Origin of the sequence: Bradyrhizobium sp. HKCCYLR20261 (genome assembly GCF_051168435.1) — a bacterium.
Classification (GTDB): Bacteria; Pseudomonadota; Alphaproteobacteria; order Rhizobiales; family Xanthobacteraceae; genus Bradyrhizobium.
This window is the reverse complement of the sequence record NZ_JBNPUZ010000014.1, coordinates 1-111,096: the sequence shown is the minus strand read 5'-3', so window position 1 is coordinate 111,096 and position 111,096 is coordinate 1. Positions and strand designations below refer to the sequence as shown.

The following is a 111,096-nucleotide window of genomic DNA, read 5'->3' as shown; positions in this document are numbered from 1 at the left end:
GCCGCCTGCGCCGTGGTCGGCGTTTCCACGCAGCTCAGCCGCGGAACCGGATCCGCGACACGCCGGCATTCCAGGCCCTCCGCGAACGCGGCCTGGCTGACGAAGCACGCAACAAGGACAATCGAAACGCGTTTCATGGTGCCCCTCGGAGCAGGCTCGGACGGCCTGCCAAGCAGGAATCGACGTCGATGGTGTCGATCGATGATGCCCGGCCATCCATCGTCGCGAAAGTGTGCATTTCTTTGACCAATGTCGCCGTCATTCCAATTTTCTCCCCAGATTTGCGTGTGATATTGGTGCTTTTCGCGAATTGCGAGAATTTCGTCCGGGAGACGGGCACTGCCGCTGCCGCTGCCGCTGCTCCGCCGAACGGTCCTGCTCGGCCGCGAGCGAGATGGCGCGCCGCTGTCGACTTTGGCTCAGTTGCCCCCAGCTTGCTCCCGGATCCGGACCGACGCGGTCTTGATGCGGCGCAGCGATCATGATCGGTTGCCGCGACGATGTCGCCGCCTTGGTCGCTTTCCGACAATTCCTGTGCTCCCCGCTATCGCCGCGGCTGGGTGGACGACGCCGTCGCCGCCATCGAGGCCGACCAGTGCCGGACCGCCGACACCCACCTCATCCGGCTGATCGTGCCCGCGCTCGCCGGCATCGACATCTACCTGAAGGACGAGTCCACGCATCCGACCGGCAGCCTCAAGCACCGGCTCGCGCGCTCGCTGTTTCTCTATGCCCTTTGCAACGGCCATATCCGCGAGGGCACGCCGGTGGTCGAGGCCTCCTCGGGCTCGACGGCGGTCTCCGAGGCCTATTTCGCGCAGATGATCGGCGTGCCGTTCTACGCGGTGATGCCGCGCACCACCTCGGCGGAGAAGATCGCGGCGATCACCCATTACGGCGGCAACTGCCATTTGATCGATGACGGCCGCTTCCTCTACGCCGAGGCGGCGGCGCTCGCGGCGCGGCTCGGCGGCCATTACATGGATCAGTTCACCTTCGCCGAGCGCGCCACTGACTGGCGCGGCAACAACAACATCGCCGAGTCGATCTTCAACCAGCTCCAGGGCGAGCGCTGCCCGCTGCCGGAGTGGATCGTGATGGGGGCGGGGACCGGCGGCACCTCGGCCACGATGGGCCGCTATCTGCGCTATCGCCGCTTTCCGACAAGGCTGTGCGTGGCCGATGTCGAGCACTCCGCGTTCTTCGATGCCTTCTGCAAGGGCGACTGCGCCCAGACCTGCGACCGGCCGTCGCTGATCGAGGGCGTGGGACGTCCGCGCTGCGAGCCGTCGTTCGTGCCGGGCGTGGTCGACCGGATGATGAAGGTGCCGGACGCGGCCTCGATCGCGGCGATGAACGTGCTGACGCGACGCCTGCGGCGGCCGGTCGGCGGCTCGACGGGCACCAACTTCCTGGCGCTGTGCCGGCTTGCCGCGGAGATGCGGCAGCAGGGACAGACCGGATCTCTGGTCACGCTGATCTGCGACTCCGGCGAGCGCTATCGCCAGACCTACTACGAGCCGCAATGGCTGGCCGCCCGCGGCCTCGATCCTGCGCCCTACGAGGCGGCGCTGGCGGCCTTCCTCGACACCGGCGCGCCGCTGCCGATCGAGATTGCGGACGCCGTGAACCCGCAGCAGGCCTGACAAAGTCCCCATCCGGCCGTAGGGCGCCAGCCGGAAACGCCACCGCCATCGCCGGGATTCCTGATCTGGATCAACGAACGCGCCTGAGAACTGCGCTTTCGTCCGACCAACGCAAGCTTCGAGGCGCGCCCTGAACGCCGCATGCGGGAAGCAGGGCAGGGGAAGGACGGATCAGGTGATGAACTACGACAGCTATTTCGACCGCGCCCTCGACCAGCTGCATCAGGAACGCCGCTACCGCGTCTTCGCCGATCTCGAACGCCTCGCCGGCCGCTTCCCGCGGGCGATCTGGCATTCGCCTGACGGCCCGAAGGACGTCGTCATCTGGTGCTCCAACGACTATCTCGGCATGGGTCAGCACCCCAAGGTGATCGGCGCCATGGTCGACGTCGCCGCGCGGATGGGCACGGGCGCCGGCGGCACCCGCAACATCGCCGGCACCAACCATCCTTTGATCGAGCTCGAGCGCGAGCTCGCCGATCTCCACGGCAAGGAGGCGGCGCTGGTATTCACCTCCGGCTACGTCTCCAACGAGACCGGCATCTCGACGATCGCAAAACTGCTGCCGAACTGCCTGTTGCTGTCGGATGCGCTGAACCACAATTCGATGATCGAGGGCGTGCGCAAGTCGGGCGCCGAGCGGCAGATCTGGCGGCACAATGACCTCGCCCATCTGGAAGAGCTCTTGCGCGCCGCCGATCCGGACCGGCCCAAGCTGATCGTCTGCGAGAGCCTGTATTCCATGGACGGTGATGTCGCCCCGCTGCATCGGATCTGCGATCTCGCCGAGCGCTATGGCGCGCTGACCTATGTCGACGAGGTCCATGCTGTCGGCATGTACGGCCCGCGCGGCGGCGGCATCGCCGAGCGCGACGACGCCATGGCCCGGATCGACATTCTCGAGGGCACGCTGGCCAAGGCGTTCGGCTGCCTCGGCGGCTACATCGCTGCCAATGCCAATCTGATCGACGCCGTCCGCTCCTATGCGCCGGGCTTCATCTTCACCACGGCGCTGCCGCCGCCGGTCTGCGCCGCCGCGACCGCGGCGATCCGCCACCTAAAGACCTCGCATTGGGAGCGCGACCGCCACCAGGACCGCGCCGCCCGGCTCAAGGCGGTGTTGAACGCCGCCGGCCTGCCGGTGATGCCGTCGGACACCCACATCGTGCCGGTCCATGTCGGCGACCCCGAGAAGTGCAAGACCGCCTCCGACCTGCTGCTGGCCGAGCACGGTATCTACATCCAGCCGATCAACTACCCGACCGTGCCGCGCGGCCTGGAGCGGCTGCGCATCACGCCGTCGCCGTATCATGATGACGGCCTGATCGATGCCTTGGCCGAGGCGCTGGTCGATGTCTGGGACCGGCTCGGCCTGGCGCGCGCCCCGCAGGCGCTGGCGGCGGAGTAGGCCGCCGGCTGTCCCCTCGATCGTTCTCCCCGCCTGTCAGGTGACCCTGTCAGTTTGATCTGCCGCAATGCCGCCCGCGCCCGCGCGGGCGTAGTCTTTTGCGATCAGGGGAGCATGCCGGCTCGGCACAACCCAGCCCGGCGCAAAGAGGCAGCCATGGCAAAGATCATCGAAGCGCTGCTGCAGGAGCACCAGAACCTCGAGAAGCTTCTTTCGGTGCTCGAGCATGAACTGGAGCTGTTCGATCACAATCGGCGGCCCGACTATGACATCCTCCAGAGCATCATCGCCTATTTCGAGGACTATCCGCAGCGCTGTCATCATCCCAAGGAGGAGATGATCTTCGGCAAGCTGCGTACGCGCGACCCCGCCGCAGCGGCGACCTATGGCGACGTCGACGACGAGCACGAGACCGAGGCGCAGCGGCTGCGCGGCTTCGCCGACGCGGTCAACGCCGTGCTGTCGGACCAGGAGATCCTGCGCGAGAGCTTCCACGCCGCCGTGCTGCAGTTCATCGACAGCCAGCGCGAGCACCTGCGCAAGGAGGAGACGCTGCTGTTTCCGGCTGCCCTGCGCGCGCTGCAGGCCGAGGACTGGGCCGATATCGACGCCCGCATGTCGGACCGCAAGGATCCGCTGTTCGACGGCGACGTTGCCGAGAAATTCCACAACCTCGAGCGCACCATCCTGCGTTGGGAGCAGGAGGCCGAGCAGGCGCGCGCCGCCGCCGGCTGAAGGACGCTTTGTCTCACGGGCGCTTTGTCTCACTGACGCGTCGTCTCGATTGCGTCCGGCGGTCAGAGGGCTATAGTTTCCCTTCGGGGGTAGGTACTCACTCGCGGAGTTCACCATGACCGCTTCGAATACGGGGCTCGATCCTGTGAGGTCGCTGACCAAGGGCGGCCCTGAGATCGCTTCCCGTGACATCGCTGCCCGCGACATCGCCGCCCGCCGGGTGCAGATGCCGATGTCGCAGCAGAACGCCTTCGGCAGCCACGGCTACGACATGTACCAGCAGGAATTGGTGCGCCTGTCCGGTTGCCAGGAGCGCTCGGCCCGGCGTGAAAAGAAGCGCGCCCTGCTGCTGAGCTGATCGCGCTCGAGTCATCCGCCACTCCGCCGAGAACAGCTGCGGCGCAGGGTTGCGCCGACCGGCCTTGTCTATCGTCGTGGGAGCGCCGTGAAGTTTTGACGCCTTCGTCGCAACCCCCTTAACTCGTCGTTAACCAGACCGCGCGACCCTGTTCGCATACTCCCCCAGGAGTGCGCGACGGAACCGGACGGCCGGAGCCGGCAGTCGCGACAAGAAGCCGGCGGCGTAACGCCCGCCGGCTTTTTTGCGCGCGAAGGCTGGCTTGCGCTCGACGGTTCGGCCCGACAGTGTCTTTGGAGCGTGACACACCTGGCGTCGCCTCAGTTGCGCCGCGCCAGCGAGCGCAGGAAGCCCTGGTACTCCTCGTTGAGCTCCATATCGACCGCGGGCGCGAGCCGCAGCAGGACGTTGGCGATGAACGCCTGGTCGTTGCGCGGCTCTTCCAGCACCTCGCGCAGGACCGGGACGTTGTCCTCGATGTGATGCAGGAAGGCGACGCCTTTCTCGGCCGTTTCGGTCCAGCGGGCCCGGGTCCATTTCGCCAGCGGATACATGATCTCGTGGACGAAGTTGGATTTGCGCGCCTTCTCGAAGAAGCGCAGGCCTGCGCTCCAATACTCCTTCGCGCGCAGCGGCGGCGGCGGCAGATCTCCCGCGAGCATCTTCTTGCCGGCCTGTCCGACGAAATCGTCGAGCGTGGTCGGCGCATCGATGGTGGTGCGGAAGTGCCAGAGGGCGAATGAGCCAGGAAAATCCTGGCCCATCTGATCGCGCAGGGCGGTCTCGACCTTGTCGACGGCCGCCTTCTCGCCCTTCAGCGAAGCCGTCATCGCGAAGGCGAACAGCGCATCATTGCCGACCTCGTGCACGCCGCCGTTCTGCAGTTGCGCGGCCGACAGAGCGGGGGTCTTGCCGTCCGCGGGCACCGTGGCCTCGCCCGCGCGCTGCGCCTTGATGAAGGCCGTGATCTCGAGCCAGCCCATCAGGTTCGTGATGAAGGCGTCGGGATCGACATGCACGATCGCGAGGTTGAGCGGCTCCTTGCGTTTCCTCAGCTCCGTCATGTCGGTCATTTGAGCACTCCGCCGCACTTGCCAACGCGCGAGCGCTCTGTCGGCTTTGCGACAGCACCGTCCCGCTCACGTGATCTTCCGCAATGGGGCAGCAAGAAGGGTGCCAGGGCTTTTCAGACGTCTCGCGGCGCGCCTCGCACGGAACGAGTTTTGCTACGTGGTCCAGAGGCTGATTTCGCGACGAGGAGGAGGGCGGCCATGTTCACGCGCGTCTGCAAGGCCGACACGATCGACGAGGGCGGCATGCGTCTCGTCATCGCCGATGCCCAGCTGATCATGCTCGCCTGGCCGGACAATGGTGAGCTCAAGGCCTATCAGGGCATCTGTCCGCACACGGCGGCGCCGCTGGAGGACGCGGGCTTCGACGGCAAGCTGCTCAGCTGCCCGGTCCACAACTGGACCTGGGATGCGCTGACCGGCATGCCGGTGCATCCGCTGGAAAGCGCCTTGGCCGAATACCCGGTCAAGGTCGAGGACGGGGTGGTCTACATCGACACGGACGGGATAACGCCGCTCTTTGCCCCCCGCTGAGCCCGGCGGATCGGATCGATGAAGACCGTCACGGGCGGCTTGCCCGTCCGAGAAAACGCCTCTATACGTTCGCCGCGCGCGGCACGGAATCACCCTGGTGGTTCAGCCGATCCCGCAAATCATCGTCTCAAGCCGCTGATTTGTTACGGATTTTTGCCAAGAACGTGCAAGCGACGGTGATACCGCAGGCTCAGGCCCGGCGTCATTGGACGTCTTGCTCCCTTCGTCTATCGGTTAGGACGCCACCCTTTCACGGTGGAGAGAGCGGTTCGATTCCGCTAGGGAGCGCCATCCGCGCCAGTTTTCTCCCCAGAATGCCCATTCGGACCTGCTCCTGCCGCCGGGCGTTTTCGCGCGTCAACCGCCGCTCCACGATCCGGTCAACGCTCCATTAGGGTCCTTCCCGTACTGCAACGGGCAATCAGGAGACGATGATTGCCATGGCCGCGACCAAGAAGCGGGAAGCCCGTAAATCGATGAAGCAGCCGGCGTGGATCACGCTGGATGGCGGGTTCGCCGTGCGCCATTGTCTGGTCCAGGACATCTCCAGCGCCGGGGCCAAGCTGACCCTGCAGGACGCGGCCGCGCTGCCGGCGACGATCCGTCTGGCCTTTGCGCGCGATGCACGGACGGGACGGCTGTGCCAGGTGGTCTGGCGCCGCGGTGCGTCGGTTGGCGTGAAGTTTATCGGCAAGTAGCGCAACGCTGTCGCGTCGCGGCGAGCGTCGCGCTATCAAGCGGCCATGACGAGATCTTTCATCCTCGCGGCCGCATGGCTCTCGCTCGCAACGGCCGCCTGCGCGGGGTCGCCAGGATCATCGCTGCTGGCTCCGACAACACCTGCAAGCAACACGGCGCCTCCAGCCAAGAGCGCGGCGGCAGCCGGCAAGCCGGCGCCGCGTTTCGGCGCCAATCCCTGTGCGTCCTACGGCGCCAATTTCGTCCGCGTCGATGGGACCACGACCTGCGTCAAGCTCGGCGGAGCCTTGCGGGTCGAGACGGGCACATCCGTCGGCCGCTGAGATTTCACGACAGCGGCGGCGCGATGTAGCGGATGAAGGCCGGCCGCTGCGCGATCAGCCCGTACCAGCGCGCCAGGTTCGGCAAGTCCGGTTTGACGACGCCTTCGACCCCGAACCAGCGCCGCGCGTAAGCGCCGAGCGCGATATCCGCCAGCGTGAAGCTCTCGGCCTCGATGCAGGTGCGTGTCGCCAGATGGGCATCGAGCATGCGCCACATCACCGCGGCCTCGTCGGCGGCCTTTTGCAGCGCCGCCATGTCGCGCTGCTCGGGAGGCGTTCGCACCAGGCCCCAGAACAGCGGACGCTCGGTCGGCTGCACCGTCGACAGCGTCCAGTCGAGCCAGCGCTCGATGCCGGCGCGATGCCGCGGCGCGCGCGGGTAGAGCGGGGTGTCTCCGCCATAGGCGAGGCAGAGATAGCGCATGATCGCGTTGCTCTCCCACAGCACGAAATCACCGTCCACCAATGTCGGAATGCGGCCGTTCGGGTTCATCGCGAGATAGTCGGCTTCGGTGTTGCGGCCGAACTGCATGCCGGCGTCGATCCGCCGATAGGGAAGGTCGAGCTCCGCGAGACACCACAGCACCTTCTGCACGTTCACCGAATTGGTGCGGCCCCAGATTGTCAATTGCTTGTCGTGCTTGTCGGCGGACACCTGCGTCTCCTGTCTCGCGATCCCTGCGCGGATCTTAACGCATGTTACGCAAAAAGCCCCGCGCGACGGCGGGGCTTTTCGGTTGAGCGATGTCGCTCGCGGTGATCAGCGGCCGAAGAACAGCCACAGCAGAATGATCACCGGGATCGGCACGCCCAACAGCCACAGCAGAATTCCACGACCCATCTCGGCCTCCTCGTATCGTCTGCGTCAATCGGAGCGACAACGCGAGGGGGGCCTCGATGTTCCGGGCGATGAGTTCGTCGGAGGACCTACCAGTGGCCGGTGTTCGGCATCGACAGCCAGGGCTCGGCCGGCGGCTTCGGTTCGCCCTTCTGCAGCAGCTCGATCGAGTGCAGGTCGGGCGAACGGATGAAGGCCATGTTGCCGTCGCGCGGCGGACGGTTGATGGTGATGCCGAGCTTCATCAGCCGGTCGCAGGTCGCGTAGATGTCGTCGACCTCGTAGGCGAGGTGGCCGAAGAAGCGGTCCTCGCCATAGCTCTCCTCGTCCCAATTGTAGGTGAGCTCGACCAGCGGCGCGCCGCGCGTCGCGGGCAGGCTCTTCAGCAGGTGTTCATCCTCCGGCGCGCAGAGAAACACCAGGGTGAAGCGGCCCTTCTCGTTGTCGATCCGCCGCACCTCCTTGAGGCCGAGTGCGTCGGAATAGAATTTGAGCGCGGCGTCGAGATTACGCACGCGCAGCATGGTGTGGAGATAACGCATCGTTCTTGTCTCCCTGAACTCGAGGCGGATGTTCGACGGCCGCCATTCGACGCCGATCCATAGCAGCATTCGGCTCTCGCGCGCATCCCGGCCCCTGCTGCGACCGCGCGATCTCGCGCGGAATTGTGGTTCGCACGGGGAGCGTGTCCTGTCGTTCTCGACAGCGCGCCGCAGGCCTTCCGGGGGCGCGCGAATCGCTATTTTGGCAGTGATTCGCGACCTGCATGAACGGACGCGATGCGGTCTTGCGCGGGATTTTCAGCGCTTTTCGGCTGTGATGTGCGGCCAAAATCACGCAGCCATGTCGAAAATGCCTAGAAATATAGGGGAAAATGAATCGCATGCTCCATTCGATCGGCATCGCAGCTTGACTTCTCCGCGCTCCGTTGGAATTTTGGCGCCACTGTAGGTGCTTCGGGGCCCCTTGAAATGCAGGAGAATCCCGAAAAATCGCGGGGTGTCACACCACCAGACGACTGAAGTCCCGGCTGTGCAATGCAGCCAGAAAGCCCCGACCAGTCTGCGCAGCAATGCGCTGATAGCCGCGCAGTCGTCACGTCATTCATCCGTACCAATCACATCGGTACCAATCACAAGGAGATACGATGGCTACCCAACTGTCCAAGTCGCAGCTCATCGAGAAGATCGCGACGACCACCGAGCTGTCCAAGCGTGACGTCAAGAACGTCATGGAGACGCTGACCGATGTCGGCCACAAGGAGCTGAAGAAGAACGGCGTGTTCCTGGTGCCGGGCTTCGCCAAGTTCGTCGTCGTCAAGAAGCCGGCCGTGAAGGCGCGCAAGGGCACCAACCCCTTCACCGGCGAAGAGATGATGTTCAAGGCCAAGCCGGCTCGCAAGATCGTGCGCGCCCGCCCGGTCAAGGCGGCCAAGGACGCCGTCGCCTGATCAGACCATCACGGTCGATCGATCAAAGGCCCCCTGGAACAGGGGGCCTTTTTGTTGGGGCTGTCTTGTTTGGATCTGTCGTGTTGCGGGAGATGACGGCCCGTCGCGGCTGCGGTGGGTGACGTTGCCATCTGAACGCTGCCGTTTGAACGACAGCAGCGCCAGCACGACGGAATATGCTCGTCGCGTGGCGCCACCCTCGAAGACTGGGCCCTGAAATCCCCAGTACTCATCTGTCTCGATGGACCGGCCGAAGGTTCAAGGGTTTTTACGGGGGAGAATGAAGGGCCGCAGGCGCATCCGTTCGAGGGCATCACGAACCGCGCGAGCGATCCACAGGGCTTGAGGAAAAATCCCGCAATATGGCGCAGCAAGCCGTTGATTCCGCAGCCTCGCGGACTGCATCCGGGACTGTGGATATGCTGCGGATGGGCTGTGGACGATACTGTGTGAGATCTCGTGCGTTCAACGGCAACCGCCGAGCCGAGGAGGCTCGCCGGCACCGAGACCCGGCGCTCCTTGCGCGTCGTCGGACCCATGGTGCAGCGAGGCGATCGCAACGAAGCCGCCATAGCCGAGAATGTTGAAGAAGAGTTCCAGCCAGGAAGCCATTACGCGTCACCTCAACAGACTGAACGTATGGCGGCCGCCGTGGTTCCGTCGAACGCGGTGCCGGCTCAGCCTGCAACCAATTCCTCCTCGTCTGCGTTGTTTGGACGCATGGAATTGGAGGACAACATGAGAAGAACATTGGCTGTACTGGCTGCCGCAGGCGCAGTCGCTGCCACCACGCTGGCTGCACCCGCGCCGGCGCAGGCGCGCGGTATAGGGCCAGGCCTCGCATTCGGCCTCGCGGCCGGCGCGCTGACGGCTGGCGCCATCGCCTCGTCGCATCCTTACTACTACGGTCCGGGATACGGCTATTACGACTATGGCCCGCGCTACGTCTACGGCCCCGGTCCCTACGCCTATTATGGCGGGCCGTATTATCGTCGCCACCACCACTGGCGCCATCACTGGTAAGCGCAAGCGCCAGCGGTAAGACCAAGAGCCCGGAAGGCATCGCCTCCGGGCTCTGCTGTGCGTGCACGGAGGATGCGCTACTCGGCAGCTTCGCCGCGTTGCGCCTTCTTCCAGGTCTGGCTCGCATAGGCTTCGCGCTCGCGTGCGAACTTCTCTTGTGTCGACTTGAACCGCGCAACGCGCGCGGCGATGTCGGCGCGCTCCTGGGAGCGCCGGTCGTCCTGTTTCTCGTTGTGTCTCACGGCTTCTCTCTGTTCCGGGTGCCATCCGGCGAGCCTCGCCCTGAGACGCGTGACAAACTTCCTGGCGAATCGCTGCCACGATGTGGGTGCCTGATTGAGGCGTGATTGCGGTGAAGGCCCCGCGGCTCGCGCGGTGGGTTGGGGAGAGTGGCGCCGTCCGGCCCGCTTTGCCTCTCCCGGTAGAACGCTGGCTGCCGACTCGCATCGCGTGTTGGCGGGCAACAAAACTCAAGTGGGGGAGGCGCATCGCACGCATGCTAAGACCCTGCGGCGCCTGCCGTGCTATGACACGGCCACGATGATGCGAGGCGGATGGTTCGAGACAGGCGCGATGATGGCATCTGATCTGCACAATGGCGTGAATCGCCTGGGGGACCTGATCGCCGCGGCGCGGGTGATCGTGCCGTTCACCGGCGCGGGCATCTCGACCGAATGCGGTATTCCGGACTTTCGTTCTCCGGGCGGCCTATGGACCCGCAACCGGCCGATCGATTTCAGCGAGTTCGTCGCCAGCCAGGATGCGCGGGACGAAGCTTGGCGCCGGCGCTTTGCCATGCAGGACACCTTCGCCGCTGCGCGACCCGGCCGCGGTCACCTGGCGCTGGCGTCGCTCTACCGGGCGGGAAAAATTCCCGCCGTGATCACGCAGAACATCGACAACTTGCATCAGGACTCCGGCTTCGCCGCCGACCATGTCGTCGAGCTGCACGGCAACACCACTTATGCGCGCTGCATCGGATGTGGGCAGCGCTACGAGCTCGGCTGGGTTCGCGAGCGCTTCGATGCCGATGGTGCGGCGCCGGATTGTCCGGCCTGCGCTCAGCCGGTGAAGACAGCGACGGTGTCGTTCGGTCAGTCCATGCCCGAAGCCGAGATGCAGCGGGCCAGCGAACTCGCGCAGCACTGCGATCTGTTCATCGCGATCGGGTCGTCGCTGGTTGTTTGGCCCGCGGCGGGCTTTCCATTGATGGCAAAACAGGCGGGTGCACGCCTCGTGATCATCAACCGGGAACCGACCGATCAGGACGACGTTGCCGACCTCGTCATTCGCCAAGACATCGGTGAAGTACTCGGGCCCTTTGTCCGTAATTGAACGGAAATTGATGCATTTTTGTCGGCAAGTCTGTTCATATGCCTCACTGTAACCGATTTTTATCTATGCGCGGCACGAGGGAATGTTATCTTCGATTCGAGAGATTCGCGTGACTCGTCGAGGGTATAGGTGATGAGCGCGCGCATAAGACGCCGTTGCAGGGGTGGCGGCTCACAATTCATCTGTGAGGTCCGGGGTTATGGGGTCGGACGGATTTGAGTCCAAGAAGCTTGGAGTACCGGTTGTTGGTGTATCGACACCAAGCCGGCTCGGGGCAGACTATCAAGGCGGCGTCGCGCGAGACTCGGCGCTTCGAGACGCAGGGCTTCGAGACGCAGGGCTTCGAGACTCGGGGCTTCGAGATTCGGCGATCGACGCGCTGACCGGTCTCGGCGAGAACCTCGTCGAGATCAGCGGCGTCATCAAATGGTTCGACGCCTCGAAGGGATACGGCTTCATCGTTCCCGACAATGGTTGGCCGGACGTGCTGCTGCACGTCACGGTGCTCAGGCGCGACGGCTATCAGACCGCCTATGAGGGCGCTCGCTTGGTGGTGGAATGTGTCCAGCGCGCCAAGGGCTACCAGGCCTTCCGCATCGTCTCGATGGACGAGTCGACGGCGATCCATCCGGCGCAGATGCTGCCGCCGCGCACGCATGTCACGGTGACGCCGACCAGCGGGCTGGAGCGGGCCCAGGTCAAGTGGTTCAACCGCCTGCGTGGTTTTGGCTTCGTCACCTGCGGCGAGGGCACGCCGGACATCTTCGTGCACATGGAGACGCTGCGCCGCTTCGGCATGACCGAGCTGCGTCCGGGGCAGTGGGTGCTGGTCCGCTATGGGCCGGGCTCCAAGGGCATGATGGCTGCGGAGATCCATCCGGAAACGGGCTCCCCGGCACTGTCGTCGCACTGAGCGGCGCGAAATAGACCCATTCGGCGGCCTCGGGGGATCCCTCTGGGGCCGTTTTCGTAGGGTCTGCCTTCAGGTCGGAGCGTTCCGGCGGTCTTGCTGCGGACGCCGCGACCGTGTAGTGACGTGGCCTTCCCAGGAGATCGGGGTATAGCGCAGCCTGGTAGCGCGGCAGTTTTGGGTACTGCAGGTCGTTGGTTCGAATCCAGCTGCCCCGACCATTTCCACGGCGGCGACCGCCGTATCCGCGCTCGGACGCGCGCAAGACTTGCGACACTCGAACAACCGGCACCCGGACACATGACGCGCGATGGCTTCGGCGCGGCGCCGACCGCGTGGGCTCGGCCATGCCCGTGGTCCGCCACATAAAAATTCGGATGCTCCCGCAGCGGCAAGACCCGGGAGCATCCGAAGTGTGCGGCTGAATCCGGGGAAGGAACATCCGCTGGCCGTCACATCATCCGAATCCGGATCGCCGGTCTTTGCGCTAAATCAAATCGCGTGCAGGGGCGCGCCGCCGCTGCGGACACGGCTGCGGATCACCGCGCCAACTCGTCCTGCGCCAGCCGTCCGTCGATGATGTGGACGCGCCGTTGCATCTGCGCAGCCAGATGCAGGTCGTGCGTGACCGCGACCACGGTCTTGCCTCTGACCGTCACGAGGTCGCGCAGAATGCCGAACACTTGCGCGGTCGAGGCGGTGTCGAGACTGCCGGTCGGTTCGTCGGCGAGGATCACCGGCGGATCGTTGGCAAGCGCGCGCGCCACCGCCACGCGCTGGCGCTGACCGCCCGACAATTTGTCCGGCGTCTTGCGCAGATGATCGGCGAGACCGAGCGACGCCAGCAGCTCCTCGGCCCGTGTCGTGATGGCGCGCGGCGACAGCCGCCCGAGCGCGCGCATCGGCAGCGCGACGTTCTCGGTGATCGAGAACTCCGGCAGCAGGAAATGAAACTGGAAGACGAAGCCGAGACGCGACAGCCGGACCTCGGCGCGCTCGTCCTCGCTCATGGCCGTCGTCGAGCGGCCGTCGATCAGCACGTCGCCGCGGCTCGGCAGGTCGAGCAGCCCAAGCAGATAGAGCAGGGAGGATTTGCCCGAGCCCGACGGGCCGGTGATGGCGATGAACTCGCGCGCGTGGATCGCGAGATCGATGTCGGCGACCAGCGTGACCGGGACCTCGCCGGGCAGCACCTTCGTGACATCGCGCGCCTCGATCAGCGGCGCGCTCATGTCGCGCCCCGGATGATGTCGACCGGATGCAGCCGCGCCGCCGCACGCGCCGGGAAGTAGCCCGCGACGGCGCTCGAGACCAGCGCGACCGCGCCCGCGAGCAGATAGTGCTTGAACGAATACAGCACCGGCAGATGGTTGTAGTCGGAGAACGGCGTCTTGAACTCGAGCGAGGCAAGTCCGCGCGTCAGCAGATAGCCGAGAACCCAGCCGAGCGCGGCGCCGGTCACGCCGATGAACAAGGCCTCGATGATGAAGATGCCGCGCACCGTGCGATCGCGGAAGCCGAGCGACTTGAGGATGGCGATGTCGCGCGTCTTCTCATGGGTGATCGTCGAGATGATGTTGTAGGTGCCGAAGCTCGCGACCAGCAGGATGGCGCCGACGATGGTGTACATCAGCACGTTGCGCAGCGTGATCGCCGCCAGCAGGTCCTCCTGGGCCTCCTGCCAGGAGATCGCCTTGTAGCCGGTCTGGTCGCCGATCCGCTCGCTGATCAGACGCGCCTGCATCGGATCGTTGGTGCGGACGCGGATCTCGTTGATGACGCCGGTCTGGCGTTCCAGGATCTGCGCGGTCCGCAGCAGCACGTAGCCCGTGGTCTCGTCGGTGACGCGAAAGCCGGAATGGAAGGTGCCGACGACCGTGGCGTTCATGCTCGTGCCCTGGGCCGAGGCGAGCGTGATGTTGGAATTCACGCGGGCGCCGATCTTGGCGGCGAGACGGTCGCCGAGCAGGATGGCGTGCGAGGAGCGATACAGCGAATTCAGGGTGCCCTGCCGCATATGGCTCGGCAGCGTCGACACATCGCCCTCCGTGCGCGGGTCGATGCCGATGATTGAGGCGGTCAGGTTGCGTCCGGCGAAGCGCAGCACCGCCTTGGACTGAACCGAGGGCGTCAGTGCGCCCGGCACCCAGTTCCGCAGCGACGCCATGGTCGCCATCGGGTTCTTGATGCCGGGGCGGCGGACATTGGGCGTCAGCCCATGGAATTCCGCGGCAGCATAGACCTGGTCCGCAGGCTGTCGGCTCGGCTGGCGCAGCTCGTCGGTGATGGAGATGTGGGGCAGCGCGTCGACCAGAGTCCGGATGAAGTCGTCCTGCGAGCCCTCCATCATCGCGGCCATCATGACCGAGAAGGCCACGCCGGTCATGACGCCGGCGATCGCGACCAGCGTCTGGCGGGCGCGATGGCGGACGTGAGTCCAGGCAATGGTCAGAACGAGAGTCACGGTCCGGAGGTCTCGGGCTCGATCGCGCGAACCCGTTCGCCATCCCTGATATCGGCGGTCGCAGGCGAGGCGACGAGTTCGCCTTCTTGCGCGCCGTCGAGCACCTCGACCGCGGCGGAGCCTCGGATGCCGAGGCGGACCTTGCGCCGATGCACGCGCCCGCCCTCGATCACGAGCAGGGTGTTGTTGACGACGGCATTGGCCGGCGCCAGCACCGCATCGGCCTTTTCGCGGCTGACGATGTTGGCCTCGACGCTCATGCCGACGCGCAGCGGCGTGTCGTCCGGAAGGCCGATGCGCACGCGAAAGGTCTTCGCGATGGGGTCACCGGCCGGCGTAATCTGCTTCACCGTGCCCGGCAGCGCCTGGTTGCCGAACGCGTCCGTCCGGAGCAGCGCCTTCTGTCCGACCTTGACGCGGGGAATGTCCTCCTCGTTGACGTCGGCGACCACCCAGAGCGGCCTTTCCAGCCCGACGCGGTAGAGGATGGTGCCGGGGTCGACCATGTCGCCGACCTCGCCGTCTTCCTTGAGCACGACGCCGTCCATCGGCGCGACCAGCTTGTAGTAGTCGAGCCGCTGGGTCTGGGCCGCGATCTGGGCGCGGACGCGGGCCAGGTCGCTTTCGGAGCGCTGATAAGCCTGCGAGGTGGCGGCGCCGCGGGCCAGCAACTGCGTCTGCCGCTCGAATTCGTGGCGCTGAAAATCTTCCTGCGCCCGCAGATCGTTCAGCGTCGCCTGGGCTTCCTTGTCGTCGAGCCGCGCCAGCAGGTCGCCGGCCTTGACCGGCTTGCCCTCGCAGCGGCAGCGCTCGACGATGCGGCCGCGGACCAGCGGCGTGGTGCGCGACCACGTCTCCGGCTCGACCGCTCCGGTCGCATAGACGATCTCGGCTGCCGTGCCGCGGGCGATCCTGGCGGTCATGACGGCGGGGCCACGCAGCCACCACGCCGTGATGCCTGCGCCGGCGCCGAGAAGGACGACCAGCAAGAGCAGGGTCGACCAGGAAAAACGACGCCGGCCGCGATCGGCGGCCGGCGTCGCAGGATTGCGATCAGCAGGAGTGCGATCAGGCGTCGTGGGCTTCAAATCGTCCGGTGTGAGCATGTCCATGATCGACCGGACCTTGCGGCCAGACTGCCGCTGTCAGCCCGCGGTGCCCGTCGCCACCCGAGGCGGCGCCATCTTGAAGTGCTGCTTGGCGTAGGCGACGATTTGCCGGTCCGTCGGATGGTCGGCGGCCTCGACGGCCACGATGCGCTTGCCGACGGCAGGATGCTTCTCGTGCAGGTATTTGGCAAGCTCGGTCTTGGCGCTGGCCGGGCCGATGATCAGGATCTCGCCGGCGTCGTTGAGCGCGTGAGCGATCTCCTCGAGAAAATGCTTGTCCGGCGCGGCGTGGCCGCTGCCGATCGCATTCGCCTTGTGGTGCAGATGCTTGGTCTGCAGATGCGGATGCAGCGTCACCTCGTCGGAGCCGGTGAGGCCGATATGAAACAGCTTGGCCTCGCTGTGATCGAGCCACACGACGGCGTGGAAATGGGTCGACATGATCTGGTCCTTGTCAGCAAACGTGCCAGCGGGATCGCCGCCTGGCGGCCTGCGCGCTTGCGACAAGCGCGCGCCGCGGTGGCGGCATCTCGTATGCTGCGGACCTTAGCGGGCCCGAGACGGGGACCCTTGATGCAGGTCAACGGGGCGGAGGCCCGTCGGCCGCGGCCGGTTTTGGCGGCGCCGGTTTCAGCGGCTTGTCCTGCCGCTTCGACCAGGAGATGTAATAGGCCACCGTGGTCATGATCGCGATGCCGGCGACGCTGACCAGGATTTGCGCCAGCAGCGAGCCCGAGCTCAGCATCAGCATGAAATGGCCGATGAAGGACAGGAAGACGCCGACGCAGAACACGGCGAGCGATTGCTGGCCGCAGACCACGAGCGGATCGAACGCCTTCCACTCAAGTCCCTTCCACTCCTTCGGAACGAAGCGGATGACCATGATCACGATCACCACGAAGTGCAGGAAGCGGTAGGGCGCCAGATTGGTCTTGTCGTTCGGATTGAACGCCGCATACAGCCAGTGCGGAAACATCGCACCGAAGTCCGGGAAACGGCCGGCCATGGTCATGATCAGGGCGAGCAGCAGGTAGCCGAGGCAGAAATAGAGAGTGGCCGGGGCCATGATGATGCCCATCGAGCGGCGGGCGCCGCCGAGCGCGCACCAGGAGCCGAACACGAACAGGACCTGCCAGCAATACGGATTGAAGTACCAGCTGCCGGCCGGATAGGCGGCGAAATTCCAGCCCATGTAGCGCGCCACGAGCCAGAGCACGATCGAGGCGATCATCGTCAGGTCGGGCTGGCGCAGCATCAGCCACAGCACCGGTGGGAAGAAGCCCATCAGCACGATGTAGAGCGGCAGCACGTCGAGATTGACCGGCTTGAACTTCAGGATGAGGCCCTGCGCCAACGTGTCGCTGGCATGGTCGACGAGACCGGCGACGTTGAACTCGTCGATGATCTCGGACACCCCGAACCGCGTCGCGAGATAGCTGATGGCAACGATATAGATGACGAACAGGACGATATGGGCGACGTAGAGCTGCCACACCCGCTTGAACAGCCGGGTGGCACCGACGATGAAGCCGCGGTCGATCATCATCCGGGCATAGACGAACGAGGCGGTATAGCCGGAGATGAAGACGAACAGGTCGGCGGCGTCGCTGAAGCCGTAATTGCGGGTGGTGATCCAATTCACCACATTGTCGGGGATATGGTCGAGGAAGATCGCCCAGTTGGCGATTCCGCGAAACAGGTCGAGCCGAAGGTCGCGCCCTCTCTCGGGCAGCGTGGCATTGATTTTCATGGCCGCTTCAACGCACTGTTTTGAAAGGAAAACGTCCGGGGAGCAGGGAGGCGCCGTGACAGCCGAGCGAGATTGTCACGGGACGGCAGAATGACTATACGGAGCACGATAAACGGTCACGTCCTGGATGGGAATCACCGTTCCGTGCTGAATGTTGCCTGTACCCCATCCCGGCCGTCTCCGCCAAACGCATGACGACCGCCGCTCGAGAGGCTCTGCCAGCCATGACCGCACGTATTTTCAAGCCCGCCAAGAACGCGATGCAATCGGGCAAGGCCAAGACCCGGGACTGGCAGCTGGATTACGAGCCGGAGCAGCCCCGTTCGGTCGAGCCGCTGATGGGCTGGACGTCCTCGTCCGACATGAAGCAGCAGGTCACCCTGCGCTTCGACAGCAAGGACGAGGCGATCGCCTATTGCGAGCGCAAGGGCATCCCGTACCAGGTGATCGAGCCGAAGGAGCCGGTGAAGCGCCAGATCGCCTATGCCGACAACTTCTCGTTCCGCCGCGGCGAGCCTTGGACGCATTGATCCGGCGCGATCGGCGACAGCGTCCTCGCCCTATTCGGGTGCGCCATCGGCGCCGGGAATCGGCAGCGGTCCGTCCTTGAACTGACCGAGCGATGGCAGGCTTCTGATGGTGCGGACGCCGGGCAGGGTGGCAAACTGCCGGAGCTGCCGGCTCATGCCCTCGACGCCGGTCGAGACGCATTTCAGTAGGAAGTCCGCTTCTCCCGACAGCCGCCAGCATTGCTGGACCCAGGGCAGCGGCACGATCGCCGCCTCGAAGGCCCCCAGCGCCGCCTGGTTCTGGCTGTCGAGCTGGATGGTGACGAACGACACCACTTCATAGCCCAGCGCCCGTTCGTCGATCGTGGCGCGGATCGCCGTGATGACGCCGCTGCCGCGCAGGGCGCGGACGCGACGCAGGCAGTTCGGATGCGAGATGCCGACGCGGTCCGCGAGCTCGTTGATCCGGATGCGACCGTCGAGCTGGAGCTCGGCAAGGATCTTTCGGTCGATCGCGTCGAGGTCAGGGCGCTCTGCCATCGCCTTATACCTGTTCGACCCTTCTGCCGTCGTCGCGGCTCGGCTGGGATGCCGCGCTCGATGGCATCACGCCCGAGAGCACAAGCTTCTCGTGAGCCGCGATGATCGCGTCCCTGGTCAGCCGGCCGCCCGGACGATACCAGCTGCACAGTCCGGTCAGCAGTGCGATGATGGCAAAGGTGGCGACCTGGATGTCCACGACGTCGAACACGCCTTCCGAAACGCCATCACTGAGGATGTCGGCGAGCCGCCGCTCATAGGCGCCGCGCAACGCCACCACCGCTTCATAGTTGCGCGGTTCGAGGCTGCGCAGCTCCGAATTGGCGATGAAGACCTCGCGCTTGCGGGTCATGTGATAGCTGACATGGAAGGCCACGAACGCCCTGAGGCGTTCGACGGCGCCCTGCTTGTCCCTGAGCGCCAGCTCCAGCTCGCTTAGGAGGTCGTTGATGTGGTCCTGGATCAGCTGCGACAGCAGCTCCTGCTTGGTGCTGATGTGATTGTAGAGCGAGCCGGGCTGGATGCCGACCTCGGCCGCGAGCTGGCGCAGGCTCATCGCCTCGTAGCCGTGCTCGAAGATCAGCCGCAGGCCGGCCTTGCGGATCGCCTCCATGGTCGTCGGACCGTGTGACCCGATCGTGCGCGCCATCTCATCCTCGCGAGACCCGCTCCGCGCTGCGCCCCAAGGATCGAAGCCGCGCGACAACCGTGGTCAGTGTGAAAACACCTGTCGTCTCAAAGAGCTGCTGCTCAGACCGAACCCTACAACAATCCGCTTGAGAACTCGATATAAAAACGTATGATCGTTTAATTCGAGAACGACGGACGGCCTGAAACGGCCGCGAGAGGGCCAGGGAGGACAGCATGCCGGTAGAGGTGATAAACCGTTGGTTGCGGCGAATCTCCTGGTCACACGCAATCTGACGCGTGCTCCCGCGCGGCTTTCCCTCCAAGCTGAGACACGAAGACGCCGATCATGACGCTTCATTCCACGATCGATCCCTCGTCAGCGGATTTTGCGCGCAATGCCGAGGCCATGCGCGCGCTCGTTGCGGATCTGCGCGGCAAGCTCGCGCAGGTCGCCGATGGCGGCGGCGAGGCCTCGCGCAAGCGGCACCTCGCGCGCGGCAAGATGCTGGCGCGCCAGCGCGTCGACCTGCTGCTCGATCCCGGCACGGCGTTCCTGGAGCTGTCGCCGCTCGCGGCGCACGGGCTTTATGGCGGTGACGTTCACTCCGCGAGCATCGTGACCGGCATCGGCCGCATCGCGGGCCGCGAATGCGTCGTCGTCGCGAATGATGCGACGATCAAGGGCGGCACCTACTATCCGATGACGGTGAAGAAGCATCTGCGTGCGCAGGACATCGCGCGGCAGAACAATCTGCCCTGCGTCTACATGGTCGATTCCGGCGGCGCCTTCCTGCCGCTGCAGGACGAGATCTTTCCGGATGAGCGGCATTTTGGCCGCATCTTCTTCAACCAGGCGCAGATGTCGGCGCAAGGCATTCCGCAACTCGCGATCGTGATGGGCTCGTGCACGGCCGGCGGCGCCTATGTGCCGGCGATGTCGGACGAGAGCATCATCGTGCGCAATCAGGGCACGATCTTCCTCGGCGGCCCGCCGCTGGTGAAGGCTGCGACCGGCGAGGTCGTCAGCGCCGAGGAGCTCGGCGGCGCCGATGTGCATTCGCGGCAGTCGGGCGTCACCGATCACTATGCGCAGAACGATGCGCATGCGATCGGCATCGCACGCCGCATCGTCGGCACGTTGAAGCCGCCGGGCGCCCGCACCGTGCTCAACATGCGTGATGTCCGCGAGCCACGCTACGCCGCGGACGAGATCTACGGCGTGGTGCCCGCCGACGGCCGCAAGCCGTTCGACGTGCGCGACATCATCGCCCGCGTGGTCGACGGCTCGGAGTTCGACGAGTTCAAGAAGCTCTACGGCCAGACCTTGGTGTGCGGCTTCGCCCACATCTTCGGCTATCCCGTCGGGATCATCGCCAACAACGGCATCCTGTTCAGCGAGAGCTCGCTGAAGGGCGCGCACTTCATCGAGCTGTGCTGCCAGCGCAACATCCCGCTGGTGTTCCTGCAGAACATCACCGGCTTCATGGTCGGCAAGAAGTACGAGGCCGGCGGCATCGCCCGCGATGGCGCGAAGCTGGTGACGGCGGTCGCGACCGCCTCGGTGCCGAAGTTCACGGTCGTGATCGGCGGCTCCTATGGCGCCGGCAATTACGGCATGTGCGGCCGGGCGTACTCCCCACGCTTCCTCTGGATGTGGCCGAACGCGCGCATCTCGGTAATGGGCGGCGAGCAGGCGGCCATGGTGCTGAGCCAGGTCCGCCGCGACGGCATCGAAGCCAAGGGCGAGAGCTGGCCCGTGGAAGAGGAAGAGAAATTCCGCGCGCCCATCCGTGCGCAATACGAGGCGCAGGGCAATCCGTATTACGCGACCGCGCGGCTGTGGGACGACGGCGTGATCGACCCCGCCGATACCCGGCTCGTGCTCGGGCTCGGATTGTCAGCTGCCGCCAATGCCCCGGTCGAGCCGACCAAGTTCGGCCTGTTCAGGATGTGATCATGGCTCGTCCCGGATTGTATCGTCGTTTCCGCAAGCTCCTGATCGCCAATCGCGGCGAGATCGCCGTGCGCGTCATCCGCACCGCGCGCGCGATGGGATTGAAGACCGTCGCGGTCTATTCCGAAGCCGATCGCAACGCACTGCATGTCGCGCTCGCCGACGAGGCCGTGCTGCTCGGGCCGGCCCGCGCCCGCGATTCCTATCTCAACATCGAGCGGCTGATCGAGGCTGCCAAGGCGACCGGCGCCGAAGCGGTCCATCCCGGCTATGGCTTCCTGTCGGAGAGCGCCGAGTTCGCGCAGTCCTGTCTCGACGCGGGGCTCGTGTTCGTCGGCCCGACCGCGGCGATGATCACCGCGATGGGCTCGAAGTCCGGCTCGAAATTCCTGATGGAGCAGGCCGGCGTGCCGCTGGTGCCCGGTTATCACGGCGAGGCACAGGACGAGGGTACGCTCGCCCATGAGGCCGCGCGGATCGGCTATCCCGTGCTGATCAAGGCCTCCGCAGGCGGTGGCGGCCGCGGCATGCGCGTGGTGAATGCGGCAGGCGATCTCGCTGACGCCGTGACCAGCGCCAAGCGCGAGGCCAAGGCGGCGTTCAGCGACGATCGCGTGCTGATCGAGAAGTACGTCCAGAATCCGCGGCATATCGAGGTGCAGATCGTCGGCGACAGCCACGGCAATCTGGTCTCGCTGTTCGAGCGCGAATGCACCCTGCAGCGCCGCCATCAGAAAGTCATTGAGGAGGCGCCGTCGCCGACGCTGTCACCTGCGCAGCGCGAGACGGTGTGTGCGGCGGCCCGGCGCGCGGCGGGCGCCGTGAACTATGTCGGCGCAGGCACCATCGAGTTCGTCTCCGACGGCCGCGACGTGTTCTTCATCGAGATGAACACGCGGCTTCAGGTCGAGCATCCCGTCACCGAACTGATCACCGGCGTCGACCTGGTCGAATGGCAGCTCCGCGTCGCCTTCGGCGAAGCGCTGCCGCTGACGCAGGACCAGATCAAGCTCAACGGCCACGCCATCGAGGCGCGCGTCTACGCGGAAAATCCCGCCAAGAATTTCATGCCTTCGGTCGGGGCCATCAAGACCTGGCGGGTGCCAGCAGAGACCGGCGGCCTGCGCGTCGATGCCGGCTATCGCGAGGGCGATGCCGTGTCGCCTTACTACGACGCGATGCTCGCCAAGATGATCGCCTGGGCGCCGACGCGCGAGGTCGCGATCGAGCGACTCAACCGCGGCTTGGAGGACACTGATGTCCGCGGCATCGTCAGCAACATCCCGTTCCTGTCGGCGCTGCTGACGCATCCGGATGTGCAGGCGAATGCGATCGACACCGGCTTCATCGAGCGCAAGCTGTCGAAACTGACAGAGTCAGGGGCTGATGCCGGTGATGTCGAACTCTGTGCGGCGGTTGCGGCCATTCTGATCGATGAGCAGGCCGCCGCAACGAAGGAGAAGGGCTCGCCGTGGCGATCCTCCGGCTGGATGCCGGTCGGCCTGCGCCAGCGCGTCTTCTCGTTCCGCCAGGCAGGCAATGATCCGCAGACGGTGACTTTGGCCTACGGTCCGGGCGTGCAGACTTTGGCGATCGACGACCGGGTGACATCGTTCTCGGCCGTTCCGACTGAAGATGGCGGCTTCGACCTTGTGCGCGACGGCATCAAGTCCCATGTGGTGGCCGTGATCGAGGGGCACGAGTTGTATCTGCGCACCCGCAACGGGCGCTTCGATCTGCACTGGATCGATCCGTTCGGCGGGGACGACGAGGAGCAGGGCGGCGAGGACAAGATCGTCGCGCCCTTGCCCGGCACCGTGGTGGCATTGCTGGCACAGGAGGGCGCCGTGCTTGAGAAGGGCGCGGCGATCCTGACGCTCGAGGTGATGAAGATGGAGCAGACCCTGCGCGCGCCGTTCGCGGGCGTGCTCAAGGCGATCAAGTGCAAGGTCGGCGACATCGTGCAGGAAGGCGTCGAACTGGCGGAAGTGGAGCCTTCCGCCTGATCCTCCAACTCGAAGAGGTCAGCATGAGCGAGAGCGTGCGCATCATCGAAATGGGCCCGCGCGACGGCCTGCAGAACGAGAAGACCTCCGTCAGCGTCGCCGACCGCATCGCCTTCGTCCGTGCGCTGGTCGATGCCGGCCTGACCACGGTCGAGGTCGGCGCCTTCGTATCACCCAAGGCGATCCCGCAGATGGTCGGCTCCGATGAGGTCATGCGCAGCGTCGCCGCGCTGCCCGGCGAATTCCACGTGCTCGTGCCCAACGTGAAGGGCTACGAGGCCGCGCATGCGGCGGGAGCGAAGGTGATCTCGGTGTTCACGGCCGCGTCCGAGAGCTTCTCGCGCGCCAACATCAATTGCTCGATCGGTGAGTCGCTTGAGCGGTTCAAGCCTGTCATCGCGCACGCCAAGACCGACGGCATCAAGGTGCGCGGCTATGTCTCCTGCGTGCTCGGCTGTCCCTATGAGGGCGAGATCAAGCCGCAGGCGGTGGCCGACGTCGCCAAGGCGTTGTGGGACCTCGGCTGCTACGAGGTCTCGCTCGGTGACACCATTGGCGTCGGCACGCCGCTCAAGGCCAAGCAGATGCTGCGCGCGGTCTGTGACGACGTGCCGGTCTCGCATCTGGCGATGCACTTCCATGACACCTATGGCCAGGCACTGGCCAATCTCTATGCCGGCATGGAGGAGGGCGTGCGCGTGATCGATGCCGCCGCAGGCGGCCTCGGCGGCTGCCCATTCGCGCCGGGCGCGACCGGCAATGTCGCGACCGAGGACGTCGTCTACATGCTCGAAGGCATGGGCATTCGCACCGGCGTGGACATGGCGAAGCTGCTGGCGGCGACCAACGAGATGAGCCGGCTGCTCGGCCGTCCGCCGGTCAGCCGCGTGGCCGCCGCACTGAATGCGAAAGCGAGGCGGGCGGGTAGCGAATAGGGCAAGCCCAGATCGCTACTCCTCAGTTGCCATTCTCAGCCGCGTCAGCGGCTGAGATCCGGCCCCATCACGAGGTCCGGCAGCGCCGTCGAGATCTGCGGCACGAAGCAGAGCAGTATCACCGCGGCCATCATCAGCAGCACGAAGGGCAGGGTGCCCCAGATCACTTCGCGCAGCGGAATGTCCGGCGCGACGTTCCTGATGACGAAGATGTTCAATCCCACCGGCGGGTGGATCAGGCCCATCTCCATCACGATCGTCATGACGACGCCGAACCAGATGATATCGAAATTCGCCGCGCGCAGCGGCGGCAGGATGATCGGCGCGGTCATCAGGATGATCGAGACCGGCGGCAGGAAGAAGCCGAGCACAACGACCATCAGCAGGATCGCGAACAAGAGCTCCCAGCGCGGCAGGTGCAGCGAGACGATGTACTCCGCCACCGACTGCGAGATGTGCAAATAGCTCATCACGTAGGAGTACAGCAGCGACATGCCGATGATCAGCATCAGCATGGTCGATTCCCGCAAGGTCGCCTTCATGATCGGCGCGAGATCGCTCGGGGTCCACACCCGGTAGATGATCGCAATCAGCACGAGCGCGAGGATGCCGCCGAGGCCCGCCGTTTCCGACGGCGTGGCCAGCCCGCCATAGAGCGCGACCATGACGCCGGTCAGCAGCAGCACGAACGGGATCACGCGCGGCAGCACCGAGAAGCGCTGCGCCATCGTGTACTCGTCCTTGACCAGAATATCCGACCAGGCGCCCGATTTCTCATAGACGACTTTCGCGCGCGCATATTCCTGGCGGAAGCGCACGACGGCATAGAGGCCGAACAGCGTGACCAGCAGCAGTCCCGGACCGATGCCGGCCAGGAACAGCCGCCCCAGCGATTTCTCCGCGGCGATCGCGAACAGGATCATCGTGATCGAGGGCGGCAGCAGGATTCCAAGCGTGCCGCCGGCCGCGATGATGCCGGCCGCGAAGCCGCCGGAATAGCCGCGCTTGCGCATCTCGGGGATGCCGGCCGAGCCGATCGCCGAGCAGGTCGCCGGCGACGATCCGGCCATCGCTGCAAACAGCGCGCAGGCGAAGACGTTGGCGACGCCAAGGCCGCCGGGCACGCGATGCAGCCAGGCATGCAGCGCCGAGTAGAGATCCTGGCCGGCGCGGGAGCGGCCGATCGCGGCGCCCTTGAGGATGAACAGCGGGATCGACAGCAACGTGATCGACGCCATTTCCTCATAGACGTTCTGCGTCACCGTATCGAGCGACGCCGTCGGCATGTAGATCGCCATGAACACGACGGCCACGGCGCCGAGCGCGAACGCGATCGGCATGCCTGCGAACATCGCAAACAAAGTGGAGAGGCCGTAGGCGACCCCGATTCCAAACACGCTCATCGACGGGCTCCGGTCAGCGGGGCCACGATTTGCAGCAGCATCTGTACGCAGAGCAACGACATTCCGGCGGCCATCAAGGCGTAGGGAATGGCCAGCGGCGGCGACCACATTGAATTGGAGACCTGGCCATCCACCCATGCTTCATGCGTCAGGGTCCAGGACTTCCAAGTGAAGAAGGCACAAAACAGGAAGCTCGCGACATCGACCAGCCAGAGCCGGATCTTGTTGGCGAGCGGCGACATCAGGCCGACGAAGGCCTCGATGCTGACATGGCCGCGATGCTCCTGCACATAGGCCGCGGTCATGAAGGTGGCGCCGACCAGCAGGAAGACGGCTGCCTCGTCCTGCCAGTAGTTGGCGGCCTTGAACAGCGCCCGGCCGGCGACGCTGTAGCTGAGGATCACGCAGGCCGCGACGAGGGCGAACGCGGCCAGCACGACGATGATGCGGTTGAGCAGCGAGACGAGACGTTGAATTGGCGCCAGCGGACCGCTGGCGCCAATGACTGTCGTGGTCTCGGTATCGGAGACGGGCGCGTGCATCACTCAGGCCGCGACGTCGGAGGCGAGCTTGAGGAGCTTGGCGCAGTTGGCGGACTTGTTGCCGTAGTCCTTCCAGGCGGTATCGCGCGCGATGTCACGCCACTTGGTGACGATCTCCGCGTCGAGCTCGGCGACCTTGGCGCCGGCCTTTTCGTAGACCTTCGCCACCTCGATGTCGTCCTCCTGCGCGCCCTTGCGCCCGAACGCTTCCATCTCGGCGCCGACGGTCAGCAGAATGTCCTGCTGGTTCTTCGGCAGCTTGTCGAACGAGGCCTTGGACATCATCAGCGGTTCGAGCATGAACCAATACGAGGCCTTGGCGCCTGAGGTGAGCGCCTTGGAGACCTCTTCCAGGCGGAACGAGATCAGGCTGGTCGAGGAGGTAATACCGGCATCGCAGGCGCCGGTCTGCATCGCCGTGTAGATCTCGTTGGAGGGAACCGAGAGCACCGAGGCACCGGCGCTTTGCAGCACCATGTCCATCTCGCGCGAGCCGCCGCGCACCTTCATGCCCTTCGCATCTTCGGGCGTGAGCAGCGGACGCGAGCGGCTGGCGACGCCGCCGGCCTGCCAGACCCAGGTCAGCAGGATGATGCCCTTGTCGGCGAGGAAGTCGCTCAGCGCCTTGCCGACCGGCTCGTTCTTCCAGCGCATGCCCTGGTCGTAAGTGGTCACCAGGCCCGGCATCAGCGCGATGTTGGTCTCGGGGACCTCGCCGCCGGCGTAGGGCATCGGATACAGGCTGATGTCGAGCGCGCCCTTCCGCATGGCGGAGAACTGCGCGACCGTCTTGATCAACGAGGAGTTCGGATAGATCTCGGTCGCGATCTCGCCGCCCGACCGCTTCGCGACTTCCTCCGAGAACACGCGGCAGAGCCGGTCGCGGAAGTCACCCTTGTCGATGGTGCCGCCGGGAAACTGGTGGGAGATCTTCAGCGTCGTTGCTGCATGAGCCGTACCGGTTCCGAAACGCAGAATCGCGGGCGCAGCAAGCGCAGATGCAAGGACGTGACGGCGTGAGAGCATGAGATTTCCCCTGGACAACTGGTGGTTGGGTTCCCGACCCGATACGTCAGCGTGCATAAGCCGCCGACCCTGCCGGATTCTCCTCTAGCCGAACAATCGCGTTCGTTCGAGGCCAAATGCATGGGAGGCGACATATTGCTGCGGCGCAATGCCCACCTGTGAATCCCCGTGCGCGAGATCTACTAACATTCGCTCGACGGGCGAAATTGTGTCGGTCGGTTCCGAACGCGGCAAGTTCGAGTCAAAATTGATCGAACAAAAATTCTTCGCGCCCCGCGTAACAAGCGCTGCGACCACAACGTCGATGTCAGGGAGCGGCGCATCCGCCGCCGTCGACCCGCATCTCAAGTCGACCCCGACCTCAAGGAGAGATCATCATGACCAATCGCAGCCGCTTCATCCTGGGCGTTTCCGCCGCCGCTCTCGCCTTCAACATGGCTCTCGCGCCGGTTGCCTTTGCCGAGGACAAGATGAGCAAGGATGACGCGATGAAGAAGGGAGCGATGTCCCACGACAGCATGAAGAAGGATTCGATGTCCAAGGACTCGATGAAGAAGGACGATGCGATGTCGAAGGACAGCATGAAGAAGGACGACGGCATGATGAAGAAGAACTAAGCCGCCGATCGCGTGCGATGGGATGGCGCGCGCCTCCCATCGCCGAACCTGTCGGGCAGCGCCTTTACCACGCCGCGCGCATGACGCGCCAAGCCTGGCGCGTCGCACTAGTCGTACAGTCTTACTTTTTCTTGCCGCGAGCCTTGCGCGCGGCATAGCGCGCATCGCGCTTCGCCTTCTGCTCGGCTTCGAGCTCCGCTGCGCGGGCGGCAGCTTCTTCTGCCTCGCGCGCGAGGCGTTCAGCCTCGGCCGCCTTGGCCTCTTCTTCCAGGCGCTTCTGCTCGGCCTTCGCGGCCTCGCGCTCAAGGCGCAACTGCTCGCGACGTGCCGCTGCGGCCTCTCGCTCCTGCCGGCGCTTCACGACTTCGGGATCGTCGGGTCCCGGCTGTGATTTGAACTTCTGTAAAATGCTCTGGCGTGCCTGCTGCGCGGCCTTCTGCCGATCGGCAAATCCAGGTTCCTTGAATCCTCTCATGGAGACGTCGTCACTTCGCTACTGGTGTGGTTCGGTGAGGGGCTGCCTGCGCCGCCAAGCAGTTCTTCCACGGTGACGTGAACATGAGCGAAGGCTGACGCGAGCGTGTGTGTATAGGATCGCATATGTCGATGACAAATGCTTTATCGCCATCCTCCCCCAACCGCGGGGCTGAGCGCTTGCATGGCGCGCACCGATCGCTATGTAAGCCTCCCCCGTGACGCTGACGAGGTCAGCCGGATGTGAATTGCTTCACGCCTCGCGGGCCCTGCCGTACCGCCAAGGTGCGACATCCGATGGAGTTTACCGGCATGACCTCTGTGTTTTGGGGGCGCAGGCGCCTAGCGCTCGCCCTGGCGCTGGCGGCCCTCGTGACCAGCGCTTGCGTGATGAGCGCTGTGCTCGCCAGGACGACGCCGGTTTCGGCCGGCGTGCTCGGCTCCGAATGGCAATGTGGGCAGTTTCTCGGCGTGACCAGCTGCACGCGGAGCGAGCCGATCTCGCCCGCGTCGCGCCATCAGCAGCCTCATGAGGAGGCGGCCGGCCTCCGCTCGGCCTAGGCGCAAGATGGGAACGCCGGATCAGGGGCACGGGCGCGGAGCGGCGATTGCGGCGCTCGTGTTCGCGGCGATCATGGTCGGTTTCGGCCTATGGCTGGCCCGCCAACTGACCTCGGCCAGCCGGATGCAGGACTGCCTGATGTCCGGACGCACCAACTGCGCCGTCATCGCTCCGGAGCGCTGAGCTGAGATCGGCGGGGCGGCTGTCCGTGCCCGCAGGCGGAGTGAGCCGCTCATCATTTGGCGACGAATCAGCGCGCTTTTCCGCTATTGGGGAGCTGTCTGACGCTTGGTCGCAAAAATGTCGCGATTCTTCCGGTTTCTCGTAAGGAGTGTGGCGCGGCAGGATGAGATCCGATCCGCGCGTCCGGCGTGTCCGAGGCGTCCGAAGCCGGAGCGCAATGCCCGTGCGATCGAGGGGTGATTGAAGATGTCATTGTTCAACCAGACCACGCCTCGGCTGCCGGCATTGGCGGCCCTCGCGGTGATCGCATTGCCCGCGCAGGTGTGGGCGCAAACCCAGGACCAGGGCGGTCCGGGGGCCGGACCCTCGCCGCAGGGGCGTCCGCCCGCGGTCCTTCGTCAGGGACCCGCTCAGGGCGGGCCGGCGGGAGGCCAGCCACATGTCCAAGGCCCGCGGCAGGGCGGAGGAGGGCCGGCGCAGGGAGCTCCGATCGCTGTGGCGCCTCCGGTCAGCCAGCCGGGCGGGCCTCAGCCGCGGACTGCCGGCACACCCCAGGTCCGTCCGCCCGCGCCCGTGGCGCAGCAGGGCCGTCCGCCGGGCGTTGGTCCGGGGGGCGGTCCGGCTTATGCCGGGCAAGGATACGGCCCGGCGCACAATCCTGGGCCTCGTCACGCGGCTGCCGGACGAACGCCCGACGCGCGCTATGCCCGCGGCGCGGTCGCGGTGCGCGACTATGGCGGACAACCTTATCGCGGGCGGGTCGGCTGGGAAGGCGGCCGCTGGCGCCACGAAGTGCACAACGGCCGACCCGGCTGGTGGTGGGACGTGGGTGGCGTCTGGTATTACTATCCCGAGCCGATGGAAGGGCCTCCCACCTATGTGTCGGAGGACTATGCCGATGACGTGGTCTACGCCCCGGCGGCGGCCTACCAGGCCCCGCCGCCCGCGGTCGTCTATGAAGCCGCTCCGCCGCCCGCCGATCCGGACCCCGGCGCGAGTGCGCTCGGCGGTGCGATCATCGGCGGCGTGCTCGGCGGCCTGCTGACCGGCAAGGCTGGCGGCGCGGCTGCCGGTGCCGTGCTCGGCGGCGCCACCGGCGCGATTGCCGGCGCGACGGCAGCGGCACGGCCGGGCTACTATCTGTCCCAGGGCAATTGCTACTATCGCTATCCGTCAGGCGAGTACGTGGCGGTCGATCCGCGCTCTTGCTACTGATTTGAACGGACGCTGCAGCCCCCTTCCGCAAAGGTCCGGTGGAGGGCCTCGCAACGAATCCTGTAGGATCTGCCTGAAAGCGGTCGCGAGGTGAAAGTTTCCGGGCCATGGCGAAAGCGTCCAAGCTCGTTGCCGCCAAGGGCGGAAAGGTTCTGCTGGTCCGGCGTCGCATTGATGGACGCTGGATGTTTCCGGGTGGCCGCAAGCGGGCGCGGGAGACGGCGAAGGATTGCCTCAAGCGGGAGATCAAGGAGGAGCTTCCGAAGCTCAAGCTCGGACGGCTGCGGCTCTGGAAGGAAGTCACGGCCAAGAACAAGCGCTCAGGGCGCAAGATGAGCGATGCGATCTTCATCGCCAAGCACGCCAAGGGCCGGCTCGAGATTGGCGACAAGAAGGAAATCGACCGCGCCGTCTGGCAGAAGCCTTATGGCCTGAGCCTCACGCCGACATCGCGCTACATCCGGGATCGGCTGTTTCCGCGAAAATCCGACTGAGCCACCGGTACGAGGGGAACGGCTTCGCTCTTCGGGCGTTGACTGTCCATGACTTACGACAGCACAGACAGAACACCTCGCGTGCTCACGCCGGAAGAGCGTCGGGCGCGTGATGCCTCGCGCCGGGCGGATGCTGAGCAAGCCATGCGCGAACACGAGGCCGCTCAGCGGGCCTTTTATGCCAATCGCGAGCGGCTACGGGCCGAACGCTTGGCCCGCGAGGCTGCCAGCAAGCCGGGCTGATCCAAATCGTAGCCGACTCAGTTCGGCTTGCGGCTCTTGAAGGCGTTAGCCATCCGCAGGAATGCCTGATCCAACAACGCGTACATGTCGCCCGTGATGTCGCAATCGAACATCGCGCGGCGCATGCACGTCATCCACTCGTCACGTTCAGCGTCACCAATCGGATAGGGGCGGTGGGCTGACATGATGCAGCGATGCTCTGGCCGCTCGAAATAAAGCGCAGGGCCTCCGAGCCAGCCGCTCAAGAACTCGAACAGCAACTGCTTGATGGGCGCGAGATCCTTGTCGTGCATGGCACGGATCCGGCTCGCTCCAGGCTCTTCATCCATGATCGTGTAGAAGCGTTCGGCCAGACGCCGCACGCCGGCTTCGCCCCCGACCAGTTCATAGGGCGTCGCTTCGGCCACGACTGCTTCGCTGCTGGGATTTGCTGCCGTCATTTTCCCTCGTTCCGCTTCCCAGTGCAGCCAACAAGCGGCGAGGGTATGGCGCCTTGATCTGCGTCAAGCGAAAATGCGGGGAGCACACGGCTCTTGCAGATGCGGTGGAGCGAGCGGGGATGTGCGGCGCGGGACTTGGCGCGCGGATCTCGACGTCAGCGGATGTTGGCTTTGACCAGCCGCTGCCGGTCGGTGTCCGCCGCAATCTGGCGCAAGGTCTGCCGCAACAAGGCCAGGTCGACCGGCTTGGAGAAGGGCGGATAGACGTTGAGCCCAAGGATCTTGCCAGCGCGCACGGTGACGTCGCGGGTCTTGTCGTCGGAGCCGCTGATGATCAGGACCGGCGTGCGCGATTTCATGTCCGACAGCAGTTGCAGGACTTCCGTGCCCGAGCGTTCGCCAAGGTTCAGGTCGAGGGTAATGCACTCGAAGTTGCGCCGGCGCAGCACGTTGATGGCGCCGTCCACCGAATTCACGCCGGTCGTCGCAAAGCCCGCCTGGACAGCGATCTTGCGCAGGATCGACAGGTGAACGTCGGCATCTTCGATCACGAGAAGTTCGTTCAGCATGGTCCCCGCACGGTTCTGTGTCGGCTCTTGATGGGCATCTGGAGTTTAAAAGTCGGTTTCTGAGTTCCACGTAAATTTTCGTTTCCGTAGAATCACGGAAATGTTTCGCGGCAATATCGGCTGCCGGCTGGACTTTTCCACACCGGCGCGCCTCAGCACGGTGCCGGCCCCGGACCTCGTCCGGATCGCCAAGGACAAGAGGGTATTCTCAGAACCTGTGGCATTGACAGTCGGGTTTGCTAGCACCTACGGTCGTACCGACGGTTCCTTTCGAGGATTAAACGGGAACGCGGTGAGGGGAGACCCGAGGCCGCGGCTGCCCCCGCAACTGTAAGCGGCGAGCCTTCGCCATCAGCCACTGGATCTCGGTCCGGGAAGGCGGCGATCAGGCGCTGACCCGCGAGCCAGGAGACCTGCCGTCAGTCGTGGTCACACGTGAGCACATCGGGCGGGGTGTCCTGATGGAAGCCGTTCTGCCGCCTTCCGGCGGGGGAATTCTTTTGCTCGCGGTGACGTGCCACGTTGTCGCGAGTCCTTTGATGACCTCCGCTCTGTCCGTCGCGTCGAAGCGACGCTTTCTCCTTCTGTCGTCCGTTGCCATCCTCTCCCTGTCGTGGCCGTCCGCCGGCTGGTCACAGGCTGCCAAACCGGAGCGCATGCTCGATCCTGTCGTGGTCGACCCGCCCACGGCGTCGCACGTCGGCCGATCCCTTTCGGCCGAGGTGAAGCGCACCGCGGTCCGGCGCGCTCGAGGTCCTGCGCGCCCGCCGACGGAGGTCGCGGCAGCGCCACCCGCCAATCCCGGCTTCGCGGCTCCGACATTGAACCTGACAGAGGCGACATCCACCGGAAGCCGCCTCGGCCTGACGCGTCTGCAGACGCCGGCGAGCGTCGACGTGATCTCGGCCGAGACGATCGCCGAGCGCGGCCAGCAGAATGTGATCGATGCGGTGACGCAGAACGCCGTCGGCTTCACTGCGAGCCCGGCGCCGGGCAATGGCGGGCTGTCCTTCAACACCCGCGGCTTCACCGGCAACGGCTCGGTGATGACGCTCTATGACGGCACGCGCCTCTATGTCGGCTCGGGCACGCTGACCTTCCCCTTCGACAGTTGGTCGGCCGAGCGTATCGAGGTGCTGCGCGGCCCAGCCTCGGTGATGTACGGCGAAGGCGCGATCGGCGGCGCGGTCAACGTCGTCTCGAAGCTGCCGCTGTGGGTTCAGCGCAACCAGGCGGAGGTTTCGCTCGACAGCAACATGACGCGCCGGATCGCCGTCGACAGCGGCGGACCGGTGAGCAGGGACGTGGCCTATCGCATCACCGCGACCGGCAACCTGTCGGACGGCTGGGTCGACCGTGACCGGACGTCGAACGTCGCGCTGCATGCGGCGGTTCAGGTCAGGCAGAACGAGGACGTCACCTGGACGATCTCGACCGACTATGGCGATCGCAGCCCGTCGCGCTATTTCGGCACGCCGCTGGTCAACGGGCGCATCCTGGAGACGCTGCGCTTCAAGAACTACAATGTGGGCGACAGCGGCATTCGCTATCAGGACAGCTGGAATCAGGTGAAGACGGAGTGGCAGGTCGCCGACGGCATTTCCGTTCGCAACACGCTATATTATCTGAACAGCCAGCGGCACTGGAAGGACGTGGAGAGCTACGCCTACAACGCCGCCACCGGACGCATCGACCGCAGCAGCTACATCGAGATCTTCCACGACCAGCAGCAGGTCGGCGATCGCTTCGATGCGACGTTCCGCGGCCATGTGTTCGGCATGGCCAACGAATTCGTGGCCGGGTTCGATGTCAACAACATCAGCTTTACCCACACCAACAACTCGCCCTATGGCGGCACGTCCTCGGTCGCGCTCTACGACTTCGATCCAGGCGTGTTCGCGAGCCCCAATCGCACCGTGCCGGGATTCGGCAGCACGACCAACCAATATGGCCTGTTTGCCGAGAACCGCCTGTCGGTGACCGACCAGCTATCGCTGATCGGCGGCATCCGTCAGGACGAGCCGACGATCGCGCGCACCGACTACGTCACGCCGGGCAACAGCTACGAGAAATCCTATCACGCCACGAGCTGGCGCGTCGGCGCCGTCTACACGCCGATCAAGGATCTGGCCTTCTATGGCCAGTACGCCGTGGCGGTCGATCCGGTCGGCAATCTGATCACGATGTCGGCGGCCAACCGCAGTTTCGCGCTGTCGAGCGGCAAGCAGGTCGAGGTCGGCGTCAAGCAGTCGTTCTGGGGTGGGCGGGGGGAGTGGACCTTGGCCGCCTATGAGATCGTGAAGAACAATCTGTTGGCGCGCGATCCCGCCAATCCCGCCGTCACGGTCCAGGTCGGCCAGCAATCGTCGCGCGGCGTGGAGGCCGCGGTCGGCCTCGCGCTCGACCATGGCTGGCGGGTCGATGCCAGCACCGCGCTGTTGCGCGCCAGATATGACGACTTCGTCCAGTCGGTCGGCGGCGTCGCCGTCAACTATGCCGGCAACGTTCCGGTCAATGTGCCGCAGACGGTCTCCAACATCTGGGCGACCTGGGCGTTTGCGCCGAACTGGTCGGCCAATGCCGGCGTCCAGGTCGTGGGCAGGACCTTCGCCGACAATGCCAACACGCTGGCGCGGCCGGCCTACGGCGTCGTCAATGCCGGCGTGCAATGGAAGCCGGATGCGAACACCACGGTGTCGTTCCGCGTCTTCAATCTGTTCGACGCGATCTATGCGACGTCGGGCGGCACGACACAGTGGCTGCTCGGCCCGCCGCGCACGGCGCAGCTCGCGGTCAACGTCAAGTTCTGACCATGCGCCGCCGGATCGACATCGTCTCGGTCCCGCGGCCGTCAGAGCCGATGGCGGCTCGCCATCGATCCGGAGGGGCTCTGCAGGCCGTTGAGGGCGACCGGCTGCATCCCCGACGGGCGCGACTGGCGCCAGTGATAGACGTGCCTCACGATCCCGGCGACCAGCAGCGGCAGGATGGCGGCGACCGCCATCAGCGGCGACAGCGGCTTCGGTGAAATCATTTCCAGCGCCATCTCCGACACCATCCACAGCGTGGCGATCACCAGGGCGCAATCGAGCGGAGGGATGCGCAGCCAGTACAGAAACCCGACGATGACCACCGCAGGCGCGATCGCCGGGCCGATCATGTAGAAGGTCAGCTCGGGCGGCGTCAGCGCGTCAAGAAGCATGGATGCCAGCAGCCAGAGGCTGAAGAACATCACCGCGCCGTCGACGTATCTCATGGAACACCTCCGCCGCGACATTTTGGCGCAATCTTTGTCCGGTTTGTGGCCCCTGCGCAAGGGTGGGCTGCCCTGACGGGGAATTTGTTCCCTTGGCCCTGTCGCCGAGCCGACGAGGACGGGGCGCTCGCCCGCCGACACGGAGAGCGCTCGCGCAGATGCATCACGGCCGCGGTCCGGCCCTTGTCCTGTCTCCCATGGGCCACATTGCACATTACAATACATTGCTAACGGTATCTGATGGTTGCTGTCTGCGTCTGAGCGTGTCACATCCCGTAAATCTACGGGAATTGCGGAGCTGGCGACCCGGCCGGCGAACAAGGAACGGCCGGGGGCATGGACCTGCGATTCCGAGCGGACATCGATTACCTCCGGGCCGTCGCCGTTCTCCTGGTGATCGGATTCCACTACGGCATCCCCGGCTTCCAGGGCGGTTTCGTCGGCGTCGACATCTTCTTCGTCATCTCCGGCTACCTGATCACCCGGCTGATCTGGGCGGGGATCCATCGCGGCGATTTCTCGTTTTGGACGTTCTACGACCGCCGCGCCCGCCGCCTGCTGCCCGCGCTCTACGTGATGGTGCTGGGCACCGGGATCGGGGCCTGGTTCCTGGCGCCGCCGGACGACTACCGCATGTTCTTCGGCAGCGCGGTCTCGACCTTGCTGTTCTCCTCGAACATCTTCTTCTGGTTCCAGGCCAACTATTTCGATCTGCCGTCGGTCGGCAAGGTGCTGATCCACACCTGGTCGCTGTCGGTCGAAGAGCAGTTCTACTTCCTGTTCCCGCTGCTCACCGTCGTCTGGAGCAGACGCTTTCGCAATCCGTCCTCGCGGGTCTCGCTCGGCCTGCTGCTCGCCGGCACCGTGGCGCTGTGCGTCGCCAACGAACTCCTGATCAGGAATTCCGCCTCGGCAGCGTTCTACCTGTCGGCGCTGCGCGGCTGGGAATTCCTGATCGGGGGGCTGGCCCATCTGCTCGATCGCTTTGCGCCGGCCGACATCCGCGCGCGTTGGACGATGGCGTTGAGCGGGGTGCTGCTGATGCTGGTGCCAGCCGTGACGTTCACGGAAGCCACCAAATTCCCGGGGCTGCATGCGCTGCCGCCGTGTCTCGGGGCCGCGCTCTTCATGATGGCCTTCAGCCGCGACGAGGGCCAGCCGATCTGGCTGCCATTCCGGCGCACCGGGCTCTTCCTCGGCAAGATCTCCTATTCGCTCTACCTCTGGCATTGGCCGGTGTTCGTGCTGGGCACGGCGGCAATGCCGATCACCTGGGCGGGGCCGGTCGCGACCACGGCGCTGCTCGCAGGCACGTTCCTCCTTGCCTACGCCTCCTATAGCCTGGTCGAGCAGCCGGTGCGCACCCAGCCGGTGTGGCACGGAGCAAGGACGTCGGGCCTGATCGCGACTGCCGCGACGCTGCTGCTGGCGATCGGGGTCGTCGGTGTGCTGCAGAACGGCTTTCCCGCGCGCTTTCCGCAGGCGGCGCAGCGCATGCTGCGTTTCAACGTCGGCGTCATGGCGCCGTTCTATGGCGAATCCACCTGCTTCCTGCAGCCGCATCATCCGTTCGCGAGCTATCGCCGCGACGTGTGCCTGACGCCTGTCGGCGATCGGCCGAACGTCCTGCTGTTCGGCGACAGCACCGCCGCGCACTATGCCTGGGCCCTGCGCAAGCATCTCGGGTCGAAGGTCAACCTGCTGCAACTGACGTCCGGAGCCTGCGCGCCATTCGTCGATCTGCACCAGCGCCAATCCAAGAATTGCGACGAGGTCAACGCGACATTGCGCGACGTGCTGCGCGAAGGCCGCATCGCCGCGGTCATCCTGTCCGGCAGCTGGCGCTCGTATCTCGAACTCTACGCGGTTCAGCCCGAGCGGGATGGCGCGGGGCGAAGCCGCAAATTCGACGGATATCTGTCCGCGACCTTGTCGGCCGCCGAAGCCGCGCGCGTCCCGGTGCTGCTGCTGGGGCAATCGCTCGAGTTTGCCCTGCCGCTGGCCGCCAATCTGGTGCGCTATGAGATGACCCATCTTGCCACGAAGGGAACGCTGGAGGTCAGGCCCGATAGTTTCGCCGCCGATGCGCATCTGAAGCAGCTTGCCGCCCACCAGCGCAATGTCAGCTTCATCTCGGTTCTCGACTCCGTGTGCGGCGACCGGCCGTGCCCGCTGAAGGTCGATGACGAAACGACCATCGTGTGGGACACGCTGCATCTGACGCCGGAGGGCTCGCTCTACGTGATGCAGCGGCTGGCGCCGGCACTGGATGCCTTCCTCGACAGGCTTCAGCCGACGCCCCAGCGCGTCAGCGGCAACCCACCGGCGTCGCTGGATCGCTGAGGCCCGGGTCATCTCAATCCGCCGAGAAGCCGAACGGCACCGACGACGTCCTGAAATCATCCGGCAAAATCTCGCGGCCGATCGGCGGCGCCGAGCGCGCCGCGCATTTCGGCCGGTGACAGACGCGGCAGGCGGTGCCGATCGGCGTCGGCGCGCCGGCGTCGGGGCCATGGCCGTCCCGCGTGTAGATCAACTGCCCGGCATGTTCGGCCGCGCAGCCCACCGCGATGGCGCGCTCGACGCGGACCGCGCCATAGGAGCCGCCGCCGGCGGTCACGGTGCGGGCGATCGAGAAGAAGCGGCGGCCATCGGGCAGCTCCAGCCATTGCGTCACGATCTGGCGCGGCGTCTTGAAGATGCCGTGCACCGACCACAGCGGGCAGGCGCCGCCATGACGCGCGAACGGAAAGCCGGCGCCGTCGAGCAGCTTCGAGACGTTGCCGGCGGGATCGATACGGATCAGGAAGAACGGAATCTTCTCGGCGCCCGGCTTCTGCAAGGTCGTGACGCGATGCGCGGTCTGTTCGAAGCTGGTGCCGAACTGCCGCGCCAGGGCTTCGAAATCGTAGGCCCTGGCATCGACCGCTTTGGCGAAGATCGAGTAGGGCATGATGATCGCCGCCGCCGCATAGGCGGCGAGCGCGCGCCGCGCCAAGAGCTCGGCGGTCTTGCTGGCGAACTTGCCGTCCTCCAGTGCTGCACCGATCTCGTTGTCCAGCTCGAGATAAGCGAGTTGCCGCGCCAGTTCGAACTTCAGGCTCGCGCTGTCGAGCGAATCCTCGATCAGCAACTGCCGACGGTGCAGGTCGAGCCGCCGGAGCGAGCCGAGCATCACGTTCGGCGGCATGTAGCGGACTTGCAGCTTGTGCTTCTCGCGAAAGCGCTCGATGAAGCCGGCGGGGCTCGCCGAGACCTGCGGGGATCCGGTGGCCGAGCCCTGAAAGACCGCCTGCGCCAGCCGCTCGGCGGCGTCGTCGAGCCCCGCGAAATAATTGCGGCGGGCGGCGAGGAAGCGCCGGACATCGGCGACGGGATCGTTGGCGTCAAAGCCTTCTGGCAGCGGCCCGCCGCCGGAGACCGCAGGCGCCCGCTCGGCCAGCGCCAGCTGCTCCTCGCGATAGGCGGTGTAGAGCCGCAGGAAGGCTTCGGCCATGCCGGGATAGCTGACGGCGAGGTCGGAGATCTCCAGCGCCGGGATGTCGATGTCCGAGAACATCGGGTCCTTCAGCACCGACTGCATCCGCGCGGTATGGTCGGCGCCGCCGTCGCCGGCGAGATCGGCAAGATCGATCTTGTAGGTCCGGGCCAGCCGCAGCAGCATGTCGGCCGTCACCGGCCTCTGATTCCGCTCCAGGAGTGCGACGTAAGGCGCTGATATTTCGAGGTCCGCGGCCATGTCGGCCTGGGTCAGGCCGAGCTCGCGGCGCAGCCTGCGCAGGCGCGGGCCCATGAAGATCGAGCGTGCCGTGGCGGTACTCATGGCCGGTCATCTCCCGTCTGTAAGCTCCTTACAGCTATACACGAGAGATTTGTAAAGTGTGACAAGTTTTCCGCGCAATGTCTGGTCCGCTGTCGCAGCGCGCTTACAACAGGTCCCAGGTTGTCCTTAACCAAGGGATCACGGACATGAACTTCCAACCGCGTGGACTGAACGACCAGGCTCTCCAAGGCTCCTCGTCCTACCAGGCCGAGGTCGAGGCGGCGCGTGCGCTGCTCGAGGCCAACCCGACCTGGAATGGTGTCACCGCCGAGGCCGTGGCGCGCATGCGCCTGCAGAACCGCTTCAGGACCGGTCTCGACGTCGCCCGCTACACCGCGTCCGTGATGCGCGCAGACATGGCCGCCTACGACAATGATAGCACCAAGTACACGCAGTCGCTGGGCTGCTGGCACGGCTTCATCGCGCAGCAGAAGCTGATCTCGATCAAGAAGCATTTCGGCAAGACGGACCGCCGCTACCTCTATCTCTCCGGCTGGATGATCGCGGCGCTGCGCTCCGAGTTCGGTCCACTGCCGGACCAGTCGATGCACGAGAAGACCTCGGTCCCCGCGCTGATCGAGGAGCTCTACACCTTCCTGCGCCAGGCCGACTCGCGCGAGCTCAACGATCTCTTCCGCACGCTGGACGCGGCCCGCAAGGCCGGCGACAAGGCGAAGGAGACCGAGATCATCGCCAAGATCGACGGCTTCCAGACCCACGTCGTGCCGGTCATCGCCGACATCGACGCCGGCTTCGGCAATGCCGAGGCGACCTATCTGCTCGCCAAGAAGATGATCGAGGCGGGCGCCTGCGCGCTGCAGATCGAGAACCAAGTCTCGGACGAGAAGCAGTGCGGCCACCAGGACGGCAAGGTCACCGTGCCGCATGACGTCTTCCTGGCCAAGATCCGCGCCTGCCGCCATGCCTTCCTGGAGCTCGGCGTCGAGGACGGCATCGTCGTCACCCGAACCGACTCGCTCGGCGCCGGCCTGACCCAGCAGATCGCGTTCTCCAGCCAGCCGGGCGATCTCGGCGACCAGTACAACAGCTTCCTCGACTGCGAGGAAGTGACGCCGGAGACCGCGCGCAGCGGCGACGTCATCATCAACCAGAACGGCAAGATGATGCGTCCGAAGCGGCTGCCCTCGAACCTCTATCAGTTCCGCCCCGGCACCGGCGAGGACCGCTGCGTGCTCGACTGCATCACCTCGCTGCAGAACGGCGCCGACCTGTTGTGGATCGAGACCGAGAAGCCGCATATCGAGCAGATCGCCAAGATGGTCGACCGTATCCGCAAGGTGATCCCGAACGCCAAGCTCGCCTACAACAACTCGCCGTCGTTCAACTGGACCCTCAACTTCCGTTGGCAGGTCTATGACGCGATGAAGGAGGCGGGCCAGGACGTCAGCAAGTACAACCGCGCCGAGCTGATGAAGGCGGAGTACGACGACACCCCGCTGGCGAAGGAAGCCGACGAGCGCATCCGCACCTTCCAGGCGGATTCGGCCAAGCGCGCCGGCATCTTCCACCACCTGATCACCTTGCCGACCTACCACACGGCCGCGCTGTCGACCGACAACCTCGCTCGCGAGTACTTCGGCGAGCAGGGCATGCTGGGCTACGTCAAGAACGTCCAGCGCGCCGAGATCCGCCAGGGCATCGCCTGCGTCAAGCACCAGAACATGGCCGGCTCCGACATCGGCGACGACCATAAGGAATATTTCGCCGGCGAGAAGGCCCTGAAGGCAGGCGGCGCGCACAACACGATGAACCAGTTCGGCTGAGCTCTGCCGGGTGAACCGCTGAACTGATGAGACCCGTCTGGAGCGGCACCGCTCCAGGCGGGTCTTGCTGTTGCGCGGAATTTCCAGGGCGCTCTTCGAATCCCTATCGACGAACACACTGCTCATCACCAAGGTGCTCCGGCTTCCGATCTCAACCCTCATGGTGAGGAGCGCCGCCCTTGCGGCGCGTCTCGAACCATGAGGCCACAGTCGGGCCTCGCCCTTCGAGACGCTCGCCTGCGGCGGGCTCCTCAGGGTGAGGAGAGAAGGCCGTGGTCCGGGTCGCCATCTCTTCCTCCTCGGCTGGACCTCCTCACCGCTCGCTCAGCGCCAGGCGCGCCCCGAGCAACGCAAAGCCACCAGCAAACGCCCGGCGCAGCCATGTCATCACCCGGGGCCGGGAGACGACGCGATCGCGCACCGCGGCCGCGAACAGGCCGTAGACCACGAACACCGCAAAGGTCATCGCCATGAACGTGGCCGACAGCTCCAGCATGGCGGCGAGCGGATGCGCCTCGTCGGCGGCGATGAACTGCGGCAGGAAGGCGAGGAAGAAGATCGACAGTTTTGGATTAAGGATGTTGATCAGGAAGCCGGTCAGCACCACACGCACGGCCGAGCGTGCATCCGCATCCTGCTTGTCATCATCCTTGGCCTCCACGGACAGCGCGCCGCGCTCGCCGAGTGTCTGCCAGGCCATGTACAGGAGATAGGCGACGCCGCAATATTTCAGCGCGGCAAAGGCCAGCGCGCTGGTGTGCAGCACCGCAGCGAGGCCTATGATCGCAGCCAGCATCGCCGGGATGATGCCGAGCGTGCAGCCGAACGCGGCCGCGATGCTCAGCCGCGATCCCCGCGTCAGCGCCACCGCCAGCGTATAGAGCACGCCGGTTCCGGGCGAGGCGACGACGATCAGGGACGTCAGCAGGAAGGCAGTGGACATCGGCGGCTCCCGGGTTCGCGGCCGCGACGGCGGCCGGCGTCTTTCAAAAACAAATCCCAACATTCCACGCCGCACCGTCGGACGATAGCCGGCCGCGCTTCACGTGGCCGAGAACCGCCCGGGCATGGCGCAAGCGCTGACGTCGGGCCGCGCGAGGGACATCAGGGCAGGGGACGTGTTCGACCGTCATCGCGGCGCGTTCGCGCCCGAATTTGTCCGGTCGTCTCGCCCCCGGAAATACAGAGGGCGCGGGGAATGCCGGGCTGCAGGCCGCAACCCATGGCCCGCCTGCAGACAAGAAAGCAGGCGGCAGTCACCACAGGTTCAGCCGACATCCGGCATTCCCCGCGCGGTGGTCTTAACATTTATACGCGATCTCCCCGGTGTCCGGCTTGATAGCCACCGTCGCCCCGAGGGGTCATCATCCCCCAGGACTTGGCGCCAGCATCGGGGCGCCAGGACCACGCGATTTCATGTCCGCGACCGGCTGTTCGTCCGCACGCAACGCGCGCTGCAACCAGCTCGCGGCCACCGCTCCCCGCACCCTACGTCCGTGACGATCGCGATCCGCCCCTCTCGAGGAGCACGGGATGCGGACAGTCAATCATGAAATTCGGAAAAAAGGAAGACGAATATTTTTGAGCTAGCGACTGGACAGGGGTGATCGCGTTGAGCGCGCTGGCGAAATAAATTTCTCGGCGCATGCGTTCCGGTGCTGCCGCGGAGACCTTTGCCGGGCTCGCTCAGGGCCGCCACGTCGTAGGCTGCAGCTGGCTTGGCCGCAAGCACTCGGCCTCGGGTCGTCCGCGCGATCGGCAATCCTCATATTTGGCTGACAGGAGCAGGACCATCAGGACGGCGATCAGCGCCATGCACGCGAGTGCAAGACGAGTGTCCGCCTTCATCAATGATCCTTTCAGCAGTTCGGCCCGCTCAACTATCACACGGGTCCGAAGCGCCGCCAGAACAGCTTCGACGCTGAGGCGGGACGGTTGCGACTGTGTCCTGCCCGCAACGTCATCGGTTTTTGATAGTCGCTCCATTCCCCCCGAGGTTGCGGCTATTGTTCCCCCCGTCGGCCCCTGCTACCGCTGCAAAGACAGGTGGGGTACTGTGGGGGCTCAAATGAACGGTTTGCGTCGGATGGCCAGCGGGCTGGCCATCGCGGGAGCGGCGTGTCTTGGCGGCTGTGCTGCACCGTTGGCGGTCAACAACGTGACCGACATCAGGTCGACGACGGGCAGCCGAGGGATCGACGTCTACGAACAGAAGCGCCGGACCGACCCGAGCGCGCCCGACTTCGCGGGTGACCAGCTTGTGGAAGTGCGGACGTTCCACAATCCCGAACAGAGCGGCGAGGTCGAGATGGCCGGGGCCTCCTGCTCATTGGAAGCCTCCGGTTTCACCGCCACCATGACCAGCCCCGCCAAGGTGCGCGTGCCGCTCTATCGGGGACAGTCGAGCACGCTGGCCGTCACCTGCCAGAAGCCCGGCTATCAGAAGCGCATGATCACGGTCGCGCCCTATGACGCGACACGCCAGGCGCGCCTGGCCAGCGGCGCCAACGGCGGCATCCTCGGCGCGGTCATCGTCGCCGGCATCGACGCCGCCGCGGACAATACCAAGAACGACTGGCGTTATCCCGTGGCGAAGGTGGTGCTGGAGGCGGATGCTGCCGGGAGGTGAGGGACCGACCTTCCGCAACTGGCGGTGACGGCAGTGGCGGAGATAGTGCACGCATCTCGATCGCGTCTCCAACGACAAGCTATGGAGACAAGGAGTCAGATCATCTCCAGGTGTCCCGCAATTGAAGCGTCACGTTGATACCTCACGGACCTCAGACACGCTCCTTAATTAGGCGTGCAACCTCAGGGCGAGAGCTGTGGATAGCGGGCGTTAATTGGCTACGATTTCAGGGCGCCGTGACCCGAAGGCAACAGAAGGGTTAAGAAACTTGGTACTAACGTCCGGGTTGAGCACTATTGGCGGGGGGTATCATTGACATACCCCCCAAGATATTGGTTTGTGAATAGTCCGGTTCGACTCACTCAGGTTTGATTCGCAAATTGCCTTGTCAAGAGTTTTTCTTGAAAAATTGCCACCGAATCGCTATTTTCCCAATGAACTTTGTTTCCGCCTCCCGGTTGGGTTAACCGGATTTTTACCGCACGATTTGAAAGTCAATCCCATGACACACGCGATGCCTCCTGCCGAAGTCACCCTCGTTTATCGTGAGGTCGGGAAGACGCACGTCTTTACTGCGCCCGACTTTCGCGGCTTCCACATTGGGAGTTCGGTGCTCAAGACCGCGTATGAGCAGGCCGTGATCGCCCTGGGCGAGCATATTTCTCGGGTTTACAATTGCCCTGCTTCATACCGAATTGAGCGGTCCTTCAAAGAGTTCGAGACGCTGCTTAAGAAGGAAGATGAGTTTGCCTCCAATTTTGTTTTCGCAAAGCGCGAAATGGAAAATTGCGCAGCATAACTCTAACAGCCTCTTGAAGACCGTCGTCATTCAAGCATAAGTTGCTTTTTAGCCGATTCATGCATAAGCGTGGATCGGCTTTATTATGTGGTTTGCCATGCCCAAGACCTTGCATCCCGTGACTTTTCGAAATCTGCAGGCTACTTTGAACGGCCTGGGATATGGCTTGGGTCGTCATGATCCGGATAAGCCGATCCTGCATTGGTGGAGAGAAAATAAGAAAAAGTTTCCGAGTGGAGACTGGCCTGATCACTTGACAACTTTGAAGCCGGATTTCACTGCCGACGGTCATGCCGAGCCGGTCTATGATCGGAGTTACGTCGTAGACCTACTGGTGAATATTTTTGGCGACAGCCCCGATGGTGCGGGGCAGCGCTTAGCGATCGTCGCCCACCAGATAGCGACTGCGGAGCGTTAGCGAGATCCCGAGACCGGATCTTATAAGGCGCTCGCTAGGAGGTTTTGCTGGCCTGAGAAATATCTGGCGGCCAGCAATCTCCATAAGTACGCTGTTGACTTACAATAATTGACGTCGAATCTGGATGCTCGCATCGACGCCGAAGAACGAAAGGGCGTCGGTTCATTCTGTCAGATCGGCGAACAGGCGCTTCCAATGTGCAATCGTGCTTCTTGGATTTTGGCGGTGTTGGCCGAAGCACGCTTCTTGGCTTCTCTCGCGAGCGAAACCTTCCATACATCGGCTAGCTGGATCGATCCCGACTTGGCCCACGCTTCAATTTGCGGAGCAATCAGATGTCCGCTTTTGCGACATCACTGAACGGGATGTCGGCCTTGCGCCTTCACCGATCTACTACACCGACCATGAAGTCGAACGGAAGTAAATCTTCGTGTAACGGTGACAGTGCACAAAACTGGTGGGCCGGAACGCACGAGACGCTGTCGGTTTCTATCAAGCTTGTTGGTCGGACTCCCGCCGCCTCGCCAAGGTCGCCAGCCGCGCCTTGATCTCCTCAATCGACACCGGCGTGAAGTCCCAGCAGTCGACGCCGACGTCGCAGCACTGGCTGTCGCCGGGGAGGCGGCCGTGGCTGTGGCCGTAGAGGTGGAGGGCGCCATGGTGGGATTTTGACCACACCCGCAGGCCGTAGTGACAGAGGGTCAGGTGAGTGCCGTCGGGCAGGGTGATGTTGCGCAGGCTCTCGATGCTGGCCCAGAGATGCCGGGCGGCCTTGACGCGTTTCGAATTGTCGTGATTGCCGAGCGTCAGGTGCATCTGGCCGTTGAGGCGGCGGAGGTAAGGCTCGTGGTCGGCGAAGGCGAAGTCGCCGAGATCGTGGACGATGTCGCCCGGCCTCACCACCTGATTGTGGCGCTCGATCATGATCTCGTCCATCTCGGCGACGGAGGAGAACGGGCGCTTGGCCAGCTCGATGATACGGGCGTGACCAAAATGGCGGTCGGCCGTGAAGAAGATGTTGATGGTTGGTCGTCTCCGTTTTCCTCCGCGTCGGGCGGGGGGATCGTGGTGGGGATAAGAAAGGGTGGTGAGCGCGCCGGGACTCGAACCCGGGACCCCATGATTAAAAGTCACGTGCTCTACCGGCTGAGCTACGCGCTCGCTTCCAAGGAAGCGGTGTGACGGCTCGAACCGTCACTGTCCGGATCATCGGCAGGTGACCATCAGAACGCTGGAGGCGTCGCCGTGGTTCACTGCGGGTCCCGGGAGCGGAGTGGTCAAACCCCGGCCGTGGGCCGCGTCCTGTCGTGGGCGCTGTGTAGGGGGTGGGTGCGGTCGGGTCAATAGGCGCGCGTGGCGACCCACAGACCGGCGGCGGGATCGATCGGGGCTGTGCAGGCGGGGTGCCGGGCGGCGGCGGTGTGGCCGCAGGGTGACAGGCGGACCCAAACAGGGGCTGGCGGCCGCGAAACGCTTCGATTGGCGGCCGTTCTCCCGTTAGCGTTTGTTTCCGAATGTGACTGTGCATGGGCCCGTCCTGGCGTCCGCCGCCCGGCCATCGCTCGAGGAAACGACATGATCCAGCCCCATCGCGAATTTTGGCCTGTGCTGGGGGGCTTGCGATTTCTGCTGGCGATGTGGGTGCTGTTCGACCACACCTACAATTTCGGGCCCGCCGAGCGCGCCATTCCGGTCCTGACCCGGAGCGGGCTGATGGCGGTGATGTGCTTCTTCGTCATCTCCGGCTTCAGCATCCACCATTCGATCGCGATGCGGCCCGAGGGCTATCTGCGCCGGCGGCTGTTGCGGATCCTGCCGCTGAACGCGCTGGCGGTCGGCATCGGCTGGTTCGGCTGGTCGGTGCTCGGCCTGTCCGGCGGCTACGGCACGCCGCCGGTGCCGCCGAGCGTCTGGCAGTTCATCGGCTGCCTGTTGCTACTGGAGGCGTTCCTGCCGATCATGATCGGGTTTCTCTATCCCGCATGGTCGCTGTCGATCGAGGCGGTGTACTATTTGCTGGCGCCGCTGTTCCGGAAGCTGGAGGGGCGGCCGCACGTGCCGGCGCTGATGATCGCATCCAGCGTGCTGTTCGTGGCCTGGCCGCTGTTCCGCAACGAATATGTCGCCGGCGGCAGCTCCTATTGGCTGACCGGCATCGTGATGCTGTGGGCGTGGCTGGCGGGCTGGATCGCCTATGCGCATCCCGGCCACCGGCGTTATCTGCTCTGGCTCGGCCTTGCCGGGCTCGCCTCGATCGCGACCCAGGCCCGGTTCTTCGACGTCACCAATGTCAGCTCTGCGGCCGTGAATGCGATCGCCTGGATCGGCACCTTGATGCTCGTATTCTATCGCATCGGCCATGTCGGCGGCCGGGTCGCAGCAATGTTCGACTATCTCGGCGAGCTCAGCTTCCCGCTGTACATCCTGCATTACCCCGTGCTGTTCGTGGTCAGCAGCTCGCTGTTCAAGGCGTATCCGGACCTGAACGCCGGCGTGGCCCACGTCGCGATCTCGCTCACGGCGGCCGTGCTGGCCTATCACCTCGTCGACAAGCCGCTGCGCAAGCCCGATGCGGGCATGGGGCAGGCGATCCGCGCCTGGGCTGGCCGGCGGAGAGCGACGGACAGCGGTCGCGGCGAACTGGCCGAGGCCGCGCCGCGGCTCGGCACGGGCGCCTGATCCCCCCCGCAGCGGACGAGGTGCGCGTCAGACCTTCTCCGGCACCTTGGTCGCCGCCGCGCTCAGCGGCGCCGGCTGCATCGGCTGCAGCATGCCCGGGCCCGCCAGCTCCGGCACCCAGACCGGGCGCAGGCCGATCAGCTCGGCGGTGCGGACCCTGGTGTAGCGCCAGAACTCGAAGGAATTGATGCGCGACATCTCCAGCACGGCGATGGCGACCGCCGAGAGGAACGGCAGGCTTTCCAGGATCAGGACGGCGGCGAAGATGTAGAGCTCGGTGATCGCCAAATAATTGGTGGTGATCAGGATGGCGGCGCCGATCAGGAGCAGGGCGCCGATCACGGCCTCCCAGAACGCCTGGAATTCGATCGACATCCGCGACAGGCCGCCCTTGGACGTCCGGGCGAAGGCGAGGTGCTCGGTGATCAGGCCCTGCGCCACGGCGCGGCTGACCGTCCATTGCACCGACATCGCGGCGATCATCGCGCCGAACATCTGCCAGGGCCGGACCGCGACGCGCAGGCGGTAGAGGATCAGGAAGTGCGCGAGCGAGACCACGAAGGCGGCGATGATCGGGATGGTCAGGATCCTGTCGGGGATGGCGATGCCGGCGAAGGCCACGATCGGCACCCAGATCAGGTTGAGGATCGCCACGACCACGCCGAGGCTCTCGGCGCCGAGCCAGTTGAGCCAGCCGAGCGAGAACTCGCGCTTCTGGTCCGCCGTCAGCCGGCTCTTGCCGGGCAGGAAGCGGCGCCAGTGCTTCTTGACGATCTGGAAGCCGCCATAGGCCCAGCGATGGCGCTGCTTCTTGAAGGCCTCGTAGGTGTCGGGCAGCAGGCCCGACCCGTAGCGGGTGGCGGTGTAATGGGTCTTCCAGCCGAGCTCCTGGATGGCCAGCCCGAGGTCGGTGTCCTCGCAGATCGTGTCGCTCGACCAGCCGCCGGCCATGTCCATCGCCGCGCGGCGGATCAGGCACATCGTGCCGTGCACGATGATCGCGTTCTCCTCGTTGCGCTGGACCATGCCGATGTCGAAGAAGCCGGCATATTCGCCGTTCATGATGTAGTGCATCAGCGACAGATCCTCGTCGCGATGCTCCTGCGGCGCCTGCACCAGGCCAACGGCGGGATCGGCGAAGGCCGGCACGAGGTCGGACAGCCAGTCCGGCGTCACGACATAGTCGGCGTCGATGATGCCGATGATCTCGGCGTCGGCCGCGGTGCGCTCCATCGCGATGCGCAGCGCGCCGGCCTTGAAGCCCTTGACCTTCTCGGCATTGATGAACTTGAAGCGCTCGCCGAGCATGCGGCAGTGGTCCTGGATCGGCTGCCAGAACGCAGGGTCAGGCGTGTTGTTGATGATGCAGACGACCTCGTAGTTCGGGTAGTCGAGGCGGGCCAGCGCATCCAGCGTCTGCTTCATCATGTCCACCGGCTCGAAATAGGCCGGGACGTGGATCGAGACCTTCGGGCAGTAGCCCTCCGGCATCGCGGCGCGCTCGCGCGCGACCTTGTCGCGGGTGAGCAGCCGGCGCGGCGCGCGGCCGAAGGCGATCGCAGCGATCTCCTCGATGCGGGCCATCGCGATCAGGATCAACGGCACCAGCAGGATCAGGCCGAGAGTCAGCGCGAAGGTCGAGCCCCAGACAAAATAATGCGTGTTCCAATAGGCGAAGACGTTGGAGACCCAGGCACCGACGCCATGCGCCGTGATCGCCAGCACCATCGCCTGCATCATTGTCGGCTGGCGCAGCCGCACGATCGGCAGCGACAGCAGCACGCCGACGAGCAGCGCGATGGCCGCGAGCTTCCAGTAATCCGGGTTCACGATCGGGCCGGTCCAGGAGAACTTCGCCTCGCGCGAGGCGGTGAGCAGGCCCCAATAGGGACCGACGCCGCCCTCGAAATATTTCCAGGGCACGTCGATGCTCTCGACGATGTTGTAGTCCATGCCGATGGCTTCGGCGCGGGCGACGAAGTTGCGCAGCACCCAGGCCTGCTGGAACGGACCGGGATCGGAGATGCCGCGATTGTAGCCCTGGCTGGGCCAGCCGAATTCGGCGATCACGACGCGCTTGCCGGGGAACTTGTCGCGCAGCACCTGGTAGCGGTCGACCGCCTGGTCGACGGCCTGGGTGCTGTTGAAGAACTCCCAATAGGGCAGCACGTGCGCGGCGATGTAGTCGACGTTGGAGGCGAGCTGCGGATAGTCGCGCCACAGGTTCCAGATCTCGCCGGTCGTGACCGGGACGGTGACCGACTTCTTGACCCGCTTGATGTAGTCGATCAGCTCGTCCGGCTTGAGCTCGCCGCGGTACAGCGTCTCATTGCCGACGACGATGCCGATGACGTTGCTGTTGCGGCGGGCGAGCTTGATCGCGGTCGCGACCTCGTTCTCGTTGCGGATCGTGTCCTTGTCGAGCCAGACGCCGAGCGTGACCTTCAGTCCGGCCTCGGCCGCCAGCGGCGGCACCTGCTCGAGGCCGCCGGTCGACGAATAGAGCCGGATCGCGCGCGTCATCGTCGCGAGCTTCTTCATGTCGGCTCGGATGCGCTCCGGCGAGGCGACGGTGTCGACGTCGGGATGCGCGGTGCCTTCGTGCGGATCGTAGGAGACGCTCGGCAGCATGCCGGTGAAATCCGGCGCGCTCTGCTTGGTTTGCAGGACGCCCCACAGCGCGGCATGGGCTGCGGTGACGAACAGGATGACGGCTGCGATCAAGCGCATCTGGCGGGACACCGTGGCGGGCGGGAGAGAGAGGAGCGGCTGTTCCGGCGCGGGAAACGCGCGGCGAACACCGGCAGTGCGCCCGTCCTGCGTGCTGCCCAGGCACGTCAGGCGAAGCGCGGCTTCGATCAGACACCGGCAGGTCCGTCATTGGCCTTGCCGGTGGTCACATTAAGGCGGGTTCATCACTGAACGAGCGCTGAACCGCCTGACAGATCGACGCCGAACCGCCTGCGACACGATAACGCTGCAGCGCGAATAGACAACTGCGGCGGGGCCGCGATTCGTCCGCAACGGCCCTGCCGGCGCGAGGCCGGGCAGGGGCGCCTGAGGCAGGCTTACTGCTTGGCCGGCTGCGGCGAGGGCGCGGCCTGCGGTGCCGCCGGCTGGGCCGCCTGCGGCGAGCCGGCGGGCGCCGGGGTCGCGGCGGGCGCGGGCGCCGCTGCAACCTGCGGCTTAGCCTCCGGGTTCACCCAGCAGGTGTGGACGTGGTTGTTCAGCGAGTTCGGTACCTTGTCGTCGATCTGGCCGACGAAGCGCGTCAGGCAGCGGAACGACGCCTGGATGTGGCCGCCGGGGCAGCCGAAGCGGTCATAGAGGTCGAGGTGGCGGAAGGCGGTATCGAGGTCGTCGCGGTACATCAGCTGCACCACGCGCCGGCCGAGCCAGACGCATTCCGGATTGCCGGCCGGTCCGCCGCTCAGCGCCTGCGCGGCCTCGTTGAATTCATCGGCCTTGCGCTGGTTTTCCTTGAGATCGGCCGGGCTAGATGCCTGCGGCTTTTGGTCCTGGGGGTGATCGTTGCCGCTCTGGGCGAAGGCGCCGGGGACGCCGACCAGGACCGCGAGGCCCACGGCCGCAACCAGGCGCGAAACCGAAAACTTGGACTGGAGCACGCGTCGACCCATAAATTCCCCGATTGTTGCCTTCATGCCGTCCCCTGGGGGACGCAGTATTGATGCCGATCAAATCGGCCCCGATTGCGGCGGGAGGTTGATTCCGTCCGTCGCATGCCGTTCCTAAAATGACGTTCCTAACGGGCGCATGAACGGCACCTCAGAACTTCGAGCGCGACGGGCAGATCAACCGGGGATTCCCAATGACCGGAATCTCGGATTTTGTCCAGCAACGCGCCAACTTTCTCGCCGCATCGTAAAGGCCTGATTGGAGACGGGGAGGGCGCCACGTCAGCCTCCGCGGATCGCCTAGCCGATCGCCTGTTCGATCGCCTACTTGGCAGATCGCCGCCGACCGGGTAATCGACACCACCTGCCTGGAGACACGGAACTGAAATCCCTCCCTACGCCGCTGGCGCTTCTGCTCGTATCCTTGGGTGTCATCGCCGCGGCCTGGTGGTGGCTGGCCAAGCCCATCACGCTCGCCCGCGCGCCGATCGAGCTCGATTCGAAGGTGCAGTGCGTCTCCTACGCGCCGTTCCGCGGCCAGCAGAGCCCGCTCGATCCGACCACGCATATCGATGCCGAGCAGATCGAGCAGGATCTGGTGCAACTCGCCAAGATATCGGAATGCGTGCGCACCTATTCGATCGAGAACGGCCTCGACCAGGTGCCGGCGATCGCCTCCCGCGTCGGCATCAAGGTCATCCAGGGCATCTGGCTCGGTTCGAACAAGCTGAAGAACCAGCAGCAGATCGGCATCGCCGTCGACCTGATCAAGCGCTATCCGAAGGTCATCACCGGCGTGGTCGTCGGCAACGAGGTGCTGTTGCGCGGCGAGATGACGACCGCCGACCTCGCCGCGACCATCCGCAGCGTCAAGGCGCAGGTCCAGGTTCCCGTGACCTATGCCGACGTCTGGGAGTTCTGGCTGCGCAACCGCGAGCTCTATGACATCGTCGACTTCGTCACCGTGCACATTCTCCCGTATTGGGAGGACATCCCGGTGCGCGCCAAATTCGCCGCCTCCCATGTCGACACCATCCGCCAGCAAGTCGGCGTGGCGTTTCCCGGCAAGGAGATCCTGATTGGCGAGACCGGCTGGCCGAGCGAGGGCCGCATGCGCGAGGGCGCGCTGCCGTCGCGCGCCAACCAGGCGCGGGTGGTGTCGGAGATCCTGTCGCTGGCCAAGCGCGAGAATTTCCGCGTCAACCTGATCGAGGCCTATGACCAGCCGTGGAAGCGCAAGCTCGAGGGCACCGTGGGCGGCTATTGGGGCCTGATCAGCGACGATACGCGCGCGCTGAAATATCCGCCGGGCGAGCCCGTCAGCAACTATCCGCTCTGGAAGATGCAGATGGGCGCCGGCATGATCCTGTCCTTCATCGTCTTCCTCGCCGGCTGGCTGACGGTGCGCCGCCGGCCATGGCCGCCGCACATCTCGGCCTGGATCGGGGTCGGAATTTCCGCGACCACCGGCGGCGTGCTGCTCGGCATGGCGGCCGACAAGATGTTTTATGAGAGCCTCGGGATCGGCGGCTGGCTGCAATGGGGCGCGCTGCTCGCGGCCGGCGTGCTGGCGCCGATCCTGGCGGCCAACGCCATCATGGCCGGCCGGCCGCTGCCGACCTTCCTCGACCTGCTCGGGCCGAATGACGGCCGCAAGCAGCTCAAGCTGACCTATGCGTTGGGGCTGGTGCTGGTGGTGACCGTGCTGATCGCGGCCGAGACCGCGCTCGGCTTCGTCTTCGATCCGCGCTACCGCGACTTCCCGTTCGCCAGCCTCACCATGGCCGTGGTGCCGTTCGCGATGCTGCTCGGCAACCGGCCGGCGGACGGCCCGCGGCCGATCGCGGAAGCGAGCTTCGCCGGCCTGCTGGCGATCTCCTCGGTCTATGTGATCTACAACGAGGGCCGCGACAATTGGCAGGCGCTGTGGACCTGCGCGATGTACCTGACCTTGGCGTTTACGCTGTGGCGGGCGCGGGCCGTGCAAAGCCGAGGATGAGCAGGCCGATCGCCAGGCCCGACAGCACGATGTTGTAGAGCACGATGCCAAGGCCGGCGGCGATGAGCCCGCCGGTCAGCAGCACGATCGACGGCCGCATCACGTGCAGCACCGCGATCACGAGAGCGGTGGCGCCGAACACCGAATTCTTGAACAGCGTGGTCGCGACCGCCCGGCTCTTGCAGGCGAGCGTCTGCATCCCTGCGTCGCAGGCAAGCGCAACGCTCGACAGCTCGATCGCGAGATAGCGCAAATAGAGGGCATAGCCGACGGTGACGAAGCCGACGATCAGGAGCCATTGCACCTGATAGGGCGAGAGGCGGAACGGGGTCTTTTTCATGCGCGGGACTATGCTGCGGAACGAAGCTATCGACAAGCCGCAAAGCCGGTTCGCGGACTGCTTTCACAATCCGCTGCAACCGTCTTCGGAACCTCGATGATTTGAGCTTTCAGGAGCGGCGGAAGAACGACGACAGCGTCGAGGGCTGCTCGGGCTTCGGGGCTTCAGCCGGCGGCGGCGGCGGGGCCGCGGCAGGCGCCGGCGGCTCCTCGCGCTTGCCATGGCGCTGCTGGGCCTGCGGCGAGGGCGGGCGCCGGCGCTGCTGGTATGACTTCTGGGAGGCGGCCGCGGGGGTCGCCGGCTTGGCCGGCTCGGCCGCTTCGGGCTCGTCCCGGATGGCCAGGCGCTGGCCGTCATAGACGGTGGTCTCGCAAGGGCGCTGGCTCTCGGCAAGAGCGGCGCAGATCCTGGCGGCGCCCGCCGCATCGCCCAGGGGACCAGCACCGAGCCGCAGCTGCATGCCCGGACCGCTGCGGCCTTCCTTCAGGATGACGATGGGCCGGAGCGCGGCGAGATCGGCATTGGTCTTGACGAGATCGCGCCACAGCGCGCGCAGGCCCGCAAGCGAGTTGGCGCCGCCGAGATCGACCGCGAACTCGGTCTTTTCGACGGCGGTCACGGCGGTCTCGGCCGCATCGCTGCTTTTCGCGCTGGCAGTGTCCGCCGGCTCCGCCTTCGCGAGCTTGTCCGGTTCGGCCGGCTTGCCGGGCGCAGGCGCGACCGTCGCTGCCGAAGGCACGGGCGAAGCGGGTGGGGGCGCGGCGGCGGATGCCGGCTTTGCCGGTTCCCGGCTGGTCCGGTCGGCGCTCGCCATCGCCGACGGCGTGGCCGGCTGGCTCAGTCCGGCGGCTCCGCCTGGGATGGGCATGAACGGCGAGGCATTGGCAAAGGCCGGCAATGGAGCCGGTGCATTGGAACCGGGCGCCGGAGCTGTCGTAGGTTGCGTCTCCACGGTCGCGATCTGGGGGGCAGGCGCAGGCTTGCTGGCGGCAGGCGGCGGAGCGCTCGCCTGGGCGCTCTGCTTGGCGAGTGCTCCAGTGACGGAGTCCAGTCCCTGCTCGAGCACGGTGACGCGTGCGTAAAGCCGGTCGCGGTCGCTGTTCAGCGTCTCGATGGCCGCGCCGAGCTGGCGGGCCTCGCCCTGCGTCTCGCGGGCCAAGGACTGCAGCAGTTGCGCCTGGCGCGACAGCTCGGCCGCGGAAATACGGTCGTGCCGCCATCCCTGTGCGGCCTGGCTGGCGAACACGGCCAAGCCGACGGCACCGACCGCGCCCGCACCCCACCAGCCGAGCCGCCACATCGCGCGGCGGTCGAAGTCGTTTTCATCCGCAAACAGTCCGGACAGCGATCCGCCCGTCTTCTCAGCTCCATGCGCGACGACTGATTTGTGGGAGTCCTTAGCCATGAACCTGCCTTAATCGAATCACGAAGCGGACATTAACAGGAAAACCCGCATAGGTTTCAGCCGGTGCGGTTTGCCGCTGGCGGAAAACGCTTTATGACAGCGGCCGAAGACACCGGCCCAGGACTTCGACCCATGTGCCGCTCAGCTATCTCCCGGGGTGTTTGATGACCGCTCGTTCCAGTCTGACCATCGTGCTCGCGGCGGGAGAGGGCACGCGGATGCGCACGAGCGTTCCAAAGGTGCTGCATCCCGTCGCCGGCGAATCATTGCTCGCCCATGTCCTGGCGGCCACACCGTCAGGAGAGGGCGCCCGCGTCGCCGTCGTCGTGGGGCCTGATCACGCTGCGGTCGAAAAGGAAGCACGGCGGCTGCGCCCCGATGCCGACATCTTCGTCCAGCGTGAGCGACTCGGCACGGCGCATGCGGTGCTGGCTGCCCGGGACGCGATCGCACGGGGCGCCGACGATCTGCTGGTCGCGTTCGGCGACACGCCGCTGATCACGGCCGAGACGTTCGCCCGGCTGCGGGCGCCGCTCGCGCACGGCGCGGCGCTCGCCGTCCTCGGCTTCCGCGCGGCCGATCCGACCGGCTATGGACGGCTGCTGATGGATGGGACGAAGCTGGTCGCGATTCGCGAGCAGGCTGACGCAAGCGAGGCCGAGCGCGCGATCACGCTATGCAATGCCGGCGTGATGGCGATGGACGGCCGTCGGGCGCTGGCCATTCTCGACAAGATCGGCAACGCCAACAGCAAGGGCGAATATTATCTCGTCGACGCCGTCGCGATTGCGCGCGAGCAGGGCCTCGACGCTGTCGTGATCGAGACCTCGGAGGATGAGGTGCGCGGCATCAACACCAAGGCGCAGCTCGCGCAGGCCGAGGCCGTGATGCAGACCCGGCTGCGCCGCGCGGCGATGGACGCCGGCGTGACCTTGATCGCGCCCGAGACCGTTTATCTGTCCGCCGACACGACGTTCGGCCGGGACGTGACGATCGAACCGTTCGTCGTGATCGGGCCGGGCGTGTCGATCGGCGACGGCGCCGTCGTGCATTCCTTTTCCCACATCGTGCAGTCGACGCTCGGCCGCAACACGCTGCTCGGCCCGTTCGCGCGGCTGCGGCCGGGCACCTCGCTCGGCGACGGCGCGAAGATCGGCAATTTCGTCGAGGCCAAGGCCGCGGTGCTCGAGCCCGGCGTAAAGGTGAACCACCTGTCCTATATCGGCGACGCGCATGTCGGCGCCAACTCCAACATCGGCGCGGGCACCATCACCTGCAATTATGACGGCTTCAACAAGCACAAGACCCGGATCGGCGAGGGCGCCTTCATCGGCACCAACACCTCGCTGGTGGCGCCGATCAGCATCGGCGCGCGCGCCTATATCGGTTCGGGGTCGGTGATCACGCGCGACGTGCCGGATGATGCGCTGGCGCTGGAGCGCAGCCCGCAGACCACGAAGGAAGGCGCGGCCGCGCGTTTCCGGAGCGCGAAGTCGCGCTCCAAGAAATGAGATTGGCCCGTCAGTCCTTTTCGTCGAGGAACTCGGCGAACATCTCGCGCGTCAGCCGCCAGCCACGGCGGGTGGCGTGCTTGATCGGCTCATTGGTGTGATGCCTGATCGGCATCGGCTTGAGCTCATGCCCCATGGTCGGCGGCGGCCAGTGAGCCAGATGGCTTCCGGACGGGTGCGACAGGCTGAGCGAGGTGGTCCCCTTGGGATCAGTTGGGCGGCGGTTGTAGGTCATGGCGTCCTCTCCGACACGACAGTGTCGCCGTGGAAGCGTTGATCGGGCGTTAAGCCGGCGTTCAGCTACGCCTCCGCATCGAACCGGAGTTGCGCATTGGCCGGCGCGGTTAAGGCTTCCACTTAACCCTGTCGCAATCCGCAATAATTATTGAATCCTGAAAGCGCGCGGTTTTCGTTAAGACAATGCCACGCATTTGAATCTCTCTCGACGATTTGGGGACTAACGCGGATGTGCGGAATCATCGGGATCCTGGGACGCGGGCCGGTCGCCGAGCATCTCGTCGATTCCCTCAAGCGCCTCGAATATCGCGGTTATGATTCAGCCGGTGTCGCGACGCTCGAAGGCGATCATCTGGAGCGGCGGCGCGCCGAGGGCAAGCTCAAGAATCTCGAGAAGCGGCTGGAGCGGGAGCCGCTGAAAGGCCATGCCGGCATCGGTCATACGCGCTGGGCGACGCACGGCAAGCCGACCGAGAGCAACGCGCATCCGCACGCGACCGCCAGTGTCGCAGTCGTGCACAATGGCATCATCGAGAACTTCCGCGAACTGCGCGCCGAGTTGGAAAAGCAGGGCGCCGCGTTCGAGTCCGAGACCGACACCGAGACGGTCGTCCACCTCGTGAACTCCTATCTCTCGAAGGGGCAATCGCCGCAGCAGGCGGTGGCTGCGTCACTGCCGCAGTTGAAGGGCGCGTTCGCGCTGGCCTTCCTGTTCAAGGGCCATGGCAATCTGCTGATCGGCGCCCGCAAGGGCTCGCCGCTGGCGCTCGGCTATGGCGACGGCGAGATGTTTCTTGGCTCGGACGCGATCGCGCTGGCGCCGTTCACCGACACTATCAGCTATCTCGACGATGGCGACTGGGTCGAGATCACCCGCGAGTCCGGCATCATTCATGATGCCTCGGGCGCGGTGGTGAAGCGCGACGTGCTGAAGTCGGGCGCGTCGTCGTTCCTGGTCGACAAGGCCAACTACCGCCACTTCATGGCTAAGGAGATTCACGAGCAGCCGGAGGTCGTCGGCCACACGCTCGCGCGCTACGTCGACATGGGCACCGAGCGCGTGATGCTGCCGGCGCGGCTGCCGTTCGACTTCAAGGACATTCAGCGCATCTCGATCACGGCCTGCGGCACCGCGAGCTATGCCGGCTTCGTTGCCAAATACTGGTTCGAGCGCTTCGCGCGCGTGCCGGTCGAGCTCGATGTCGCCTCTGAGTTCCGCTATCGCGAGGCGCCGCTGCGCAAGGGCGATCTCGCGATCTTCATCTCGCAGTCGGGCGAGACCGCCGATACGCTGGCAGCGCTGCGCTACGCGAAGTCGCAGGGGGTGCATACGCTGTCGGTCGTCAACGTGCCGACCTCGACGATCGCGCGCGAGAGCGAGATCGTGATGCCGACGCTCGCAGGTCCCGAGATCGGCGTCGCCTCGACCAAGGCTTTCACCTGCCAGTTGATGGTGCTCGCGGCGCTTGCGATTGCCGCCGGCCGCGGCCGTGGCGAGTTGTCGGAGGCCGACGAGACCAAGCTGGTGCATGGCCTCGTCGAGGTGCCGCGCCTGATCGCGGCGGCGCTGACGACCGAGCACCAGATCGAGAAGCTGGCGCGCGAGATCGCCAAGTCGAAGGACGTGCTCTATCTCGGCCGCGGCACGTCGTATCCTCTCGCGCTCGAAGGTGCGCTGAAGCTCAAGGAGATCTCCTACATCCATGCCGAGGGCTATGCCGCCGGCGAGCTCAAGCACGGCCCGATCGCGCTGATCGACGAGACCATGCCGGTCGTCGTCATCGCGCCGTACGACAAGGTGTTCGAGAAGACCGTGTCGAACATGCAGGAGGTCGCCGCCCGCGGCGGCAACATCATCCTGATGACCGACGCCAAGGGCGCCGAGGAGGCGACGGTGGAGTCGCTGGTGACGATCACCATGCCCGACATGGCCGCGACCTTCACGCCGATCGTCTACGCCATTCCCGTGCAGCTCCTGGCCTATCATACGGCCGTGGTGATGGGCACGGACGTCGACCAGCCGCGCAATCTGGCGAAGTCGGTGACGGTGGAGTAGGGCACCGCTTGCGGCTGGTTTCAGGACGATGCTCTCGCATCGCCTTGAAGCCGGAGGCGTTAGTTGCGACGCAGCGCCCGCAAATTCAGTGTCATCCCGGCGAACGCCGGGATCCATAACCAACGCGCTTCATGGCTGGCAGCGCTGCCATGCACCAGCCTGCCTCAAACCACATCCTGGGGGTATGGGTCCCGGATCGGCGCCCGCCAACGCTGTCGCGTTGTCGGGCTTGTCCGGGACGACACCGTTTTTTATTCGCGCTCACCCTTCACCTGGGCCCGAGCGTGCGATCGCTGAATGATCCGGAAGTGGTGGCAAACGCGGCAGCACTTGTCATCTGATCCGTAATCCGACATCAGCGGCTGACGATGCCGCCGCAGTGGTCGGCCCAGTCCATCACGGGAAACACGATGGCTCTCGACACCTGGCTCTTGTTCCTGCTCACGAGCATCGGCATTTCGCTGACACCCGGACCGAACGGCCTGCTCGCGCTGACGCATGGCGCGCTGCATGGCGGGCGCCGGACGCTGTTCACGATCACAGGCGGACTGATCGGTTTCGTCCTCATCATGGCGCTGTGCATGTTCGGCATCGGCGCGCTCGTGCAATCCTCGATCACCTGGCTGGTCATCCTCAAATGGGTCGGCGGGCTCTATCTCGCCTGGCTCGGCATCAGACTGTGGCGCTCGCCGCCGGTGGCAGTCGACCTCGGCCGCGAGAAGGTGACCGCCACCGGGCCTTCGCTGTTTCGCGCGGGCTTCCTCACCGCCGCGACGAACCCGAAATGCCTGCTGTTCTTCAGCGCGCTGCTGCCGCAATTCATCGATCCCGCCCGCAGCCTCGGCCTGCAATTCGCGATCGTGGCCGTGACCTATACGATCACCGAGTTCATCACCGAGGTCGCCATCGCCAGCGCGGCCGCCCGCGTCAGGCCGTGGCTCGCGCGGGTCGGCCGGCGGTTCAATCAGGTCTGCGGCGGTATCTTCGTCGCCGTCGGTCTCGCCCTGCCGCTGCGCAGCGCCTGAGTGCGGATGCTGGAGGGATTTGAGGGGGCTGTCGAGAACATGCTGCAAGCACGCGGGCCACTGGCGGCCTTGGGGCAGGGGTGGGCGGGTCACACGCCGGCGCCAAAGCGTGCGGTGTGTCGGAAAGAGGGCCTTGGTCCTTCAAAAATCTGCTAAGACACCCACCTGAGATCTGATCCGACCCGGAAGTCCGCATGAGTTCCCGCGACGACCTGCCGCCAAAGCCTGATTCCCTGACCGAAGTCCCCCCGGAAAGCCACCACGGGTTGATGTTTCGGTTCCGAAACTATTTCCTGACCGGCCTCGTCGTCGCCGGGCCCGTCGCCATCACCCTCTACATCACCTGGTGGTTCGTGACCTGGGTGGACGGGCTGGTGCGCCCGTTCGTTCCGCTCGCCTACCGGCCGGAGACCTACCTGCCGTTCGGCGTGCCCGGGTCCGGGCTGATCGTCGCCGTGATCGGCCTGACGCTGCTGGGCTTCCTCACCGCGAACCTGATCGGCCGCACGCTGGTCGATCTCGGCGAGCGGCTGCTGGGACGGATTCCTGCGGTGCGCGCCGTCTATCGCGGCCTCAAGCAGGTGTTCGAGACGCTGTTCTCGGGCAAGGGCTCAAGCCTGCGCCGCGTCGGTCTCGTCGAGTTCCCGTCGCCCGGCATGTGGTCGATCGTGCTGATCTCGCAGCCGCCGAGCGAGGAGGTCGCGAACCGGCTACCTGGCGACGAGGAGCAGATCTCCGTGTTCCTGCCCTGCGCGCCGAACCCGACGACGGGCTTCTTCTTCTATCTGCCGAAGAGCAAGATCATCGAAGTCGACATGAGCGCCGAGGATGCGGCGACCTTGATCATGTCCTGCGGCGTGGTGCAGCCGGGATCTGATCAGCAGAAGAAGGTCGCCGCGCTCGCGAGCACGGCCAACGCCGCCCGCATTGCCAACGCAGCGGCCCAACAGCCATCGCCGAAGCTGGAGCCGGAACCGGCCAAGGTCGACTAAACGAGCGTTTCCGAAGCCCCGGCACAGCGATCATGTCACCCCAGGCTGTCATCGTCCGCGAAAGCGGACGATCCAGTACGCCGTGACACCTCAGCGAATCTCTTCCGCCACGGAGTACTGGATGCCCCGCTTTCGCGGAGCATGACAGCGGTGGTGATGGCGCGAACTCTAAACAACCTGTTTCAAGGAAGCGTTCGTCTGGACCGTCGTATGCTTCAGCCCGCATCCTGCGGAACGAACACGCGCAGGCGATGCCCGTCCGGATCGAGCGCGACGAAGGTCGTGCCGAAATCCATCCGCGTCGGCTCTTGAATGATCGGCAGGCCGCGAGCCTTCCAGTCCCGGTGCAGGCCTTCGACCTCGGCGACATCACCGACAGCGAACGCGACCTCGCCACAGCCCGGTCCGCCAGCGGCCGCCGGCTCGACCGTGTGCCGTGACCACAAGCCCAGCATCACGCCCTCGCGCAGCGGCAGCATCGCAAAGGTCGGCGACTGCTCCAGCACGGGCCGGTCGAGCAGGCCCGAATAGAACGCCGCGCTGTTCGGCGGGTTGTCGACATAGAGGATCAGGAAGTTGAAGTCGGGCATGGGTGTGTCTCCGCTGTCAGCGCCGAGGTCGGCGCTTCGGCGACGGACTTAGCGCGGCCTCCTGCCAGATCTTGTCAGCAGTGTTTTCTGACGTGCGGCCAGCGAGCAGTCGTGCGGAGAGCGGCGTTTTGCGCCGCATGATGATGCCGCGAAGGCACAGCCTTTCGCCGTCCGCGGCCCTACAACCTAGGGTCGGTGGTGTCCTAATCCGCCGCCATGGAAACATCAGACAAACAAAAGTAAGGCGTAGGGAGTCGCGTGATGAGGCGTATGAGTCAGGCGTCGTTGTTGGGGGCGATCGTGCTGTCGGGGGCGTGGCTGCAACAGACGGAACCGGCATCAGCCCAAACAACCTACACGCGCATTCAAGCTTTCGGTGACAGCTACGCCGACACGGGCAATCTCTGGACCTTCACCGGCGGTCTCGGCAAGCTGCCGCTGTATCCGACGGGCCGCTTCAGCGGCGGCACCAATTTCGTCGATACGACCTCGGCGCTGCTCGGCATTCCCCAGCTCAACTACGCGATCGGCGGCGCGACCAGCGGCACCACCAATGTCGCCGGTCCCGGCATTCCCGGCTTTGTCCAGGAGTGGAGCGGGTTGACCGGCTTCTCCGGCAAGATCTCGTCGACCGACCTCGTCGAGATCTCGATCGGCGGCAATGATGCGCGGGCCTATTATCGCGCGGGCGGCTCGTTTGCCGGCGCGCCGGTCGCGGCTGCCGTGACCGCGCAGCAGGCGATGACCGGCATCAACGCGCTGGTCGGCGCCGGCGCGCGCAGCGTCGTGTTCACGGCCGGCGATGTCAGCACGCTGCCGGAAGCCGTCGGCAACGCCAATGCCCCGACCGGCAAGCTCTACAGCACGACCTACAATGCACTGATGCAGGCCTCGCTCGCGGGCGTCGCGCGCTCCGGCGTGCGCGTCGAATATGTCGATACCAGCCTGATCGGCTCGCTGATCCAGACCAATCCGTCTCGCTACGGCTTCAGCAATGTCGGCGCCTGTACAGTCGCCTGCATCGGCAATCCTGCGCTGCAGAACCAGTATCTGTTCTATGTCGACGGCGTGCACCTGACCTCGCACGGCTTCGAGGTGCTGGGCCAGTACATCGTCAACCGCCTCAACGCGCCGCTGACCTTCGCCCCGCAAGGGGACGTGGCGTCGATCACCGCGATGGGCTTTGCCTCGACCCTGTTCGGCAAGCTCGATCAGTTCCGCGAGACCGCGGGCTTTTCGCCGTCGACGATGAATTCCTATGCGGCTGTCACCAAGGCGCCCTCTGTGAAAGCGCCGCCGCTCGCGGCGGTCAATCCGTGGTCGTTCTACATGCAGGGAAATGGCGGGATCAGCGACAGGCAGGGCAACGTCGCCGCAAACGGCTTCAATCTCGACAGCGTCGGCGGCACCATCGGAGTCGAGTATCGCCTGTCGGCGAACGCGATGCTCGGCACCGCGTTCGACTATTCCAACCCGAAGGCGCGGCTGTTCGGCAATGCCGGCACGACGGATGCGAACTCCTATCAGTTCGGCTTCTACGGCGCCTGGGCCAGCAGCAACCTGTTTGCCCAGGGCCTCGCCACGATCGGCCATCAGGATTATCGCAACACGCGGCCGGGTGTCGTCGACACCATCACCTCGAATCCCGGCGGCACGACCTTCGTCGTCGCCGGCAAGGCTGGTTATCTGTTTGACGCCGGTGCGGCCAAGCTCGGTCCGATCGGCGGGCTGACCTATGCGCGGGCCAAGGTCGACGGCTTTACCGAGGCCGGCGATCCCGCGCTGACGCTGAGCGTCGGTTCGCAGACGGCGGAGACCCTGGTCGGCAGCGTCGGCGTGCAGTTGCGGACGCCGTTCCAACTGCAGGGCGCGACGATCAATCCGTATCTCAACCTGACGCTCGACGACGACCTCATCGGCAATGGCCGCCTGATCCAGTACAGCGCGACCTCGGCGCCCGTGATCGTCAACAACTGGAACGTCCCGAACAGCACGTCGCACAACGTCTATGGGCGCGTGAGTGCCGGGGTCGTGGCGCCGTTCTGGAGCAACGTCGCGCTGACCGCGAACGTGTCGCGGACCATCGGCCGCACCGGCGGCGACGATTTCTTCGGCAGCGGCGGCTTGAAGATCTCGTTCTGAGCTCGGTCGGAGCAGCAGGCGCTGGGGGGCGCGACTGCCGCTACGGCCAGGGTGAGGGGCAGTCCGGAAGGGCTGCCCCTCCGTTTTCGCGTGTTCCGTTTCGTCATCGAAGCCGGATAGTGTTTCGGGAGCATCGTCGGAATCGGAGTTGTTCTCATGCCCCCCAGCATTGCCGTGATCGCGCCCGGCGCCATGGGCAGCGCCATCGCCGCTCGCCTCGCCGAGCATGGCTGCAAGATCCTGACCTCGCTGGAGGGCCGTAGCGCCGCGACGCAGGCGCGGGCGGCGGCTTCCGGAATGATCGGCGCCAGCGAGGCCGAGATCGCTGCGGCCGACATCATCCTGTCGATCGTGCCGCCGGGTGAAGCCGTGGCGCTCGCCGAGCAGCTCGCCACCGCCATCAATCGGAGTGCAAAGAAGCCCGTCATCGTCGACTGCAACGCCGTCAACGTCGATACCATTCGAAGGATCGAGGACATCGTACTGTCCTCGGGCGCCCGCCTAGTGGATGCCGCCATCATCGGACTGCCGCCGAAGCCGGGCACGAAGGGACCGGCGGTCTATGTCAGCGGCGACGCCTCGGCCGATATCGCTGTGCTCGGCGAGCTCGGGCTGGACTTGCGCATGATCGAGGGGCCGATCGGTGCGGCGTCGGCGCTGAAGATGTCCTATGCGGGCATCAACAAGGGCCTGACGGGATTGGGGGCCGCCATGGTGCTGGCCGCCACGCGCGCCGGCGCTGCCGATGCGTTGCGTGACGAGCTCGCGCTCAGCCTGCCGCACGTCCAGGCGCGGCTCGGCAGCGCGCTGCCGGACATGTTGCCCAAGGCCTATCGCTGGGTCGCCGAGATGCGCGAGATCGCAGGCTTTCTCGGCGATGATCATCCGGCCGCGCTGATCTACGAGGGCTTTGCCCGGCTGTTCGAGCACATCGCGGCGGACGTGCAGGGCGAGGGGACGGAGGCGGCGCGGCTCGTGGCGTTTGCGGAGAGCTGCAAGGGGAAGTGAGCCTTCATCTCACTTCGTCGTACCGGGCAAGCTGCGATGCGCAAAGCGCGTCGCGGCGCCGACCCGGTACCCATACTCCGCGGCGGCTGTGAGGCGCGAAAAAGCCAATGGCCCGCCTGCCTCAAACTGCTGCCTGGGGGTATGGGTCCCGGCTCGGAGGCCGGGACGACAGCGGAGTTCGTTGAGGCCCTTTCGGCCAATCACCCCGCCGTCAGCAGCGGGATCGCCTCGTCGCGTTCGTAGAGATAGAGCAGACAGCGCAGCGCCTCGCTGCGCGGGCCCTTCAGCTTGGGATCCTCTTTGAGGATCCGCAGCGCCTCGTCGCGCGCCTGGGTGATCAATTGCGTATGCACCTCGGGCCGCGCGATGCGATAGCCGGGCAGGCCGCTCTGGCGGATGCCGAGCACGTCGCCTTCGCCGCGCAGCTTGAGATCTTCCTCGGCGATGCGGAAGCCGTCGGTGGTCTCCCGGATGACCGCAAGCCGCGCCTTCGACATCTGGCCGAGCGGCTCGTGGTAGAGCAGGATGCAGGTCGATGCTTCCGAGCCGCGGCCGATGCGGCCGCGCAGCTGGTGCAACTGGGCGAGGCCGAAGCGCTCGGCGTTCTCGATCACCATGATGGTCGCGGCGGGCACGTCGACGCCGACCTCGACGACCGTTGTGGCCACCAGCAGCCGCAGCTCATGGCCTGCGAAGCGGCCCATGACGTCGTCCTTCTCGCTGCCCTTCATCTTGCCGTGCACGAGCCCGACACGCTCGCCGAAGCGCTCGCGCAGGCTCTCGTAGCGGTCGGTCGCGTTGGTCAGATGATCGATGCCCTCGGCCTCGGATTCCTCAACCAGCGGACAGATCCAGTACACCAGCTTGCCGGCATCGAGCGCGCGGCCGACGGCGTCAATCACCTCGGTACGGCGAGAGTCGGCCACGGCGCGGGTGTCGATCGGCTGCCGGCCGGCCGGTTTTTCGCGCAGCTCGGAGATGTCCATGTCGCCGAAATAGGTCAGGACCAGCGTGCGCGGGATCGGGGTTGCCGACAGCACGAGCACGTCGACCGCCTCGCCCTTGGAGGTCAGCGCCAGCCGCTCGCGCACGCCGAAACGATGCTGCTCGTCGACGATGGCAAGCGCGAGCGATCTGAAGACGACGTCATCCTGGATCAGCGCGTGGGTGCCGACCAGCAGGTCGATCTCGCCGGCCTCGAGCCGGGCGAGGATGTCGCGGCGCTCCTTGCCCTTCTCGCGGCCGGTGAGAATGGCGACGTTCATGCCGGCGCGCTCGGCGAGCGGCGCGATGGTCTTGGCGTGCTGCCGCGCCAGGATCTCGGTCGGCGCCATCAGCGCCGCCTGCTTGCCGGCCTCGGCCACCGCGGCCGCGGCGAGCAGCGCGACCACGGTCTTGCCGGAGCCGACATCGCCCTGCAGCAGGCGGAGCATGCGCACCGGCTTTTCGAGATCGGCCGCGATCGCCTCGATCGCCTGGGCCTGCGAGTTCGTCAGCGCATAGGGCAGGGCGTCGATGATCCGGCGGCGCAGCCGGCCGTCGCCGGCATGACGGTTGCCGGCCGGGCGGCGCAGTTGCGCGCGCACCAGCGCCAGCGCCAATTGCCCGGCGAGCAATTCGTCAAAGGCAAGCCGTGACCAGAACGGATTTTCGGGAAGGATATCCGTCAGCTCCTGCGGCACATGCACCCGCGTCAGCGCCTCCCGCAACGGCGGGAAGTTGCAGCGGCTCAGCACCTCCGGGCTGATCCATTCCGGCAGCTCCGGCAGCTTGGTCAGAGCCGCCGCGATCGCCCGCCGCAGCGAGCCGAGCGCGAGGCCTTCGGTCAGCGGATAGACCGGGTCGATTCCTGACAGTTTGGCAAACGCAGCTTCATCCAGAATGGGGTGGGGATGCACGATCTGCGGCACGCCGTCATACATCTGCACCGTGCCGGAGACGTAGCGCTTGGCGCCGACGGGCAGGATCTTCTCGATGTAGTCGCCCTTGGGCCGAAAAAAGGTCAGCACGACATCGCCGGTCTCGTCGCTGGCGTAAACCAGATAGGGCGCGCGGGCGTTCCGCGACGGACGATGGCGATCGACCGTCACCTCCAGGGTCACGACCGTGCCGACCTCGACGTCGCGGACCTTGGGCCGGTTGCGGCGGTCGATCACGCTGGCCGGCAGATGCAGCAGCAGGTCGACCAGCCGCGGCGTCTCGCTGCAGCTCAGCAGATAGCGCAGCAGCTTGTCCTGCTTCGGCCCGACTCCCGACAGGGTCGTGACCGGCGCAAACAGCGGGTTGAGGATGGCAGGGCGCATGGACCGAACACTTAATTCGCTTTGCAGGCCGGAATAGCCGTGATCGCCACAACATCCACGTCTTTTTTCCCCGGTTTCAGGCGGCCAGGCATGCCGGTTCTGCACCCCGGGAGGGCTGACAGGGGCGCCCGTCGCCGCTATATGAACCGCGCCCGGCACCGTCCGGGCTTTTGGCGTTGTCCTGCAGGAAGATCGCGATGACCGGAACGACCCGTTCGAGCCAAGGCCTAGACGACCGCCGCAAGCGGCTCTTGTTCCGCTGCTGGCATCGCGGCACCCGTGAGATGGACCTGATTCTCGGCCGCTTCGCCGACGCCGAGATCGGGACACTGACCGAAAGCGAGCTCGACCAGCTCGAACAGCTCCTGGAGGTCTCCGACCCCGACTTCTACGCCGCGATCACCGGCGCCCGGCCGCTGCCGCCCGAGCAGACGCCGGCGCTGTTCGAACGCATCAAGAGCTTCCGCGCGGTGGACGTCGATTGATGAAGAGTCCGGTCAAGTCGCCCGCCGAGCATCTCGCCGCGGGGCGCGCGCTCACGCTCGCCAATGTCGCCGAGGGCGCCGAGGGGCTCGTCGTCTCTGACCTCGCGCGTGCGATCGCCGCCAGGCCGAAGCCGCCGGCGGTCAGCCTCGCCGTGGTCTGCCGCGACGGCAACCGGATGCAGCAGCTGGCGCGGGCGCTCGACTTCTTCGCGCCTGATCTGCCCGTCATGCAGTTCCCGGCGTGGGACTGCCAGCCTTATGACCGCGTATCGCCGCATGGCGGCATCCTGGCCCAGCGCGTCACGACCCTGGCGCGGCTGTCGCGCCTGGCCGGCAGCGACAAGCCGCTGATCGTGCTGACCACGGTCAACGCCATCGTCCAGCGCGTGCCGTCGCGCGACACCATGGCAGGGCAGGCGCTGTCGGTCGCGCCAGGCCATGTCGTGCCGATGGATTCGGTGGTCGCGTGGCTGGAGCACAACGGCTACGTCCGGGCCTCGACTGTCCGCGAGAGCGGCGAATATGCGGTCCGCGGCGGCATCCTCGATCTGTTTCCGGCCGGCCTCGACCAGCCGGTGCGCTTCGACTATTTCGGCGACAGCCTGGAATCGATCCGCACCTTCGATGCCGAGACCCAGCGCACGCTGCTCGACATGCGCTCGCTCGATCTCGTGCCGGTCTCCGAATTCCAGCTCGTCACCGACACCATCCGCCGCTTCCGCATGGGCTATGTCGCCGAGTTCGGCGCGCCCGACCGCGATGATGCGCTCTATGAGGCCGTCAGCGAAGGCCGCCGCTATCCCGGCATGGAGCACTGGCTGCCGCTGTTCCACGACAAGATGGAGACCCTGTTCGACTATCTGCCGAACACGCCCATCGTGATCGAGCCGCAGGGCGAGGACGCGGCACGGGAGCGCTTCAAGCAGATCATCGACTATTACGACGCGCGCCGCGAGGCGATGGAGCATCCCGGCGGCGGCGCGATCTACAAGCCGCTGACGGTCGACCGGCTTTATCTGACGTCGTCGGAGTGGGCCGAGCGGCTCGCCGCCGTGCCGCTTGCGAAGGTGACGCCGTTCGCCGTGCCTGAGGGCTCGGGCGTCGTCGACATCGGCGCGCGGGCCGGCCGCAACTTCGCGCCGGAGCGTAACGACGCCGCGGTCAACGTGTTCGAGGCCGTGGTGGCGCATGTGCAGGCGCTGCAATCTCTGCGCAAGAAGGTCGTGATCGCGCTGTGGAGCGAAGGCTCGCGCGACCGCATGGCCTCGATGTTGAAGGACCACAAGCTGATCCATGTCACCAGCGTCAACACCTGGCGCATGGTTCAGGCGACGCCGCGCAACGAGACCATGCTGGCGGTGCTCGGCCTCGAGACCGGGTTCGAGACCGACCAGATCGCGGTCATCTCTGAGCAGGACATCCTCGGCGACCGCCTGGTGCGGCCGCGCCGCGCCAGCCGCAAGCTCGACAATTTCATCTCGGAGGTCACGAGCCTCGCCATCGGCGACATCGTCGTGCACGTCGACCACGGCATCGGCCGCTTCGTCGGCCTGCAGACGCTCGAAGTCGCAGGCGCGCCGCATGATTGTCTTGAGCTGCGCTATGCCGGCGAGACCAAGCTGTATCTGCCGGTCGAGAACATCGAGCTGCTGTCGCGCTATGGTTCCGACCAGACCAATGTCGAGCTCGACAAGCTCGGCGGCTCGGGCTGGCAGACGCGCAAGGCCAAGCTCAAGAACCGCATCCGCGAGATGGCCGGCGAGCTGATCAAGATCGCCGCCGAACGCATGCTGCACGAGGCGCCGAAGATGCCGGTGCAGGCCGGCCTCTATGACGAGTTCTGCGCGCGCTTCCCCTATGACGAGACCGAGGACCAGCTCGCCGCGATCCAGGCGACGCTCGGCGATCTCGAAGCGGGACGGCCGATGGATCGCCTCGTCTGCGGCGACGTCGGCTTCGGCAAGACCGAGGTGGCGCTGCGCGCGGCCTTCGCCGTCGCGCTCGACGGCAAGCAGGTCGCCGTGGTCGTGCCGACCACGCTGCTCGCGCGCCAGCACGCGAAGACGTTCACCGAGCGCTTCAAGGGCTTTCCGGTCAACGTCGCCCAGGCCTCGCGGCTCGTCTCAACCAAGGAGCTCAACCAGGTCAAGAAGGGCCTCACCGACGGCTCGGTCGACATCGTCGTCGGCACCCATGCGCTGCTCGGCAAGACCGTCAAGTTCCGCGACCTCGGCCTCGTCATCGTCGACGAGGAGCAGCATTTTGGCGTCAGCCACAAGGAGCGGTTGAAGCAACTGCGCGCCGAGGTCCACGTGCTGACCCTGTCGGCGACTCCGATCCCGCGCACCTTGCAATTGGCGCTGACCGGCGTGCGCGAGCTGTCGATCATCGCCTCGCCGCCGGTCGATCGTCTCGCCGTGCGCACCTTCGTCGCCCCGCATGATCCCGTGATGATCCGCGAGGCGCTGCTGCGCGAGCGTTATCGCGGCGGCCAGGCGTTCTACGTCGTGCCGCGCATCGACGATCTCGCCGAGGTCAAGGAATTCCTCGACAAGACCGTGCCGGAGATGAAGGTCGCGGTCGCGCACGGCCAGATGGCGCCGACCGTGATCGAGGACATCATCTCGGCATTCTACGACGGCAAGTTCGATATCCTGCTGTCGACCACGATCGTCGAATCCGGCCTCGACATTCCCCGTGCCAACACGCTGATCGTGCACCGCGCCGACATGTTCGGCCTCGCCCAGCTCTATCAGCTACGCGGCCGCGTCGGCCGCTCCAAGCTGCGCGCCTATGCGCTGTTCACCTTGCCGTCGACCCACAAGGTCAGCGCGCAGGCCGAGAAGCGGCTCGGCGTGCTGCAGTCGCTGGAGACGCTCGGCGCCGGCTTCCAGCTCGCCAGCCACGATCTCGACATCCGCGGCGCCGGTAACCTTTTGGGCGACGAGCAGTCCGGCCACATCAAGGAGGTCGGCTTCGAGCTCTATCAGTCGATGCTGGAGGAGGCGATCGAGAACCTCAAGGCCGGCATCACCGAGCCGACCGTCGACCGCTGGTCGCCGCAGATCACGATCGGCATGCCCGTGCTGATCCCCGAGGACTACGTCTCCGATCTCTCGGTGCGGCTGTCGCTCTACCGCCGCCTCGCCGATCTCGAGACCGACGAGGAGATCGAGAATTTCGCCGCCGAGCTGCGCGACCGCTTCGGCAAGCTGCCGGACGAGACGCGCTATCTGTTCAAGGTCGCCGCGATCAAGAACTACTGCCGGAGAGCCAATGTCGAGAAGGTCGACGCCGGCCCGAAGGGCGCCGTCATCGCCTTCCGCGACAACAGCTTTGCGTATCCGGATCGTCTTGTCGCCTTCATCAAGCGCCACGGCCAGGCCGCCAAGGTACGCCCCGACATGAAGGTGGTGTTCCTGCAGGTCTGGGAGACGCCGGAGGAGCGGCTGGCGGGCACGACGGATATTCTCAAGGAGCTGGCGGAGCTCGCGGAGAAGAAGAAGGCGGCGTAACACGCCGCCGGGCCGCCATCACCGAAGCTGCCAGCCGAAATGCAATGCAAGGCTGGCGATCAGAAACACGGACACGATCGCCACGACGCTGACCCAATCAGTCTCCTCGCAGGATTGCCGGTTCCGCATGACGCATGCTCCGCTTCGTTGGATGCCTCGAGCGATCGTCGATTGCAGCAGACGAGTTGGGCAAATGCGCGATCTCAACATGCACGTATTGGGCTGAGATCGTGATCAGGGAAAACGGTCCGTAGGATGGGCAAAGCGGCCGCCGTGCGGCATCGTGCCCACTGTCGTGCGGCATGGCGCGTCGTGAGATGGTGGGCACGGCGCTATCTGATAGCTCGTCTGTGGCGAGACCGTGCATGCGCCTTTGCCCACCCTACGGTCCAGCATCATTGGGTAGACGCGAGCTGATAACTCCAAGCGTCATTGCGAGCGTAGCGAAGCAATCCAGAGTCCCGTTGACGCCCCTGGATTGCTTCGCTGCGCTCGCAATGACGTGGGGCTAGGAGCGGCGCCTCAAACTTACGACGCCGCGCGTTGGGCCTCGCCGTAGACGCGGGCCAGCAGCGTCCGCGCGGTGTCGTTCGGCTGCAGCGCTGCGACGGTGATCGATGGCTCCGAGCGCGTGTCACGCTTGCCGTGCGAAGTGTGGCGCATCACGCTGGAGAGGCGGCGGGCGATGGCATGGGCGGAGCGCAGGTCGGTCTCGGCGAACACGACGACGACGGAGCCGTTGTCCTCGTGGGTGCCGAAATCCATCCGGCGCATCAGGCGGCTGATGATGCGGGCGCCGTCATATTGCGCGCGCGGGTTGACCGGATCGAAGGCGAAGCGGGCGACGGCCAGGCTGCCGCCGCTCTTCTGGGTCTGGCTGACGGCGGTGGCGAAATCGCGGGCGAAGGCGTTGCGGGTGAGAAGGCCCGTTTGCGGATCGAGCATGCCGCCGGCTTCGATCGCGCGCAGGGTGCGATTGAGGCGGCTCTCGAAGGCATGCTGGCGGATCAGCGGCAAAGCATGCGCTGCGATGCGCTGTGGATCGCCGGCGATGATCTCGAGATTGGCGAGCTCCTGGAACGGCGCCGGCTGGTTGGCGGTGACGACGACGCCGAGATTGCGGAAGCGGGTGTCCTCGGCGAGCACCGCAAGGAAGGCATCGACCACGCGCGGCGAAAACCCTTCGCCGAGCACGATGCCATCGATGTCGCGGCTCGACAGATGCTTGGCGGCGGCCTCGATGCTGAGCGCGCCGACGACCGCCATGCGCTCGCCGAGCGCGACGGACAATCCGGGCATCGAGGCGCCGCGGCCGAGCAGCAGCACGGTCGCGTCATTGAGCGGATCGGTGTCGGGCAGCACAGCGTCCGGCGACTTCTTCTCGTCGAGCCGGCGTAGCACCATCGTGTGCAGCGTGCGGATGCGCAGCGCCGCGCGCAGCCGCGCCAGCAGCCGCTCATGATTGTCGCTGCCGTGCAGAGGAATCGCGTTGTCGGGCAGCACGGTATCGCCCGGATCGATCGCGATCATCGGAATATAGGGTCCGCGCGCACTGACATGGCGCGATAGCGCTGCGATGTCGGCCTCGTCGGCACCGTCGATGACAGCAAGCACGGCCGCGGGTTGCATCCGGGCGATCGCGCCGGACGCATCGCCCCAGCGGGCTTCGGCGGTGGGGAGAATTTGCGCTGCGGCGAGAGCGGCCGTCAGCGAAGGCCGCGTGGACTTGGAGACGATGAGAAGCGGGCCTTGTTGGGACATCAAGGAGAACTCAGGATACGCGGACGGTACGTCGCGATCCTAGGTCTCTCCCGTTAACGCGGCGTCAATCCTGTTCCAGAGACGCCGGTTCCGCATTTGCCCGGACGGCAGTTTCAGCCGCCCGAGCTAGCTCGGTCGCGGAAGGCCTCGACCATCAGCGGGTTGAGTCCGAGCTCGGCCAGGGCTTCGCGGGCGCGCGCATTGTCCATCGCACGCCCCGCGAGGCGGTGGCCGCTGAGCCGGTCGGGCAGGGCGGTCAGCAGCGCGCCCTGGCCAAGGCGGCGCGACCATTCGTGCAGGTCCTGCGCGAGGAAGCGGTAGCCGCCGACAGCCATCACGCCGGCCGGCGGCGCGGTGATCGAGATCGTGTCATGGGCGCGATCGAGCCGGACGGCATATTCGGTGTCGACGAAATCGCGCGGCGGCGCCGGCATCAGCGAGTCGCTCGGCGGCGGCGGCGGCGCATAGGCGGCAACCACGACCATCGGTCCGCGCAGGCCCAGCGTGCCCTTGGGCGTGACCAGGATCTCGCCGGCGATCGACGATCCCGCCTGTTCGCGCGGAGCCCCCTGGCGTCCTGGCTTCACCGGCCCCGGGCTGCCATCGGCCGACGTGCGCCGAATTGCGAACAGGCCGGCTTCGCCGAACAGATAGACATCGGTCATTTCGATGTCGCGCGTTTTCCACGACGGGCTCGACGCCACCTGCTCCGGCGCGCGCCACATGCCGAGCACGTAGCGCAGATTGGGCAGCCGGACGGCGAGATCGCCCTCGTCGAGCCGCAGGGCGAGCTGGGCGGGAACAATCAGCGTGTCGCAGCCGAGCTGCTGGAGCTGCTGCTCCATCGCCTCCGCATCGAACGGGTGATGCAGCGCGAGGCTGCCGCCGGACAGCAACCACGTGACGACGGAGGCGGCGAGGCCGGCAAAGGAGGACGGCAGGAACGCCGACATCATGTTCACGCCCTGCGGCAGATCGCTCTCGAGCGAAACCGCGAGACCGCCGGCGATGAGGCTGAGATGGGTCCGTGGCACGGCGCGGAAGCCGTCCGGGGTGACATCGAAGGAGACGATCGCGGCCTTGCGGCCATCCGGCATCAGTCCGCGCGTCGACCGCGACGGTTTGGCGATCGACTGGTCGAGCGAGTACATGCCCTCCGGCAGGTCGTTGCCGAAACCGCAGACATGGCGGATGGAGAAGGCTTCGGCCGCAGCGTTCATCGCCAGGTCGGCATGGACGACGCCGTCGATCTTGGCCATCGTCACGATCGCCCGGGCACTGGTGCGGTTCAGCGCCGCCACCAGCTCCGACTGCCGCCACAACAGCGGAAACACGGCCACCACCAGACCGGCGCGATGCGCGGCCAGAACCGTGAGCACGAACTCGATGGTGTTGGGCAGTTGAACCGCGATCACCGAATGCGCGGGCAGGCCGGCGTCGATGAAATGCGCCGCGAGCGCCGAGATGACGCGATCGGCTTCCGCATAGCTCAGGCGCATCGGAGGCCGGCCGGTGACGCGCTGCTTGTTGATCGGATCGATCAACGCCACCGCATCCGGCTTGCGCGCCAGGATGCGTTGAAACAACGCGTCGAGCGTCGGCGACGTATTGGCCTGATTCACCTGTTGCCCCGTACTTTCACGGACCCGGCCGACCAACTGCCCCGGTTGGTCATTTGGTTGCCGGCTCCGGCCGCTGCCACCAGCTCTCCGGGAGCGCTCCCGTCAAGGCTGTCCTCTTGGGCCGTTCTATACGATTCCACCGAGCGATCCATTCCTCGGCGGCATTGAGCACTGGAATAGCGTAGAACCCCGCCATCAGGGTACGGTCCAACGCGCGAACCGTCGAGATAAATTCGGGCCTGTCGCGGGCCCGCAACAGCGCTGCGATCATCGCGTCGATCGCCGGGTCCTTGGCGCCCATGTAGTTCCGTGTTCCGGTCCGGTCGGCGGCCTCGCTGCCCCAGTAGAACGCCTGCTCATTGCCGGGCGACAGCGACTGGTCCCAGCGGTTCTGGATCATGTCGAACTCGAAGCTCAGGCGGCGCTGGTCGAATTGCACGGGATCGACGACCCGGATCGAAGCCGCGATGCCGGCGCGCTTGAGGCTGCCGGCATAGGCGAGCGCGATGCGTTCCTGGTCGCGCGTCGTCACCAGGATCTCGAAGGCGAGCGGCGCGCGCGTCGTCCGGTGCCGCAACACCGTGCCGTCGAGGCCGTAGCCGGCCTCAGCCAGCAGATCGAGCGCCGCCTTCAGCGTCGCGCGGTCGCGCCCCGAGCCGTCGGTGACCGGCAGGCGATAGCTGCCGTCCATGATGTCGGCCGGGATTTGCGCGGCGAAGGGCTTGAGAAGCTCGCGCTCGGCGGCTTCGGCGGGGCGGCCATAGGCCGATAGCTCGGAGCCTGCGAAATAGCCGCCGCTGCGGCGGTACAGGCCGAAGAAGTAGTTGCGATTGATCCACTCGAAGTCGAACAGCAAGGTCAAGGCCCGGCGGACCCTGATATCGGCGAACACCGGCCGGCGCGTGTTGAACACCAGGAACTGCGAGGGCTGCGGCGTGCCGGAGGTGATGCTGTCGCGGATGACCTCGCCGTTGCGCGCCGCCGGGAAATCGTAGCCGTCGTGCCAGCGCAACGGCTCGGTCTCGATGCGGAAGTCGTAGAGCCCGCGCTTGAAGGCTTCGAATTGGCCGTTCGATTCGCGGTAATAATCGAGCCGGACCTCGTCGAAGTTCCACAAGCCGCGATTGACCGGCAGATCGCGACCCCAATAGTCCGGATTGCGGGTCAGGGTGACGCTCGATCCCGGCTGCACTGCCGTGACGCGATAGGGGCCGGACCCGATCGGCGGCGCCATCGTCGTCTCCTCGAAGCTCGCGACGTCGGTGGCGTGCTTCGGCAGGATCGGCATCAGCCCCAGGATCAGCGGCAGTTCGCGATCTTCGCTGCCGCCGAAGTCGAACCGGATCGTCAGCGGATCGAGCACATCCGCCCGCGCCACCTTGGAATAGAACTGCCGGTGGTTGGGACGGCCGTGATCGCGCAGCAGCGCGAAGGAGAACGCGACATCCTCGGCCGTCACCGGCCGGCCATCAGAGAAGCGGGCGCGGGGGTCGATGCGGAAGGTGACGAACGTCCTGCGCTCGTCGGTTTCGACGCTCCTGGCCAGCAGGCCATAGAGCGTGAACGCCTCGTCATTGCCGCGCGTCAGCAGGCTCTCGACCACATGGGACCGAATTTGCTGCACTGCAATGCCGCGCACGATGAACGGGTTCAGGCTATCGAACGTGCCGAGCAGCCCCCACACCAGGCGGCCGCCCTTCGGCGCATCCGGGTTCGCATAGGGCATGTGATCGAAGCCGGCCGGCAGGGCCGGGTCGCCGTGCATGGCGATCGCCGCAGTTTCGGCCGCGTTTGCCTTGGAAGTGTAGATCGGCGGCAACAGCGCCAGGATCAGCGCGCTTGTGCACGCAGCCACGCTCAACCTGCGCTGCAGCATCAGGACGAAGGCGCAAGCATTTGATTCGGAACAGCTCACGAGGGGCTTTTACCACAGCCTCGCCAGCGCTAGACCGCAGCCGCGACACGGTCTCGCGGCATTGATTCTTCCGCATACCGCGTTAAGAAGGCGGGCGATTGAGTTACGGCGGCAACGCCTGTCACTTAACCGCCTCATTTCCTGAGGAGACAGCCGCTTCGACGGCTTGGTTGGCGCCTTTGGCGGTCTCGGGCGCTGCCGTTCAGAAAGGGTTTTCCGCAATGAATTTCCGTGACTTGGCCTCGTCGGTTGGGCCGCGTGGGCGGCTCGTCGCCCTGCTGGCGGTCACCGCGCTGGCCGTTTCGTTCGCCTCCGAGGCGCAGTCGCAGGCCCAGCCGCCCGCCGCGCCCAAGGCGAAAGCTCCGGCTGCCGCTCCCAAGGCTCCCGCTCCGGCCGCGCAGGCTCCTGCCGGCGCGCCTCCGGCGGCGGGCCAGCAGCAGGCCCAGCAGCAGCAGGAGATGCCGCAGCTGATCTACGCGCCCTGGACCAAGTTCTGCCTGAAGGGCCAGGACGCCAACGCCAAGCAGGTCTGCTTCATCGGCAAGGACGGCCGCATCGAGTCCGGTCAGCCGGTGGTTGCTGCCGTGATCATCGAGCCGGAAGGCGAGCCGAAGAAGATCCTGCGCGTGACCCTGCCGCTCGGCATGCAGCTGCAGCCCGGCACCCGCATCGTGATCGACAACAATCAGTTCATGGAAGGCAAGTACGTCATCTGCTTCCAGAACGGCTGCATGTCGGACTACGAAGCGACGCCCGATTTCGTGAACAGCCTGAAGAAGGGCCAGACCCTGTACGTGCAGGCGATCAATTCGAACGGCACCGCGCTGACGTTGCCGCTGCCGCTGCAGGAAGGCAACAGCAGCTTCGCCAAGGCCTATGACGGCCCGCCGACCGATCCGAAGCAGTTCGAAGAGACGCAGAAGAAGCTGCAGGAAGAGCTGCAGAAGCGCGCCGAGGAGCAGCGCAAGAAGCTCGAGCAGACGCAAGGCGCTCAGCCGCAGGCGAAGCAGTAAGCGCTGCCGCGACACTCCATCAAATCAAAAGGCGCTCCGGTTGGAGCGCCTTTTTTGTTGATGCCAGCGAATGTGCGTCGAGGGCAGGGCAGGCAGGTCAAGCTCGACCGCGGACCGTCCTCAGTTCAGCAGGGGGTTGCGCGGACGATAGCCGCCCGCCTTGTCCTTGACGAAGATCTCGGCCACCTGGGAATGCCGGATCGGTTCGCCGGACTCGTCGGGGACGAGGTTCTGCTCGGACACGTAGGCGACGTATTCGGATTCGGCGTTCTCGGCGAGCAGATGGTAGAATGGCTGGTCCTTGTGCGGCCGGACCTCTTCGGGGATCGACAGCCACCACTCCTCGGTGTTGTTGAACTCGGGGTCGATGTCGAAGATCACGCCCCGGAACGAGAACACTCGGTGCCGGACGATCTGGCCGATCTGAAACTTGGCAGTTCGCGCTTTGATCATTCTAGTCGAATAGACCAGGACGGGGAGCGATGCTAGTGCCCGATACACGGATTTAATCTAGAGATTGCCGATTCGCGTCGTGAGCTGACGCCCCCGCATTCCAGGCCCTGGCGGGCCGCCCCCCGAGCGCCATGTTCGACATTCTCAATCTGGCCCTGCCGTATTTCGGCGTCGTTTTCATAGGCTTCGCCTGCGGTAAATGGCGGAGGCTGCCGGAATCCGGGCTCGCCTGGATGAACTTCTTCCTGCTCTACGTGTCGCTGCCGGCGCTGATGTTCAACCTCATCGCGCGGACGCCGTTTGCCGAGCTGAGCAACCCGCCATTCCTGGTTGCAACCACGCTCGCGACGATGCTGACCTTTGCGCTGGCGCTGCTGCTCGGGAAGGTCATCGGCCGGCTGTCGCTCCGTGAGGCGACCATGGCCGGCCTCGCCGGCGGCTACGGCAATATCGGCTATATGGGCCCGGGGCTGGCGCTGTCCGTGCTCGGGGCCAAGGCGGCGGCGCCGACCGCGCTGATCTTCTGCTGCGACAGCATCTTCCTGTTCACGATCGTGCCGCTGCTGGTGGAACTGACCGAGCGGGACCATGCCTCGGTCGGGCATGCCCTGCGCACCGTGCTGCTGCAGATCCTGCAGAACCCGCTGATCATGGCGACCGCCGCGGGCATCGTTGCGGCCGCGCTTCAAATCCATCTGCCGACCGTGCTCGATCGCACGCTGCAGTTCCTGCAGAATGCCGCGGCGCCGACCGCGCTGTTCGCGCTGGGTGTCACCGTGGCGCTGCGGCCGTTCGAGCGGCTGCCCTGGGAAGTGCCGGTCCTCACGGTGGTGAAGCTCGTGATCCACCCGCTGATCTCGTTCGGCCTGATGCTGCTGTTCGGGCCGTTCGCGCAGCCATGGGCCGCGACCGCGGTGCTGATGGCCGCGCTGCCGCCGGCGCTCAATGTGTTCGTGATCGCGCGCCAGAACGACAGCTGGATCGAGCCGGCCTCGTCGGCGGTGCTGATCGGCACCTTCGCCTCGGTGGTCACCTTGACCAGCGTGATGTGGCTGATCCAGAGCGGCCGGCTGGTGTTTCCCTGATCGGGCTCAGCCGGCGCGGCGAGAGCTGCGCCAGGAGGGCGCGAGCCCTTCGCGCATCGCCAGCCGCCGCAGCGGGCCGATGCCCCCCATCAGGTGCATGCCGACCGCGCGCAGCGACTGCATCGGCAGGAGATCGCTGAGCAAAGAGCGGTTGGCCATGTCGATGGCGAATGTGCGGCTCAGGATGTCGGCGCGGCGGGCCGAGCCGTAGCGTGAGATCACCTGCGGCGCGCCGAGGTCCTCGCCGGCCGCCTTGGCCTTCGCGACGACGTCGGCAATATCGATGCCGTCGCGCAGCCCGAGATTGAGGCCTTGCGCGCCGATCGGCGGCACCACATGGGCGGCCTCGCCGATCAGGGCAATGCGGTTCTGCGCGTAGCGCTGTGGCCGCTCGATCGCGAGCGGAAACAGGTGTCGGCCGGGCTCGACATGCACGCGGCCGAAGATCGAATGCGACTGCTGCTCGGCTGCGGCCGAGAGCGCGTCATCGTCGAGGGCATGGAGCCGCTCGGCCTCCTTTGGCGCGGCGACCCAGACGACGCTGCAGCGGTCGCCGGGCAGGGGGACGAACACGCAAGGTCCCTGCGGCGTATGGAATTCGGTCGAGACGTTGTGGTGCGGTCGCGCATGGGTGATGTTGAAGGTCAGCGCCGACTGTTGCAGCGTGCGGCGGCTCACGCCGATGCCGGCCGCCTCGCGGCACAGCGAATGGCGGCCATCGGCGCCGACCACGAGCTGCGCAGTCAGCGCATGGCCCGACGCCGTCGTGACGGTCACGGCTTCGGCGTCGCTGCGGACGCTGTCGGCATCTTCGGCGATCCGCACGAGGCCTTCGATCTCGCCGGCGCGCTGCTCGAGCGCCTCGACCAGGACGGCATTGGCGATGTTGTAGCCGAACAATTCGAGCCCGATCTCATCGGCGACGAAGCGCACTTCCGGCGCGCGGATCAACCGGCCGGTATCATCCACCAGCCGCATCGTCCTCAAGCCGGCGGCGCGGTCCCGGCACGCGTTCCAGACACCAATATCGTCCAGAAAATCGACGGAACCGCCGAGCAGGGCCGTGGTGCGATTGTCGGCATAGGGCGCCTTGCGGGCCACCAGCGCCGTGCGCGCGCCGGCCTGCGCGAGGGCGATGGCCGCCGCAAGCCCGGCCGGGCCGCCGCCGACCACGATGACATCGAAGCTTCCGTCTGTGCTGCTCATGATGGAACATTTGACGTTCCCACCGCGCTTTTTCAAGAGTGATGCGGCCGGCCTGCGCGGCGCATCGCCGCAAGCGACGATATGCAATTCGCTCCGATTCCTGGTAGCACTGACGCAGCATGGATCAGTTGAAGCCCCACAGCGCTGCGAGCGCCACGCCGTTGCATCGGGCCGCCGCGTTCTCGGTGCACGTCTTCACGGCGCTCGGCGCCGGCGTGGCGCTGCTCGCGATGTTGGAGGCTGTGCGCGAGCATTGGACCGCGATGTTCTGGTGGCTCGGCGTGGCGCTGATCATCGACGGCGTCGACGGTCCGCTGGCCCGCTGGCTCGATGTGGTGAATGTCCAGCCGGACTGGTCGGGCGACGTGCTCGATCTCGTGGTGGACTTCACCACCTATGTCTTCGTGCCGGCCTATGCGATCACGGCGAGCGGCATGCTGTTGCCGCTGGCGGCCCCGGTCATCGGGGTCGGCGTCGCCGTCAGCGGCGCGCTGTATTTCGCCGACCGCCGCATGAAGAGCGCCGACAATCATTTCCGCGGCTTTCCGGGTCTGTGGAACATCGCCGCGTTCTATTTGTTCCTGCTGCATCCGACGCCGCTGCTCGCCACGCTCGGTCTCGCGCTCCTCATCGCGCTGACCTTCGCGCCGTTCCACGTCATCCATCCCGTCCGCGTGCGCCGGCTGCGCTGGCTGACGCTGCCGCTGGTGGTGCTGTGGGGCGTGCTGGTGATCGATGCGTTGAGCAAGAATTTCGCCGCGGGTCCGATCGTCACGACGCTGTTGTGCGCGATCGGCCTCTATATCGTCGCGAGTGACTCCGCGATCCGTCTGTTGAGATCCTTGAAAGCATGATCGACCTTCTGACCAGTCCCGAAGCCTGGGCCGCGTTGCTCACGCTGACCGCGCTCGAAATCGTTCTCGGCATCGACAACGTCATCTTCCTGTCGGTGATCACCGCGCGCATCCCCGAGCCGCAGTCGACGCGCGCCCGCCAGATCGGGCTCGCGCTGGCGCTGATCTTCCGCATCATGCTGCTCAGCGTGCTGGTCTGGCTGATCGGGCTGACGCAGCCGGTGTTCACGATCGGCGGCCTCGGCTTTTCCTGGCGCGACATCATCCTGATCGCGGGCGGTCTGTTCCTGATCGCCAAGGCGACGCATGAGATCCACGCCGAGGTGGAGGCCCGCGAGGGCGATGGGCCGCATGCAGGCGACGGCCGCAGCAGCTTCTTCTGGGTGATCGTGCAGATCATCGTCATTGACCTCGTGTTCTCGCTGGACTCGATCATCACCGCGATCGGCATGGCCCAGGACTTGGAAATCATGATCGCCGCGGTCATCATCGCGGTCATCATCATGTACGTGTCCTCTGGACCCGTCTCACGCTTCGTGGCCAACCACCCGACCACCAAGATGCTGGCGCTTGCCTTCCTGGTGCTGATCGGCGTCGCGCTGGTCGCCGACGGCTTCGAGTTCCACATCCCGCGCGGCTACATCTACTTCGCCATCGCCTTCGCGCTCGCGGTGGAGGCCTTCAACGTGATGGCCTCGCGCAACCGCAGGAAGCGCGAGGCCTGACGACGGCCGAGTTGACAAGCCCGTCCTGATCGCCTTCGCTTTTCCGGCGGCCGCGAGCCGGCGCGTTCGACGCCGCCGGATGTTCGATGAGAATCAGGTAATTGTCCGAGGTTGCTGGACCGGATTGTCAGATCCGGCCATGCGAGGTTCTGCAAGGGAGGGTGGCCCGATGGCCAAGGCGGTGCGCGTGCACAAGGTGGGGGGCCCCGAGGCGCTCGTCTATGAGCCGGTCGAACTGGCCGCGCCCGGTCCCGGCGAGGTCCGCATCCGCCAGCATGCGATCGGCCTGAACTTCATCGACGTCTACTATCGCACCGGCCTGTACAAGGCGCCGGGCCTGCCGTTCGTCGCCGGCAACGAGGCGGCCGGCGAGGTGATCGCGGTCGGACCGGGCGTGACGCACTTCCATCCCGGCGACCGCGTCGCCTATTACGAGAACCTCGGCGGCTACGCCACCGAGCGCAATATCGCCTGGCAGCGCCTGGTCAAGCTGCCCGACCACATCACCTATGAGCAGGGCGCGGTGCTGATGCTCAAGGGACTGACGGTGTGGTACCTGCTGCACAAGACCTTCAAGGTCGAACCGCATCACCGCGTGCTGATTCACGCCGCCGCCGGCGGAATCGGCCTGCTGGCCTGCCAATGGGCCCGCGCGCTTGGCGCCCATGTCATCGGCACCGTCGGCTCCAAGGCCAAGGCGGATCTCGCGCTCGCCAATGGCTGCGATCACGTCATCCTCTACAACGAGGAGGACTTCGTCGCGCGGGTGAAGCAGATCAGCCGCGGCGAAGGCTGCGACGTCGTCTATGACGGCGTCGGCAAGTCGACCTTTCCGGGCTCGCTGTCCTGCCTCAAGCCGCGCGGCCTGTTCGTCAGCTTCGGCAACGCCTCCGGACCGGTGCCGCCGTTCTCGATCGCCGAGCTGAACAGCCATGGCTCGCTGTTCGCGACCCGGCCGAAGCTGAACGATTACATCGGCAAGCGCTCGGAGCTGCTGGAGGGCGCCGACACGCTGTTCTCGGCTGTGATCAGCGGCAAGCTGCACGTGCCGATCAATCACGCCTATGCGCTGAAGGATGCCGCGCGAGCCCACACTGACCTCGAGAGCCGCGCCACCACCGGCGCGTCGATCCTGAAGCCGTGACGGGCTGAACGCGATGTCGTCCTAGACGTCGTCGCGGACTGCAGCGTCCTGAGCGGAGGCCCGGCTCCACAGCACCGCGTTGCTAGGCGCGGCATCTGGCGGGCCGATCCGCGCCGGCGCTAGGCTGTCCTGCCCGTTTCGCCACGCGGTCTCCCGATCGGGATCCGCGAGCGCCAAGGCGAGCCCCTGGTTCAGCTCATAAAGGTCGGAGGCGAGTCCAGCACCGTCGAGCGCGGCCCTCAGCGCATCCTGCACCAGGCTGCGCAGCGCGACATGCGGGCCAGAGACCGGGACGTCGACATCACGCCCGGCCATGGCTTGGGCGCAGGCGCGCCGGTCGAACGAGGCGTGGCCGCGGCAGGCCAGCGGGCGTACGGCATGGATGATGCAGCCGCCGCGCACGACGAACGGGCAGGGCTGGCGCAGCCGCATGCGCTCGGCTTCGTCCAATCCGCGTGTTGCGCGGTTGGCGAGCTTGACGCGGCGCGACAGCGAGCCGAGTGCCGTCCCCGGCATCCGCGCATCGATCTGGCGGATATAGCGCGCCAGCAGGAAGATCTCGGGTGCCGTCGCCGTCACGCGCAGCGCACAGCACGACGGGCAGCCCTTGGCACAGGCGAGCGCCGGCAGATGCGCCGTCTGGGCATCGATGTTGGCTTCGAACAGATCGAATGCGCGGTCGGCGAGCGCATCCGCCAGATGGGGCGATGCGGAGGTCGCGGCGACAATGCCGCTGAACAGCTGCTGGATGTCCCTGAAGATCTCCTCGCTCATGCGCGTGCTCCGTCAGACATGACCATGGAACGCCAGCGACCGCGGCGCACCCGGCGCACCGCGGTCGACAGGACTGACGCAGAAGAGGACGCCAACTGCCTCAGCCGAACAGCATTGGCCGGACTCAGGCCGCGACATCCTTGAGGATCGCCTCGAAGCAGGGGCGGGGAATGCGGAAGAAGCCGCGGCCGCCGGCAAACGTTTGATAGTGCGGACGGGCCACGTCGAGCAGCCGCTCGTACCATTGGTTGGCGGTGAGGCCGGCGGGTTTCTCGCCGATCATGTTGATGTCGGAGTTCGGGAAGAAGCGGACGTGGATCAGGACTTCTTCGGTCGCGGCAGCGGGGGCGATGTGGCTGCGGATGTCCTCGACGGGCTGCACCCGCGCCAGATTGTCTCTCGCCATTCTTGCATCTCCTTCTGTTCCGACATCGTTGTCGGTGGAATGATCATCAGCTTGGTTCCGGCAAGCCTCGTTCCTGACGAGCTGATCACATCCCGTACGACGCTGTATCCACGCGGATACACCGTCATGCATCGGACCGCAGGTGTTTGGCCCCGCCAAGATCGGTTTTCAGGGGGCGCGCTGTCTTTGATTTAGGTCAACCGCGGACGGGTTCTGGAAATTCGTGCGCGATGCCGGTACAGCTTGGCATCATGACGTCCCATCTTCGCATCGGCATCTTCTGCCCCTACGACAATCACGGTCTCAGTCATGCCGCGGCCATTCAGGCCGAGACCGATCTGGTGCTCAAGGCCGAGGCTCTGGGCTTCGACGAGGCCTGGATTTCCGAGCATCATTTCGATGCCGGCAGCTCGAGCCCTTCGCTGTTCGCGCTGCTCGGCTATCTCGCCGCCCGCACGACCCGCATTCGCCTGGGCACCGCTGCCGTCCTGCTGCCGTTTAGGCCGCCGGTCGAGGTCGCCGAGGATATCGCAACGATCGACATCCTGAGCGGTGGCCGTCTCGACTTCGGCGTCGCGCGCGGCGGACCGTTTCCCGAGCAGAACCGGAATTTCGGCATATCACCGGACGAGACCCGGCCGCGCATGCTCGAGGCGCTGCACCTGATCCAGCAGCTTCTGGCCGAGGAGGACGTGTCCCATCGCGGCCGCTACTTCCACGTCGATCGTCTGCGGCTCACGCCGCGGCCGCTGCAAGATCCCGTTCCGACCTGGATCGCGTCGGCCAGCGAGGCTGCGCTCGATGATGCCGCGGCGCATGGCCACGGCCTGATGGCCGGCCTCACCTCGACACTCGATGACGTCAGGCAGATGCTGCGCAGCTACCGGGAGCGCAATGCCGCCGCCGATCCGCGGCTGGTGGTCTCGCGCTTCTATTGCAGCGCGGCGACGCGCGACGAGGCGATTGCCGAAGCCGCGCCGTTCCTGCAGCAGTTCTTCGATCGCCGGCGGCAATTGTCCGCGGGCCCCGGCGCCCTGGTGCCGCCGACGAATATCGAAGGCTTCCTCGCGCGTTCGCTGATCGGCAGCCATGACGAGGTCCGGGCCAAGCTCGCCGACCTCGCCGTAGCCGGACCACGCAGTGTGCTGCTGGTCCCGACCAGCACGGAAGCCGCTCGGCGTTGTGACCTGCTCGAAACGTTCCGGGCCCACATCGTGGAAGGCCGGCCGAGCGACTGATCCCCAGGCCGGCCTTTGCGTTCGAGCCTTCAGGCCACGCAGCGCGCGGCGCCGGCCTTGGTCAGGATGCCATCCAGCACCTCGATCATCCCCGCGATCTCGTCGCGGGTGACGTTCAGCGCCGGCATGAAGCGCAGCGTGTCCGGACGCGGTGCGTTCAGCAGCAGACCAAGCTCGAAGGCATGCGCGACCAGCGAGGGCGCGATCGGCCTGACGACATCGAGCGCCAGCAACAGGCCGCGGCCGCGGACGTCGCCGAGGCCATGCCGCGCCGAGATGCGCTGCAGTTCGCTTTCGAGATAGAGGCCGTTGTCGGCGACAGACTTGAGAAACTCCGGTTTCTCGATCACGTCCAGGACGGCGAGACCCGCGGCACACATCAGGGGATTGCCGTTGAAGGTGCCGCCCTGGTCGCCATGCTCGAAGCACGACGCTTCGTTGGTCGCGAGCAGGGCGGCCAGCGGGACGCCGCCGCCGATGCCCTTGCCCAACGTCATGACGTCCGGAAGGACGTCGGCATGCTCATAGCCAAACAGCTTTCCGGTCCGGCCCATGCCGGTCTGGATCTCGTCGACGATCAGCAGCAGGCGGTGCCGGGTCGTCAGCGTCTGCAACTGCTGCAGAAACTTCGGGGTTGCCGGCCACACGCCCGCTTCGCCCTGGATCGGCTCCAGCATGATCGCGACGGTCTTGTCGGAGATCAGCGCCTCCACCGACGCGATGTCGTTGAGCCGCGCCTTGGGAAAACCCGGCACCTTCGGCTCGAACAACGGCTCGAACGCCTTCTTGCCGGACGCCGACATCGTCGCCAGCGTGCGGCCATGGAAGCCGCCCTCGAAGGTGATGATCTCATAGGCGCCGTTCTTGTGTCGCGTACCGTATCTGCGCGCCAGCTTGATGGCGCCCTCGTTGGCCTCCGCACCGGAGTTGGTGAAGAACACCTGGTCGAAGCAGGAGCGCTCGGTGAGCGCCTTTGCCAATTGCAGGCTCGTATCGTTGTAATAGGCCGGGCTCGGCGTGATCAGCCGCGCGGCCTGGTCCGCGAGCGCCTTGGCAAGCTTGGGCGGCGCATGGCCGAGCGCGTTCACCGCCCAGCCCTGAATGAAGTCGAGATAGCGCTTGCCGCTGTCGTCCCACAGCCAGGAGCCCTTGCCCTGCACGAAGACGGTGCGCGGACGCGCCGTGATCTCCATCAGAGCGTCATACGGATGCGGGGCGGTCAGCATGTGCAGTCTCCTATGTCAGGGGGAAAACGACGGGCCAAAAGCGAGAAGGCCGCTCCTTGCGGGAGCGGCCTTCTCGAAAACCTGATGCTGATGAGTTTGACTGATCAGCAACGTCTTCGGACACGGCGCGCCCCGGCATCGTCACGGCGGTGACGACGGCAAACGGCGGCGCGGCGGTTGGTCCGGTTGAAGATCATGCGGCGGGCCATACAGGCAAAGCGGGACGAGTGTCAAGAGGAGGGGACGCCGCCTGCGGCAAGCATGTGCCGCGCGCGGCTGCGGCTTGAGGGCTCCGACAGAGGAGGATAGGGCCACCCCATGTCATTGGGAGCGGGCGGTCTGGACGCCTAGATCAGCCGGTTGCCGGTCTTCAGCAGCCGGAGGAAGTAGACGATGAACAGGGCGCAGAAGATCATGTCCCCGACGACCACGATCAGGGCATGCGCGTTGGCGAGCCCGGCGAGATAGAATTTCAGCATCTGGATGGCGAAGCCGACCTTGCCGATGCCACCGACGATGGCGATGCCCGTGTGCCGCAGCGGATCGAACGCCACGATGAGATAGCCGAAGAAGTAGGTGAAGGTCGTCCCGGCGGAGCCCTGAAACACCGACAACAGGACGGGATCATCCGCGCTGCGGCCAAACAGGCGGAGGAACGTTTCGCCCGTGTTGAAATAGCCGAGCACGCCGCCACACAAATTCCAGATCGCGGCCGCGACAAACATGGCGCGGAAAAGTCGGAGCTCGCTGGTCGTCATCATTTTCACCTCTCGGGATGCGGCACTGGCGCCGTTGTCGCGCAAGGGGCCCGAGGCGTATAGAACCGAAGCGACATGGTTCGGCTGTTTCGCATCTTCACCGCCGTCCAGAGGCAGGGCTGGCCTTGATCATTGCATCGTCCCTCGGGACAACCGCATGAAGCAGGATACGTCACTCAACGAGGGCTGCGTGCTGCTGCTGCCGCGTCCGTCGCTGGCGGGCTGCATCTTCTGCGCGACGGTGTACGACACGCGCCACCTGACACTTCGCGCGGACGAGCGCGCCAACTACTTTCCGGCGAATCCCTATTGCGGAATCAATCTGTTCTTCGAAGGCCGCAGCCTGCTCTTCGATGGTCTGGAGATGGAGCACGGTCGTGCCGCGCCGACGCCGTTGCCGCCCGCCGTGTTCAGCGGACCGCAGGGGCAGCCGCGCGTGAGCCTCGATCTGGGGCCCGTCCACGTTCTTTGGATCGGCCTCTATCCCGATGCACTCCAGGCGATGGGCGGGCCACAGCCGGCGGCCTATTTCGACAAGAGCGTGGACTTGGCCGCGGCCTTGGCGCCGCCCCTGGAGGGCCTGTTCATCGATGCGTTGAAGCTCGGCAGCGCGGCGGCCGCGTTCGAGCAGATCCAGAATGCCCTCGATCCGATGTGGCAGGCCGGACGCCCGCAGGCCACGCTGGCCTCGAGACGCATCACGGATTGGACGCGCCATCTCGCGATGCGTGCCGCGACGACCGGAGCGGGACGCAGCATCCGACAGGCCGAGCGGCGGTTCAAGACCTGGTCGGGCCAGACGCAACGTGAGCTGGCCACCCTCGCGCGCAGCGAGGAAATCTTTCGCCAGATGATGACGCGCATCGGCATTGAGCACGAGGATTGGGCGCGTCTGGCCTACGACGCCGGTTACTCGGATCAATCCCACCTCGTACGGCAAACGAAGCAGGCGACCGGATTCAGCCCGGCGGATCTCCGCAGGCGGATCCGAACCGAACGTCCTTTCTGGGTCTACCGCCTGATGGGCGATCTGTGATGCGGCGTCACGGAGGGCGGCTTGTGGCCTCGTCTCTCGGGGAGGCCGCCGTCGACGCGCTCCCGTCCGTCGTCCCGGCACAGAACTCTTTCGTTCAAATTTTACCAAAAGTTTAGCGGCAACATTTACCGTGCCGGCGAGCTTGAAATTGCAAGCGCTCAGGACGAGCGATGTCGAATCCCCATCTCACCATCGCCGACGAGGTTCAGGCGGCGATTGCCGCCGGCTCGGCCGAACGCTGCTCCGGCGTCGCCGAGCGGGTCGCATCCCTGTTCATTGCGTCGGCCAGCAGCCTGGATGTCGAGCAATATGCCCTGTTCGCCGATGTCTTCGAGCGTCTCGTCAATACGATCGAGTTGCGCGCGCTGGCCGATGTCGGCGCCCGGATCGCGCTCGCGGAACTGAGCGCCCAGCTGGCGCCTGTCCCGCAGACGCCGGTGGCGGTCATCCGGCGTCTGGCCAATCACGATGACATCGCCGTGGCCGGACCGGTGCTGTCGGAATCGCCGCGGCTCAGCACCGAGGATCTCATCGACATCGCCAATACGAGGGGTGAGCAGCACCTGATCGCGGTCGCCGGTCGCTGGTGGCTGCAAGAGGTGGTGACCGACGCGCTGCTGGTCCGTCGTTTCCCGAGCGTCAGCCGCAAGCTGATGAAAAATCCAGGCGCCCGGATTTCCGCGGCGGGCTTCTCGATCATCCTGTCTCAGGCGCTCGGCGATCCCGAATTGGCCATTGCGACCGGCATTCGCGCCGATCTGCCGTCGCCGTTGCGCCGCACGCTGCTGCAAGGCGCGACCGAGGCGGTGAAGGCGAGGCTGTTGGCCTCGGCGCCGCCGCACCTCTACGAGGAAATCCGCAGCGCGATTGCAGCCGCAACGGCGGACGCCGAGCGCGGCATGTCACGGGGGCGCGACTTCGGCGGCGCCAAGGCCTCGGTTGCGCAACTGAAGCAGACCGGTAAGCTCAATGAGGCCATGCTGCTCGATTTCGCCCGCCAGCGCCGCTACGCGGAGACCACCGCGGCCATCGCGGAGCTCGCGAAATGCAATATCGAGCTGGTGAGGCCGTTGATGCAGAGCCTGCGCAGCGACGGCATTCTCGTGCCCTGCAAGGTCGCGGGCCTGAGCTGGAGCACGGTGGCCGCGATCCTCGACAGTCGCTTCGTGTCGGGCGCGACCAAGCCTGAGGAACTGATCAAGCTCCAGACCAAATACCTCGAACTGAAGCAGGATGAGGCGCTTCGCCTGCTGAATCTCTGGTCGCTCCGAGCCACAGGCTCTTCGCACTGAGCAGGGCTCGAGGCTCGAGGCTTGGGGCTGGAGCTCTGGGCCGCGGAGGCGCTGCTGTATTTGCTGCAGTGCATCAAGCCGTTCATGCCGCTTCAGTCCATCGATGCGCCAACAGCTTTCTAAATCACAGGTTGTATTGTAGTCTGGATCACCTGCGGGAGCTCCGCCTGTCAGAAATGACTCCCGCCGAGGAGATCCGCATGGGTGTCGAGCTTCGTCCGCTGGGCGTGACCTGCAACATCATGTGTCAGTATTGCTACCAGAATCCGATCCGCGACAGCGGAAGCCTTCGTCAGCGCTACGACATGGATGCAATGCTCGCCGCGCTCGCCGAGGACGCCGAGCCGTTCACACTGTTCGGTGGAGAGCCGCTGCTCCTGCCCCTGCCGGATCTCGAAAGGCTTTGGGCGTTCGGATTGGCGCGCTTCGGCCGAAACCGGGTCCAGACCAACGGCACGCTCATCTCCGAGCGCCATATGGACCTGTTCGCCACCTATGCGGTTCATGTCGGCATTTCGATCGATGGTCCGGAGGCACTGAATGACGCGCGCTGGGCGGGGTCCATCGACAGGACACGGGAGCAAACCAGGAATGTCGACCGCGCGATTGCCGGTCTGTGCGAGCGGGGCCTGCATCCCAGCCTGATCATCACGATACATCGGGGCAACGGTCTGCCGCAGCACTGGCCCTTGATGGACGACTGGCTGTTGCAGATGCAGGCAAGGGGCGTGGAAAAAGTCCGGTTGCATGCGCTCGAGGTCGATTCCGACGCCGTGCAGTCACATTGGGCCATGACCGATGCCGAGACGATCGCGGCCTTTCAGCACTTCTATCATTTCGAGCGCGAGCAGCTCACCTCGATGCATTTCGACATCTTCGATGAGATGCGGGCACTGCTGCGCGGGATGGACGACCACACCGGCTGTGTCTGGCACGGCTGCGATCCGTATACGACCGGCGCGGTGCACGGCATCGAGGGCTTCGGGGAACGCAGCAATTGCGGCCGTACCAACAAGCGCGGCATCGACTTCATCAAATCCGACGATCCGGGTCACGAACGCAGCATCGCCTTGTGGTTCACGCCGCAGGCGGCCGGCGGCTGCCGCGACTGCCGCTTCTTCGCGATGTGCAAGGGCCAGTGTCCGGGCACTTCGATCGACGGCGACTGGCGCAATCGCAGCGCGCAATGCGCGCTATGGACCGCGCTGTTCGTGCAGATCGAGGAGGAGCTGCTTGCCGCCGGAGAGACGCCATTGTCCCGGGATCCCCGCCGAGCCGAGATCGAGCACAAGCTGATCCAATCAATGATCGACGACCGGCGAGTCCCGCTGCTGACGGACATCGTGAACGATCTCGACGGGCGCATGTAGGCGTTGAACGCAACGAGGTCGACAACAAGGAAGCTGGTGCATGTCCGAGCGCGCTCCAATCCGCCCTCCACGACGGCGCCCGTTCGTTCGAATCGGCTGGGTTTCGGAGGCCGCGAGACGAGCGTGGGAGCCGCGTTTCGAACTGATCAGGACCGAATGGAGGGTGTTGCGCTGGCATGCGGTGGCCGCCGGCTTGAACAGGGCCGCGATGGGCACGCTGAGCCCCGAAGCGATCGACGATATGGCGCTCGCGGTCGAACGCATGGGGCTCGTGGTGGTGCCCGTCCGGCTGGCGGTCGAGACAGCTCCGAACGTATCGTCCTCGCAGCGGCGGCCGGGACTGCCTATCGAAGTCACCGTCGCCGTTGTTCGCGGCAGCGACAGGGATGAGTTCGAAGCGGACTGGCAGCGCGACCCCGAGCGCACATTGCTGGACTGGTCAGGGTGCCCCCATTGCTGTGCCGAAGCGACGCGTCGCCGCGAACGACGAAAGCTGGATCCGGTCTGGGCGAGTGCGATGCTGACGCGAACCAAAGCGCCATCACGCCATCGGCGGATCGAGCTGCCGTCGCGGCCAGAGACCAACATCCTCTGGCGAGCCGTCGGTCTCGGCATTGTTCCGCATTGGCCCTGCAGGTTCGACTGCCAGGCAAGCTCCGCGTTGGCAACGGACATGCTTGCACTCGGTCGCGCTCACTGCGCACAGGCGACGGAGTGGCTGCTCGATGCTCTGACCTGGCCGGTCGAATGGTCGATGATGCACGGCATCGCCGAACTGCACACTCCGGTGTGCAGGGTTACGACATCGACATCCGACAGCAACGCTCGACGTGAAATACGCTATCACGGCGTGACCTGGCCCGATGAAGGCGCGAGCAGCTTGCGCTTTCCATATCGGGCGCCGTCGCGCGAACGCTGGACGGGATCGAAGAGTTTTCGCGGCGGAATGATCCCGACCGAATAGACAGCCTTGCTTCCTCATTGCGCGCGGAAATACAATCTCCGCGAGTTGTGATGTGTTTTGTGCCGCAATGGTGTATATGGTTCGGGTTGCGTTGATTGACCACTTTCATTCCCAAGAGCGATTATCAGGAGACTCAGATGTCATACATGGACAAGAAGATTCAAATCACCGCGGACCTTGCCAAGGTGAAAGCGGCGGCAGCCCAGCTGAAGAGCCAGGCCAACGCCGCGGACGAACTCCAGAAGGATCCGCAAGGCTATCTCGCCCAGGTCGGCATCGAAATCGACTCCAACACGGCCGATCTCATCAAGGACCGTCTGTCCGGCCAGAAGGCGACCGCCGCTCCTGCCTCGGTCATTCACATCGACGTCTGACTGCTGCGCGACTGCAGGACAATCGTCCGGCCGGACAATGCCCATTGTCCGGCCGGAACGAGCCGCAGGTCCAATCCGCGCCGGCGTCGTGCCGGAATCACTCATGGCTTCCGGGAGCAGCTGGACATGCATGTGCGTGACCGGGCGACGAGACCGACTGAGCTTGTATTGAACGTGAGCTACAGATGTCCGCTGAAATGCAGCCATTGCTGCTTCTCGTCGGACATGAGCCATCTCGAGGTTCTGCCGCAGGACATCATGCTCGCTGCGATCGATGACGCCGTCGCCCACCAGATGACGCGGATCAATCTGGTCGGCGGCGATCCATTCCTTCAGCCCGAGCTGATCCGTGCGGCGGCAACACGCGCCAAGTCGCTCGGCCTTTCCGCTTCAGCGACCACGAGCGCGTACTGGGCGACGTCGCAAGCGAAAGCGGATCGCATTCTGAGTCCCCTGGTCGACGCGGGACTCGAGCGGATCATCATATCGTTCGACGACATGCATGCCGAATTCCTCGACGGTCGGAATATCGTCCACGCCTACCGAGCCGCCCGTTCCCTCGGATTGGACGTGCTGATTGCCGTGGTGACAGCCCCGGACAGTACGATCGACCGACAGCGGATTTTCGATCTTCTCGGCGTCGAGCCCCATGAGGATCCGCGGCTGTCGGTCTATGAGACGGCCATCAATTCCACCGGACGTGCCGTCAACGATGTCAGCGCGTCCGACCTCGACGCGAGGCGGCATTCCTCCGGGGCCTATCGCGGACCCTGTCCTTCAGTCCTCCGGCATTTCTCCGTGGCGCCGAGCGGCAGCGTGCTGCCATGCTGCGGCGTGCTGCCGTTTCATGACGCAATGAGCGTAGGTGATCTGAACGAGACGTCGATGTCCGCGGCAATATCCCGCGCCTATCGGGACCCGGTATGGAAGTGGATCGCCTTCGAAGGTCCTGTTGCTCTGCTCTGCGAGATCACCGCAGAGACCGATCGCCCCTTCAAGGCGAACGACTTCGACGGCATTTGCAGCGCGTGCGACCAGCTTTTTTCAAGCCCCGAGCTCCTACGGCTGCTCGATCGTCATCTGCCGCGGAAGTTGCCCGCATTGGCGCTTCTCGAGCACGTCTTCGAGGCCGTGGGCGCGTTTCATTCGGTTCCTCCGGCGTCGTCCGACGTGTCTGTCGGAGTCTGAGATTCAAGTTTTGAGAGCCATTGCCATGACCATCTCGGTTGCGCTGGTTGCAGCGCCGTTTCTAGCCCTGACGAGGCCCGCGCTCGGGATCAGCACGCTCCAGGCGGCGCTCGAGACCCGTGGAGTGGGCGCACGGCAGTATTATCTCGGCTTCGCGTTTGCCGAGTTGATCGGTGCCGAGACGTTTCAGTTCATTGCAGAGCAGGTTCAGACCAGCCTGCTGATCGGTGAATGGGTCTTCGCAGGAACCTTTGACAACCAGCCCGATCCGATCGCCGAAGCGCGGCACCGACAGCGCATGGAGGTCGCTTGCGGTCCGCATTGGGCTGCCGTCGTCGCGGCGCGTGATGCTGCGGAAACGTTCGTCGACCAGTCGGCTCGCCGTCTGATTGCAGACGGCGCCCGCATCATCGGCTTCTCGTCGACATTCCAGCAGAACTGCGCATCGCTCGGAATCGCTTATCGTATCAAGCAGCTCGCGCCGGACAGGATCATATGCTTCGGCGGCGCCAACTGCGAGGGCCCGATGGGGGAGGCGCTCCTCGATCGCTTCTCGCAAATCGACTACGTGTTTCGTGGCGAGTCGGACCGGACCTTTCCAGCGTTCGTCGAGCGTTTCCTCGCAGGCACGCTGCCCTACAGCGAAAGCACCGACGTTCTGGGCCGCGTCGGCACGACGGGGAGGTTGGTCGAGCCCCCGCTGGAGGATCTTGATGAACTTCCCGTTCCCGATTTCAGTGACTATTTCGGAGAGCTGAGGACGGCGTCGTTCTTCAGGGAGCTGCTTCCGGCTCTGCCGTTCGAGAGCTCGCGCGGCTGCTGGTGGGGCATGAAGCACCATTGCACCTTCTGCGGCCTCAACGGCGCGACAATGGCGTTTCGGACCAAGTCGGCCGAGCGCGTGCTGGCGGAGCTGGCGACCCTCTCGGTACGCTGGGGCATCAAGCGTTTCGAGGCGACGGACAACATTCTCAACCTGAAGCATGTCGACGCCGTGTTCGGTCAGCTTGCCAAGACCGCGCCGTCGTCCTACCGGATTCTCTACGAGATCAAGTCGAACATGCGTCCCGAGCAGTTGCGTACGCTTGCGCGCGGCGGCGTGACGTGGGTTCAGCCCGGCATCGAGCATCTCGACAACGATGTCCTGCGCCTGATGGACAAGGGCGTGACCGGGTTGCAGAACGTGCGTGTTCTGCGGAGCTGTGCGGAAATCGGACTACGACCGATCTGGAACGTGCTGTGTGGATTCCCCGGGGAACGGCCAGCAGCCTACGCCAAGATTGCAGGATGGTTCGCACTGCTGGAACATCTGCAACCGCCGACCGGGCATTGCCGGATCCGGCTCGACCGCTTCAGTCCCTATTTCGACCGTGCGGCCGAGCTCGGCTTCGAGAATGTCGCTCCCGCGCTGGCTTACCGGTCGGTCTATGGCCAGCCGGACGATGTGCTGAAGCGGCTGGCCTACTTCTTCGACGGTACGGCGGCCAACACGGCGTCGGATGAGGATCTTGCGCCGCTCGGGGCCGCGATCAAGCGCTGGCGCGCCGCTCATGTCGACGGCACCGCCATGCCGATGCTGGCGATCGTCGGGCTCGGCCCATTTTCGGTCCTCAAGGACACGCGCCGGATCGCGACAGAAACCTGGCGCATCATCGATCCGATCGAGATGGCCGTGCTGGATGCGTTTCGAGAACCGGTGCGCATCGACACCACCTTGAGACGGCTGGTCGACTCGCAGACGCCGGCGGCAGAGGTGGAGCAGCGCTACGCCGATCTGGTCGCCAGCGGGTGTATCCTGGAAGATGCGGACTGTGCGCTGACTTTGGTCACGAGTACCGATTCCCTCGTCATCGACGACGAATGCCGGAGGGATTTTCCGGGCGGCTGGCTTCGCCCGATTGCCGGAAGCGGCTCCGGCGCGTCGTTCAATCAGATTCAATTCTGAACGAGGAGCCGCCACGAAGATGCGGGGGACGATGATGATCGATTGGTCGAGAGCGGCGGCGCCGCAGGATGATCTGTACGATGCCTTGCTGGCCTGTCATCTTGCCAGCACGACCACCAACGCGCAGCGGCCGGAGCCGTTCGTGCATAGGGTCGCCGGTAACGCGCCGCATATCTTCGATGGCGCCGTTGCGGTTCGCTACGTCCAGGCAACCGCGCCCGGCGCGCCGGTCTTCAGCAATGGCCCGCTGGAGCATGCCAACATCCATGCGGCCGTCGATTATGTGAGGCGCTGGCCCGTCGCCTTCGAGCAGATGCGCATGCTGATCGACACGTTCCATCCGCTGGCTCGCCCGGATGTCGCCGAGAGCGAATATCGTGAGGGTTATGGATCCTACAGCGGTTCGACCGACGACCGGCTGGGCACGCTGTTCGCCACCGTCTTCGATCCGATCGGCCTGGCCCAGGCGTTCGTCCATGAGATGGGACACAACAAGCTTCGCGCCCTCGGCGTCAATCTCGAATCGGCCGATCGCCTGATCCTCAATCCGCCGGACGAATTGTACGTCAGCCCCGTCATCAAGGATCGTTTGCGACCGATGACGGCGGTGCTGCATGCGGAATACTCGTTCGCCTACATCACTGCGCTCGACATCGTGCTGATCGAGACCGAGCCCGAGGGGGTGAGGCGCCAGCTGTTGTTTCGGCTGCTGGCACGCAATCTCGCGCGCATCGAGGAAGGCATCGAGGAAATCAGACGACACATTCGTGTCGATCCTCAAGGCGAGGCGTTCGTCGCCGGTCTTTATGCCTGGATCGAGGAGTTGATCGGACGAGGCCGGCATTTGCTCGAGGCCAGGACTATTCCGGCGGACGTCCACTGACCGGCGTCTGGCCGCGATCGTCTCGGTTTGCTCTTTGTCCTCTTACGATTCGCCGGAGGCTTCGTTGGAATGGTCGACATGGCGAGCGCTGATGTCCGGCGAGCGGCCTGCGCCAGCTTGGCTTGCAGCCGACAACGGGTTCACGTCGGTGCTCGGAATGAGAGAGGCTCACGCGCGCATCGCAGCCGCTGTAAGGCTGGTCACGAATGGGCAACGCTACAACGTCATCGATCTCGGATGCGGGAACGGCGCCCTGCTGGCCGCAATCTGTGAGGGAATGCCTGCTCTGCAGCCGTTTGGTATCGAACGAGATCCCCAAAAGCTCGTACATGCACAGGCATTGTTCGGTCCGGCCGTTGCGCACTGGCTGACCTGCGACATGTTCTCTGACGTGCTGCCCGACTTGTTCTCTGACTCGTTGTCTGACTTGGCGCGCTTCGAGACAGTCGCCGAGCGCAGCATTGCCTTGATCATGCCCGGCCGGCTGCTCGAGGCTCGTACAGAGAGGGCCGCTGTCCTTCGCCTTTGGCTACGCGACCACGCGGACATCATCCTCTGCTACGCCTATCCGGATTGGATGGCGCGCTGTGGCGGTCTCGACGAACTCGGCAGACAGGCGGGATTTGCTGCGTTGCAGAGCGTCAGAGACGACCCGACGATCGCGGTCGGCCGCCTTCCCTGAGCGAGGTCGCTAGAACCCGGCCACCGAGCCGTGCAGGTCGTATTCGTCGGCGCGCTCGATCTTTGCGGTGACGATCTCACCGACCCGCAGCGGCCGCCGGCTGGAGACGTAGACGGCGCCGTCGATCTCCGGGGCATCCGCCTTGGAGCGTCCCTTGGCGACGGTCGGGCCGACCTCGTCGATGATCACCTGCTGCCGCGTACCGACCTTGCGCTTGAGGCGGCGCGCCGAGATTTTCTGCTGGCGCGCCATCAGCGCTTTCCAGCGTTCCTGCTTGATCTCGTCCGGCACCTGGCCGGGCAGGGCATTGGAGGTCGCGCCGGCCACCGGCTCATATTTGAAGCAGCCGAGCCGGTCGATTTCCGCCTCATCCAGCCAGTCCAGCAGGTAGGCGAAATCCTCGTCGGTCTCGCCGGGAAAGCCGACGATGAAGGTCGAACGCAGCGCCAGATCCGGGCACACCGCCCGCCAGCCCTTGATGCGGTCGAGCGTCTTGTCCTGTGCCGCCGGCCGCCGCATCGCCTTCAGCACGTTCGGGCTGGCGTGCTGGAACGGGATGTCGAGGTAAGGCAGCACCTTGCCCTCGGCCATGAGACCGATCACCTCGTCGACATGCGGGTAGGGGTAGACATAGTGCAACCGCACCCAGGCGCCGAGTTCGCCGAGCTCGCGGGCGAGATCGAGGAAGCGTGCGCGGACGCTGCGGTCCTTCCAGGGGCTTTCGGCGTATTTGATGTCCAGCCCATAGGCGGACGTATCCTGGGAGATGACCAGCAGCTCCTTGACGCCCGCCGCAACCAGACGTTCGGCCTCGCGCAGCACATCGGCCGCCGGCCGCGACACCAGATCGCCACGCAGCTTCGGGATGATGCAAAAGCTGCACCTGTTATTGCAGCCCTCGGAAATCTTCAGATAGGCGTAGTGCCGGGGCGTCAGCTTGATGCCCTGGGGGGGAACGAGATCCAGATGCGGATTGTGCACCGGCGGCGAAGCGCGATGAACAGCGTCCAGGACGCTTTCGTATTGCTGCGGACCGCTGATCGACAGCACGCCCGGATAGGCCTGCTCGATCTGTTCCGGTTCGGCGCCCATGCAGCCGGTGACGATCACCTTGCCGTTCTCGGCCATCGCCGAGCCGATCGCCGACAGCGATTCCTGCTTGGCGCTGTCGAGGAAGCCGCAGGTGTTGACGATGACGAGGTCGGCGCCGTCGTGCTTGCGGGCGAGCTCGTAGCCCTCGGCGCGCAGCCGGGTGATGATGCGCTCGGAATCAACCAGCGCCTTGGGGCACCCGAGCGAAACAAAGCTGATCTTGGGTGCGGAACCCTGCTGCATCTTGGAACTGCCTGATGGGATACGCGTCAGCTAGTCCGAATTACTCAGAAAGACAAGGCTTTGAGCCGGTCGCGTCCATGCTATGGATGGTGGCCGGACACCCTGGTGAACGATGAGCGCCGAGCAATCCCCGAAAATCGTGATCGTTGACGAGAGCCCGATCCGCGCCGCCATCCTGGAGGAGGGCCTGCGCGAGGCGGGTTTTACCGGCGTGGTGCATGTCAGCGAGATGCAGGGCCTGCTGGCGCGAATCTACGCCCTTGACCCCGACGTCATCGTCATCGACCTGGAAAACCCGAGCCGCGACGTGCTTGAGCAGATGTTCCAGGTGAGCAGGGCGGTCCGGCGGCCGATCGCGATGTTCGTCGACCAGAGCGATGCGGCCTCGATCCAGGCCTCGGTGGAGGCGGGCGTGTCGGCCTACATCGTCGACGGCCTGAAGAAGGAGCGGATCAAGCCGATCCTCGACCTCTGCATCTCCCGCTTCAATGCCTTCTCGAAGCTGCAGGACGAGCTGGAGCGCACCAAGTCGGCGCTCGAGGATCGCAAGGTGATCGACCGCGCCAAGGGCATCCTGATGAAGATGAAGGGCTTCACCGAAGAGGAAGCCTACGTTCTGTTGCGCTCCACGGCGATGCGCGAGAAGAAGAAGATCGGCGAGATCGCGCAGTCGATCCTCACCGCCTCGGAGATGCTGAAATGACCGGCTCGCTTCGCATTGGCTTCATTCCGCTGGTCGATGCCGCCGCGCTGATCGTCGCCGTCGACAAGGGCTTCACGGCCGCCGAGGGGCTCGACGTCACGCTGGTGCGCGAGGTCTCCTGGTCCAACGTCCGCGACAAGCTCAATATCGGCCTGTTCGATGCCGCGCATCTGCTGGCACCGGTCGCGATCGCCTCCAGCCTCGGCATTGGCCATGTGAAGGTGCCGATCGTCGCCCCCTTCAATCTCGGCGTGAACGGCAACGCGATCACCGTGACGCCGGCGCTGCATGCCGAGCTGATGGCGCATCTCGACGGCGATCGGTTCGATCCGATGGCGACCGCGCTGGCGCTGGCGCGTGTGGTCGCTGCGCGCCGCAAGGCCGGCGCCGAGCCGCTGACCTTCGGCATGACCTTTCCGTTCTCGACCCACAACTACCAGCTCCGGTTCTGGATGGCCGCCGGCGGCGTCGATCCCGACGAGGACGTCCGGCTGGTGGTGCTGCCGCCGCCCTATATGGTCGAGAGCATCGCCAATGGTCACGTCGACGCCTTCTGCGTCGGTGCGCCCTGGAATTCAATCGCGGTCGATCTCGGCATCGGCCACATCCTGCACTTCGTCTCGGACGTGCTGGTACGCGCGGCCGAGAAGGTGCTGGCCGTCAGGCAGAGCTGGGCGGACAAGAACCCGGATGCATTGGCCGCCCTGGTCCGGGCCTGCGCCCGCGCCGCTGATTTCATCGAACAGAACCATGAGGATGCGGCGCGGATCCTGGCCCAGCCCGAGCGGATCGGTGTCGATGCCGAGGTGATCAAGCGCACGCTCGACGGCCGGCTGAAGATTTCGCCGGACGGCACCTTCCGCGAAAGCCCGCGCTATCTGCTGGTCGGGCGCGAGGGCGCAGCGCGGCCGGAGAAGATCCAGGCCGCCTGGCTGTACGCCCAGATGGTCCGCTGGGGGCAGACGCCGCTCAGCAGCGACGCTTTGAGCACCGCCATGGGTGTGTTCCGGCCTGACATCTACGACGCCGCACTCGGCACGCAGGGGCAGGCGCAGGATGCGGCGATCGGCGCCTTCGCGGGGCCTCCCTTCGCGGCCGACGATGTCCCAGGCCATCTGAAGGCCTTCAAGATCGGCCGCTGGACGGCCTGATCCCTCGTCGGAACAGAAATCAGGCAGATGGCTTCGCCGATCAAAATTTGGGCGAAGTGCTCGCATTTGAGGGCTTGAGGCGCCGATCGCGGGGTCGGCGATTCGAGCAGCCATCTGATTTCACTGGTATTTCCCAGGCTTCGCGGCTGGCACGCAACTTGAATATTGCAGTGCAGTCAGCCGCCGCAGATGCCGCTGGCTGCAATCCGTGTCGGATTTCCGCAGCAACGAAGCTGGTCGGATCGCTCTCCTGAAAGATGCCAACGCTGGCGGTTCGGGCGACGCGATCCTCATCCCATCCCCGAACGCCAATCGCTTGGCTGCTGGAGCTTCGTCCGCCATCATGAAAATCGAGCCGTTGTCTGTCGACTTCAACGACGAGCAGAAGCGCTATCTCGAGGGCTTGGCCGCCGGCCTCAAGGTGACCCTCGCCGGCCGTAACCCGGCGACCACGACGGCAGCCGCAACCGAGCCGGCAGGTCCCGACGCCATCCACATCAAGGCACAGGACAAGGTCCTCGCGTCGGGCCGCAAGCTCGCCGACCAGGAGAAGGTCAAGCGCGAGCTGCATCCGTTCGATGCCTATGAGCGCCTGAAGCAGCAGGCCCGCAGCAGTGCCGCGCCGTCCGCGGCCGACAATTTCCGCTGGCGCTATTTCGGCCTGTTCCACGTCGCGCCGGCGCAGGATTCTTACATGTGCCGGCTGCGCATCCCGAACGGCATCATGAAGCATTGGCAGCTCGCGGGGCTCGCCGATCTCGCCGATCAGCTCTGCGGCCCCTACAGCCACGTCACGACGCGCGCCAATCTGCAGTTGCGCGAGATTCCCCCCAAGCACGCGGTGATGCTGCTCGAAGGACTCTCGGATCTCGGCCTCACCGCACGCGGCTCCGGCGCCGACAATATCCGCAACGTCACGGGCACGCCGACCGCAGGCATCGACCCGCAGGAGCTCCTGGACACACGGCCTTACGCGCGCGAGTGGCACTTCCATATCCTCAATGATCGCTCGCTGTATGGGCTGCCGCGCAAGTTCAACGTCGCCTTCGACGGCGCCGGCCGCATCGCGGCCCTCGAGGACACCAACGACATCGCGTTCTCCGCGGTCGAGGTGAAGGACGGTTTCGGCGTGACGCCGGGCGTGTGGTTCAGGCTCGGCCTCGGCGGCATCACCGGCCACAAGGATTTCGCCAAGTCGACCGGAATCATCGTCGAGCCGGAACGCGCGACCGAAGTCGCCGATGCCATCGTGCGGTTGTTCATCGAGACCGGCGATCGCACCAATCGCCTGAAGGCGCGGCTCAAATACGTGCTCGACAGCATGGGCCACGACAAGTTCATGGAGGCTGTCGAGGCGAGGCTCGGCCGCAAGCTCGCGCGCGTCCCGGACGAGGCGCTCGCGCCGCGTCCCGAGGCCGACCGCATGGCGCACATCGGTGTCCACCCGCAGAAGCAGCCCGGACTGAACTGGATTGGCGTCGTGCTGCCGCTCGGCAAGCTGACCACCGATCAGATGCGCGGACTTGCCAGGGTCGCGGCCGATCTCGGCGACGGCGAGATCAGGCTGACGGTGTGGCAGAACCTGCTGATCCCCGGCGTCCGCGACGAGAACGTGGCTCTGGCCTGCGCCGCGATCGCGCAGATCGGACTCGCGACGACAGCCTCGCATATTCGCGCCGGACTGATCGCCTGCACCGGCAACGCCGGCTGCAAATTCGCGGCGGCCAACACCAAGAAGCATGCGGCGGAGATCGGCGACTGGTGCGAGAGCAGGGTGGAGATGGACACTCCGCTGAACATCCATCTCACCGGCTGTCATCACTCCTGCGCCCAGCACTACATTAGCGACATCGGCATGATCGCGGCCAAGGTGCCGGTCGGCGATGGCGACGACACCGTCGAGGGCTATCATCTGTTCGCGGGCGGCGGCTTCGGCCCGCAGGCCGATATCGGCCGCGAGGTGTATCGCGATCTCAAGGCCGTGGACGCGCCTGCAACGATCGAGAAGCTGCTCAAGGCCTATCTCGTCCATCGCGCTTCTCCTGACGAGACATTCCTCTCGTTCGCCCGCCGCCATGATGGCGAAGCCTTGCGCCAGCTCGCTGAGGCGCAGAACTCGTCCGAGGTGTCAGCATGAACCAGATCACGCCCATGCCGAAGATCGAAATCATTCCGGCAAGCGCGCCGTTCTCCGAAGCGCAGCGCTCCTGGCTCAACGGCTTCCTCGCCGGCGCGCTCGGCCTGGACGGCTCGACGCCGCTCTCGCCGGCGCAGAACGGCGCCGTGCTCGCACCGGGCGATGGTGACGACGGCGAGGCGCCGTGGCACGACCAGACCATGCCGATCGCCGATCGCATGAAGCTGGCCGAGGGCCGCCCGTTGCGGCGGCGGATGATGGCGGCGATGGCGCAGCAAGATTGCGGCCAGTGCGGCTACAATTGCAGCGACTATTCGGATGCGATCGCGGATCGCAGCGAGGCGCGCCTCAATCTGTGCGTCCCCGGCGGCAAGGAAACCGCGCGGATGCTGAAGGCGCTGTATGAGGAGATCGACAAGGCGCCGGCAACAGCAAAGCCCGTGACTGCAACGCCCGCCAACGTCTCCGTCGTCGTCAGCGAGCCGGGCCGATCGCGCGACAATCCGGTCGAGGCGACGTTCCTGTCGCGGCGTCTGCTCAACAAGCCGGGCTCGGAGAAGGAGACCTGGCACATCGAGTTCGATCTCGCCGAGGCCGGACTCGACTATGTCGTCGGCGATTCCTTCGGCATCTTCGCCAAAAACGATCTCGGCCTCGTCGACCAGATCATCGCGCTGCTCGGCGCCTCGCATATGACCGAGGTGAACGGCAAGCCGCTGCGGCAGTGCCTGCTCGAGGACGTCTCGCTGTCGCCAGCTCCGGATTCGCTGTTCGAGCTGATCTCCTTCATCACCGGCGGCGCGACGCGCGAGAAGGCGCGCCGGCTGGCGCAAGGCGAGGATCCCGATGGCGATGCGGCGACGCTCGACGTCATGGCGGTGCTGCAGAAGTTCTCCGGCGTCCGGCCGCATCCCGAAGCCTTCGTCGAAGCGCTGGAGCCGTTGCAGCCGCGGCTGTACTCGATCTCCTCATCGTACAACGCGACGCCCGGAAAACTGTCGCTGACCGTCGACTGCGTCCGCTATGTCATCGGCAAACGCAAGCGGCTCGGTCTCGCCTCGACGTTCCTGGCGGAGCGGATCAATCCCGGCGACAAGCTCCGCGTCTATGTGCAGAAGGCGCATGGCTTCGCGCTGCCGGCCGATCCGAAGACGCCGATCATCATGGTCGGCCCGGGCACCGGCATCGCGCCGTTCCGCGCCTTCCTGCACGACCGCAGGGCGACCGGCGCACCGGGCAAGAACTGGCTGTTCTTCGGCCACCAGCGCAGCGACTGCGATTTCTTCTACGCCGACGAACTCAATGCGATGAAGACCTCCGGTCTTCTGACGAGGCTGTCGCTGGCGTGGTCGCGCGACGGCGACAAGAAGTTCTACGTCCAGGACCGCATGCGCGAGGTCGGCCGCGAGGTGTGGACCTGGCTCGCCAGCGGAGCGCATCTCTACATCTGCGGCGATGCCAAGCGCATGGCCAAGGACGTCGAGCGTGCCCTGGTCGACATCGTCGCCCAGTTTGGCGCCCGCTCGACTGACGAGGCTGTCAGCTTCGTGGCGGACCTCAAGAAGAAGGGGCGGTTCCAGCTCGACGTTTATTAACGGGCCGGAACCCGCTGGAACCCTGCGGATAAAATTCTCGGCCGGAACTCTGGCCGAGAATGTTTTGGTTCCCTGCGGACCCAAAACAGGGGGCTTGTCGTTATTTGCCCGGTTGCCTTGCGCCCGATCCCGAGAACGCTTTTCTCTCGTGGTCGGAACTTCAGGAGACCGGCCATGCAGACGATCACGACGACCCTGCGCCAGACGCCCCAGGTCCGCGCGATGCGCGAGCGGGGCACGACCGCAGCTCTTGTGGCGCTCTACGGCGCGCTGGCGCTCATCGCGGCGATCACCTTCGGAACGCCCTTCACCCATCCCTTCTGATCAGACTCCTTCGTTCACGGCGCCGTCTTGAACGGCGCCACCTTGATGCCGGCCGCGTCGAGCGCCTTGCGAACCTCGCGGGCGATCTCGACGGCGCCAGAGGTGTCACCGTGAATGCAGACGGTGTCGGTGCGCATCTTCATCACCTTGCCGGTCACCGAGACGACGGCACCGTCCTGCACCATGCGCACGACACGATCGGCAATCTCTCTGGGATCGTGCAACACCGCGCCGGGCTTGCTGCGAGAGACCAGCAGGCCGTTATCGTCGTAGGTGCGGTCGGCGAACACCTCATGCGCCATCGACAGGTTCGCTTTCTCTCCCGCCGTCACCAGCTTCGAGTTGGCGAGCACGACGAAGATCAAGCTCGGATCGACCGCCTTGATCGCCTTGGCGACCGCGTTGGCCGTCATGTCATCCTCGCAGGCGACGTTGGACAGCGCGCCATGCGCCTTCACATGGGTGACCTTGTGGCCGGCCGCGGTGGCGATCGCCTGCAGCGCGCCGATCTGATAGGCGACCAGGTTCTCGATCTCCGATGATTTCAGGCCCGGCACCGGGCGCCGGCCAAAACCATGCAGATCGCGATAACCCGGATGCGCGCCGACGCTGACGCCCTTGGCCTTCGCCATCTCGACCGTCCTGCGCATGATGTCGGCATCGCCGGCGTGAAAGCCGCAGGCGACGTTGACCGATGTCGCGAGCTCGATCATCGCGGCGTCATTGCCCATCTCCCACGGGCCGAAGCTTTCTCCGAGGTCGCAGTTCAGATCGACGGTGCTGGTCATGTGATGGGTCCGCTCGTTGATGAGATGGCGATTCCATTTAGTCGGGTGCAGCTCCGGGCCAGGTGCCGACATCGGTCGCGCTGACGGCATGCCCGGCCACATTCGCCGTGAGCAGGGCATCCACGTTGAACTCGCTGCTCACGAGCTCTGTGACGCGACCAGGCAGGCTGCGCAGCAGATCCTTGTAGCGGCGCAGCTCCGCCTGCGCCTCGGCCATGCTGACGGCCTTGAAGCGGAACGGCGTGCCGGCCGGCGTCTGCGCAAGACGCCCGTAGTCGGCGGTGATCACGGTCGCGATCTTCGGGTAACCGCCGCTGGTGCCGCGGTCCGACATCAGAACGATCGGCGAGCCGTTGCCGGGAACCTGGATGCTGCCCTCGACGGTGCCGTCGGAGACGATGTTGTGGCCGTGCAGATGGCGGATCACGGGACCTTCGAGCCGATAGCCCATGCGATCACTGGTCGCGGACACTTTCCAGTCGCTGTCGAGGAACAGCGCCTTCATCTCGTCGCTGAACTCGTCGTCCTGCGGACCCATCACCACGCGGATCGCGCCGCTCGTCTTCGGCAGCTCGATCTGCATCTCCGGCGCCTGGCTCGCCGGTGTGACCTCGAACTCATCGCCCGACTGCAGCGGGCGCGGGTAGGGGCTGCCCAATCCCGCACGTGCATTGACCGAGAGGCTGTTGAACATCGGCTCGCCGGCAATGCCGCCCGCTATCGCGAGATAGCTGAACGAACCGCCGCGAGCGAAGCCGAGCGTCAGCTTCTCACCCTCATTCAGCGTGACAGACGTGTTCATCTCGACCGGACGCTTGGCGACCTCGGCCGGACGCGGCGCGCCGGACAGCGCGACACGGACAGCACCGCTCTTGGCGACGAAGGTCGCCCCGAACGGACCGATCTCGATCGCAGCCGCCATCAGGTCGTTGCCCACGAGGCTGTTCGCGGCGGCCAGCGACAGCTTGTCCATCGCGCCCGAGGGCGTCAGCCCGTAGCGCTGCGCGCCGAAGCGGCCGCCATCCTGCACCGAGCTTGCCGGACCGATCTGTGAGACGACGAGCGTGCTCATGCCGCGATCCGCTCCGCGATGAGCTCGCCGGCCTCGGCCGCGCGCTCCTGTTCGGCAAAGGTCTTCTCATCCACGGCAGTGAAGCTGACTTCGTCGCCCGGCTCGAGCAGGAAGGTCGGCTCACGATGCAACTGGAACGTCCGCATCGCGGTGCGGCCGAGCAGGTGCCAGCCACACGGACCGGCCAGGCACTGGATGCCGGTCTGGATGCCGCCGATGGCGACGATCCCAGCGGGTGTTGCGACCCGCGGGTTCTGCCGGCGAGACATCTGCAAGCTTGGATCGAGCCCCGACAGATAAGACCAGCCGGGCGTGAAGCCGATCATCGCCACGCGATAGGTGCCCGCAACGTGGCGGGCCACGACTTCGTCCGGCGTGATGTTCAGCGTCTTGGCGACATCCTCAAGGTCGATGCCGTTCTCGCCGCCATAGCAGACCGGCACCCGCCAGCGCCGGATCTCGGTCTCCGGCGCGAGTGAGCCGGCCGACAGCGCCAGCAGGCGTGCGCACAGCGTGTCGTGGTCGAGGATGCCCGGATCGTAATGCACCAGCAGCGAGCGATAGGTCGGCACCGTCTCGGTGATACCTGTGACTCCGGCCGCCGCCAGCGCATGATCGAGCGCTAGCACGCGGCGGTTGGCGGTCTCGTCGATGGTCCGGCTGAACTCGACGGTGACGGCGCTGTCGCCGCTGGGGAGCAGGCGAGGGGGTGGAAAAGGATCGGCCATGAGTCCGCAATGATCCGCGTTCGTGATCCCTGATCTAGCTCGTTTCATTTGCGAGTGGAATTGGGTCCATGACGAAAACTATCGAAAATTCAATAAATTAATCGGATGTCATGTGATAAGGAGACTTTATCGGGCCGCTGCAGGGCCCGCATGCGCTGGACGCACCGAGCATGCCCTTGACGGCGCGACCGTCGCTCGCAAGATGCGCCAGCTTTTTCCGCCAGCCCTGTTGGAGCACCAGTCTCACGATGTCCCTCACCCCCGAAGCCATCGCCACCCTCTCTCAAGTCACCACCGCGACCATCACCACGGTCCTGCTGAAGAAGGGGTTGCGCAATGTCTGGCTGCGCGGCGCCAAGCCGCTGCGCCCGGGACAGAAGCGGCTGGTCGGTCCCGCCTTCACCCTGCGCTTCGTGCCGGCGCGCGAGGATCTGGCGACGCCGGAGTCGTGGTCTTCGCCGATCTCGACCCGCACCGCGATCGAGGCCATGCCCGAGGGCTGCATCGCCGTGGTCGATGCGATGGGCGTCAAGGACGCCGGCATCTTCGGCGACATCCTCTGCGCGCGCATGGTGAAGCGCGGGGTCACCGCGCTGATCACCGACGGCGTCGTGCGTGACCTCGAAGGCGTGATGGGCACCGGCCTTCCGGTGTGGTGCGACGGCTATGCCGCGCCGCCGTCGGTCGCCGGCCTGACCTTCGTCGGCTGGGGCGAGGCGATCGGCTGCGGCGGGGTCGCGGTGTTTCCAAACGACGTCATCGTCGCCGACCAGGACGGCGCGGTGCTGATCCCGCAGGCGATGCTCGACCACGTGCTGGCCGAAGGCCCCGAGCAGGAGCGCATGGAAGCCTGGATCGTCGACGAGGTGAACAAGGGCGCGGTGCTGCCGGGCCTGTACCCGATGAACGCCGAGACCAAGGCGCGCTACGCCGCGTCGAAGAAGTAAGCTCGAACCGCCGCAGAAAGGCACATCATGGATTTCCACCCCGCAGGCTCGCGCGCGACGCGCAAGGCGCCGGCCGAGTACTTCACCGGCAACGTGCTGCAGGACCCGCTGATCATGGCGCCGGCGCCCGCGCGGCTCAACGCCTCCCGCGTCTCGTTCGCGCCGGGCGCGCGCACCGCCTGGCACACCCATCCGCTCGGGCAGACGCTCTACGTGATCTCCGGCATCGGCCGCATCCAGGCCAAGGGCGGGCCGGTGCGCGAGATCCGGCCGGGCGACGTGATCTTCATCCCGCCGGGCGAGAAGCACTGGCACGGCGCCTCGCCCGACAACGAGATGACGCATATCGCCATGCAGGAGGCGCTCGACGGCGTCTACTCGAACTGGATGGAGCACGTCACCGACGAGGAATACGCCACGCCGGTCGGCTGATGCGGGACTAACAAGATGTCGAGCGCGCGGTCGAAAGGCCGCGCGCTGTCGTTTTGACGGCGCCGTTCTCAGTTCACCCGTGTCCAGGTCTGGCCGCCGCAGAACATGCCGCCGAAGGCGCAGCCCTGCACGCGCAGACTGTCCGGGCCTTTCAGGTTGATCGTGGAATCGTAGGTGCTGCCGCTGTTCGGATCGTAGATGCGGCCGCTCCACTTCTTGTCCTGCGCCTTGTCGCTCGGCCGCATGTTGATCAGGATCTGCTCGCCATTCTGATTGGTCTTGGCGTTGACGGCGTAGCCGCAGAGATTGGTCCCGCACGGCTCGATGCGGATCTTGCCTTCCTTCTCCTCGGTCAGCCAGATGCCGACCGGAGAATTCGGATCGCGCACGGCCGCCGGTGCAGCGGCAGCAGGCGGGACCGCGGCGGTGGTGACCGCCGCGGGGGCCTGCGCCGGCTTGGCCGGTGGCTGCACGGCTGCGGGAGCGGTTGGCGCAGCAGGCGCTGTCACAGCTGCCGGCGGCGTGACCGTTGCCGGGGCTGAGGGCGCCTGTGCCGGAGGCACCGGAGCAGGCGGCGCGGCGGCCTGGACTGGCGCAGGCGCGGCAGGCGCCGCCGCTGGGGCTGCGGCCGTCGGCGCCGGGGCAGGCGGAACAGGGGCAGGGGCCGCTGGTGCCGGAGCGGCCTGCGTAGGCGCAGCCGGCGTGACCGCCGCCTCGGCAGGTGCGGAAGCCGGCTTGTCCGAACCCGGCTGCGGCTTGGCCGTCGAATCCTGCTCGCGCTTGCCGCGCTTGGCCTTCTTCTGCTCGGTGTTGTCGTAGACGCCGGGGATCTGCACGGTACCGCGGTCGGGATCGATGCGGATGGTCTTGCCGCCATATTCGATCACGTACTGCGCCTGGGCGGCACTGCTGGCCAGAACCACGGCAGCAACGGCCAACAGCCTCTTCATCAGGATCTCCGCGATGTCGGTTGCTGAGGTGAGCGAGCTCACGCGCAATTAAGTCGCCGATGCGGCAAGCCCGGTTCAATGCCAGCCCCGCTCAGAAATCCAGCGGCGCATTGTCGACGACCTCCTTCATCACGAAGAAGGTGCGCGTCTGGCGCACGCCCGGCAGCGAGATCAACTGGTCGCCGTGCATGCGGTTGAAGTCGTTCATGTCGCGGACGCGGATCTTTAGGAAGTAGTCGAAATCGCCGGCGACGAGATGGCAGTCGAGCACGAATTTCAGCTTGCGGATCGCCGCCTCGAAGGTGCGGAAACTCTCCGGCGTCGAGCGGTCGAGCACCACGCCGACCAGCACCAGCGCGCTGCGCTCGACCTTTTCGGGCGCGATCTGCGCGCGCACGCTTCTGATGTAGCCGTCCTCGAACAGGCGCTGGGTGCGGCGATGGCATGTCGCCGGGCTGACATGGACGGCCCCGGCCAGCTCGGCGTTGCTCATTCGTCCGTCCTTCTGCAGCAGCTGCAGGATTCGGCGGTCGACGCGGTCGATATCTTGGTCGGAAGATTCTTTCATTAGATAGCCAGTAAGTGAGAGAATTGGCCGACATATCGGCTCTGAGCGAACGTAAGCACGAAAACCCAAGCCGATAAAGAGAGCACCTTTCTCGCGCTTTTTCGTATGTTCCCGGCCGACCCAATCCACCATCCACGGAGAGATCCCGTGCTTCGGCTCGACAAGTTCAAGAAGTATCCGCTCACCTTCGGCACCACCCCGATCGAGCATCTGCCGCGCCTGACGGCCGCCCTTGGCGGCAAGGTGCAGATCTACGCCAAGCGCGACGACTGCAACTCGGGCCTTGCGATGGGCGGCAACAAGCTGCGCAAACTCGAATACATCGTGCCCGACGCGATCGAGTCGAACGCCGACACGCTGGTGTCGATCGGCGGCGTGCAGTCCAACCACACCCGCATGGTCGCGGCGACCGCCGCCAAGATCGGTATGAAGTGCGTCGTGGTGCAGGAGAGCTGGGTGCCGCACGAGGACGCCGTCTATGACCGCGTCGGCAACATCCTGATGACCCGCCTGATGGGCGCCGATAGCCGCATCGTCGAGGACGGCTTTGACATCGGCATCCGCAAGAGCTGGGAGAACGCGATCCAGTCGGTGAAGGATGCCGGCGGCAAGCCCTACGGCATTCCGGCCGGCGCCTCCGTGCACAAGTTCGGCGGCCTCGGCTATGTCGGCTTCGCCGAAGAGGTGAGGGCGCAGGAAGCCGAGATGGGCATCAAGTTCGACTACATCATCGTCTGCGTCGTCACCGGCTCGACCCAGGCCGGCATGATCGTCGGCTTCGCCGCCGACGGCCGCGCCGACCGCGTCATCGGCATCGACGCCTCCGGCACGCCGGAGCAGACCCGCAACCAGGTGCGGCAGATCGTCGACAACACCGCGGAGCTGGTCGAGCTCGGCCGCAAGGTGCGCGAGGACGAGATCGTCATCATCAACGACTACGCCTATCCGGCCTATGGCGTGCCGAGCGCCGAGACCAACGAGGCCATCCGCCTCGCCGCCCGCACCGAGGCGATGATCACCGACCCGGTGTACGAGGGCAAGTCGATGCAGGGCATGATCGACCTCGTCAAGAAGGGCTACTTCCCGGAAGGCTCCAAGGTGCTCTACGCCCATCTCGGCGGCGCTCCGGCGATCAACGGCTACAGCTACACCTATCGCAACGGCTGAGGGCGGCCGCGGCTTGATCGCCGCCTCGCGGGCCAGCCGAGGTGCTACCACAAACACAACTGTCGTCCCGGCCTCCGAGCCGGGACCCATAACCAACGACTGTCGTGTTATCGTCCACTGCATCTGCGCGCCTGCCACACGCGACCGCCTGTGAGTCTGTGTCCCGGCTCGGAGGCCGGGACGACACCGAATGTGTGGCACGAGCGATCCACATACGACGCCGTCATTCCGGGGCGCGCGAAAGCGCGAGCCCGGAATCCATAACCACGAGCGGTCGTGTCGGCCACGCCGGCCGCTCCATCTCGCTCGAACAACATTGTCACAGAGTATGGATTCCGGGCTCGCGCTGCGCGCGCCCCGGAATGACGGCGAGTGTGCTGAACGAGCCATCCAAACATGATCCCGCGTTCTCGCGACGCATGACGTCCGAGTGATCCGTCAGTCGAACCCTCTTGAACGGAAGAGGGCGCAGGGAATGCCGGGCGCTGGCCGCAACCCATGGCCCGCCTGCACAAGAATAAGCAGGCGGCAGTCACCACAGGTTCAGCCGAACTCCGGCATTCCCTGCGCGATGGTTTTAACGGTAGAGTCGAGGAAGGGCGCGGTGGCTTGGGCCATGCGGCAACGCCCCGTTTCCCTTCCCCGCTCATCGAACCGGAC

At 65.6% G+C, this 111,096-nt stretch carries 103 protein-coding genes, 3 tRNA genes, 1 pseudogene and 1 riboswitch; of the genes and pseudogenes, 62 read left to right on the top strand and 45 right to left on the bottom strand.

The genetic code is table 11. From position 1 onward, the window contains the following. The first annotated feature begins 500 nt into the window (after positions 1-500). The 4 genes from ACQR1L_RS26445 (at position 501) to ACQR1L_RS26430 (ending at position 4,147) form a co-directional block, all read left to right on the top strand. A complete protein-coding gene (locus ACQR1L_RS26445) occupies positions 501-1,646 on the top strand; it encodes a PLP-dependent cysteine synthase family protein (RefSeq protein ID WP_434860846.1) in 1,146 nt (381 codons plus the stop codon). 178 nt (positions 1,647-1,824) lie between these two features. Beyond that, the gene (gene hemA, locus ACQR1L_RS26440) at positions 1,825-3,054 is read left to right on the top strand and encodes a 5-aminolevulinate synthase (protein ID WP_434860845.1); all 1,230 of its coding nucleotides are present in this window, start codon (positions 1,825-1,827) and stop codon (positions 3,052-3,054) included. A gap of 156 nt (positions 3,055-3,210) precedes the next feature. Then, positions 3,211-3,789: a hemerythrin domain-containing protein gene (locus tag ACQR1L_RS26435; protein ID WP_434860844.1), complete on the top strand. Its 579-nt coding sequence runs from the start codon at positions 3,211-3,213 to the stop codon at positions 3,787-3,789. A gap of 115 nt (positions 3,790-3,904) precedes the next feature. Beyond that, positions 3,905-4,147 carry a hypothetical protein gene (locus tag ACQR1L_RS26430; RefSeq protein ID WP_434860843.1) on the top strand — a complete coding sequence of 81 codons (243 nt, stop codon included), beginning with the start codon at positions 3,905-3,907 and terminating at the stop codon, positions 4,145-4,147. A gap of 320 nt (positions 4,148-4,467) precedes the next feature. Here the strand turns inward: ACQR1L_RS26430 and ACQR1L_RS26425 are convergent, their stop codons facing one another. Next, positions 4,468-5,220, bottom strand: a complete 753-nt coding sequence (locus ACQR1L_RS26425; protein ID WP_434860842.1) for a hypothetical protein — start codon at positions 5,218-5,220, stop codon at positions 4,468-4,470. A 198-nt stretch (positions 5,221-5,418) separates the two neighbouring features. Here ACQR1L_RS26425 and ACQR1L_RS26420 point away from each other — a divergent pair, with 198 nt between their 5' ends. The 4 genes from ACQR1L_RS26420 (at position 5,419) to ACQR1L_RS26405 (ending at position 6,773) form a co-directional block, all read left to right on the top strand. Then, on the top strand, positions 5,419-5,751 hold the full coding sequence (locus ACQR1L_RS26420) for a Rieske 2Fe-2S domain-containing protein (RefSeq protein WP_434860841.1): 333 nt from the start codon (positions 5,419-5,421) through the stop codon (positions 5,749-5,751). Positions 5,752-5,967: 216 nt separating this feature from the next. Next, positions 5,968-6,042 (top strand) — tRNA-Glu (locus tag ACQR1L_RS26415). A gap of 149 nt (positions 6,043-6,191) precedes the next feature. Further along, the gene (locus tag ACQR1L_RS26410; protein ID WP_434860840.1) at positions 6,192-6,449 is read left to right on the top strand and encodes a PilZ domain-containing protein; all 258 of its coding nucleotides are present in this window, start codon (positions 6,192-6,194) and stop codon (positions 6,447-6,449) included. A gap of 45 nt (positions 6,450-6,494) precedes the next feature. Next, positions 6,495-6,773: a porin gene (locus tag ACQR1L_RS26405; protein WP_434860839.1), complete on the top strand. Its 279-nt coding sequence runs from the start codon at positions 6,495-6,497 to the stop codon at positions 6,771-6,773. A 4-nt stretch (positions 6,774-6,777) separates the two neighbouring features. Here the strand turns inward: ACQR1L_RS26405 and ACQR1L_RS26400 are convergent, their stop codons facing one another. Then, the gene (locus ACQR1L_RS26400) at positions 6,778-7,428 is read right to left on the bottom strand and encodes a glutathione S-transferase family protein (RefSeq protein WP_434860838.1); all 651 of its coding nucleotides are present in this window, start codon (positions 7,426-7,428) and stop codon (positions 6,778-6,780) included. A 272-nt stretch (positions 7,429-7,700) separates the two neighbouring features. Continuing rightward, positions 7,701-8,153 (bottom strand): VOC family protein, encoded by a 453-nt coding sequence (locus ACQR1L_RS26395; RefSeq protein WP_434860837.1) that lies wholly within the window; start codon positions 8,151-8,153, stop codon positions 7,701-7,703. Between the two features lie 605 nt (positions 8,154-8,758). On the opposite strand from ACQR1L_RS26395, the gene ACQR1L_RS26390 reads away from it, so the two are divergent. Beyond that, a complete protein-coding gene (locus ACQR1L_RS26390) occupies positions 8,759-9,061 on the top strand; it encodes an HU family DNA-binding protein (protein WP_006614754.1) in 303 nt (100 codons plus the stop codon). Positions 9,062-9,526: 465 nt separating this feature from the next. Here the strand turns inward: ACQR1L_RS26390 and ACQR1L_RS26385 are convergent, their stop codons facing one another. Further along, entirely contained in the window at positions 9,527-9,673 is a 147-nt protein-coding gene (locus ACQR1L_RS26385; RefSeq protein ID WP_434860836.1) for a hypothetical protein, read from the bottom strand. Between the two features lie 126 nt (positions 9,674-9,799). Between ACQR1L_RS26385 and ACQR1L_RS26380 the strand changes: the two genes are divergently transcribed. Then, the gene (locus ACQR1L_RS26380; RefSeq protein ID WP_434860835.1) at positions 9,800-10,084 is read left to right on the top strand and encodes a hypothetical protein; all 285 of its coding nucleotides are present in this window, start codon (positions 9,800-9,802) and stop codon (positions 10,082-10,084) included. A gap of 77 nt (positions 10,085-10,161) precedes the next feature. Here the strand turns inward: ACQR1L_RS26380 and ACQR1L_RS26375 are convergent, their stop codons facing one another. Continuing rightward, entirely contained in the window at positions 10,162-10,326 is a 165-nt protein-coding gene (locus ACQR1L_RS26375; RefSeq protein WP_434860834.1) for a hypothetical protein, read from the bottom strand. A gap of 331 nt (positions 10,327-10,657) precedes the next feature. Here ACQR1L_RS26375 and ACQR1L_RS26370 point away from each other — a divergent pair, with 331 nt between their 5' ends. The 3 genes from ACQR1L_RS26370 to ACQR1L_RS26360 all read left to right on the top strand — a co-directional run bounded on the left by ACQR1L_RS26370 (position 10,658) and on the right by ACQR1L_RS26360 (position 12,550). Next, positions 10,658-11,419, top strand: coding sequence for an SIR2 family NAD-dependent protein deacylase (locus ACQR1L_RS26370; protein WP_434860912.1), 762 nt, complete (start codon positions 10,658-10,660; stop codon positions 11,417-11,419). Positions 11,420-11,618: 199 nt separating this feature from the next. After that, positions 11,619-12,332, top strand: a complete 714-nt coding sequence (locus ACQR1L_RS26365; protein ID WP_434860833.1) for a cold-shock protein — start codon at positions 11,619-11,621, stop codon at positions 12,330-12,332. Between the two features lie 141 nt (positions 12,333-12,473). Beyond that, positions 12,474-12,550, top strand: a tRNA-Pro gene (locus tag ACQR1L_RS26360). A gap of 318 nt (positions 12,551-12,868) precedes the next feature. On the opposite strand, the gene ACQR1L_RS26355 is transcribed toward ACQR1L_RS26360, so the two are convergent. The 5 genes from ACQR1L_RS26355 to ACQR1L_RS26335 all read right to left on the bottom strand — a co-directional run bounded on the left by ACQR1L_RS26355 (position 12,869) and on the right by ACQR1L_RS26335 (position 17,652). Next, on the bottom strand, positions 12,869-13,561 hold the full coding sequence (locus ACQR1L_RS26355; RefSeq protein ID WP_434860832.1) for an ABC transporter ATP-binding protein: 693 nt from the start codon (positions 13,559-13,561) through the stop codon (positions 12,869-12,871). Continuing rightward, positions 13,558-14,793, bottom strand: a complete 1,236-nt coding sequence (locus ACQR1L_RS26350) for an ABC transporter permease (protein WP_434860831.1) — start codon at positions 14,791-14,793, stop codon at positions 13,558-13,560. The genes ACQR1L_RS26355 and ACQR1L_RS26350 overlap by 4 nt, the downstream gene beginning before the upstream one ends. Beyond that, a complete protein-coding gene (locus tag ACQR1L_RS26345) occupies positions 14,790-15,905 on the bottom strand; it encodes an efflux RND transporter periplasmic adaptor subunit (protein WP_434860830.1) in 1,116 nt (371 codons plus the stop codon). The genes ACQR1L_RS26350 and ACQR1L_RS26345 overlap by 4 nt, the downstream gene beginning before the upstream one ends. Before the next feature lie 33 nt (positions 15,906-15,938). Continuing rightward, a complete protein-coding gene (locus ACQR1L_RS26340; protein WP_434860829.1) occupies positions 15,939-16,343 on the bottom strand; it encodes a translational machinery protein in 405 nt (134 codons plus the stop codon). Positions 16,344-16,482: 139 nt separating this feature from the next. Beyond that, a complete protein-coding gene (locus ACQR1L_RS26335; RefSeq protein ID WP_434860828.1) occupies positions 16,483-17,652 on the bottom strand; it encodes an OpgC domain-containing protein in 1,170 nt (389 codons plus the stop codon). 224 nt (positions 17,653-17,876) lie between these two features. Here ACQR1L_RS26335 and ACQR1L_RS26330 point away from each other — a divergent pair, with 224 nt between their 5' ends. Beyond that, positions 17,877-18,182, top strand: coding sequence for an ETC complex I subunit (locus tag ACQR1L_RS26330; protein WP_434860827.1), 306 nt, complete (start codon positions 17,877-17,879; stop codon positions 18,180-18,182). 30 nt (positions 18,183-18,212) lie between these two features. Here ACQR1L_RS26330 and ACQR1L_RS26325 read toward each other — a convergent pair whose 3' ends face one another. Together ACQR1L_RS26325 and ACQR1L_RS26320 are read right to left on the bottom strand one after the other, a co-directional pair. Beyond that, positions 18,213-18,701: an Lrp/AsnC family transcriptional regulator gene (locus tag ACQR1L_RS26325; RefSeq protein ID WP_434860826.1), complete on the bottom strand. Its 489-nt coding sequence runs from the start codon at positions 18,699-18,701 to the stop codon at positions 18,213-18,215. A 4-nt stretch (positions 18,702-18,705) separates the two neighbouring features. After that, entirely contained in the window at positions 18,706-19,350 is a 645-nt protein-coding gene (locus tag ACQR1L_RS26320; RefSeq protein WP_434860825.1) for a TetR/AcrR family transcriptional regulator, read from the bottom strand. Positions 19,351-19,677: 327 nt separating this feature from the next. Here ACQR1L_RS26320 and ACQR1L_RS26315 point away from each other — a divergent pair, with 327 nt between their 5' ends. Genes ACQR1L_RS26315 through ACQR1L_RS26305 form a run of 3 tightly spaced genes read left to right on the top strand, consistent with a single transcriptional unit; the run spans position 19,678 to position 24,226 of the window. Beyond that, a complete protein-coding gene (locus ACQR1L_RS26315) occupies positions 19,678-21,285 on the top strand; it encodes a carboxyl transferase domain-containing protein (protein WP_434860824.1) in 1,608 nt (535 codons plus the stop codon). A gap of 2 nt (positions 21,286-21,287) precedes the next feature. Next, positions 21,288-23,291, top strand: coding sequence for an acetyl/propionyl/methylcrotonyl-CoA carboxylase subunit alpha (locus ACQR1L_RS26310; protein WP_434860823.1), 2,004 nt, complete (start codon positions 21,288-21,290; stop codon positions 23,289-23,291). 23 nt (positions 23,292-23,314) lie between these two features. Then, the gene (locus tag ACQR1L_RS26305) at positions 23,315-24,226 is read left to right on the top strand and encodes a hydroxymethylglutaryl-CoA lyase (protein WP_434860822.1); all 912 of its coding nucleotides are present in this window, start codon (positions 23,315-23,317) and stop codon (positions 24,224-24,226) included. A 44-nt stretch (positions 24,227-24,270) separates the two neighbouring features. Here ACQR1L_RS26305 and ACQR1L_RS26300 read toward each other — a convergent pair whose 3' ends face one another. From ACQR1L_RS26300 to ACQR1L_RS26290, 3 genes are read right to left on the bottom strand one after another with little or no spacing between them, the layout of a single operon-like run. Beyond that, positions 24,271-25,629 (bottom strand): TRAP transporter large permease, encoded by a 1,359-nt coding sequence (locus tag ACQR1L_RS26300; protein ID WP_434860821.1) that lies wholly within the window; start codon positions 25,627-25,629, stop codon positions 24,271-24,273. After that, complete coding sequence (locus ACQR1L_RS26295; RefSeq protein ID WP_434860820.1) at positions 25,626-26,171, bottom strand: TRAP transporter small permease; 546 nt, start codon at positions 26,169-26,171, stop codon at positions 25,626-25,628. Before ACQR1L_RS26295 ends, ACQR1L_RS26300 begins: the two co-directional genes overlap by 4 nt. A 3-nt stretch (positions 26,172-26,174) precedes the next feature. Next, the gene (locus ACQR1L_RS26290; RefSeq protein WP_434860819.1) at positions 26,175-27,197 is read right to left on the bottom strand and encodes a TRAP transporter substrate-binding protein; all 1,023 of its coding nucleotides are present in this window, start codon (positions 27,195-27,197) and stop codon (positions 26,175-26,177) included. 377 nt (positions 27,198-27,574) lie between these two features. On the opposite strand from ACQR1L_RS26290, the gene ACQR1L_RS26285 reads away from it, so the two are divergent. Beyond that, positions 27,575-27,814: a pentapeptide MXKDX repeat protein gene (locus ACQR1L_RS26285; RefSeq protein ID WP_434860818.1), complete on the top strand. Its 240-nt coding sequence runs from the start codon at positions 27,575-27,577 to the stop codon at positions 27,812-27,814. Positions 27,815-27,935: 121 nt separating this feature from the next. On the opposite strand, the gene ACQR1L_RS26280 is transcribed toward ACQR1L_RS26285, so the two are convergent. After that, positions 27,936-28,289: a DUF6481 family protein gene (locus ACQR1L_RS26280; protein WP_434860817.1), complete on the bottom strand. Its 354-nt coding sequence runs from the start codon at positions 28,287-28,289 to the stop codon at positions 27,936-27,938. A 311-nt stretch (positions 28,290-28,600) separates the two neighbouring features. Between ACQR1L_RS26280 and ACQR1L_RS26275 the strand changes: the two genes are divergently transcribed. The 5 genes from ACQR1L_RS26275 (at position 28,601) to ACQR1L_RS26255 (ending at position 30,985) form a co-directional block, all read left to right on the top strand. Then, a complete protein-coding gene (locus ACQR1L_RS26275; RefSeq protein ID WP_434860816.1) occupies positions 28,601-28,849 on the top strand; it encodes a hypothetical protein in 249 nt (82 codons plus the stop codon). A gap of 7 nt (positions 28,850-28,856) precedes the next feature. Next, the gene (locus ACQR1L_RS26270) at positions 28,857-29,033 is read left to right on the top strand and encodes a hypothetical protein (protein WP_434860815.1); all 177 of its coding nucleotides are present in this window, start codon (positions 28,857-28,859) and stop codon (positions 29,031-29,033) included. A gap of 495 nt (positions 29,034-29,528) precedes the next feature. After that, the gene (locus ACQR1L_RS26265; RefSeq protein WP_434860814.1) at positions 29,529-30,248 is read left to right on the top strand and encodes a hypothetical protein; all 720 of its coding nucleotides are present in this window, start codon (positions 29,529-29,531) and stop codon (positions 30,246-30,248) included. A 107-nt stretch (positions 30,249-30,355) separates the two neighbouring features. After that, positions 30,356-30,742: an NUDIX hydrolase gene (locus ACQR1L_RS26260; protein ID WP_434860813.1), complete on the top strand. Its 387-nt coding sequence runs from the start codon at positions 30,356-30,358 to the stop codon at positions 30,740-30,742. Positions 30,743-30,790: 48 nt separating this feature from the next. Beyond that, positions 30,791-30,985 carry a hypothetical protein gene (locus ACQR1L_RS26255; protein WP_434860812.1) on the top strand — a complete coding sequence of 65 codons (195 nt, stop codon included), beginning with the start codon at positions 30,791-30,793 and terminating at the stop codon, positions 30,983-30,985. Between the two features lie 17 nt (positions 30,986-31,002). On the opposite strand, the gene ACQR1L_RS26250 is transcribed toward ACQR1L_RS26255, so the two are convergent. Beyond that, entirely contained in the window at positions 31,003-31,425 is a 423-nt protein-coding gene (locus tag ACQR1L_RS26250) for a group II truncated hemoglobin (protein ID WP_434860811.1), read from the bottom strand. 155 nt (positions 31,426-31,580) lie between these two features. Then, positions 31,581-31,994, bottom strand: a complete 414-nt coding sequence (locus ACQR1L_RS26245) for a response regulator (RefSeq protein ID WP_434860810.1) — start codon at positions 31,992-31,994, stop codon at positions 31,581-31,583. Positions 31,995-32,238: 244 nt separating this feature from the next. Next, positions 32,239-32,429, top strand: a riboswitch (cobalamin riboswitch). A gap of 104 nt (positions 32,430-32,533) precedes the next feature. On the opposite strand from ACQR1L_RS26245, the gene ACQR1L_RS26240 reads away from it, so the two are divergent. After that, positions 32,534-34,804: a TonB-dependent receptor gene (locus ACQR1L_RS26240; protein WP_434860809.1), complete on the top strand. Its 2,271-nt coding sequence runs from the start codon at positions 32,534-32,536 to the stop codon at positions 34,802-34,804. A 41-nt stretch (positions 34,805-34,845) separates the two neighbouring features. Here the strand turns inward: ACQR1L_RS26240 and ACQR1L_RS26235 are convergent, their stop codons facing one another. Continuing rightward, positions 34,846-35,226 (bottom strand): hypothetical protein, encoded by a 381-nt coding sequence (locus ACQR1L_RS26235; RefSeq protein WP_434860911.1) that lies wholly within the window; start codon positions 35,224-35,226, stop codon positions 34,846-34,848. Between the two features lie 360 nt (positions 35,227-35,586). Between ACQR1L_RS26235 and ACQR1L_RS26230 the strand changes: the two genes are divergently transcribed. Next, positions 35,587-37,593, top strand: coding sequence for an acyltransferase family protein (locus ACQR1L_RS26230; RefSeq protein WP_434860808.1), 2,007 nt, complete (start codon positions 35,587-35,589; stop codon positions 37,591-37,593). A gap of 13 nt (positions 37,594-37,606) precedes the next feature. Here ACQR1L_RS26230 and ACQR1L_RS26225 read toward each other — a convergent pair whose 3' ends face one another. Continuing rightward, complete coding sequence (locus tag ACQR1L_RS26225) at positions 37,607-39,073, bottom strand: helix-turn-helix domain-containing protein (protein WP_434860807.1); 1,467 nt, start codon at positions 39,071-39,073, stop codon at positions 37,607-37,609. A 146-nt stretch (positions 39,074-39,219) separates the two neighbouring features. Between ACQR1L_RS26225 and ACQR1L_RS26220 the strand changes: the two genes are divergently transcribed. After that, entirely contained in the window at positions 39,220-40,857 is a 1,638-nt protein-coding gene (locus tag ACQR1L_RS26220; protein WP_434860806.1) for an isocitrate lyase, read from the top strand. A gap of 313 nt (positions 40,858-41,170) precedes the next feature. Here ACQR1L_RS26220 and ACQR1L_RS26215 read toward each other — a convergent pair whose 3' ends face one another. Beyond that, the gene (locus tag ACQR1L_RS26215; protein WP_434860805.1) at positions 41,171-41,800 is read right to left on the bottom strand and encodes a LysE family translocator; all 630 of its coding nucleotides are present in this window, start codon (positions 41,798-41,800) and stop codon (positions 41,171-41,173) included. Between the two features lie 1,125 nt (positions 41,801-42,925). Here ACQR1L_RS26215 and ACQR1L_RS26210 point away from each other — a divergent pair. The 3 genes from ACQR1L_RS26210 to ACQR1L_RS26200 all read left to right on the top strand — a co-directional run bounded on the left by ACQR1L_RS26210 (position 42,926) and on the right by ACQR1L_RS26200 (position 44,703). Further along, positions 42,926-43,486, top strand: a complete 561-nt coding sequence (locus ACQR1L_RS26210) for a hypothetical protein (RefSeq protein ID WP_434860804.1) — start codon at positions 42,926-42,928, stop codon at positions 43,484-43,486. A gap of 385 nt (positions 43,487-43,871) precedes the next feature. After that, the gene (locus tag ACQR1L_RS26205) at positions 43,872-44,285 is read left to right on the top strand and encodes a hypothetical protein (RefSeq protein ID WP_434860803.1); all 414 of its coding nucleotides are present in this window, start codon (positions 43,872-43,874) and stop codon (positions 44,283-44,285) included. Between the two features lie 97 nt (positions 44,286-44,382). Then, complete coding sequence (locus ACQR1L_RS26200) at positions 44,383-44,703, top strand: hypothetical protein (RefSeq protein WP_434860802.1); 321 nt, start codon at positions 44,383-44,385, stop codon at positions 44,701-44,703. Between the two features lie 492 nt (positions 44,704-45,195). On the opposite strand, the gene ACQR1L_RS26195 is transcribed toward ACQR1L_RS26200, so the two are convergent. Further along, a complete protein-coding gene (locus tag ACQR1L_RS26195; protein ID WP_434860801.1) occupies positions 45,196-45,627 on the bottom strand; it encodes a metallophosphoesterase in 432 nt (143 codons plus the stop codon). Between the two features lie 161 nt (positions 45,628-45,788). Next, positions 45,789-45,864: transfer RNA gene (locus ACQR1L_RS26190), tRNA-Lys, on the bottom strand. Positions 45,865-46,278: 414 nt separating this feature from the next. Here ACQR1L_RS26190 and ACQR1L_RS26185 point away from each other — a divergent pair. Beyond that, entirely contained in the window at positions 46,279-47,382 is a 1,104-nt protein-coding gene (locus ACQR1L_RS26185; RefSeq protein ID WP_434860800.1) for an acyltransferase family protein, read from the top strand. A gap of 27 nt (positions 47,383-47,409) precedes the next feature. Here ACQR1L_RS26185 and ACQR1L_RS26180 read toward each other — a convergent pair whose 3' ends face one another. Together ACQR1L_RS26180 and ACQR1L_RS26175 are read right to left on the bottom strand one after the other, a co-directional pair. Beyond that, entirely contained in the window at positions 47,410-50,112 is a 2,703-nt protein-coding gene (locus ACQR1L_RS26180; RefSeq protein ID WP_434860799.1) for a glycosyltransferase, read from the bottom strand. A 338-nt stretch (positions 50,113-50,450) separates the two neighbouring features. After that, entirely contained in the window at positions 50,451-51,020 is a 570-nt protein-coding gene (locus tag ACQR1L_RS26175) for a beta-1-3, beta-1-6-glucan biosynthesis protein (protein WP_434860798.1), read from the bottom strand. Between the two features lie 421 nt (positions 51,021-51,441). On the opposite strand from ACQR1L_RS26175, the gene ACQR1L_RS26170 reads away from it, so the two are divergent. After that, positions 51,442-53,016, top strand: a complete 1,575-nt coding sequence (locus tag ACQR1L_RS26170) for a beta-(1-6) glucans synthase (protein WP_434860797.1) — start codon at positions 51,442-51,444, stop codon at positions 53,014-53,016. Here ACQR1L_RS26170 and ACQR1L_RS26165 read toward each other — a convergent pair. Together ACQR1L_RS26165 and ACQR1L_RS26160 are read right to left on the bottom strand one after the other, a co-directional pair. Then, positions 52,976-53,356: a hypothetical protein gene (locus ACQR1L_RS26165; RefSeq protein ID WP_434860796.1), complete on the bottom strand. Its 381-nt coding sequence runs from the start codon at positions 53,354-53,356 to the stop codon at positions 52,976-52,978. The two genes, ACQR1L_RS26170 and ACQR1L_RS26165, sit on opposite strands and share 41 nt — an antisense overlap. A gap of 109 nt (positions 53,357-53,465) precedes the next feature. Next, complete coding sequence (locus ACQR1L_RS26160; protein ID WP_434860795.1) at positions 53,466-54,761, bottom strand: hypothetical protein; 1,296 nt, start codon at positions 54,759-54,761, stop codon at positions 53,466-53,468. Between the two features lie 164 nt (positions 54,762-54,925). On the opposite strand from ACQR1L_RS26160, the gene glmU reads away from it, so the two are divergent. Next, positions 54,926-56,272 (top strand): bifunctional UDP-N-acetylglucosamine diphosphorylase/glucosamine-1-phosphate N-acetyltransferase GlmU, encoded by a 1,347-nt coding sequence (glmU, locus tag ACQR1L_RS26155; RefSeq protein WP_434860794.1) that lies wholly within the window; start codon positions 54,926-54,928, stop codon positions 56,270-56,272. A 10-nt stretch (positions 56,273-56,282) separates the two neighbouring features. On the opposite strand, the gene ACQR1L_RS26150 is transcribed toward glmU, so the two are convergent. Beyond that, positions 56,283-56,507 carry a hypothetical protein gene (locus tag ACQR1L_RS26150; RefSeq protein ID WP_434860793.1) on the bottom strand — a complete coding sequence of 75 codons (225 nt, stop codon included), beginning with the start codon at positions 56,505-56,507 and terminating at the stop codon, positions 56,283-56,285. Positions 56,508-56,738: 231 nt separating this feature from the next. Between ACQR1L_RS26150 and glmS the strand changes: the two genes are divergently transcribed. The 3 genes from glmS to ACQR1L_RS26135 all read left to right on the top strand — a co-directional run bounded on the left by glmS (position 56,739) and on the right by ACQR1L_RS26135 (position 60,582). Continuing rightward, positions 56,739-58,565, top strand: a complete 1,827-nt coding sequence (gene glmS / locus ACQR1L_RS26145) for a glutamine--fructose-6-phosphate transaminase (isomerizing) (protein WP_434860792.1) — start codon at positions 56,739-56,741, stop codon at positions 58,563-58,565. 410 nt (positions 58,566-58,975) lie between these two features. Then, on the top strand, positions 58,976-59,590 hold the full coding sequence (locus ACQR1L_RS26140; protein WP_434860791.1) for a LysE family translocator: 615 nt from the start codon (positions 58,976-58,978) through the stop codon (positions 59,588-59,590). Between the two features lie 194 nt (positions 59,591-59,784). Beyond that, positions 59,785-60,582: a DUF502 domain-containing protein gene (locus ACQR1L_RS26135; protein ID WP_434860790.1), complete on the top strand. Its 798-nt coding sequence runs from the start codon at positions 59,785-59,787 to the stop codon at positions 60,580-60,582. Between the two features lie 215 nt (positions 60,583-60,797). Here ACQR1L_RS26135 and ACQR1L_RS26130 read toward each other — a convergent pair whose 3' ends face one another. Then, a complete protein-coding gene (locus ACQR1L_RS26130; RefSeq protein ID WP_434860789.1) occupies positions 60,798-61,172 on the bottom strand; it encodes a VOC family protein in 375 nt (124 codons plus the stop codon). A gap of 261 nt (positions 61,173-61,433) precedes the next feature. Between ACQR1L_RS26130 and ACQR1L_RS26125 the strand changes: the two genes are divergently transcribed. Both ACQR1L_RS26125 and ACQR1L_RS26120 read left to right on the top strand, forming a co-directional pair. Beyond that, complete coding sequence (locus ACQR1L_RS26125; RefSeq protein ID WP_434860788.1) at positions 61,434-63,314, top strand: autotransporter domain-containing protein; 1,881 nt, start codon at positions 61,434-61,436, stop codon at positions 63,312-63,314. Between the two features lie 156 nt (positions 63,315-63,470). Then, complete coding sequence (locus ACQR1L_RS26120) at positions 63,471-64,322, top strand: DUF1932 domain-containing protein (RefSeq protein WP_434860787.1); 852 nt, start codon at positions 63,471-63,473, stop codon at positions 64,320-64,322. Positions 64,323-64,522: 200 nt separating this feature from the next. On the opposite strand, the gene recG is transcribed toward ACQR1L_RS26120, so the two are convergent. After that, positions 64,523-66,625 carry an ATP-dependent DNA helicase RecG gene (recG, locus tag ACQR1L_RS26115; RefSeq protein WP_434860786.1) on the bottom strand — a complete coding sequence of 701 codons (2,103 nt, stop codon included), beginning with the start codon at positions 66,623-66,625 and terminating at the stop codon, positions 64,523-64,525. Positions 66,626-66,822: 197 nt separating this feature from the next. Here recG and ACQR1L_RS26110 point away from each other — a divergent pair, with 197 nt between their 5' ends. Then, entirely contained in the window at positions 66,823-67,110 is a 288-nt protein-coding gene (locus tag ACQR1L_RS26110; RefSeq protein ID WP_434860785.1) for a succinate dehydrogenase assembly factor 2, read from the top strand. After that, positions 67,110-70,625, top strand: a complete 3,516-nt coding sequence (gene mfd, locus ACQR1L_RS26105; protein ID WP_434860784.1) for a transcription-repair coupling factor — start codon at positions 67,110-67,112, stop codon at positions 70,623-70,625. Before ACQR1L_RS26110 ends, mfd begins: the two co-directional genes overlap by 1 nt. 528 nt (positions 70,626-71,153) lie before the next feature. Here mfd and ACQR1L_RS26100 read toward each other — a convergent pair. The 3 genes from ACQR1L_RS26100 to ACQR1L_RS26090 all read right to left on the bottom strand — a co-directional run bounded on the left by ACQR1L_RS26100 (position 71,154) and on the right by ACQR1L_RS26090 (position 75,884). Next, entirely contained in the window at positions 71,154-72,386 is a 1,233-nt protein-coding gene (locus ACQR1L_RS26100) for a GGDEF domain-containing protein (protein ID WP_434860783.1), read from the bottom strand. 113 nt (positions 72,387-72,499) lie between these two features. After that, on the bottom strand, positions 72,500-74,008 hold the full coding sequence (locus ACQR1L_RS26095; RefSeq protein ID WP_434860782.1) for an AMP-binding protein: 1,509 nt from the start codon (positions 74,006-74,008) through the stop codon (positions 72,500-72,502). Between the two features lie 49 nt (positions 74,009-74,057). Beyond that, positions 74,058-75,884, bottom strand: coding sequence for an extracellular solute-binding protein (locus tag ACQR1L_RS26090; protein ID WP_434860910.1), 1,827 nt, complete (start codon positions 75,882-75,884; stop codon positions 74,058-74,060). Between the two features lie 260 nt (positions 75,885-76,144). On the opposite strand from ACQR1L_RS26090, the gene ACQR1L_RS26085 reads away from it, so the two are divergent. Further along, positions 76,145-76,936 carry an invasion associated locus B family protein gene (locus ACQR1L_RS26085; RefSeq protein ID WP_434860781.1) on the top strand — a complete coding sequence of 264 codons (792 nt, stop codon included), beginning with the start codon at positions 76,145-76,147 and terminating at the stop codon, positions 76,934-76,936. A gap of 120 nt (positions 76,937-77,056) precedes the next feature. On the opposite strand, the gene hspQ is transcribed toward ACQR1L_RS26085, so the two are convergent. Beyond that, positions 77,057-77,389 carry a heat shock protein HspQ gene (gene hspQ / locus ACQR1L_RS26080; protein WP_434860780.1) on the bottom strand — a complete coding sequence of 111 codons (333 nt, stop codon included), beginning with the start codon at positions 77,387-77,389 and terminating at the stop codon, positions 77,057-77,059. Between the two features lie 131 nt (positions 77,390-77,520). Between hspQ and ACQR1L_RS26075 the strand changes: the two genes are divergently transcribed. Further along, positions 77,521-78,474, top strand: a complete 954-nt coding sequence (locus ACQR1L_RS26075) for an AEC family transporter (protein ID WP_434860779.1) — start codon at positions 77,521-77,523, stop codon at positions 78,472-78,474. A 6-nt stretch (positions 78,475-78,480) separates the two neighbouring features. Here the strand turns inward: ACQR1L_RS26075 and ACQR1L_RS26070 are convergent, their stop codons facing one another. After that, positions 78,481-79,680: a UbiH/UbiF family hydroxylase gene (locus ACQR1L_RS26070; RefSeq protein ID WP_434860778.1), complete on the bottom strand. Its 1,200-nt coding sequence runs from the start codon at positions 79,678-79,680 to the stop codon at positions 78,481-78,483. Between the two features lie 119 nt (positions 79,681-79,799). Here ACQR1L_RS26070 and pcsA point away from each other — a divergent pair, with 119 nt between their 5' ends. The 3 genes from pcsA (at position 79,800) to ACQR1L_RS26055 (ending at position 82,403) form a co-directional block, all read left to right on the top strand. After that, positions 79,800-80,534: a phosphatidylcholine synthase gene (pcsA, locus tag ACQR1L_RS26065; RefSeq protein WP_434860777.1), complete on the top strand. Its 735-nt coding sequence runs from the start codon at positions 79,800-79,802 to the stop codon at positions 80,532-80,534. Then, positions 80,531-81,259, top strand: coding sequence for a TerC family protein (locus ACQR1L_RS26060; protein WP_434860776.1), 729 nt, complete (start codon positions 80,531-80,533; stop codon positions 81,257-81,259). The genes pcsA and ACQR1L_RS26060 overlap by 4 nt, the downstream gene beginning before the upstream one ends. A 169-nt stretch (positions 81,260-81,428) precedes the next feature. Then, positions 81,429-82,403: a quinone oxidoreductase family protein gene (locus ACQR1L_RS26055; RefSeq protein ID WP_434860775.1), complete on the top strand. Its 975-nt coding sequence runs from the start codon at positions 81,429-81,431 to the stop codon at positions 82,401-82,403. A gap of 21 nt (positions 82,404-82,424) precedes the next feature. Here ACQR1L_RS26055 and ACQR1L_RS26050 read toward each other — a convergent pair whose 3' ends face one another. Together ACQR1L_RS26050 and ACQR1L_RS26045 are read right to left on the bottom strand one after the other, a co-directional pair. Continuing rightward, a complete protein-coding gene (locus ACQR1L_RS26050) occupies positions 82,425-83,177 on the bottom strand; it encodes a YkgJ family cysteine cluster protein (protein WP_434860774.1) in 753 nt (250 codons plus the stop codon). Between the two features lie 124 nt (positions 83,178-83,301). Beyond that, entirely contained in the window at positions 83,302-83,583 is a 282-nt protein-coding gene (locus ACQR1L_RS26045; RefSeq protein ID WP_434860773.1) for a hypothetical protein, read from the bottom strand. A gap of 251 nt (positions 83,584-83,834) precedes the next feature. Here ACQR1L_RS26045 and ACQR1L_RS26040 point away from each other — a divergent pair, with 251 nt between their 5' ends. Continuing rightward, a complete protein-coding gene (locus ACQR1L_RS26040) occupies positions 83,835-84,821 on the top strand; it encodes an LLM class flavin-dependent oxidoreductase (protein WP_434860772.1) in 987 nt (328 codons plus the stop codon). A gap of 29 nt (positions 84,822-84,850) precedes the next feature. On the opposite strand, the gene ACQR1L_RS26035 is transcribed toward ACQR1L_RS26040, so the two are convergent. Both ACQR1L_RS26035 and ACQR1L_RS26030 read right to left on the bottom strand, forming a co-directional pair. After that, complete coding sequence (locus ACQR1L_RS26035; RefSeq protein WP_434860771.1) at positions 84,851-86,047, bottom strand: acetylornithine transaminase; 1,197 nt, start codon at positions 86,045-86,047, stop codon at positions 84,851-84,853. A gap of 347 nt (positions 86,048-86,394) precedes the next feature. After that, positions 86,395-86,808 carry a hypothetical protein gene (locus tag ACQR1L_RS26030; RefSeq protein ID WP_434860770.1) on the bottom strand — a complete coding sequence of 138 codons (414 nt, stop codon included), beginning with the start codon at positions 86,806-86,808 and terminating at the stop codon, positions 86,395-86,397. Between the two features lie 154 nt (positions 86,809-86,962). Here ACQR1L_RS26030 and ACQR1L_RS26025 point away from each other — a divergent pair, with 154 nt between their 5' ends. The 9 genes and pseudogenes from ACQR1L_RS26025 to ACQR1L_RS25985 all read left to right on the top strand — a co-directional run bounded on the left by ACQR1L_RS26025 (position 86,963) and on the right by ACQR1L_RS25985 (position 96,539). After that, positions 86,963-87,841, top strand: a complete 879-nt coding sequence (locus ACQR1L_RS26025) for a helix-turn-helix domain-containing protein (RefSeq protein ID WP_434860769.1) — start codon at positions 86,963-86,965, stop codon at positions 87,839-87,841. Positions 87,842-88,011: 170 nt separating this feature from the next. Continuing rightward, positions 88,012-89,133, top strand: coding sequence for a DUF2336 domain-containing protein (locus tag ACQR1L_RS26020; protein ID WP_434860768.1), 1,122 nt, complete (start codon positions 88,012-88,014; stop codon positions 89,131-89,133). Between the two features lie 200 nt (positions 89,134-89,333). Next, positions 89,334-90,503 (top strand): radical SAM protein, encoded by a 1,170-nt coding sequence (locus ACQR1L_RS26015; protein WP_434860767.1) that lies wholly within the window; start codon positions 89,334-89,336, stop codon positions 90,501-90,503. 40 nt (positions 90,504-90,543) lie between these two features. Next, positions 90,544-91,467, top strand: a complete 924-nt coding sequence (locus tag ACQR1L_RS26010) for a hypothetical protein (RefSeq protein WP_434860766.1) — start codon at positions 90,544-90,546, stop codon at positions 91,465-91,467. Between the two features lie 137 nt (positions 91,468-91,604). Then, on the top strand, positions 91,605-91,841 hold the full coding sequence (locus ACQR1L_RS26005; RefSeq protein ID WP_434860765.1) for a hypothetical protein: 237 nt from the start codon (positions 91,605-91,607) through the stop codon (positions 91,839-91,841). A 126-nt stretch (positions 91,842-91,967) separates the two neighbouring features. Continuing rightward, positions 91,968-92,747 (top strand): annotated as a pseudogene (locus ACQR1L_RS26000) (radical SAM/SPASM domain-containing protein); the annotation flags it as partial. A gap of 46 nt (positions 92,748-92,793) precedes the next feature. Then, the gene (locus ACQR1L_RS25995; RefSeq protein WP_434860764.1) at positions 92,794-94,974 is read left to right on the top strand and encodes a RiPP maturation radical SAM C-methyltransferase; all 2,181 of its coding nucleotides are present in this window, start codon (positions 92,794-92,796) and stop codon (positions 94,972-94,974) included. A gap of 19 nt (positions 94,975-94,993) precedes the next feature. Further along, on the top strand, positions 94,994-95,857 hold the full coding sequence (locus tag ACQR1L_RS25990; RefSeq protein ID WP_434860763.1) for an aKG-HExxH-type peptide beta-hydroxylase: 864 nt from the start codon (positions 94,994-94,996) through the stop codon (positions 95,855-95,857). 157 nt (positions 95,858-96,014) lie between these two features. Then, entirely contained in the window at positions 96,015-96,539 is a 525-nt protein-coding gene (locus ACQR1L_RS25985) for a hypothetical protein (protein WP_434860762.1), read from the top strand. Positions 96,540-96,548: 9 nt separating this feature from the next. On the opposite strand, the gene rimO is transcribed toward ACQR1L_RS25985, so the two are convergent. After that, entirely contained in the window at positions 96,549-97,874 is a 1,326-nt protein-coding gene (rimO, locus tag ACQR1L_RS25980) for a 30S ribosomal protein S12 methylthiotransferase RimO (protein ID WP_434860761.1), read from the bottom strand. Positions 97,875-97,986: 112 nt separating this feature from the next. On the opposite strand from rimO, the gene ACQR1L_RS25975 reads away from it, so the two are divergent. The 5 genes from ACQR1L_RS25975 to ACQR1L_RS25955 all read left to right on the top strand — a co-directional run bounded on the left by ACQR1L_RS25975 (position 97,987) and on the right by ACQR1L_RS25955 (position 103,784). Continuing rightward, complete coding sequence (locus ACQR1L_RS25975) at positions 97,987-98,577, top strand: ANTAR domain-containing response regulator (RefSeq protein WP_008965342.1); 591 nt, start codon at positions 97,987-97,989, stop codon at positions 98,575-98,577. Continuing rightward, entirely contained in the window at positions 98,574-99,728 is a 1,155-nt protein-coding gene (locus tag ACQR1L_RS25970; RefSeq protein ID WP_434860760.1) for a CmpA/NrtA family ABC transporter substrate-binding protein, read from the top strand. Before ACQR1L_RS25975 ends, ACQR1L_RS25970 begins: the two co-directional genes overlap by 4 nt. A 343-nt stretch (positions 99,729-100,071) precedes the next feature. Further along, positions 100,072-101,865, top strand: coding sequence for a NirA family protein (locus ACQR1L_RS25965; protein ID WP_434860759.1), 1,794 nt, complete (start codon positions 100,072-100,074; stop codon positions 101,863-101,865). Beyond that, on the top strand, positions 101,862-103,460 hold the full coding sequence (locus ACQR1L_RS25960) for a sulfite reductase subunit alpha (protein ID WP_434860758.1): 1,599 nt from the start codon (positions 101,862-101,864) through the stop codon (positions 103,458-103,460). Before ACQR1L_RS25965 ends, ACQR1L_RS25960 begins: the two co-directional genes overlap by 4 nt. A 174-nt stretch (positions 103,461-103,634) precedes the next feature. Continuing rightward, positions 103,635-103,784, top strand: coding sequence for a hypothetical protein (locus tag ACQR1L_RS25955; RefSeq protein ID WP_434860757.1), 150 nt, complete (start codon positions 103,635-103,637; stop codon positions 103,782-103,784). 14 nt (positions 103,785-103,798) lie between these two features. Here ACQR1L_RS25955 and ACQR1L_RS25950 read toward each other — a convergent pair whose 3' ends face one another. Genes ACQR1L_RS25950 through pxpB form a run of 3 tightly spaced genes read right to left on the bottom strand, consistent with a single transcriptional unit; the run spans position 103,799 to position 106,372 of the window. Beyond that, complete coding sequence (locus tag ACQR1L_RS25950) at positions 103,799-104,572, bottom strand: LamB/YcsF family protein (protein ID WP_434860756.1); 774 nt, start codon at positions 104,570-104,572, stop codon at positions 103,799-103,801. A 37-nt stretch (positions 104,573-104,609) separates the two neighbouring features. Next, positions 104,610-105,644, bottom strand: a complete 1,035-nt coding sequence (locus ACQR1L_RS25945; RefSeq protein ID WP_434860755.1) for a biotin-dependent carboxyltransferase family protein — start codon at positions 105,642-105,644, stop codon at positions 104,610-104,612. Next, positions 105,641-106,372 (bottom strand): 5-oxoprolinase subunit PxpB, encoded by a 732-nt coding sequence (gene pxpB / locus ACQR1L_RS25940; protein ID WP_434860754.1) that lies wholly within the window; start codon positions 106,370-106,372, stop codon positions 105,641-105,643. Before pxpB ends, ACQR1L_RS25945 begins: the two co-directional genes overlap by 4 nt. A gap of 248 nt (positions 106,373-106,620) precedes the next feature. Between pxpB and ACQR1L_RS25935 the strand changes: the two genes are divergently transcribed. Both ACQR1L_RS25935 and ACQR1L_RS25930 read left to right on the top strand, forming a co-directional pair. Then, positions 106,621-107,319 carry a ribonuclease activity regulator RraA gene (locus ACQR1L_RS25935; protein WP_006613956.1) on the top strand — a complete coding sequence of 233 codons (699 nt, stop codon included), beginning with the start codon at positions 106,621-106,623 and terminating at the stop codon, positions 107,317-107,319. Between the two features lie 27 nt (positions 107,320-107,346). Next, positions 107,347-107,751, top strand: a complete 405-nt coding sequence (locus ACQR1L_RS25930) for a (R)-mandelonitrile lyase (protein ID WP_006613955.1) — start codon at positions 107,347-107,349, stop codon at positions 107,749-107,751. A gap of 68 nt (positions 107,752-107,819) precedes the next feature. Here ACQR1L_RS25930 and ACQR1L_RS25925 read toward each other — a convergent pair whose 3' ends face one another. Next, the gene (locus tag ACQR1L_RS25925; RefSeq protein WP_434860753.1) at positions 107,820-108,701 is read right to left on the bottom strand and encodes a DUF2147 domain-containing protein; all 882 of its coding nucleotides are present in this window, start codon (positions 108,699-108,701) and stop codon (positions 107,820-107,822) included. A 91-nt stretch (positions 108,702-108,792) separates the two neighbouring features. Beyond that, on the bottom strand, positions 108,793-109,269 hold the full coding sequence (locus ACQR1L_RS25920; protein ID WP_434860752.1) for an Lrp/AsnC family transcriptional regulator: 477 nt from the start codon (positions 109,267-109,269) through the stop codon (positions 108,793-108,795). A gap of 147 nt (positions 109,270-109,416) precedes the next feature. Here ACQR1L_RS25920 and ACQR1L_RS25915 point away from each other — a divergent pair, with 147 nt between their 5' ends. Next, positions 109,417-110,436 (top strand): 1-aminocyclopropane-1-carboxylate deaminase, encoded by a 1,020-nt coding sequence (locus ACQR1L_RS25915; protein ID WP_434860751.1) that lies wholly within the window; start codon positions 109,417-109,419, stop codon positions 110,434-110,436. The last annotated feature ends 660 nt before the right edge of the window (positions 110,437-111,096 follow it).

Excerpts from the sequence above, each read along its gene's own strand:
- ACQR1L_RS26445 (WP_434860846.1), top strand. The coding sequence starts at position 501 with ATGTCGCCGCCTTGGTCGCTTTCCGACAATTCCTGTGCTCCCCGCTAT.
- hemA (WP_434860845.1), top strand. The coding sequence starts at position 1,825 with ATGAACTACGACAGCTATTTCGACCGCGCCCTCGACCAGCTGCATCAG.
- ACQR1L_RS26435 (WP_434860844.1), top strand. The coding sequence starts at position 3,211 with ATGGCAAAGATCATCGAAGCGCTGCTGCAGGAGCACCAGAACCTCGAG.
- ACQR1L_RS26430 (WP_434860843.1), top strand. The coding sequence starts at position 3,905 with ATGACCGCTTCGAATACGGGGCTCGATCCTGTGAGGTCGCTGACCAAG.
- ACQR1L_RS26425 (WP_434860842.1), bottom strand. The coding sequence starts at position 5,220 with ATGACCGACATGACGGAGCTGAGGAAACGCAAGGAGCCGCTCAACCTC.
- ACQR1L_RS26420 (WP_434860841.1), top strand. The coding sequence starts at position 5,419 with ATGTTCACGCGCGTCTGCAAGGCCGACACGATCGACGAGGGCGGCATG.
- ACQR1L_RS26410 (WP_434860840.1), top strand. The coding sequence starts at position 6,192 with ATGGCCGCGACCAAGAAGCGGGAAGCCCGTAAATCGATGAAGCAGCCG.
- ACQR1L_RS26405 (WP_434860839.1), top strand. The coding sequence starts at position 6,495 with ATGACGAGATCTTTCATCCTCGCGGCCGCATGGCTCTCGCTCGCAACG.
- ACQR1L_RS26395 (WP_434860837.1), bottom strand. The coding sequence starts at position 8,153 with ATGCGTTATCTCCACACCATGCTGCGCGTGCGTAATCTCGACGCCGCG.
- ACQR1L_RS26390 (WP_006614754.1), top strand. The coding sequence starts at position 8,759 with ATGGCTACCCAACTGTCCAAGTCGCAGCTCATCGAGAAGATCGCGACG.
- ACQR1L_RS26385 (WP_434860836.1), bottom strand. The coding sequence starts at position 9,673 with ATGGCTTCCTGGCTGGAACTCTTCTTCAACATTCTCGGCTATGGCGGC.
- ACQR1L_RS26380 (WP_434860835.1), top strand. The coding sequence starts at position 9,800 with ATGAGAAGAACATTGGCTGTACTGGCTGCCGCAGGCGCAGTCGCTGCC.
- ACQR1L_RS26370 (WP_434860912.1), top strand. The coding sequence starts at position 10,658 with ATGATGGCATCTGATCTGCACAATGGCGTGAATCGCCTGGGGGACCTG.
- ACQR1L_RS26365 (WP_434860833.1), top strand. The coding sequence starts at position 11,619 with ATGGGGTCGGACGGATTTGAGTCCAAGAAGCTTGGAGTACCGGTTGTT.
- ACQR1L_RS26355 (WP_434860832.1), bottom strand. The coding sequence starts at position 13,561 with ATGAGCGCGCCGCTGATCGAGGCGCGCGATGTCACGAAGGTGCTGCCC.
- ACQR1L_RS26345 (WP_434860830.1), bottom strand. The coding sequence starts at position 15,905 with ATGGACATGCTCACACCGGACGATTTGAAGCCCACGACGCCTGATCGC.
- ACQR1L_RS26340 (WP_434860829.1), bottom strand. The coding sequence starts at position 16,343 with ATGTCGACCCATTTCCACGCCGTCGTGTGGCTCGATCACAGCGAGGCC.
- ACQR1L_RS26335 (WP_434860828.1), bottom strand. The coding sequence starts at position 17,652 with ATGAAAATCAATGCCACGCTGCCCGAGAGAGGGCGCGACCTTCGGCTC.
- ACQR1L_RS26330 (WP_434860827.1), top strand. The coding sequence starts at position 17,877 with ATGACCGCACGTATTTTCAAGCCCGCCAAGAACGCGATGCAATCGGGC.
- ACQR1L_RS26325 (WP_434860826.1), bottom strand. The coding sequence starts at position 18,701 with ATGGCAGAGCGCCCTGACCTCGACGCGATCGACCGAAAGATCCTTGCC.
- ACQR1L_RS26320 (WP_434860825.1), bottom strand. The coding sequence starts at position 19,350 with ATGGCGCGCACGATCGGGTCACACGGTCCGACGACCATGGAGGCGATC.
- ACQR1L_RS26315 (WP_434860824.1), top strand. The coding sequence starts at position 19,678 with ATGACGCTTCATTCCACGATCGATCCCTCGTCAGCGGATTTTGCGCGC.
- ACQR1L_RS26310 (WP_434860823.1), top strand. The coding sequence starts at position 21,288 with ATGGCTCGTCCCGGATTGTATCGTCGTTTCCGCAAGCTCCTGATCGCC.
- ACQR1L_RS26305 (WP_434860822.1), top strand. The coding sequence starts at position 23,315 with ATGAGCGAGAGCGTGCGCATCATCGAAATGGGCCCGCGCGACGGCCTG.
- ACQR1L_RS26300 (WP_434860821.1), bottom strand. The coding sequence starts at position 25,629 with ATGAGCGTGTTTGGAATCGGGGTCGCCTACGGCCTCTCCACTTTGTTT.
- ACQR1L_RS26295 (WP_434860820.1), bottom strand. The coding sequence starts at position 26,171 with ATGCACGCGCCCGTCTCCGATACCGAGACCACGACAGTCATTGGCGCC.
- ACQR1L_RS26290 (WP_434860819.1), bottom strand. The coding sequence starts at position 27,197 with ATGCTCTCACGCCGTCACGTCCTTGCATCTGCGCTTGCTGCGCCCGCG.
- ACQR1L_RS26285 (WP_434860818.1), top strand. The coding sequence starts at position 27,575 with ATGACCAATCGCAGCCGCTTCATCCTGGGCGTTTCCGCCGCCGCTCTC.
- ACQR1L_RS26280 (WP_434860817.1), bottom strand. The coding sequence starts at position 28,289 with ATGAGAGGATTCAAGGAACCTGGATTTGCCGATCGGCAGAAGGCCGCG.
- ACQR1L_RS26275 (WP_434860816.1), top strand. The coding sequence starts at position 28,601 with ATGACCTCTGTGTTTTGGGGGCGCAGGCGCCTAGCGCTCGCCCTGGCG.
- ACQR1L_RS26270 (WP_434860815.1), top strand. The coding sequence starts at position 28,857 with ATGGGAACGCCGGATCAGGGGCACGGGCGCGGAGCGGCGATTGCGGCG.
- ACQR1L_RS26260 (WP_434860813.1), top strand. The coding sequence starts at position 30,356 with ATGGCGAAAGCGTCCAAGCTCGTTGCCGCCAAGGGCGGAAAGGTTCTG.
- ACQR1L_RS26255 (WP_434860812.1), top strand. The coding sequence starts at position 30,791 with ATGACTTACGACAGCACAGACAGAACACCTCGCGTGCTCACGCCGGAA.
- ACQR1L_RS26250 (WP_434860811.1), bottom strand. The coding sequence starts at position 31,425 with ATGACGGCAGCAAATCCCAGCAGCGAAGCAGTCGTGGCCGAAGCGACG.
- ACQR1L_RS26245 (WP_434860810.1), bottom strand. The coding sequence starts at position 31,994 with ATGCTGAACGAACTTCTCGTGATCGAAGATGCCGACGTTCACCTGTCG.
- ACQR1L_RS26240 (WP_434860809.1), top strand. The coding sequence starts at position 32,534 with ATGACCTCCGCTCTGTCCGTCGCGTCGAAGCGACGCTTTCTCCTTCTG.
- ACQR1L_RS26235 (WP_434860911.1), bottom strand. The coding sequence starts at position 35,226 with ATGTTCTTCAGCCTCTGGCTGCTGGCATCCATGCTTCTTGACGCGCTG.
- ACQR1L_RS26230 (WP_434860808.1), top strand. The coding sequence starts at position 35,587 with ATGGACCTGCGATTCCGAGCGGACATCGATTACCTCCGGGCCGTCGCC.
- ACQR1L_RS26225 (WP_434860807.1), bottom strand. The coding sequence starts at position 39,073 with ATGAGTACCGCCACGGCACGCTCGATCTTCATGGGCCCGCGCCTGCGC.
- ACQR1L_RS26220 (WP_434860806.1), top strand. The coding sequence starts at position 39,220 with ATGAACTTCCAACCGCGTGGACTGAACGACCAGGCTCTCCAAGGCTCC.
- ACQR1L_RS26215 (WP_434860805.1), bottom strand. The coding sequence starts at position 41,800 with ATGTCCACTGCCTTCCTGCTGACGTCCCTGATCGTCGTCGCCTCGCCC.
- ACQR1L_RS26210 (WP_434860804.1), top strand. The coding sequence starts at position 42,926 with ATGAACGGTTTGCGTCGGATGGCCAGCGGGCTGGCCATCGCGGGAGCG.
- ACQR1L_RS26200 (WP_434860802.1), top strand. The coding sequence starts at position 44,383 with ATGCCCAAGACCTTGCATCCCGTGACTTTTCGAAATCTGCAGGCTACT.
- ACQR1L_RS26195 (WP_434860801.1), bottom strand. The coding sequence starts at position 45,627 with ATGATCGAGCGCCACAATCAGGTGGTGAGGCCGGGCGACATCGTCCAC.
- ACQR1L_RS26185 (WP_434860800.1), top strand. The coding sequence starts at position 46,279 with ATGATCCAGCCCCATCGCGAATTTTGGCCTGTGCTGGGGGGCTTGCGA.
- ACQR1L_RS26180 (WP_434860799.1), bottom strand. The coding sequence starts at position 50,112 with ATGCGCTTGATCGCAGCCGTCATCCTGTTCGTCACCGCAGCCCATGCC.
- ACQR1L_RS26175 (WP_434860798.1), bottom strand. The coding sequence starts at position 51,020 with ATGGGTCGACGCGTGCTCCAGTCCAAGTTTTCGGTTTCGCGCCTGGTT.
- ACQR1L_RS26165 (WP_434860796.1), bottom strand. The coding sequence starts at position 53,356 with ATGAAAAAGACCCCGTTCCGCCTCTCGCCCTATCAGGTGCAATGGCTC.
- ACQR1L_RS26160 (WP_434860795.1), bottom strand. The coding sequence starts at position 54,761 with ATGGCTAAGGACTCCCACAAATCAGTCGTCGCGCATGGAGCTGAGAAG.
- glmU (WP_434860794.1), top strand. The coding sequence starts at position 54,926 with ATGACCGCTCGTTCCAGTCTGACCATCGTGCTCGCGGCGGGAGAGGGC.
- ACQR1L_RS26150 (WP_434860793.1), bottom strand. The coding sequence starts at position 56,507 with ATGACCTACAACCGCCGCCCAACTGATCCCAAGGGGACCACCTCGCTC.
- glmS (WP_434860792.1), top strand. The coding sequence starts at position 56,739 with ATGTGCGGAATCATCGGGATCCTGGGACGCGGGCCGGTCGCCGAGCAT.
- ACQR1L_RS26140 (WP_434860791.1), top strand. The coding sequence starts at position 58,976 with ATGGCTCTCGACACCTGGCTCTTGTTCCTGCTCACGAGCATCGGCATT.
- ACQR1L_RS26135 (WP_434860790.1), top strand. The coding sequence starts at position 59,785 with ATGAGTTCCCGCGACGACCTGCCGCCAAAGCCTGATTCCCTGACCGAA.
- ACQR1L_RS26130 (WP_434860789.1), bottom strand. The coding sequence starts at position 61,172 with ATGCCCGACTTCAACTTCCTGATCCTCTATGTCGACAACCCGCCGAAC.
- ACQR1L_RS26125 (WP_434860788.1), top strand. The coding sequence starts at position 61,434 with ATGAGGCGTATGAGTCAGGCGTCGTTGTTGGGGGCGATCGTGCTGTCG.
- ACQR1L_RS26120 (WP_434860787.1), top strand. The coding sequence starts at position 63,471 with ATGCCCCCCAGCATTGCCGTGATCGCGCCCGGCGCCATGGGCAGCGCC.
- recG (WP_434860786.1), bottom strand. The coding sequence starts at position 66,625 with ATGCGCCCTGCCATCCTCAACCCGCTGTTTGCGCCGGTCACGACCCTG.
- ACQR1L_RS26110 (WP_434860785.1), top strand. The coding sequence starts at position 66,823 with ATGACCGGAACGACCCGTTCGAGCCAAGGCCTAGACGACCGCCGCAAG.
- mfd (WP_434860784.1), top strand. The coding sequence starts at position 67,110 with ATGAAGAGTCCGGTCAAGTCGCCCGCCGAGCATCTCGCCGCGGGGCGC.
- ACQR1L_RS26100 (WP_434860783.1), bottom strand. The coding sequence starts at position 72,386 with ATGTCCCAACAAGGCCCGCTTCTCATCGTCTCCAAGTCCACGCGGCCT.
- ACQR1L_RS26090 (WP_434860910.1), bottom strand. The coding sequence starts at position 75,884 with ATGCTGCAGCGCAGGTTGAGCGTGGCTGCGTGCACAAGCGCGCTGATC.
- ACQR1L_RS26085 (WP_434860781.1), top strand. The coding sequence starts at position 76,145 with ATGAATTTCCGTGACTTGGCCTCGTCGGTTGGGCCGCGTGGGCGGCTC.
- hspQ (WP_434860780.1), bottom strand. The coding sequence starts at position 77,389 with ATGATCAAAGCGCGAACTGCCAAGTTTCAGATCGGCCAGATCGTCCGG.
- ACQR1L_RS26075 (WP_434860779.1), top strand. The coding sequence starts at position 77,521 with ATGTTCGACATTCTCAATCTGGCCCTGCCGTATTTCGGCGTCGTTTTC.
- ACQR1L_RS26070 (WP_434860778.1), bottom strand. The coding sequence starts at position 79,680 with ATGAGCAGCACAGACGGAAGCTTCGATGTCATCGTGGTCGGCGGCGGC.
- pcsA (WP_434860777.1), top strand. The coding sequence starts at position 79,800 with ATGGATCAGTTGAAGCCCCACAGCGCTGCGAGCGCCACGCCGTTGCAT.
- ACQR1L_RS26060 (WP_434860776.1), top strand. The coding sequence starts at position 80,531 with ATGATCGACCTTCTGACCAGTCCCGAAGCCTGGGCCGCGTTGCTCACG.
- ACQR1L_RS26055 (WP_434860775.1), top strand. The coding sequence starts at position 81,429 with ATGGCCAAGGCGGTGCGCGTGCACAAGGTGGGGGGCCCCGAGGCGCTC.
- ACQR1L_RS26050 (WP_434860774.1), bottom strand. The coding sequence starts at position 83,177 with ATGAGCGAGGAGATCTTCAGGGACATCCAGCAGCTGTTCAGCGGCATT.
- ACQR1L_RS26045 (WP_434860773.1), bottom strand. The coding sequence starts at position 83,583 with ATGGCGAGAGACAATCTGGCGCGGGTGCAGCCCGTCGAGGACATCCGC.
- ACQR1L_RS26040 (WP_434860772.1), top strand. The coding sequence starts at position 83,835 with ATGACGTCCCATCTTCGCATCGGCATCTTCTGCCCCTACGACAATCAC.
- ACQR1L_RS26035 (WP_434860771.1), bottom strand. The coding sequence starts at position 86,047 with ATGCTGACCGCCCCGCATCCGTATGACGCTCTGATGGAGATCACGGCG.
- ACQR1L_RS26030 (WP_434860770.1), bottom strand. The coding sequence starts at position 86,808 with ATGATGACGACCAGCGAGCTCCGACTTTTCCGCGCCATGTTTGTCGCG.
- ACQR1L_RS26025 (WP_434860769.1), top strand. The coding sequence starts at position 86,963 with ATGAAGCAGGATACGTCACTCAACGAGGGCTGCGTGCTGCTGCTGCCG.
- ACQR1L_RS26020 (WP_434860768.1), top strand. The coding sequence starts at position 88,012 with ATGTCGAATCCCCATCTCACCATCGCCGACGAGGTTCAGGCGGCGATT.
- ACQR1L_RS26015 (WP_434860767.1), top strand. The coding sequence starts at position 89,334 with ATGGGTGTCGAGCTTCGTCCGCTGGGCGTGACCTGCAACATCATGTGT.
- ACQR1L_RS26010 (WP_434860766.1), top strand. The coding sequence starts at position 90,544 with ATGTCCGAGCGCGCTCCAATCCGCCCTCCACGACGGCGCCCGTTCGTT.
- ACQR1L_RS26005 (WP_434860765.1), top strand. The coding sequence starts at position 91,605 with ATGTCATACATGGACAAGAAGATTCAAATCACCGCGGACCTTGCCAAG.
- ACQR1L_RS25990 (WP_434860763.1), top strand. The coding sequence starts at position 94,994 with ATGCGGGGGACGATGATGATCGATTGGTCGAGAGCGGCGGCGCCGCAG.
- ACQR1L_RS25985 (WP_434860762.1), top strand. The coding sequence starts at position 96,015 with ATGAGAGAGGCTCACGCGCGCATCGCAGCCGCTGTAAGGCTGGTCACG.
- rimO (WP_434860761.1), bottom strand. The coding sequence starts at position 97,874 with ATGCAGCAGGGTTCCGCACCCAAGATCAGCTTTGTTTCGCTCGGGTGC.
- ACQR1L_RS25975 (WP_008965342.1), top strand. The coding sequence starts at position 97,987 with ATGAGCGCCGAGCAATCCCCGAAAATCGTGATCGTTGACGAGAGCCCG.
- ACQR1L_RS25970 (WP_434860760.1), top strand. The coding sequence starts at position 98,574 with ATGACCGGCTCGCTTCGCATTGGCTTCATTCCGCTGGTCGATGCCGCC.
- ACQR1L_RS25965 (WP_434860759.1), top strand. The coding sequence starts at position 100,072 with ATGAAAATCGAGCCGTTGTCTGTCGACTTCAACGACGAGCAGAAGCGC.
- ACQR1L_RS25960 (WP_434860758.1), top strand. The coding sequence starts at position 101,862 with ATGAACCAGATCACGCCCATGCCGAAGATCGAAATCATTCCGGCAAGC.
- ACQR1L_RS25955 (WP_434860757.1), top strand. The coding sequence starts at position 103,635 with ATGCAGACGATCACGACGACCCTGCGCCAGACGCCCCAGGTCCGCGCG.
- ACQR1L_RS25950 (WP_434860756.1), bottom strand. The coding sequence starts at position 104,572 with ATGACCAGCACCGTCGATCTGAACTGCGACCTCGGAGAAAGCTTCGGC.
- ACQR1L_RS25945 (WP_434860755.1), bottom strand. The coding sequence starts at position 105,644 with ATGAGCACGCTCGTCGTCTCACAGATCGGTCCGGCAAGCTCGGTGCAG.
- pxpB (WP_434860754.1), bottom strand. The coding sequence starts at position 106,372 with ATGGCCGATCCTTTTCCACCCCCTCGCCTGCTCCCCAGCGGCGACAGC.
- ACQR1L_RS25935 (WP_006613956.1), top strand. The coding sequence starts at position 106,621 with ATGTCCCTCACCCCCGAAGCCATCGCCACCCTCTCTCAAGTCACCACC.
- ACQR1L_RS25930 (WP_006613955.1), top strand. The coding sequence starts at position 107,347 with ATGGATTTCCACCCCGCAGGCTCGCGCGCGACGCGCAAGGCGCCGGCC.
- ACQR1L_RS25925 (WP_434860753.1), bottom strand. The coding sequence starts at position 108,701 with ATGAAGAGGCTGTTGGCCGTTGCTGCCGTGGTTCTGGCCAGCAGTGCC.
- ACQR1L_RS25920 (WP_434860752.1), bottom strand. The coding sequence starts at position 109,269 with ATGAAAGAATCTTCCGACCAAGATATCGACCGCGTCGACCGCCGAATC.